Consider the following 83,790-nt stretch of genomic DNA (forward strand, 5'->3'; position numbering starts at 1 on the left):
TTCTTTTTGCCTTGTTTGCCTTCTGGCTGCAGATCCTGAGCAGCCAGCTTGTAGCTCTGAGGTGCAACAAGCTGCCATCAAGCGTTGAGACAGCTGCGGCTTGATAATCACTCAGCAAGGCACCTGACTGCCAGAATCTGTATTGGCGGCAGCGGCTCCGACTTTCTCAGGAGGCCCTACTGATGTACTGCAGGCTCCGGTAATTGGCTCCAGATGTGATCCCACGGGATAAGGTTACCCCATGGTGAATATGGAGTGCAACGTCTGGTATTCGTTGCAGATTCATCAGGCCCTGAGGCCCCCCCCCTCTAGCTGCTCAACCGCGGTACTGGAGACAGACTGGAGATTGCTTGCTAACGATGCCTACTGGTGCCTTGTGCCCTAATGAGAAGACCGAATAAGCAGTCGCCCTTGTTGGGAAGTCGGATGAATCTGCTCAGCTTTGCCCCGCCGCCCGCTGCCGGAGGGCCTCCCACAGACCCGCGTAGTTGAGCAGGATGTCCTTCAGACCGGACTGCACGGCGGGCTGGTTGAGGGCCTGGGTGCTCATGGTCGTGTGGGCATCAAGGGCGTTGATGATGGCGTTGGTCAGTTCGCTCTGCAGGTCGGGCGAGTTACTGAACTGCTCCTTGGAGTTGCTGGCGGCCTGTTGCTGCAGCAGTTCCGATTCCAGCAGCTTGCCCTTGAGCACGTTGTTGACGTACACCAGCTTGTCGGAGTCGCTCAGCTCGCCCTCGAACAGGTCATTGACCCTGGCGATGATCTCTTCCAGCAGGGCTTTCTGCTTCTCCTGCACCTGGCCGGTGCCGGCTTCTGTAAGGGGCTGGAGCTTGGGGGCCTCGCCTTCACCGAGGGGCAGGTGACGCTTGCCCAGGTTCTTGAGGGTGTGGTGGGTGAGCACCACCTTGGAGAGATCGACGCTGTCGCGCTCGCGGCCGAACTCCAGCAACGGCAGCAGGCGCTTGTAGAAGATCGAGCGCTTCTCCACGGCCGTGCTGCCGTAGTCGAAGATCTGCGAGAGGAAGGTGTAGAGCCGCAGGAAGGCCCCCATGTCGGCCTTGAACAGGGTCAGGGCGTTCAGCGCGTCCTCGGCCTCCTTGGTGGCGGCGGTATCCCCCAGCTCCCGGGCCACGGCGAGGGCGTTCTGGGCCGCCTTGTACTTCTTGAGCAGCCGATCGGCCACGGGTTCGAGGGCCCTGGCCAGCTCGCTCTGCTTGCCGTTGGGGTCCAGCTCCACCTTCACCACCCGCTCCACTTCGAAGTCGTCGTAGTGGCCGGCCGCATCGAGCTTGGCCCGCAGGTCGAACACCAGATTGGGATCGGTGGTGCCTGCCAGTTCGGCGGTCTCGTAGAAGGTCTGGAAGGCCTCCAGGATCTCGCTGGGGTCATTGACGAAATCCACCACGTAGGTCTCGTCCTTGCCCGGGTGGCAGCGGTTCAGGCGTGAGAGGGTCTGCACGGCCTGGATGCCGGCCAGGCGCCGATCCACGTACATGCCGCAGAGCAGCGGCTGGTCAAAGCCGGTCTGGAACTTGTTGGCCACCAGCAGGATCTGGTACTCCTCCGTCGCGAAGGCCTCGCGGATGTCCCGGCCCTTGAGACCCGGGTTGAGGGCGGCGCTGGTCTCGCTGAAGTCATCGGGGCCGCTCTCCCTGTCGGTGACGGAACCGGAGAAGGCCACCAGGGTGCCGATCGGGTAGCCCTTCTCCTTGATGTAGCGCTCGATCGCCAGCTGCCAGCGCACCGCCTCCAGCCGGCTGGCCACCACCACCATCGCCTTGGCCCTGCCCTCCAGCAGGGGGGCGATGAACTCCAGGAAGTGCTCAACGACGATCTGCACTTTCTGGGCGATGTTGTAGGGGTGCAGCCGCACCCAGCCCATGATCCCCTTGAGTGCAGCGCTCTTCTCCACCTGGGCGTTGTCGTAGCTGGCGCCGTTGTGGGCTAGGCGGAAGGCCAGCTTGTAGCTGGTGTAGTTGCGCAGCACATCGAGGATGAAGCCCTCCTCGATCGCCTGGCGCATCGAATAGACGTGGAAGGGCTCAGGCCGGTTGGTGTCGCTGGCGGGTTCAGCAGGGTTGGGGCGCCTGCCGAAGAGCTCCAGGGTCTTGGCCTTGGGGGTGGCGGTGAAGGCCACGAAGGTGATGCCGCTGTCCCTGGCGCGGGCGGCCATCTGGGCAGCCAGCACGTCGTCCATGCTCACCTCGCCGCCATCATTCAGCTCCGCCAGCTCCTCGGCGCTGAGCACGGCTTTGAGCTTGGCGGCGGCCTCTCCGCTCTGGGAGCTGTGGGCCTCATCGGCGATCACCGCAAAGCGCTTGCCCTCGGTGGCGGCCAGCTTGCGCACCTCCTCCAGGGCATAGGGGAAGGTCTGGATCGTGCAGACCACGATCTTCTTGTCGCCCGAGAGGGCGGCAGCGAGCTTGCTGCTCTTGCTGCCATCGGCATTGGTGATGCTGGCCACCACGCCGGTGGTGCGCTGGAAGTCAAAGAGCGCCTCCTGCAGCTGGGTGTCGATCACGTTGCGGTCGGACACCACCAGCACCGTGTCGAACACCTTGCGGTGCTCAGCGTCGTGCAGCTCAGCCAGGAAGTGGGCACTCCAGGCGATCGACTTGGTCTTGCCGGAGCCGGCGGAGTGCTGCACCAGGTATTTGCCGCCCACCCCCTCCGTCAGCACCGCGGCCTGGAGCTGACGGGTGACAGCGAGCTGGTGGTAGCGGGGGAAGACCAGCTCCTTGATCTGCTTCTTGCTGTCACGGCTGGCCACCAGGTAGCGGCCGAGGATCTCCAGCCAGCTGTGGCGGTCCCACACCTCCTCCCAGAGGTAGCCGGTGCGGTAGCCGCGCGTGGGATCGAGTGGATTTCCGGCGCCGCCCTCATCCCCCCGGTTGAAGGGCAGGAAGGTGGTGGCGGGGCCGAGCAGCTTGGTGGTCATGCGCACCTCGCGGGTGCTCACGGCGAAATGCACCAGGGCACCGCTGGGGAAGGCAAGCAGCGGTTCGGGGTTCTGACCCTTGGGCTTGGGGTGCCGATCGAAGCGGTACTGATCCACCGCGTCGTCGATCGACTGGGTGAAGTCGGTCTTGAGTTCAGCGGTGGCGACGGGCAGGCCGTTGAGCAACAGCACCAGATCGATGCTGTTCTCGTTGTGGAGTGAGTAGCGGAGCTGCCGCACCACCCGCAGGCGGTTGGCGTCGTAGCGGGCCAGGATCTCGGGATTGAGGGCCAGGGCCGGCTTGAACTGCGCCAGCTGCAGGGGCTTCCTGAGACCCAACAGCTCGATGCCGTTGCGGAGGACGTCGAGCGTGCCGCGCTGATCCAGCTGGGCCCGCAGGCGGTTCAGCAGGGTGTCTGTGGCGCTGGCGCCGTGGTTCTTCTGCAGCAGCTCCCAGGCCTCGGGCTGACTCTCCTGCACCCAGGCCAGGAGATCAGCGGGAAAGAGGGCACGGGCACGGTCGTAGGCCCGGTTGTCGTCCTCGGCATAGAGCCAGCCATGGGCGCCGAGGCGTTGGGCGATCTCGACCTCGAAGTTGATCTCGTGGTGGAGGCTCATAGCCAGTTCTCCTGCAGCAGACCCTCAACCCGCTCGAACTCCCGCAGGTTGTTGCTCACCAGGGTGAGGCCCTCGCTGCGGGCATGGGCCGCGATGTGCAGGTCATTGACGCCGATCGGTGTGCCCTTGCGTTCCAGGGCACTGCGGATCTGGCCGTAGTGCTGTGCCGCCTTGGGGCCATAGGCCAGTACCTCCAGCCGGGAGCAGAAGTTTTCCACCACCCCCAGGGAACGGGCGGGATCGGAGCTCTTCTCGGCCCCGTGCAGCAGCTCCGCCAGCGTGATCGCCGAGATGGCAAGGTGGCCGGCGTGACGGTTGAAGATGGGCAGCAGCGACCCCGGCCGCTGCCTGATCACGTAGATGCAGATGTTGGTATCGAGCAGGTACCGGAGCATCGCTGGGCTCAGAGCGCCTCCCGTTCGTCCTGGTGCTGGGAGGCCCGCTCCGCCAGGAAATCGTCTGGAACGGTGGGGCCGCCCAGGAAGAAGCTGTCCCAGCTGGAGCCCAGGGGGGCAATGATCCGCTCCTGACCGCAGGCACGCACCTCCACCTCCTTGACCGACTCGGGCAGGCGCAGGTCAGCCGGGATGCGCACGGCCTGGCTGCGATTGCTGAGAAACAGCTTGGTCACCGCCACCATGACACCCTCTGTATATCCACCAAGGCTATCCCAGGCGTGAGGGTTGTGCAGGGTGCGGAGGCGTCTCGGTCTCCTGGGCGAAGCGGGTGGCTGCCTCGGCGATGCGGATGCCTCTGGGGTTGCCCGGCTGGCAGAACGATTCGTGTTGTCATAAGGGTGGAGCTCATGCGACAGCGGCCTCGGGGACCAGGCCACGGACGTCGATCTGGCCGGTGACGGCAGCGGAGATCAGGGCGGAGCGTCGCTCCAGCAGAAGACGGATTGAATCATTTGCCTCATCTGTGAGTTTGCCGTATCTGTTGTCTGCTTCAAACAGAGTTTGTGTGATGGCTTTCTGTTCATCCAAGGGAGGGAGGCAGATTTCGTTTTCTAGAATCTTCTGAGGGGATGTATGTCTTACCTTTTGGCCTGTTGCCTTGATTCCTACGCTTGCCTTGAGAATTGGTGAATTCATTAGCCAATATAGGAAGCTTGTGTCAAGCAACTCTTCTCTTAATCGGGTGACCAATCCAAGGCGCTGATTGTGTAGATAAGCCTCTCCTGGGGGCACGAATAGCGTTGTCCCGACAAGGCCCGGAGCCTGCTCAGTCATGACGATGAGCATTTGCCCCTCTTTAAGAATGAACTCCCCAGGCACGTCGTTCCCGGCATAGTACTTCTCGGGGTCTTTCCTTCTAAAGCCGCCTAGTTCATTGAAATTTCCGGGTGTCATTAGCACGTATTCTCCGACATCAGAGAAGTGGCTGCCATCAAAGGCGTAGCCGTGCTTTAGTGCGAACAGGTTTTTCAAGCGATGGTTTTCCCAGTGCTCCGGCACCTCCCCCAGCCACTCCACGCCTGAGTCCTTCATTGGCGCGTCAGGGTTCAGCCCCTTGGTGACGGCCTGGGAGATCACGGCCTGACGCTTCTCCTGGAGCAGCTCGATCAGTCGCTGTTGCTCGGCGATCAGGGCGTCGATCTTGGCGGTTTCGTCGTCTAGGAATGATGCTATGGAGGCTTGTTCGGAGTGGGGAATCAGAGGCAAATCAACTTGAGTAAAGTTTGAGAATCTAAGGGCCTGTCCATCTCGAACAAGGTTGGAGGTTGATTGAAGAGCCTGTATGTAGCGATCGCTCTTAAATAGCCAGCGAAAGAAGCCTGGGTGGATATCCTTGATTGGCGAGAGCATCACGTAGGCAGAGCTGATAGAACCGCGATAAAGAGAGTATTCGATTCCACCTTGAAAGCTTCTCATGCTAATGATGAAGTCGCCAGGCTCGACATGTTTCAGAATGTCTGCCCCTTTAATGACTTCTACAACTCGACGTCCTTCCGATTCGACAAAGTCTATTTGCTTGACTATCCCAAGCTTTTGGGAGGCTGTGAGTTGCTCGTCATCCTCATGCGCTCGCTGGTTTCTAAGTGCAAATCTTCTCCTGCTCTGGCCGACGCTCCAATGCTCCGGCACCTCCCCCAGCCACTCCACGCCGCTGTCCTTGTAGGCCGGGTAACGGGGAAAGCTCACGCCGTCAGCCCCCCGATCATCTCCAGGATCCGATCCGTGACTTGCTTGAGCTCGGCGTCGATGACCTCCAGAGGCCGGGGTGGGGTGAACACGTAGAAGTGGCGGTTGAAGGGAATCTCGTAGCCGACCTTGGTCTTGTCATGGTCAATCCAGGCGTCAGGCACGTGGGGCAGCACCTCCCGCTCGAAGTAGGTCTGAACGTCCTCCGAGAGGGGCACGTTCTCTGTATCCCGCAGGCTGCTGTCGGGTTGGGGTTTGCCCTTTGCCTTGCCGCGCTGCCCCAGCACCACGTTGCCCGCCTCGTCCCGTAGGGGACGCTCCACCGTGATCGTGCGGTAGCCGAAGGCCTCGTTGGCAAAGATCTTGCTGATCGGCTTGCCGTCCTTCTCGGCTGGCTCGAAGCGCCCAAACAGCTGGGTGATCTCCTCGATGTGCTCAGCGCTGAGCTCCTTGCGCTTGCTGCCCAGGCTCTTGCGCATCTTCTGCCAAAAGCCACTGGCGTCAATCAGCTGCACCTTGCCCTTGCGGGCCTGGGGTTTGCGGTTGCTCAGGATCCAGACATACGTGCTGATCCCTGTGTTGTAGAACATGTCCGTAGGCAGAGCCACGATCGCCTCCAGCAGGTCGTTCTCCAGCACATAGCGGCGGATCTCGCTTTCGCCAGATCCTGCGCCACCGGTGAACAGCGGTGAGCCGTTGAGCACGATGCCGATGCGGCTGCCCCCATCGACGGCCGGGCGCATCTTCGAGAGCAGGTGCAGCAGGAACAGCAGAGAGCCATCACTCACCCTGGGCAGGCCAGGCCCGAAGCGTCCCTCGTAGCCCATCAGCTGGGCTTCCTTGCGGATGTCCTTCTCGATCTTCTTCCAGTCCACACCAAAGGGAGGATTGGAGAGCATGTAGTCGAACTGCAGCTCCTGCAGGCCGTCGTCGTTGAGCGTGTTCCCGAAGATGATGTTGCGGATGTCCTGGCCCTTGATCAGCATGTCGGCCTTGCAGATCGCGTAGGACTCCGCGTTCAGTTCCTGGCCATACATCACCAGCCGGGCCTGGGGGTTGTGCTCCGCCACATACTCGTCGCTAACGCTCAGCATCCCACCGGTTCCCACGGCCGGGTCGTAGAGGGTGCGCACCACGCCGGGCTTGCTGAGGGCGTCGTCGTCTTCGATGAACAGCAGGTTCACCATCAGCCGGATCACCTCCCGCGGTGTGAAGTGCTCCCCGGCCGTCTCGTTGGATTCCTCCGCGAACCGGCGGATCAGCTCCTCGAACACCGTGCCCATCTGGGCGTTGCTCACCACCTCCGGGTGCAGGTCGATCCCCGCGAAGCGTTCCGTGACCAGGTACAGCAGGCCCGCCTTGGCGAGCTTGTCGATCTGGGTGTGGAATTCAAAGCTCTCGAAGATGTCCCGCACGGCTGGGGAGAAGGCCTGCAGGTAGGCCCGCAGGTTCTCGCCGATGTGGTCCTGATCACCCATCAGCCGCTTCATGTCGAGCGGTGAGGTGTTGTAGAAGAGCAGGCCGGCCTTCTTGAGCAGGAAGGGCTCGGGGTTCAGACCGGCGGCCTCACGCAGCTCCTTCTCGGCCAGCACCTCGGCCTTGGTGGCCTCCAGCACGCAGTCCAGGCGCCGCAGCACCGTGAACGGGAGGATCACCTTACCGAAGTCGCTGCGCTTGTAGTCCCCCCGCAGCAGGTCGGCCACCGACCAGATGAAGGAGGAGAGGTTCTGCTCGCTCGCCAAAGGCTCGGGCTGGGGCAACTGGGGCCAGTCTGCCTGTGGGGCCCTGGTTCTGCGGGGTCTTGCAACTCCTCCTGGGAGTGGGTTTTCAACTGGGCCCTTGGCATTGGCCAGGTTCTATGTCCAGGCCTGTTCCGCTGTACCCCAGCCGTGTGCCTCCAGCTACTCCTGCTGAGTCCTAGATAAAGGCGCGCGCAGGATTCCTCAGCGTGCGCGGCCGGGTAAGGGCTGCGCAAGCCGACCCACCACAGGCATTGGGACGCCAGGGGCACTGGGTTCACCGAGCGCTTTGGCCGGCCCTTGCCCTGGCCGCGCTGGCGCTGTCGGTCCTGCGCTGCTGCCCCCATGGCTGCTGTCTCTTCGCCCACGACCCGCCGGGGTGCCACCACCCGCAAGCGGGCTGGTGCTGCCCACACCCGCAAGAGCACTGGTCCCAGCCCGGAAGACAAGCTCGTCGCGGCGCTGGTCTGCCTGCTCGAACAGGGCACCACCCCTTGGCGGCGGCCCTGGGACAGCACGGGTGGAGGCCACCACGTCAACCTGCTTTCAGGCCACCGCTACCGGGGGGCGAACCCGATCCTGCTCACCCTGGGGATGCACCTTCGGGGCTCTGCCTTGCCCTACTGTTGTGGGTATGCAGGAATAAAGGCCGCTGGGCTCACGTTAGGGTTTGCCGTATCAATAAGGATTATGGCAATGCTAGCCCTGGAGATGCCAGTTCCTAGTCGTTAACTAGAAGCTGTTCTTTCCTGGCTTAAATGCCATGCAATGGCATGTACAGCAGGAGCTCTACTAGCGGATTCGCTCTAATAAGGCTTTCTCTGTTGAGGGGCCCTCTAGGCCGTCAGCCAGCATGACAAGTGCACTGAGCTCAAGCTCTAACTCAGCCGGGCTCCAAGTGGATTCCCCGCAGATGACCCCTTTTAGTCTGGAAATCCGGTGGTCGTCACCCGCGGGGTAGTGCTCCCGGATGGTCCGGCGGAGGTCGTCGATCAGGTCGATCTCTTTGCGAGCGCAAAGGCGGCGAATGAGACGCCCGAAGTTACGGGAGAGCTTCTCAGCCTGTTCTTCTGAGAAGTGGTGGGCAGTAAGGTCAAAATCGAGGGGCATCCGGGTTCCGAGGAAGACTTCGACCCACCACCCGACACTGGGTGGTTCGCCTTCTTCGAGGACTGGGGTGGCGTTGGCGTAGTGGTTGGAGCTGGTTGTGTTGGGGATGAGAGTCCCCTCTGTCTGGTAGCGCCAGACGAAATAATTGAGGCGCTCGATGCCCAGAAAGATGCGCGGTCCTGGGCTGAAGAGCTTGCGTTGGCGCAGTCCACTGATCTGGCTGCTGTGGAACCAGGACGCTCCGTCTAGGGAGGAGCGGACCAAGCTTGTCATCACTGGGTGGGACCAGTTGTTGCCGTCCATCCAGGCGGTGAAGAGCTTCTGGAAGACCCGGGTGCCTTTCTCGAACTGCTCCTGGTACTGGTTGGAGGGATCCATGTCCAATTCAGATGCTGTCACGTTGCTCACGAGCGGCGCAGTCCAAAGGAGCGGATCTCACTGAGCTTAATCCGGCACCGGTCAGGCTGCAACCGGAACCAGTCAGACCTTTCTTTTGCACCGAACTGGATGCGGGAGCGCTTACCCTCAAGCGGTCGACCGCCTGGGGTGCCGCTTCCTGCTCGTCGAAGGAGCGGCTTCCTGGGGGTCGGAGCCACGGCCCAAACTGCGATTTCCTTCAGATGTCAGACCAGCACAAGCCTGAGTTCACCCCCGAGGGGACTCCGCCCTCGGGGGGCAAGCAGCTGCCGCCTCCCGGCACTCCACTGGACTGGGTGCGGGCCGGGGTGTTCCCGGAGGACTGGACGCTGATTCCGGTCGCGGGGAAGTCCACCTACATCAAGGAATGGGGTGACCACAAGCGGCGCCGGATCGACTCGGAGGGCCTCTACTTCGAGGACAGCCGGTACAACGGCTTCGGGGTCGTGACCGGGGAGCTCTCGGGGGGACTGATCGCCCTGGACATCGATGGGCCTGACGCCGATCGGCGGTATCGGGCCGAGGCCGGTGAGGGCTATGAGGCCTACGGCGAGGAGCAGACCATGAGCTGGACCTCCGGGAAGCCCGGGCGCCGGCAGCTGCTCTACCGGGTGCCGGAGCACATGGTGCCGCTGATGGCCGACATCAACACCGTGATCCTGCGGGAGGACGGGGAGTGGGCCCTGGGCCAGGGGGACACCAACCGGACCAAGAAGGAGCAGGCGGGCGAGGAGTACGAGGAGCTGGTGCTGCGGTTCAACCGGTGCCAGTCGGTGCTGCCGCAGAGCATCCACCCGGACACCGGCAAGCGGTATCGGTTCCTCAACTACAACGGCGGCCAGCCGGCCGAGGCGCCGGAGTGGGTGCTCGAGGTGATCAGGCCCCACCTCAAGGCGAAAGCCTGGCTGTCCGAGGAGGAGATGGGGCAGCTGGAGGCGGAGGCGGGCAAGACCCTGCTGCCGAGCCGGCAGATCCGGGGCTGGTTCTTCTCCGAGGAGGTGCAGAGCAAGCTGCTGCCGCGGCTCGATGAGTTGGTCTTCAAGCACCCCACCTTCGACCAGTACGGGTGGGACATCAGGCCTGGCAAGAGCCCGCAGATGATGAGTGGCTGCCCCTGGCACGGGGGCAAGTCGGGCACCAGCTTCCAGTATTCGGAGCTCTCGGGGTGCTGGGACTGCAAGGCCTGCGGGGTCGGTGGCGATGTCTTGGACTTCGTCCACAAGATCAAGACCGGGGACAAGTTCGCAGGGAAGCCCAAGGGGCCGGCTCTGGAGAACTACGTCGCGGAGATCGCCAAGGAGCTGGGGTATCGGTATCCCGATGACGCCCAGGCGGTGGTGCGGACTGAGGTGACGGCGAGGCCGAGGCTGCTGATGACTTCGGAGGGCTTCCTCAAGACGCTAAGCAAGATCATCAAGGAGCACCCCAACCCGGCTCACGCCAAAGACTTGATGGCGGATCTCGCCATGAGGACTGGGCGGCGGATGTCGGCGATTGACTGCATCAGGGCGGAGCAGGAGTACAGCGCCTATGTGCTGTCTCAGAAGACGAATGCGAAGCCCTGGTGGGAGATTGCGAAGATGACCTTCACGATTCCCAACCTCATGATGCGGCCGGCCCAGATCATCCTGCATGCGGCCCCGGGGAAGGGGAAGACCTCTGCTGCCATGGGGTTTGCACGGATGGTGGGGCGCGGGGAACCCATGACGATCCGGGGCATTCAGGTGCCGATCCAGGCCGGGAAGGTGCTGTGGATCCAGAACGACCAGAACCCAGCGAAGCTCGTCAGGGACTGCGAGGACAACGGGATCGATCCTGAGAAGGACTCCGAGTGGTTCATTGTGAAGCGGGGCTTCCAGATGAACTACGTCGCGGACCTGACGAAGTGGATCAATGAGGTCAAGCCGGCCCTGGTGGTGATCGACTCGATCGGCTCCTGTTCTACAGACATGCAGGAGCAGGAGAAGGACAAGGCGTTCGCGAGCCCTCTGTACTACTACAGCCGGATGAATGGGGAGAATCCCGACCTCGGGGGGTTCAATCCCTGCACCATCATGTGGATCCACCATGACAACGCGCAGGGGGAGGTGCGGGGCACCCGCTACCTGACCGCCGCGGTGGACGAGCAGTGGCACCTGAGGGACCTGACGGAGGCCGAGAAGGAGAAGGTGCGGGCCAAGGGGAAGGTGGCCAGCAACTGCCGCTTCATCCAGGTCAAGAAGAGCCGGATGGGCCGGGAGGGCGACCTGCTGATGGTGGAGCGGGACGTGAACGGCACCTACAGCGTCTGGGACCACACGCCGACCGAGAGGCGCACCGATGAGGGGCAAGGGGACCCTGAGCCGATGACCATGGCCCTCAGGATCGTCAGGGACCGTGCTCGGGGGGAAGGGGCCCCGGAGGAGCGCCGGATGACCGCGCCGGAGGTCTGGGAGCAGCTGGTGGAGGAGAGGGCCGGCCTGGGGCTGGAGTCGCCTTCCAAGAAGAGCGTCCGCCGGTGGCTCGATCGCTGGGTGGAGGACGGGGTTCTCGTCCTCGGGGGGATTGTGATGGTTGGGAAGGCCCGGACCAGGACCTACACCACACCTTCCACCCCCCCTCGCGTGGGGTGGTCGTTGGAGTGTCCCTTGTCCCTCGTTGCCCCAGACCCCAGTGATAGTCAGGAATTAACGAGGGACACGACCACGGACAACGAGGGACATGTCCTCGTTCCGAGGAGCCCCCAACGAGGGACATGTCCCCCGAGGGCGCTGACGATGTCCCTCGTAAAAATCCAGTCGTGGACAGCGATCTGACCCTACGAGGGACAAGGGACACCAATTCAGATGCAATGATCTGTCCCTCGCAAGCCGAGGAGGCCGAGTCTCAGGCTGAGCCGCTAGGTGCCCCACCCAGCGAGGCAACGCAGGCTCCCCCCGAGGACGACTTCAGCGAGCTGCTGCGGCACCGGCCGGAGTGGGACAGCCTCGACTCGGCCTTCGGGTGACCCTTTCCGAAACAGGTTGTAGAGTTCACCGGATCGGGGCCTGCAGTGCGGGCTCCTCTCTTTTTCTTCATTCACTCAACGCGATGCCATTTCTTACCGAAGCTCCCCCGGTGCGGAGCATGAGCAACACCCAGGCGGAGGCCACCGCCGAGGAGGCCCTCCGGGTGGTGGGCCGGATCCTCGAGGCGGAGGGCATGCCCCCACTCACCGCGGAGCAACACGGCTACGCCGTCCATGTGGTGGCCACGGCCCTGGCCCCCGAGGACGGCACGGCGCTAGTGCTGGAGGGGCCGGCGGGCACGGGGAAGACGACCGCAACCGGCTCAGTTGCTCCTGCGCCTTGACGACGTGCTATCCCACCTATTCAGGAACTGGTTGACTGCTTTCGTGCGGTGAAATCGGTAGCGAGGCCTGCGGGCGGTGCCAATGTTGCGGACGGCGTCGCCCCCAGGGATGCCCTTTGACATCTGGTACACAAGGGCTTTGGTGTCGGCGAGGCCCACCAGCCTGCAGAACTCCTTGGAGTCCACCCAGTCGCTCTCAGGAGAGGAGCTCTCCAGGAGTCGATCGAGCTTGCGCTCCAGTGTCTCGAGCCTGATGAGGACCTCGTCCATTTCGGTCTAGATGGGCCTGAATGAACCTCAGCATAACCGGAAAAGGTCAGAGCCGGAAGTTGCTCCGGAGTGCTGTCAGCTTCTCCGCCTGCAGCCAGCGGCGGTAGGTCCGTGTGTGGATCTCCAGGCTGTGCCCCATGAGTTGGCAGCCAATGTCTGCGGGGATGCCCTTGGTGATCAGGCGGATGGCGTAGGCGTGGCGGAGGGTGTAGAGGCCCCAGGGCAGGGGGCCCCGATCGTGGAGGTAGTCGTTGGCCACCTTGGCGATGGTGTCTTTGCCCTGGGGTGGTCGGGGCAGTCCCCCGAGCTCGAAGCGCTCAACCCACCGCTGGGGCACCGGCCACGCGATGCGGTTGCCGGTTTTGGTGTCGTCGGAGATAACGCAGTTGCCCTCGGGGTCGATCTCAGCCTCGACGGCCTCGTGCGGGCGTAGCCCGTAGGTGGCACACATGCCGTAGAGCCAGCGCCAGTGGGGCAGCTTGATCAGGCGGTAGAGGCGCTCGATCTCTTTGTCGGTGGGGATGTCCCGGGGCGTGAGGCTGGCTGAGGTGTAGCCGCGGCCTGCGGCCTGGACGTTCTCGGGGGGAATGCCGGTGGCCCGGCAGACCTGGGCCAGGATGTTGGCCGTATCGCGGCGGCCGGCGGTGCCTTCCCGGAGTGAGCGGACGATCCGTAGGGCCACCGCCTCAGTCATGGGCCCGCTGGGGGGCAGCTTGTTGAGGGCTGGGCGCCACTTCTTGTCCCAGGAGGTCTCGGTCTTGAAGCGCTGCTCGTAGAGGCGGCGGCCTGCTTCGCGGAAGGCGTCGACCGAGAGGGTGTCCCCGACCTCGGGGGCGTCCCAGTGACTCCAGGAGAAGGTGCCGGTGCGTAGCTGGTGGCCGAGCTCGATGGCCTGCCGCTCGGCGTCGGGGAGGGAGGCGTAGCTCGCAGGCAGCCCCATGGTGATGCGTTGGCGGCGCTGGATGCTTGGGTCGTCGCGGTCCACCAGGGTGGCCCGAAGCACCAGGGAGGCCTTGCGCTGTTCGATGGAGCAGCGGTGGCCGCCGGCCTTGAGCCGGGCGTTCAGCTCCCCGAGGGCGGCGTCGAGGGACACGGGGTGGACCGGATGGTGGACCGATTCTGGCGTTTAGGTGGGCCTAGGCAGGCCTAAACGGATAGGAACAAAAAAGCCGCCTCTTGGGGAGAGGCGGCTCTGTGACTGGGATCTACCGATCTGATTAAATCGGAGCGACAGGATTTGAACCTGCGACCCCCACTACCCCAAAGTGGTGCGCTACCAAGCTGCGCTACGCCCCGGCGAGAAAGAAGTTATCACAGCGGCTTTCGGCCACTGGCCTGGATTCGGCGCAGCAGCCGGGCGGTGAGTTGGTCCCGATCCAGGCGCCCGTAGCCGCGCAGCTGCCACTGGCCCGCCAGCTGGCGCAGCTCCGCCAGGGTCATGGAGGCCAGGCGCAGTTCCGGCACCCGTCGCCAGGCCCCAGAGGCCACCGGCAGCTCACTGCCGACGCGCCCTTCGCGCAGGCCTGCCAGGGCCCCGCCGGCCATCCATTCCGGTACCAGAACGAACAGCACGGCCAGCAGGCCATAGAGCTCCACCAGGCCCCGCGGCAGGGGATGGAGCCGTCGGGGCTCCGCCAGCGCCTCGGGGGGCTGCGCCGCTGGGTTCGGCGTCTCGGTGCTCGGCAGCGTGCTGTTTGGCAACTCAGCGCTTGGCAACTCAGGGCGATCCACGGCAGCAGTCAGGGGACCCGGCGGAGCAGCCCGCACGGTCGGCATTGTCTCCCAGATCCGCCCCGCCCCCGGTTCGTGCCGGCCTCAGATCAGTCCCCGCTGGGCCGCGGGCGGCTGTTGACGCCACAGCAGGGGCGTCTCCTGGGCGGGCTGCAGCCGCACGAACCAGAACACCAGGGCAAACACCAGCCCCAGGGTCGCCACCAGGCCCAGGATCACGGTGCGGTCGGGAAGGGGAGTCATGGCAAGGGCTTCGGGGCAGGGCGGGCACCCCAGGGGTGCCGTGCTGGGGCGGGAGCGCAGCGGTCCGGGCCTGGCCTCAGACCTGCTCGGTGCGCAGGCACTGGATGCGCTTGGGCAGCCGCTCCACGGTGAGCTCGTCGCCCTGCAGGATCAGGCGCAGGTCGTCGCCGCGGTAGCGCAGGCCAGGCTCATCGGAGGGCTCCCGGAACAGGGTGGTGCGAAAGCCGCCGCTGATCAGCGAGGCCTGGGCGTCGTTGCGCTCCACCACCACCGCCCCCTGGCCGCCGCAGAGGAAACGCTCCTTGATGGCGTAGTCCTCCCACCAGGGGGAGCTCATCGCCCGGGCCGCGGGTGCCAGGGCCAGATGCAAGCTGGCCCCAGCGGTGGTGAGTGCGGCGGCCAGGGCGGCGCTGAGCCGGAGCGCACGGGCCACCAGGTCCGCACCGCGCCCCAGGCTGGTGAGGCCTCGATCGCTCATGGCTGGATCGGAGCGAGCTGGATCGGTGTGTTGTCGCCGCGCAGCACGCAGTGAGAGATCGACCAGTCGTACTGATTCCACACCTGGGCGGGCAGTTTGAAGGCGGCGCCGGCGAAGCCATCCAGCCGCAGGCCACTGGGTTGGGCCGAGCAGTAGGGCCGGCTGCCGGGGCGGGCCAGGTACTGCTGGTGATGGGCCTCGGCGAAGAAGAAGGGCTTGCCGCTGGCGATTTCGGTGGTGATGCGTCCGTGGCCGGCGGCATCCAGCAGCTGCTGGTACCGCTCGCGGCTGGCCTCGGCGAGGGCCAGCTGCCCCGGGCTGTCCACGTAGATGGCCGAGCGGTACTGGGTGCCCGTGTCGTTGCCCTGGGCCATGCCGGCGGTGGGGTCGTGGCACTCCCAGAACAGCTTGAGCAGGTCGCTGAAGTCGATGGCGTTCACGTCCCACACCACGCGCACCACCTCGGTGTGGCCGGTGCGGCCCGAGCACACCTCCTCGTAGCTGGGATTGGGGGTGAAGCCGCCGGCGTAGCCCACGGCGGTGCTCACCACCCCGGGCAGCCGCCAGAAGCCCTTCTCGGCGCCCCAGAAGCAGCCACAGCCGAACAGGGCTTCGGCCTGGCTGGTGCTGAGGGGCGCCTTGAGGGCCGTGCCCAGCACCACGTGGCGATCAGAGGTGGGGATGGGATCGGGACGGCCCTTCAGGGCGGCTTCGGGGGCCACCAGAGAAGTCTTGCTGCCGCCCATGCTGCTGAAGAGTCCGAACACCGTTGCCGCTGGCTTTCGGGGCCCCGCCGCTGGGCCGGGTCCGCTGGGACCGCGAGCTTAGGCAGTCCGGCCGCCGTCGGCGGGCTCCAGGGCGATGTGGTTCAGCAGGGTGGTGGTGAAGGAGAACAGCAGGAAGGGCAGCGACAGCACCAGGATCAGGCCCACACCCACCAGGGCGAAGATCGGCTTGCTGGCCCCCATCAGCGCCAGGCCGGCGGCCAGGCTCACGAAGATCACCAGCATCCAGATCAGGATCTGCCCGTAGATATCCCCGAAGGTGAGGGTGCAGCGGAGGTTGTAAGGCTGCCCGGCAGGATTCCCGTTGGCCATGGCGGCGTCGCGTGCGATGGGCTCAGCTAAGCCGCGCCGCCGCCGCTTGTCTGCCGGCCTCAACAAGAGTTAGGGGATGGCCTCGAGCTGTTCGGCCGCCTGCTCCCGCTCCCACAGGCGCCGGTAGGTGCCGGTCTGGCGCACCAGCAGCTCGTGGGGGCCCTGCTGCACGAGACGGCCGTCGTCGAGCACCAGCACCCGGTCGCAGGCGGCGGCGGCCGAGAGCTGGTGGCTGATCATCAGGATCGTGCGGTTGCGCTGGTCGCGCACCGAGCGCAGGATCGCCGCCGCCGTGTTGTTGTCCACGCTGGCCAGGGCGTCGTCGAGCACTAGCAGCGGCGCCTGCACCAGCAGGGCCCGGCCCAGGGCGGTGCGCTGGCGCTGGCCGCCGCTGAGGGTGATGCCGCGCTCCCCCACCAGGGTGCGGTAGCCGTCGGGAAAGCCCTTGATGTCGGCCTCGAGCCGCGCCTGGATCGCCGCCAGTTCCACCCGCTGCTGATCGGCCTCGGGTTCGCCGTAGCGCAGGTTGTCGGCCAGGCTGGCGGTGAACAGGTAGCCCTCCTGGGGCACGAGCGCCACCTGGCGGCGCAGGTCGTCGAGGTCCAGCGCGGTGATGTCGACCCCGTCGAGGAACAGCTCGCCGTTGGGCACCTCCACCATGCGACCGATGGCGCGGGCCAGGGTGGTCTTGCCGCAGCCCACCGGCCCCACCACGGCCACCAGTTCGCCCGGCTCCAGCCGGAAGCTCACGTCGCTGAGGGCCTCGCGGTCGGCGCCGTCGTAGCGGACGCTCAGGTTCCGGGCCTCCAGGGACGCTGCGCCGGGACGGCCGGGGGCGCGGGCCGGGGCCACAGGCACCGCGGGGGAGGTGATGCGTGGCCTGCGGCCCAGCAGTTCCTCTACCCGCTCCAGGCTCACCTGGCCCGTCTGGAAGGTGTTGAGCGTGAAGCCGAGCAGGGCGGTGGGGAACACCAGCCGCTCCACGAACAGGATCAGGGCCACCAGATCGCCGATCGAGAGGCGACCGCTCTCCAGCTGGCCGCTGCCGAGGGCCAGCAGCAGCAGCAGGCTGATCGAGGCGATGCCCTCCAGCATCGGGAAGAGCGTGCTGCGGGTGCGGGCCAGCTCCAGGGCCTCGTCGCGGTAGCGGCGGTTGCGCTCGGCGAAGGCCTGGCGCTCGGTGGCCTCCTGGCCGTAGATCTTGATGGCGCTGATGCCGGAGAGGTCCTCCTGGATCAGGTCGCTCAGCTCGGCCAGCGACTCCTGCTGCCGCCGCTGCTGCCGCATCATGCGGCCGCCGAACAGGCGCACCGTCACCAGCATCAGCGGGTAGAGCCCCACCGCCGCAAGGCTGAGCAGCGGGTCGATCGCCAGCATCGCCGGCAGGGTGAGGGCGTAGGCCAGGATCGTGTTGGTGAGGCTGAGCACGGCGAAGCCCAGCAGCCGCCGCACGTTCTCCACGTCGCTGGTGGCACGGCTGATCACCTCGCCGCTGCCGGTGGTCTGCACCCAGCCGGGCTCCTGGCGCAGCATGTGATCAAAGATCTGCTGCTTGAGCGAGGCCTCCACCTGGCGTCCCACGCCGAACACCAGCATCCGCGACCACAGCCGCATGCCACCCATCGCCGTGGCCAGAACCACGATCAGGGCGGCCTGGCGCAGCACCAGGCCCAGCTCGAAGCCCGGCTTGAGCTCATCCACCACGCCGCGCACCAGCAGCGGGATCGAGACGCTCAGCAGGTTCACCGCCACCAGCGCGACGACACCCAGCAGCACCGTGCGTCGATAGGGCCGCAGATAGCGCCGGATCAGGCCGAGGCGCAGGGTCGCCATCAGGGCGCCATTCCAGTCAAGGTGCCGCCAACCTAGACAGCGCCTGGGCCGGGCCGGACCCGTCGCCCATCGCCCCGCTCTCCCCACACCGCAGCCTTCGCGAAGCCCCCATGTCCGAGTCGCTCCAGGCCCATCCGCTCTATGCCACTGACCGGGAGCTGGTGGACCAGCTGCTGGCCGTGGAACAGCCCGGCGACGGCCACCTGGTGGATCTGGCCCGCCTGCTGCAGCGCTACGACGGCTTCCCCGGCGCCCAGGATCTGCAGGATGACCTGGCCAAGACCCTGCGGTTCTGGGGCCTGGACCTCGAGGCCCTGCACCGGCGTACCCGGGCGATCTGGGCGGCCGGGTTCCGGCCTGGCCAGCAGGCCGCCGCCCAGGCCGTGGGCTCCGGCTTCGACACCGCCGACCAGGACAGCCCCTGAACGCTTGGGGTTTGCGGGGCGTTGTCTGTTTAATGGCGGCCTGATCTCCGGCCCCCGCGGCCCGTCGTTTCCATGGCCGCTGCCACCGCCTGGCCGTCCCTGCTGGAGCAGCTGCTGAACGGCGCTTCCCTCAGCGCTGAGCAGGCCACGGCCCTGATGGAGGGCTGGCTGGCCGAGACGATCGAGCCGGTGCTCACCGGCGCGCTGCTGGCGGCCCTGCGGGCCAAGGGACCGACCGGTGAGGAGCTCGCCGCCATGGCCGCCGTGCTGCGCCAGGCCTGTCCGCTGCCGGGCGAGCGGCCGGCCCTGGCCCTGGTGGACACCTGCGGCACCGGTGGCGATGGCGCCGACACTTTCAACATCTCCACCGCCGTGGCCTTCACCGCCGCCGCCTGCGGCGTGGCGGTGGCCAAGCACGGCAACCGCAGCGCCAGTGGGCGGGTGGGCTCCGCCGACGTGCTGGAGGCCCTGGGGTTGAACCTCAAGGCCGACCCGGCCCGGGTGGTGGCGGCACTGCCCAGCAGCGGCGTGACCTTCCTGTTTGCCCCCGGCTGGCATCCGGCCCTGGTGGGTCTGGCGCCGCTGCGGCGCGCCCTGGGGGTGCGCACGGTGTTCAACCTGCTGGGCCCCCTGGTCAATCCGCTGCGGCCCGAGTCCCAGGTGCTCGGCGTCGGTCGGGCCCACCTGCTCGAGCCGATGGCGGAGGCCCTGGCGCGGCTTGGGCTGGAGCGGGCGGTGGTGGTCCACGGCGATGGCGGCCTCGATGAGGCCGCGCTCTCGGGGCCCAGCGAGCTGCGGTTGGTGGAGCGGGGCACGGTGCGCGCTGACCGACTCGATCCCGCCGCCCTGGGGCTGGAGGCCGCCCCTCTCGCCGCCCTGGCCGGCGGCGCCGATGTGGCGGCCAATGCCGCCATCCTCGAGGCGGTGCTGCAGGGTCGGGGCACGGCGGCCCAGCGGGATGTGGTGGCCCTCAACACGGCACTGGTGCTCTGGGCAGCCGGCCACACCGACCAGGTGGCCGAGGGGCTGGAGCCCGCCAGGGAGGCCCTGGCCAGCGGCACGGCCTGGCGGCGCCTGGAGGCCCTGCGGCAGGCCCTGATCTGAGCGCGGGCCCAATGTGGGCCGTCAGATTCAACCGCCCCGATCGGGCCGCGCCGGGTGCTGCTGGATGATGGGCCCATGACGACTGCACCATCCCCGGCGACGGCCCCCGCCAGTGCCGCCCCGTCCCAGGCCCCGCGCCGACCCGCCCTGCTGGTGCTGGCCGATGGCCTGGTGCTGCGCGGCGAGGCCTTCGGGGCCAGCGGCACCGCCATCGGAGAGGTGGTGTTCAACACCGGCATGACCGGCTACCAGGAGGTGATGACCGACCCGAGCTACTCGGGCCAGCTGGTCACCTTCACCTACCCCGAACTGGGCAACACCGGCGTCAACGGCGCCGACCAGGAGGCCGACGCCCCCCACGTGCGCGGGGTGATCGCCCGCCAGCTGGCCCCGGTGGCCAGCAACTGGCGCAGCGAGCAGAGCCTGGAGGCCTGGCTGGTCCGGCACGGCGTGGTGGGCATCAGCGGTGTCGACACCCGCGCCCTGGTGCGCCACCTGCGAGAGGGCGGCGCCATCAACGGCGCCATCAGCACCGATGGCAGTGCCCCCGAGCAGTTGCTGGAGCAGGTGCGCTCGGCCCCCTCGATGGCGGGCCTGAACCTGGCCGAGCGGGTCACGACCCGCGAGCCCTACGACTGGTCGGCCCTCTGCCCGGCGGCGTTCGACCAGCGCCGCCAGCCCAGCCCGGCCACCCCCTACCGGGTGGTGGCGATCGACTTCGGCATCAAGCGCGCCATCCTCGAGCGCCTGGCGGCCCACGGCTGCGCCGTGACCGTGCTGCCGGCCAGCGCCACGCTGGAGCAGGTGCTGGCGCTGCGGCCCGAGGGCGTGTTCCTCTCCAACGGCCCCGGCGACCCGGCCGCCGTGACCAGCGGCATCGCCCTGGCGAAGGGGCTGGTCGAACAGCACGATCTGCCCGTGTTCGGCATCTGCCTCGGCCACCAGATCCTGGGCCTGGCCCTGGGCGGCAGCACCTACAAGCTCGGCTACGGCCACCGGGGCCTCAACCATCCCTGCGGCAGCACCGGCCTGGTGGAGATCACCAGCCAGAACCACGGCTTTGCCCTCGATGCCGACTCGCTGCCTGCCGACCAGGTGGAGGTGACCCACTTCAACCTCAACGACCGCACCGTGGCCGCCCTGGCCCATCGCAGCCAACCCCTGTTCGGGGTCCAGTACCACCCGGAGGCCAGCCCCGGTCCCCACGACGCCGACCACCACTTCGCCCGCTTCGTGGCCCTGATGCACAGCCGCCGCGGCTGAGCGGGCCGCTTCTGCATCACGCTCGCGCATCACTTTTGTTGCGGAGCTGCCTGCGGCGACGACGCTCCCTACACTTCGTGCGCTTGACATTCGAGGAGCGGACCAATCACTGATCTGCAGCGTTTGACGGTGTCGCTTCGCGGCGGCTATCAGCAGCAGGGCAACTGCCTGCTGTTCAGCTTCACCGGTCAGCTGGATGCCTACTCGGAGAAGCAGTTCCTCAGCTTCATCACCGACCACCGCACCAGCACGCCGCAGCCGCTGGTGATTGATCTGAGCCGGATCGACTTCATCGACTCCTCGGGCCTCGGCGCCCTGGTGCAGCTCGCCAAGCAGTGCAACGAGCAGGGGGTGCAGTTCTTGGTGGTGGGCAATGCCCGCGTGGTCCAGACCGTGAAGCTGGTGCGCCTGGAGCAGTTCCTGCACCTCCAGCCCGACCTTGACACCGCCCTTGGCTCCCTCGCCGCCTGAGCCGGCGGCGGCCTCCTGGCTGGCGGGCCTGATCCCGCCCCCGCTCGGTCCGGAGCTGGGGCCGCTGCAGCTGGCCTGGCTGGGCGATGCGGTGTGGGAACTGCACCAACGCTTGCGCCGTTGTCGCCAGCCCGGCCGCAGCGCTGACCTGCACCGGGCCGTGGTGGCCGAGGTGCGCGCCGATGCCCAGGCCGCCGCCCTGGAGCGTCTGGAGCCGCTGCTCAGCGCTACCGAACTGGAGTGGGTGCGGCGCGGGCGCAACCGGGCCGGCCGCGGTCCACGCCGGGGCGAGGCCGGTGTGTACGGCAGGGCCACGGGATTTGAGACAATGATTGGCTGGCTCTTTCTGCAGGATCCGAATCGGCTCGCGCAGCTGCTGGATCAACTTGAGGAGACGGACCCATAAACCCATTGACTGACAGAGATATGAGCCCTCGATTTGATCGCCGCGACCAGGGACAGGGATCGGGGGCCGGTGGCGATGCCCGCGGCGGCTACGGGGCTGGCGGTGGTTACGGCGCTGGTGGCGGGCGCGGCGGCAAGGGGGGACGACCCGGCCGTCCCGCCTTCGGTGGCGGCGGTGCGGGCAGTCGTGCAGGCGGCGGTGGCGCCCGCTTCGGCGGCGCTGGCCGCAGTGGTGGCTCCAGGCCCTTCGCACCCCGCGGTGAGTGGCGGCCCGAGGGCGGTGAGCGTCCTTCCCGCCCCGAGGGTGATCGGCCCTCCCGCGGCCCCCGTCCCGAGGGCTCCCGCCCCGCGGGTCGCCGCTTCGACGCTCCTGCCGGTGGCTACGGCGCCGAGGGCCGCCCGGGCGCCGGCCGCAAGCCCTTCGGCCGCCGTCCTGATGATCGCCGCCCCGGGGCTGATCGCCCCAGCGGCGGCCGCTTCGAGGGCGCCCGCTACGACGCGAATCGCTTCGAGGGCAGGCGCGGTGACGGCGATCGCTTCGAGGGCAAGCGTCCCGACGGCCCGCGCTTCGGCGCCGGGCGACCTGATGGCAAGCGTTTCGAGGCTGGGGCTGGCCGCTTTGAGCGCGGTGGCCGGCCGGCGGGTGGCCGCTTCGGTGCTGGCCGCCCGGAGGGCGGTTCCTTCCAGCGCAGTTCCTTTAAACCCGCCCGCCCGCCCGGTCGCCCCGCGTTCGGCGGTCGACCCGACCGCGCCCAGCCCGATGCCGTCGTGGCCGTGCCGGTGGGTGAATCCGAGCGCTTCAACGCCGGTCCCGCCGATGACCTGATCTGGGGGCGCCACTCCGCCCAGGCGGCCCTGGAGAGTGATCGGCCCATCCACCGCATCTGGTGCACCGCCGAGATGCGCTTCCAGCCCCGTTTCATGCAGCTGCTGCGCGAGGCCAAGGCCAGCGGCGTGCTGGTCGAGGAGGTGACCTGGGCCCGCCTGGGCCAGCTCACCGATGGCGCCGTTCACCAGGGGATCGTGCTGCAGGCCGCTGCCGCCGACACCCTCGATCTGGGCACCCTGATTGATGGCTGCAAGGGCCTGGGGGAGCCGCCCCTGCTGATGGCCCTCGACGGCATCACCGATCCCCACAACCTGGGGGCGATCGTGCGCAGCGCCGAGGCCCTCGGCGCCCACGGCCTGGTGCTGCCCCAGCGCCGCAGCGCCGGCCTCACCGGCTCGGTGGCCAAGGTGGCCGCCGGAGCCCTGGAGCACCTGCCCGTGGCCCGGGTGGTGAACCTCAACCGCTCCCTGGAGACCCTCAAGCAGGAGGGCTACCGCGTGATCGGTCTGGCCGGCGAGGGCGCCATTGCCCTCAGTGAGGCCGATCTGGACGGTCCGTTGGTGATTGTGACCGGATCGGAAGGGGATGGCCTGTCGATGCTGACCCGCAAGCATTGCGACCAGCTGGTGCGGATCCCGCTGCGGGGCGCCACCCCCAGCCTCAACGCCTCGGTGGCCACGGCGATGGTGCTCTACGAGGTGGCCCGCCGCGGCTGGATGAAGAACATCACCGGCTCCTCTCCGGCGCCGCGCATCGTGCGCCCCCAGCTGCCCACCACGGCCCCGGCTGCCCCTGCCGCTGCCCCTGAGCTGGAGCTGGAGGCTGAGCTTGAGACCGACGCCCTGGCAGTTGAAGATGTCGGACTGGAGGAGGAGCGGCCGGAACCCCAGGCCGCAGCGGAAGACGATGGGCCCACCCCGTCGCAGGCGGAGCCGACGCCCCTGGCCGTGGCAACCGCTGCAGTCGAAGCAGCCGATGCAGTCGAAGCAGCCGCCGCAGCCGGAGACGCCGCTCCCGCCGCTGAGTCCGCCCCCAGCGCCGACTCTGCTCCCTCTGAGGACTCGTCTGCTCCTGTTCCCCAGGCCGCCGCGGACCTCAGCCTGGGCTTGACCCCGGCGCTGGCCTCGGGCTTCTCGACAGACATCCAACTCTGACGAGCGCAGCCCAACCACCCCTGCCCTGGGCACAATGGGTCCATCTCCACCAGCCCTGATGACTTCGCTGCTCTGGCCCCTCCGGAGTCTTGCCAACGGCCTGGGGCTGGCCTGGTGGGCCCGGATCGAGACCCGCGACCCCGATGTGACCTACTGGTTCGGCCCCTACGTGCGCCGCGACCAGCTCGAGCAGGCCCTGCCGGCCTTCCTCGCCGACCTGCGCAGCGAGGCCCCGGGCTCGCTGCAGCACACGGTGCTTCGCACCCGCCGCGGCGAACCCCTCACGATCCCCACCCAGCCCTGACCCAGGGCCAGCCAGGGCTGACTGATAGCGTCGGGCCCAGCACGAGCGAAGGTTGATGGGGATCGCCGAATGGCGCGGGCAGCTCCAGCGCGGTGAGGTGTCGGCCCGGGAGCTCACAGACCAGCTTCTGAGCCGCATCGAGGCCGTGGAGCCCACGGTCCACGCCTATCTGGAGGTCACCGCCGAGCGGGCCCGCGCCGATGCCGACCGCATCGACGCCGCCCGTGTCGCCGGTGAGGAGTTGCCGCCCCTGGCCGGGGTGCCCCTGGCGATCAAGGACAACCTCTGCACCGCCGGCATCCGTACCACCTGCTCCAGCCGCATGCTGGAGCACTTCGTGCCCCCCTACGAGTCCACGGTCACCGAGCGCCTCTGGGGCGCCGGCGCCGTGCTGCTCGGCAAGACCAACCTCGACGAGTTCGCCATGGGCAGCTCGACCGAGACCTCCTACTTCGGCCCCAGCCGCAACCCCTGGAACCCCGAGCGCGTGCCGGGCGGCAGCTCCGGTGGCAGCTCCGCCGCCGTGGCCGCCGGCGAGTGCCTCGCCGCGCTTGGCTCGGATACGGGCGGCTCGATCCGCCAGCCCGCCTCCTTCTGCGGCGTGGTGGGACTCAAGCCCACCTACGGCCGCGTCAGCCGCTACGGCCTCGTGGCCTTCGCCAGCTCCCTCGACCAGGTAGGGCCCTTCACCACCAGCGTGGCTGATGCCGCTGAGCTGCTGCAGGTGATCGCCGGGGCCGACCCCCGCGATGCCACCTGCCTCAAGGCGCCGGTGCCCGACTACCGCGCCGCCCTGAGCCAGCCGGTGAAGGGTCTGCGGGTGGGCCTGGTGCGCGAGTGCTTCGAGGCCGAGGGCCTGGCTCCGGAGGTGAAGGCCTCGGTGCTGGCCGCCGCCGCCCAGCTGGAGGCCCTCGGCTGCGAGCTGGTGGAGGTGAGCTGTCCCCGTTTCAACGACGGCATCGCCACCTACTACGTGATCGCCCCGTCGGAGGCAAGCGCCAACCTGGCCCGCTACGACGGGGTCAAGTACGGCCACCGGGCCGAGGGTGCCGGCAGCCTGGCGGAGATGACGGCCCGCAGCCGCGCTGAGGGTTTCGGCGACGAGGTGCAGCGTCGCATCCTGATCGGGACCTACGCCCTCTCGGCCGGCTACGTGGACGCCTACTACAAGAAGGCCCAGCAGGTGCGAACCCTGATCCGGCGCGACTTCGATCGTGCCTTCGAGGGTGTGGATGTGCTGCTCACTCCCACCTCCCCCACCACCGCCTTCCGCTTCGGTGCCCACGCCGAGGATCCCCTGGCCATGTACCTGGCCGACCTGCTGACGATCCCCGCCAACATGGCGGGCCTGCCGGCCATCAGCCTGCCCTGTGGCTTTGACGGCGAAGGGCTGCCGATCGGCCTGCAGCTGATCACCGGCGTGCTGCAGGAGGAGCGCCTGCTGCAGGTGGCCCACCACTACGAGCAGGCCGCCAAGGTGCTCGCCAGCCGACCGGCAGCTGCCCTGGTGCCCTGAGGGGCGGACGCCAGATCTGGTGTGCCGGCCGCTGCTGGCGGCCGCTGAGGCCCTGAATCTTGTGGCCGCCCCTTAGCCTGGAGCCAAGGGCAGCAGCCCGTCGCGTCGCCCGTCCGCCCGCCCGCCCGCCCGCCCCTCAACCTTGGCCTTCGTCCCCCTCCACAACCACAGCGACTACAGCCTCCTGGATGGGGCCAGCCAGCTGCCGGCGATGGTGAAGCGGGCCGAGGAGCTGGGCTTTCCGGCCCTGGCACTCACCGACCACGGCGTGATGTACGGCGCCATCGAACTGCTGAAGCTCTGCAAGGGCACATCCGTGAAGCCGATCATCGGCAACGAGATGTATGTGATCAACGGCTCGCTCGATGATCCCAACCCCCCCAAGAAAGAGCGCCGCTACCACCTGGTGGTGCTGGCGAAGAACGCGGTGGGCTATCGCAATCTGGTGAAGCTCACCAGCATCAGCCATCTGCGCGGCATGCGCGGCCGGGGCATCTTCTCGCGGGCCTGCATCGACAAGCCCACCCTGGAACGCCACAGCGAGGGGTTGATCGTGGCCACCGCCTGCCTCGGCGGCGAGATCCCCCAGGCGATCCTCAAGGACCGCCCCGATGTGGCCCGGGATGTGGCCCGCTGGTACCAGGGCGTCTTCGGCGACGACTTCTACCTGGAGATCCAGGACCACGGCTCCCCGGAGGACCGGATCGTGAACGTGGAGATGGCGCGCATCTCGAAGGAGCTGGGCATCCCGCTGATCGCCACCAACGACGCCCACTACCTCACCCGCAACGACGTGGAGGCCCATGACGCCCTCCTCTGCGTGCTCACCGGCAAACTGGTGACCGACGAGAAGCGGCTGCGCTACACGGGCACCGAATACATCAAGAGCGAGGCGCAGATGCTGCGCCTCTTCGCCGATCATCTCGAGCCTGAAGTCGTGGCCGACGCCGTGGCCAACACCGCCAAGGTGGCCGAGAAGGTGGAGGACTACGACATCCTCGGCCGCTACCAGATGCCCCGCTTCCCGATCCCCGAGGGCCATACCCCTGTGAGCTACCTTCGGGAGGTGAGCGAGCAGGGGCTGCGGGTCCGGTTGGAGCTGCCGGAGGGTGCCCCCTTCGATTCCACCTATGGCGACCGGCTGGCCTTCGAGCTGCAGGTGATGGAGCAGATGGGCTTCCCCACCTACTTCCTGGTGGTATGGGACTACATCCGCTTCGCCCGCGAGAGTGGGATTCCGGTGGGCCCAGGGCGCGGCTCGGCGGCGGGTTCGCTGGTGGCCTATGCCCTGGGGATCACCAACATCGATCCCGTCACGAATGGTCTGCTGTTTGAGCGTTTTCTGAATCCGGAGCGCAAGTCGATGCCGGACATCGACACCGACTTCTGCATTGAGCGCCGCGGCGAGGTGATCGACTACGTGACCCGCCGCTACGGCGAGGACAAGGTGGCCCAGATCATCACCTTCAACCGCATGACCTCCAAGGCGGTGCTGAAGGACGTGGCCCGCGTGCTCGACATCCCCTATGGCGATGCCGATCGGCTGGCCAAGTTGATTCCGGTGGTGCGAGGTAAGCCCGCCAAGCTCAAGGAGATGATCGGTCCGGAGTCGCCGGCGCCGGAATTCCGCGAAAAATATGAGAACGACCCCCAGGTGAAGCGCTGGGTGGAGATGGCGATGCGCATCGAGGGCACCAACAAGACCTTCGGCGTGCATGCCGCCGGGGTGGTGATCGCCGCCGATCCCCTCGATGAGGTGGTGCCGCTCCAGCGCAACAACGATGGACAGGTGATCACCCAGTACTTCATGGAAGACGTGGAATCCATGGGGCTGCTGAAGATGGATTTCCTGGGCCTCAAGAACCTCACCATGATCGACAAGACCCTCGATCTGGTGGAGCAGAGCAGCGGCGTGCGGGTCGATCCCGACAAGCTGCCCCTGGACGATCCGGGCACCTTCGGGTTGCTGGCCCGGGGCGATCTGGAAGGCATCTTCCAGCTGGAATCCTCCGGCATGCGCCAGATCGTGCGCGACCTGAAGCCCTCCTCACTGGAAGACATCTCCTCGATCCTGGCCCTCTACCGCCCGGGGCCCCTCGATGCCGGCCTGATTCCCAAATTTATCAATCGCAAGCACGGCCGCGAGGCGATTGATTTCGTGGACGCCAAGCTCGAGCCGATCCTCACCGAGACCTACGGGATCATGGTGTATCAGGAGCAGATCATGCGCATCGCCCAGGATCTGGCTGGCTATTCCCTGGGCGAAGCCGATCTGCTGCGGCGGGCCATGGGCAAGAAGAAGAAGAGTGAGATGGAGAAGCACCAGGGCCTGTTCGTGAAGGGCGCCACCGAACGCGGTGTGGATCCGAAGGTGGCGGAGGGGCTGTTCGAGCAGATGGTGCTGTTCGCCGAATACTGCTTCAACAAGAGCCATTCCACCGCCTATGGCGCGGTGACCTACCAGACGGCCTACCTCAAGGCCCACTACCCGGTGGCCTACATGGCCGCCCTGCTCACGGTGAATGCCGGCGCCACCGACAAGGTGCAGCGCTACATCGCCAACGCCAATGCCATGGGCATCGAGGTGATGCCGCCGGATGTGAATGCCTCCGGCACCGATTTCACCCCCGTGGGGGAACGCATCCTGTTTGGCCTCTCCGCCGTGCGCAACCTCGGTGATGGCGCGATCCGGGCCCTGCTTGAGAACCGCCAGGCCGATGGCCCCTTCCGCTCCCTGGCCGATCTCTGTGATCGCCTCCCCGGCCCCACCCTCAACCGCCGCGCCCTGGAGTCGCTGATCCACTGCGGCGCCATGGATGGCCTGGAGCCCAACGCCAACCGGGCCCAGCTGATGGCTGACCTGGACCTGATCCTCGACTGGGCCAGCTCCCGGGCCAGGGACCGGGCCAGCGGCCAGGGCAACCTGTTTGACCTGCTAGGCGGCGGTGCTTCGGGCAGCACAGCCGAGGCCGGCCCGGCCGCTCCGGGCGGGGCCGATCCGCTCAGCACCGCCCCCAAGGCGGCCCCGGTGTCCGACTATCCCCCCACCGAGAAGCTGCGTCTGGAGAAGGAACTCGTGGGCTTCTACCTCTCCGACCACCCGCTCAAGCAGCTCACCCGCCCGATTCGCCTGCTCTCCGCCGTTGGTCTGGGCAGCCTGGAGGAGCAGGCCGACAAGGCCCGCGTCAGCGTGGTGGGGATGGTCAGCGGGCTTCGGCCCGTCGTTACCCGCAAGGGCGATCGGATGGCGGTGCTGCAGCTGGAGGATCTCACCGGCAGCTGCGAGGCGGTGGTCTTTCCCAAGACCTATGCCCGCCTGGCCGACCACCTGATGGTGGATGCGCGCCTCTTGATCTGGGCCTCGGTGGACCGCCGCGACGAGCAGGTGCAGCTGATCGTGGACGACTGCCGCGTGGTGGATGAGCTCAAGTTTCTGCTGGTGGAGCTGGCGCCGGAAGAGGCCAGCGACATCGCCGTGCAGCACAAACTGCGCGAGTGCCTCAACCAGCACCGCACCGAGCGCGATGAGGCCGGCGTGCGGGTGCCCGTCGTGGCGCTCGTGCGCCACCAGAACGAGACCCGCTACGTGCGGCTCGGCCACCAGTTCTGCGTGAACGACAGCCAGGCGGCCCTGAGCACGCTCACGGCCCAGGCCTTCCGGGCCCGGCTCAGCGCCCCCCTGGTGGCCGCCTGACCCCTGGCTCAGCTAGAGGCTGGCGGCCGCTTGAAGGAGCTGCGCAGCCGTCCCACGTTCAGCCCGATCTGCTCAAGGCCCAGCAGGCTGCCGGGCGCGTCTTCCCAGCTGGAGGAGAGCACGCCGTAGCTCAGGCCCAGTAGCCCCAGCAGAAAACAGCCCCCGGACGCCACCAGGGTGATGCCGGGGGGGATGTCCAGGATGGAGCGGCTCACCAGCAGGTAGCTGGCGATGAACACGCCCATCCCCAGAACGCTGGGGATGCCGGTGGCGATGGTGATGCGGCGAGCCATGCGGTTGCTGACGGCCGTCGGAATTCCCTGGGAGACGCCGCGACCAGGGGATCCTGCCGAGGGCATGCGGCCAGTTGATGGCTTGCTGCCGCCCGCCCCTTGATTGCCGGCCGCCTGAGCACCAGAGGATCGGCCGGCAGCCGGCGATCCTCCCGCCTTAGAGGGGCGGATGCCGGAGCCGGCTTTGCCCTTGCCCTTGCCGGCCATGCCCGTCCTCAGCCGCGGATGCCGAGCTTGGCGATCAGGGTGGTGTAGCGCTCCTCACTGTTGCTGCGCAGGTAGCTGAGCAGGCGCTTGCGGCGCCCGATCATCTTCAGCAGCCCCTGGCGGGAGGAGAAGTCGTGGATGTTCTTCTGCAGGTGACCACTGAGCTGGCTGATGCGCTCGCTCAGCATCGCCACCTGCACCTCAACGGAACCGGTGTCGGTGCCGTGGGTCTGGTGGGTGTTGATCAGTTCCTGCTTTTGGATGGTGTCGAGCGACATGCGCGGCGTCTGGCCCTGACGGTGCAAACAACTAACTTACCGCCCCGTGGTCAGGCCCCCGCTGACGCCGGCCTCAGGCCGCCGTGCTCGACAGCCAGCGCAGCGATTCCCGCAGCCAGGCCTCGCCGTCCTCTGCGCCGGCCAGCCCCTGGCCGCCCACGGCCCGCAGGGCCCGGTTGATCTCCAGGGGCTCGTAGCCGAGGGCCGCCAGGGTGAGTTGCAGCTCCTCGCGGGTGGCCGCCGCCGGCAGGGCCTCGCCGTCGCCGCTGGCCTCCAGATCGGCCAGGGGATCCACCAGCTCCAGGCTGGCGCCGAAGCGCTCCTGCAGGCGGCTGCGCAGCTCCACCGACAGGCGCTCGGCGGTGCGCTTGCCCACCCCCGGCGCCCGGGCCAGCAGCCGCAGGTCCGCCTGCACGATCGCCCGCACCAGCTCCTCGGTGGTCAGGGTGGCCAGCAGTCCCAGGGCCATCTGGGGCCCCACGCCGCTCACAGCGACCAGCTCGCGGAACAGGTCGCGCTCGTGGCGCTCGCCGAAGCCATACAGGGTCCAGCCGTCCTCCCGGATCGCCTGATGCACGAACAGACTGAGTTCCGCCTCCCGATCCGGCAGCCGCTCCCACTGGCGGCGGCTCACCTGCACCTCGTAGCCCACCCCGTGGCACACCAGCAGCAGGCCGCAGCGGTTGGCCTGCTGCCAGTGCTCGGCCAGTCGCCCTTGCAGCCAGCCGATCATGGAGGTCTGCCCACCCGTTGTCTGCGCCCCATGCTGCCCGGTCCGCCCCGTCCCCGGCCTGCCCCACCCCAGTTCCGCGGTCGTCCGCTGGCGGGGCTGCTGGCCCTGCTCCTGGCGGCCGTGCTGGGCCTGGGACTCGGCGGCTGCAACGCCATCGGCCAGCCGCCCCATGGGGTGCTGCTCTCGGCCTTGGCGCTGCAGATCGAGCTCACCCAGCGGGATATCGCCTCGGCCCTCAGCCTGGAGGCGGGCGGCGGCCCCAGCGTCAGCCGGGTGCGGGTAGAGGCCCAGGAGCCGGTGACCATCGGCGCCGCGCCGGGTCTACACCTGAGCGGCCGCTTCGACTGGCGCCTGCCGGGCGATCCGATCCGGGTCGACAGCCCGTTCGAGCTCTACCTGCAGCGGGGTGAACGGGGCCAGAGCTGGCGCCTGGCCCGCCCGACCGGCAGCGGCGATGGCAGCCGCCAGGACTGGATCACCGACCCGTTGCCGCTGCGGGGCGAGGCCGCAGGCTGAGCAGGGTGGCGGCCAGCACCAGGGCTGCCCCGGCCACCGTCCAGCCGTCGAGGCCCTCGCCGAAGATCAGCCAGCCCCACAGTCCGGCGAAGGCCACCTGCACATAGCTGATGGCGGTGGCCTGGGCCGCCGGCAGGGCCGTGAGTCCGCGGGTGAGGGTCACCTGGCCCAGCTGGGTGAACAGGCCCACACCCACCAGCCACAGCAGCTCCAGGGGGGTGGGCAGCACCGGATCGAGGGCCACCAGCGGCAGGCTCATCGGCAGGGCCACCAGCGGGAAATAGAACACGATCACCAGCGGATGCTCGCTGCTGCCGAGGGAGCGCACGCTCACGTAGGCCAGGGCGGTGAACAGCGCCCCGCCGATGGCGATCAGCACCGCCACCGGCGGCAGGGCCGTGGCCCCCTGCAGCAGGCCCGCCGGCTGGGCCACCAGCAGCACGCCGCTCCAGCCCAGCAGCATCGCCAGCAGCACCCGCCGCCCGATCCGTTCGCCCAGCATCAGCCAGGCCAGCAGGGCCGTGATCGTGGGGTAGAGGTATTGCAGCACCGTGGCGGAGGCCAGCGGCAGCAGGGCCAGCGCGGCGTAGACGCAGAGCAGGGCCACGGTGCCGATGGCGCCCCGCAGGATCAGCAGCCCGCGGCGCTGCCCCCAGGGATCCACGCCGGCCCGCTGCAGCAGCCACCAGCTCAGGGCCACGCTCACGATCGCCCGGGCCAGCACCACCTCGGCGGCGGGGATGCGCCCCCCCACCTGCTTGACGCACACCCCCATCAGGCTGAACGCCAGGGCGCTGGCCAGCATGGCGAGCACTGGCCGGCCCGGGGGGATCGCAGGCGCGGCGGTGGGGGCGGGGTCCGTCACCGGTGGCGCTGGATCTCGATGGCGGTGGTGAAGGGGATCTCGATCCCCTCGCTGCCCAGGCTGGCCACCAGGTCGCGGTTGAGCCGGTCGATGCCGTCCTTGAACAGGGCCAGGGAGCCGTGGCTGGAGTGGAGGCGGACCACCACGTCGTAGCTGAACTCCGAGATCGCCATCAGTCGGCAGCACTGCAGGGCGAAGTGCGGATCCCGGTGCACCACGCCGCTGATCAGTACGGGGAGCTGACGCAACTGCTCGACCGTCGTGTCGTGGCTGACGCCGATCCTCAGCGTGGAGTGGCGCACCTGATCCACCAGCTGCTGCAGCCTGAGCAGCAGCGCCTCCCGCACCGCCAGATAGGCAGGCCAGTCGTTCAGGGTCACGTGGGCCACGCCGATCAGCGTGAGCTGGTCGGACTGGATCTGCTCAATGCTCACCAGGGGCTCGATCAGCTCGGACACCGACTGCACGTGTTCGCGCACCAGTTGCAGCAGGTCGACCACCTGCTCTGGGGAGAGCTGGTTATCGATCGTGAGGCGCACCTCCAGCGTCTGCACCGGTAGGTCGCCGCCATCGGCGCTGCGGCGCGAATAGTTCACGATCGTCTCCTCATCGGCGATCGCGTTGGGGATCGTGATGCGGCTCTCCAGGGTCTGCAGCTCCAGCGAGCGCAGGCCGATCTTGGTCACGAAGCCCAGGTTGCTGCCGATGCGGCAGAACTCCCCCACCCGGAGGGGCCGGTCGGTCTGGATCGAGAGGCCGGCAAACAGGTTGCCCAGCAGCTTGGAGGCCCCCAGACCGATGGCCAGGCCAGGCACCGCCGAGAAGGCCAGCACGGTGGTGGTGGGCAGCCCCAGCACGATCAGCAGCCGGTAGATCAGCACCACGGCCACGAATCCGCCCAGCACCCGACACACCGGCATCACCAGATTGCTCACCCGCCGCAGCTGCAGCTCCGAGCCGCCGCCCCGCAGCCGCACCAGCCACTGGGAAGCCGAGCGGCCCAGGGCCTCAAACAGGAAGAATAAGAAGCAACTGGCCGCTATGAAATAACAGATGTAAAAGAAGAACGTCACAATCACCAGCGGCACGCCGGTGATATTCACCAGGCGGTCGATGAACACATCCGCCAGCCGGGTGATCGGCATCACCGGCAGGGTGAGCAGCACCCGATACCAGGCCAGGTTGTCCTGGTGCCAGGAGCGGCGCTCCTGCTCTTCGTGGCTCTGCCAGTAGCGGTAGGTGTGTAGCAAGCACCGGAAGATCGCTAGCAGCAGCCAGCCGTAGAGCGCCAGGGTGAGCGTGGTGATGGCGATCTGGAACAGCGTCTGCCCGTAGAGGGAGAGTTCCAGGCCCCGCCGCACGCCAGGCGGCAGCCGCAGATACCACTTGGGCGGCACCAGGTCCCCCGGGGTAGTGCTGTAGATCCGATAGAAATCCGGGCTGGCGAAGGGTTGATCCAGCACCGGGTCCTGGCTGATCTCCGCATACATCCGGCCGATCTGGCCCACCGTATGCCGCGAGAACCGGAACCCTGCCGCGCCGTGATCGGCGCCTGGCTCGCTGCTGAGCGTGATGGCCGTCTCCGGCAGGGTCCAGCTCTCGCTGGCCTTGCTGCGCTGGCTGTTGAGGACCTTGAACTCGGCGAGATCGGGGATTTGCAGCGGGGTGGTGCTGCGGGTGAACACGTAATCCAGAACCTGCTTGAGCTGGATCGCGGCCTCCTTGGCCATGTCGTCGCGCACGCTCTCGGGGAACGCACTCCCATCCAGCGCCCGCACCGCCAGCGCGAACAGTTTCTGGGTTTCCGCGATCTGCCGCTGCGCCGCGGGGCCCCAGAACCAGCCCGGATCCCCCTGCGGCTGGCGGGTGGCGCTGCCCAGCTCCCGGTCCACCCGCGCCATCACCGCATAGAAATTGAGCAGCGTCTCCCGCGGGCTCTCCCCCACCACCTGGCCCAGGGGTGCATCGCTCCAGCGGGCGGCGGCCTGGAGCAGCTCGGGATAGAAGGGCTGCGCGCTGATCGGGATGGTGCGCTCGCCACCGACGACCAGGGCCGGCGTCCGCGCCACCGCCAGGGCGCCCTGCCAGGGCCCCAGCACGGCGAGCAGCACCCCGAACAGGCTCCCCAGCAGGACATGCCGCCAGCGCCGGCCGCCCCGCCCCCCGCTTCTGTTCTTCACCCGCTCGCCCCGGCTGCCTGCGCGCATGCTGACAGTGATGCCGCAGCCCCTGGCCCAGCGCCTGCGGGTCCCACCGCAGCGCGTGCCCGTCAGAATCAGGGCGGCTCCCGCCGCTGCCTCCCCCTTGAGCCTGCCCCGCCTCCACCCCCGCACGATCGAGGCCGTCAAGGAGCGGGCCGACATCGTCGACGTGGTGGGTGAGCACGTGGTGCTCAAGAAAAAGGGGCGCGAGTTCGTGGGGATCTGCCCCTTCCACGACGACAAATCCCCGTCGATGACGGTGTCGCCGGCCAAGCAGTTCTATTACTGCTTCTCCTGCGGAGCCGGTGGCAACGCCATCAAGTTTCTGATGGAGCTGCAGCGCAACAGCTTCAGCGATGTGGTGCTGGAGCTGGCGCGCAAATACCAGCTGCCGATCGAGACCCTTGAAGGTCCCCAGCAGGAGCGGCTGCGCCAGCAGCTCTCGCGGCGCGAGCAGCTGATGAAGGCCCTGGCCCTGGCGGCCGGCTGGTTCCGCGCCCAGCTGCGCAGCCCCGAGGGGGCCGCCGCCCTGGCCTACCTCAAGCAGAAGCGCGGCCTGAGCGAGGCCACGCTCGAGGGCTTCGGCCTGGGCTATGCCCCCGAGCGCTGGGATGGCCTGCTCAGCCATCTGCAGCAGGTGGAGGGCCTGGCGCCGGAGCTGCTGGAGGCCGCCGGCCTGGTGGTGCCCCGCAAGGGCGGCAGTTCCCAGGACAGCCGTGGCTTCTACGACCGCTTCCGCCACCGGGTGATGGTGCCGATCGCCGATCGCCAGGGGCGGATCATCGGCTTCGGCGGCCGCAGCCTCGATGGCGGTGAGCCCAAGTATCTGAACTCTCCGGAAACGGAGGTGTTCGAGAAGGGCAAGCACCTGTTCGGCCTCGACAAGGCCGTGAATGCCATCCGCAAGGACGACCGGGCCGTGGTGGTGGAGGGCTACTTCGATGTGATTGCCCTGCACGCCGCCGGCATCACCAACGCGGTGGCAGCCCTGGGCACGGCCCTCAGCAGCCAGCAGATCACCCAGCTGTGCCGTTGCTGCGACAGCAAGCGCCTGATCCTCAACTTCGACACCGACGGTGCCGGCGTGCGCGCCGCCCAGCGCGCCATCGGCGAGGTGGAGCAGCTGGCGCTGCAGGGCCAGCTGGAGCTGCGGGTGCTGCACCTGCCTGCCGGCAAGGATCCGGATGAGTTCCTCCAGGACCACGGCGCCGGCGATTACCGCTCGCTGCTGGATCAGGCACCGCTCTGGCTCGACTGGCAGATCGAGCAGGTGCTCGAGGGCCGCGACCTGGCCCGCTCCGACGACTTCCAGCAGGCCGTCAGCGCCCTGGTGGCGCTGCTGGGCAAGCTGCCCCAGAGCGCCGTGCGCTCCCGCTACCTGCAGCAGGTGGCCGAGCGCCTGTCCGGTGGCCAGGCCCGGCTGGCGATCCAGCTGGAGGACGACCTGCGCCAGCAGGTAAAGGGTCAGCGCTGGCATGGCCGTTCCCAGAAGTGGGAGCAGCCCGGCGAGGCGGGGCTCAGGGAGCGGGCCGAGGCGGAACTGCTGCGGCTCTACCTGCACTGCCCCGGCCACCGCGGCGCCATCCGCGCCGAGCTGCGCCGCCGCGAGCTCGACGACTTCGCCCTCTCCCACCATCGGCGCCTGTGGGCCGCCATCGGCACCCTGGAGGAGGGCAACCTGGGGGTGGGCCGGCTGGAGGCGGTGAACCGGGGCCTGGATCCGGGCCACGAGCTGGCGGATCTGGATCTGCCCCGGCTGTTGGGCGAGCAGCTGGTGGTGGAGCAGAGCGAGCTGCTCAACCGGCTGACGCCGCTGCTGGAGCCCAATGAGGTGCAGCGCCTGGCCCTGGCCCAGCCCCTGCTGCAGCTGCGCGGCGCCACGGCCTGCCTGGAGCGCCAGCGCAGCCTGAAGCGCTGCCGCCACCTGTTGGATGCCTGGCGGGCCCAGAACCTGGAGACGCTGGAGCGCTGCATCGCCCGGCTGCTACGGGAGCCTGCCGTCGCCGATGGGGCCGAGGCGGGTGCCGGCGGGCCCAGTGGCGGGCTGGTGCATGCCGGCCTCGACATGGAGACGCGCATCGAGGCGATGTTCATTGAACTCAATGGCGATGCCCTCAAGTTCCAGGAGCTCTATTACAACGAGCGCAAGCACATCACCCATCTCGATGCGCAGCGGCGCACCAGCTACGAGGAGGTGAGCCGTCCTGCTGCCGCTGGGGTTGCCGCTCCGGCAGACGGGCTGGAATCTCTTACGGCCTGACGACTTTGAACTCTCCCGCGGCAATCCCTCAGGGCACCTGCGGCTGGGGACAACGGCTGACATCGGCGTGCGAGTCCCTAGGGTTGGGCGGGCCAACGGTGTGAGGCATTCCATGACGCAGGGACTGGCTGCCGGCAATCGCCCCACGGTTCTCGCGGTTGACGACACCCCGGAAAACCTCGACCTGATGTCTGGGCTGCTACAGGATCGCTACCGGGTCAAGGTGGCGATCAGTGGCGAGAAGGCCCTGCAGATTGCCCGCTCCGACGATCCCCCCGATCTGATCCTGCTCGACATCATGATGCCGGGTCTCTCCGGCTACGAGGTGTGTGCACAGCTCAAGCAGGACCCCGCTACTCGCGCAATTCCGATCATTTTCCTCACGGCCATGACGGCCACTGAAGATGAGACCAAGGGTCTGGAAATGGGGGCTGTGGATTTCATCACCAAGCCCGTTAATCCACCGATCGTGCTGGCCCGGGTGGCCACCCATCTGCAGCTCAAGGCCGCCACCGATTTCCTTCGCGATCAAAATAGCTATCTTGAAGCGGAGGTGAAGCGCCGCGGCCAGGAACTCGCCGCCATCCAGGACGTGACGATCCAGGCGATGGCCGGCCTGGCCGAAACCCGTGACGCTGACACCGGCAACCACATCCGCCGCACCCAGCACTACGTGAAGGCGCTGGCGCAGCAGCTGCGGGACCACCCCCGCTTTCGCGAGGCCCTCAATGACCACGCCATTGATCTGCTGTTCCGATCTGCACCCCTGCATGACATCGGCAAGGTGGGCATCCCCGACCGCATCCTGCTCAAGCCAGGCCGCCTGACCCCGGAGGAATTCGAGATCATGAAGACCCACACCACCCTGGGGCGTGATGCGATCGCCACGGCTGAGCGCCAGCTCGGTCTGGAGGTTGGATTCCTGAAATCTGCCAAGGAGATCGCCTACAGCCACCAGGAGAAGTGGGACGGCAGCGGCTACCCCGAGGGCCTGGCCGGTGATGCCATTCCCCTCTCCGCCAGGCTGATGGCCCTGGCCGATGTCTACGACGCCCTGATCAGCCGGAGGGTCTACAAGGAGCCGATGGGCCACGAGCAGGCGCTGGACATCATTCGCCAGGGCAGTGGCAGCCACTTCGACCCCGACATCGTGGAGGCGTTTCTGGCCATCCACGAGCAGCTGCACGCCATCGCCGTCCGCTTTTCCGACAGCGACGCCGATCTGCGGCACAAAGCTGAGCAGATCACCATGATGACGGGAGCCCCCCAGCCCTAGGAGCGAGCTCCGCCATGCGGATCAGGGCCGCCAACGCGCTGATCACGGCCTTCTACCTGACGCTTGCGGTGGCCAGTGGCATGGCCTTGCGGCGCTTCGATCAGGAACGCCTTGAGGAGACGGTGGCCTACAGCAGCCGGATCCGGGCCACTGACCAGGTGGCGCGCTTCCTGGCGGGATCCAAGCAGCTCACCAGCAGCGTGCAGAGTTATGCCGCCACGGGCGATCCCGCCTTCGCCCAGGCCTACTGGCGTGAGGTGGAGGTGACCCGCAGCCGGGATCGGGCCGCCGAGGACCTGGCGGCTCTGGGGCTCACCCCGGCCGAAGAGGCGCTGATCAGGCAGGCCAAGGCCAACTCCGATGCCCTGATCGCCGTGGAGTCCAGGGCGATCGATGCGGCGCGTGGCGGCGATCAGCCCCGCGCCCTGGGGCTGGTGTTCGGCCCCGCCTACCAGAGGGCCCTGCGGGGCATCTACGGCCCAAGCCACCAGCTGCAGCAGCAGCTGCAACGCCGTCTCCAGGCCGTTCTCGAGCAGAACCGCCGCAGCGCTGCCCGCTGGTGGCGCCTCTGTCTCGCCCTGGCCCTGCTCAACCTGCTGCTGGTGGTGGTGGTGCTGGTGGCGGTGTATCCACACTTCCTGGGCCGCCCGCTGCTGCGGCTCAACCAGCGGGTCCTGGCTCTTTTGGCAGGGGGCCAGCCCGCTCCCCTGGACCTCGGCCATGCCGCCACGGAAGTCCGCGAGCTGGCCGCCTCGCTGGAGGCCTATCAGGCCATGGCCGACCAGATGGGCCGCGACCAGTGGGCCAAGGCCCAGCAGGTGCGGATCACCGCGGCCCTGCAGCGGCTGCACGATCCGGCCGCCCTGGCCCGCTGCTTCCTGGGGGAGCTGGCGCCTCTGCTGGACCTGGCCTCGGCCACCTTCTATCTGCGGGATCCCGGTGCCGAGCACCTGCATCTGGTGGGCTCCTATGCCCTGGCCGACCCGGCGACGGTGCCGCAACGGATCCAGTTCGGCGAGGGGCTGGTGGGGGAGGTGGCGCGCCAGGGCCAACCCATCCAGCTGGAGAATCCACCGTCCCGCTACCTGGCGATCGTCAGCGGCACCGGTGCCGCGCCGGCCGCCCTGGTGCTGGTGCTTCCCGTGGGTAGCTCGGAGCAGCTGCTGGCGGTGATCGAGCTGGCGGTCCTGCATCCGCTGGCCCCCCACCAACACCACCTGCTCACGGATCTGCTGCCCCTGCTGGCCCTGGCCCTGGAAGCCCTGCCGCCGGCGACGCTGCATCCGCCCCAGCCCCAGATGGCTACCACCACGACCTCCACGGCCGCGTCGTCATGAGCTCCGATCCCGCCCTGTTCCTCGCCCTGGAGCGCCGCACGCTCAAGGCCAAGCTCCTGCTGGGCTTCGGGCTGGTGCTCACCCTGCCGCTGGCCCTGGGGCTGGTGAGCCTGCGCAGCATCGATCTGCTCAACCGCGACAGCCAGCGCATCTACCGGGAATATGTGACAGGTCTGGGCCACATCGGGGAGGCGAACCAGCTGCGGGCCTCCGTGGGCCGAGAACTTCGTCAGATCGTGCTCGATCCGCGGCCCGAGCTGCGCCGCCAGCGGCTGCTGATCCTCCAGCAGGAGCAGCGCCAGCTGGCCGACCAGCTGCAGGCGGCCCTGATCCACACCAGCCGGCCGCAGCAGCTTGCTGCCCTGCGGGATGCCGAGCGTCTCGTCAGCCGCTATCTGCAGCTTGTGCGCCAGACCATGGCGCTGGTGGAGCGCCAGCCCGCCGCCCGCAGCCCGGAGGCCGTGGACTTTCTGGCCAGTGATGCCTTCGACACGACGGTCGACGAGCTGGATGCGACGTTTCGGCGCATCCTCCAGATCAACCAGCAAGGTGCCCAGCAGGCCTCGGCCAACTCCACCCAGCTGCAGGCCAGCTCCTACCGGCTGATCCTGGCTCTGGTGGCTGCCGGCCTCGGCCTCGGAGCCCTGGCCACCCTGGTGATTGCCCGCTCGATCAGCCGTCCTCAGGGGCGCCTGCAGGTGGCCGTGGAGCGGCTGGCCGCCGGCGAGCTGGATCTCGATCTGCCCAGCCGCGACGACCCCAACGAGATCGGCGCCCTCAGCCGCTCGATCGACGTGCTGCGCCGCGCGGCGCTGCAGGTGGAGGGCCAGCGCTGGCTCAAGACCCAGCAGGCCAGCATCGCCGCCCAGCTGCAGGGGTCCACCAGCTTCGTGGAGCTGGCCCAGGCGTTCTTCACCGCCGTGGCCCCCCTGCTCGGCGTGGGCCACGGCGCCTTCTACGTCTACGAGGAGGAGCAGCAGCGGCTGCGCCTGCTGCACGGCTACGCCCTGCGCGAGCGCAAGCAGCTGCAGCAGCGCCTGCAGCTGGGCCAGGGCCTGGTGGGCCAGTGCGCCCTGGAGCGCCAGCCGATCCTGCTCAGCGATCCCCCCGCCGACTACGTGCGCATCGGCTCCAGCCTTGGGGAGGCGGTGCCCAGGGTGCTGGCGGTGTACCCGCTGCTGCGCAAGGAGCGCCTGCTGGCGGTGGTGGAGCTGGCCGGCTTCCGGCCACTCAGCGAGCAGGAGCAGGCCCTGCTCGCTGAGGTTCTGCCCATCTTGGCCATGAACCTGGAGATCATCGAGCGCAGCTCCCGCACGGCCCGCCTGCTGGAGCGCTCCCAGAAACAGGCCGAGGCGATGCAGCGCCAGGCCACCACCCTCCAGCAGCAGGCCGAGGCGCTGGAGCAGCAGCAGCGGGCCCTGCGGGCCACCGAGGCCTGGTACCGCAGCATCATCGAGTCGGCCCCCGACGGCATGCTCGTACTCGACGGCCAGGCGCGGGTGACCCTGGCCAACCCCCAGGCCGAGGCGATGTTCGGCGCCAAGGCCGGTGCCCTGCAGGAGCAGTCGCTGCTGGAGCTGGTGGCCGACCGCCAGCGGCCCGAGCTGCAGGCCCTGCTGGCTCAGGCCGGGCTGCGCGCCCGGGCCGACGTCCTGCCGCCGTCGCTGGAGCCGGTGCTGACCAGTGAACTGATCGGGGTGCGGCCCGATTGCACCCGCTTCCCATTCGAGATCGGGCTCTCCCTGCTGCCGGATCTGGGCCAGCGGGGCGGCAACCTCTGCGCCGCCCTGCGCGACATCAGCCAGCGCCGCGCCCAGGAGCAGGCGATCCAGGAGCTGGTGAGCCAGCAGGAGGCGATCTTCCAGAGCGCCCCCAACGGCATCCTCCACTCCGACCGCGGTGTGCTCATTCGCGCCAACCAGCGCATCGCCGAGTATCTGGGCTACGAGCCCCAGGAGTTGATCGGTCAGCCGACATCGATTCTGTTTCGCGATGCCGACGACTTTGCTGCCTTCCGGTCCGTGATGACCCCTCCCTTGAAGCGCGGCGAGATCGCCACCACCGAGTGGCTGGTTCGCCGCCAGGACGGCTCCCTGTTCCAGGCGTCAGTGTCAGCCCGGGCCCTGAAGATCGAAGGCGATCAGGTGACGGCGGTGTGGATCTTCGAGGACATCGCCGAGCGCAAGGCCGCCGAGGAGAAGGTGAACGCCTACTTCAACAGCTCCAACGACGGCCTGCTGGTGCTTGATCCCGAGCGCGGCTGGGTGCACGCCAACGGGCGAGCGGTGGAACTGTTCGGCTTCGCCTCGATGGAGGAGCTTCTCAAGACCGGCCCCGCCGAGCTCTCACCGGAGGTTCAGGAGAACGGCCGGCTCACCAGCGAACTGGCGCCGGAGATCATCGCCGCCACCCTGGAGGGCCAGGTGACCAATCGCTTCGAATGGACCCACCGCCGCTGCGACGGCACCACCTTCCCCTGCGAGATCACCCTGGTGCCGATCACCCTGGCCGGCAAGCCGGTGCTGATGACGACGATCCGCGACATCACGGAGCGCAAGCAGGCGGAGCGGGAGCTGCGCCAGGCGATGGCACTGGCGGAGGAGGCCACCAAGGCCAAGGGCGATTTCCTGGCCAACATGAGCCACGAAATCCGCACGCCGATGAACGCGATCATCGGCATGACTCACCTGGCTCTGCAGACCGAGCTCAGCGGCAAGCAGCGCAACTACGTGGTGAAGGTGCAGCGGGCGGCCGAGAGTCTGCTCGGGATCATCAACGACATCCTCGACTTCTCCAAGATCGAGGCCGGCAAGCTGGCGATGGAGGTGATCGACTTCCGCCTCGAAGACGTGCTCGACCACCTGGCCAGCCTGGTGGGCATGAAGGCCGCCGACAAGGGCATCGAGCTGCTGTTCGATGAGGCGGCGGATGTGCCCAGTGCCCTGCGCGGTGATCCGCTGCGGCTCGGCCAGGTGTTGATCAACCTCGGCAACAACGCCGTGAAGTTCACGGACCGCGGCGAGATCATCGTGGGCGTGGAGCTGGTGCGCCAGGCAGCCGAGGCTGGGGTGCCGGTGGCCGTTGGGCCGGCTGCGGACGGGCAGGATCCTGATGGGCAGGCCTCGACTGACCAGGCCCTGGGCGAGGTGGAGCTTCACTTCTGGGTGAAGGATTCCGGCATCGGCATGACCGAGGAGCAGTGCTCGCGGCTGTTCCAGTCGTTCAGCCAGGCCGATTCCTCCACCACGCGCAGGTACGGCGGCACGGGCCTGGGCCTGGCGATCTCCAAGAATCTGGTGCAGCAGATGGGCGGGCGCATCTGGGTGGAGAGCGCGGCGGGCCAGGGCACCACCTTCCACTTCCACGCCCGCTTCGCCCTGCAGCCCAATCCCCTGCCCCGGCGCACGTTCAGCGCCCAGGAACTGGTGGGCCTGCGGGTGCTGGTGGCGGACGACAACGCCGCCGCCCGCGAGATCCTCTCGGCGATGTGCAGTGGCTTCGGGCTCACCGTGGAGTTGGCCATCGATGGGGAACAGGCCGTCAAGCGGGTGGTGGAGGCCGATGGGCGCGGCGAGTCCTTTGATCTGGTGCTGATCGACTGGAAGATGCCCGTGCTCGATGGCATCGACGCTGCCTTCGCGATCGAGCAGGCCAGCCTCAGCCGCGTCCCCAAGATCATCCTGATCACCGCTTTCGGCCGCGATGACGCCATCGAGCTGGCCAGCCAGCGCGGTGCGGTGTTCAGCTCCGTGCTGACCAAGCCCACCACCCCCTCCTCGCTGCTGGAGGCGATCGGTGAGGCCCTCGATCGCGGCACCCTGCTGGAACGCCGAGTCACGCCGCGCGTGGATCCGATCGTCGAACTCACGGAACAGCTGCGCGGCGCCCGCCTGCTGCTGGTGGAGGACAACGAGATGAACCAGGAGCTGGCCCTCGAGCTGCTGCGCACGGCGGGCCTCGAGGTGGTGCTGGCCCAACACGGCCAGGAGGCCCTCGACATCCTGGGCCGCGATGCCCGCTTCGATGCGGTGCTGATGGACTGCCAGATGCCGGTGATGGATGGCTACACCGCCACCCGCGTCCTCCGCGCCAATCCCGCCCTGGCGGATCTGCCGGTGATCGCCATGACGGCCAATGCCATGGCCGGCGACCGGGAGAAGGTGCTGGAGGCCGGCATGGTCGACCACATCGCCAAGCCCCTCGACGTGGCGGCGATGTTCGCCACCATCGCCCGCTGGGTGCGGCCCCAGCGGGCGGCGGCAGCCCCTCTGGAGGTGCCGATGCTGCCACAGGCCGCACCCCGGCCGGCAGCCGCCGGTGGCCTGCCCGAGCTGCCCGGTATCGACACCCGCATCGGCCTGGCTGGCACCAACCACAACCTGGACCTATACCGCAAATTGCTGCTGAAGTTCCGCACTGGGGCGGCCCACTTCGCCGCCGACTTCACGGCGGCGCTCCAGCAGGCCCGCCACGGCGAGGACCCCGAGAGCCCGATGCGCCTGGCCCACACCCTCAAGGGCACCGCTGGCACGATCGGGGCCGCCGCCGTTCAGCGGGCCGCTACCCAGCTGGAGCTCGCCTGCCGTTCGGCCGGCCCCGAGCCCCATGGCGACGGCCAGCTCGACGCCGAGCTCAACGCCGTGGTGGCCGCCTTGGTGCCCGTGCTCGATGGCCTCGATCGCCTGCTGCCCGAGGGGACTGATGCCGTCGCCGCGGAGGATGCGGCTGGGACGGCGGCCGCTGGGTCGGGGGCGGAGAGCCTGCCCGTCGATCTGGAGGCCCGGCTTGAGGCGATTCGCGCCCTGCTGCGCGACAGCGACGGCAGCGCCAACGACGCCCTGGTCGAGCTGGCTGCCCAGCTGGCCGGTACGGCCTGGTCCCCCCCGCTGCAGCGGGCGCTCCGTGCCGCCGCCGGCTACGACTACGACGCCGCCCTGGCGGCCCTCGACCCCGGCGCGGCCGTGTCCGCTAGCTCCTCGGCCTAGCGCGCCCAGACCGTGGGGATGTCGCTGAGGCGGGTGGTGGCCGCTCGCGATAGCCGTTCGCGGCGCATGGCCCAGGCCGGCCGCATGCCGCAGGCGGCCCAGCCCACGGTGCCGCTGCCGTAGCGGCGGTTGAGGCCATCGACCGTGGCCATCAGCGCCTCGCGGCGCCGCTGCTGCTCCGGCGGCAGCGGCGCCAGCAGGTGGTGCTGCAGCTGGTCGTCGGGTTGGAGATCCTGCAGCAGCACGCCCGCCTTCTGGAAGCGGCGGTGGGGGCGGAAGATCCGCTCCACCAGTGGCAGGGCCGCCGCCAGCAGCACGGCGGTGTCGTTGCTGGCCAGCGGCAGGTTGAGGCTGGCGGCCTTGGTGTAGAAGTCGCCGGCGAAGGGGCTGGTGCGGGCGAACACCGTCAGATGGCCGGCCCGCTGGCGCTGGCGGCGCAGCTTTTCGGCGGCACGCACCACGTAGCTGGCCACGGCCTGGCGCAGGGGCTCCAGCTCGGTGATCGCACTGCCGAAGCTGCGGCTCACGCAGGTCTCGCGCTTGGGGCTCGGGGCCGCCGCGAGCGGCAGGCAGGCCTGACCACGCAGCTCCTGCTGCAGCCGCAGGCCCACCACCCCCGCCTTCGCCTTCAGTTCGCCACTGGCCATGTCGCGCAGGGCCCGGGCATCGGCCACGCCGCGCAGGCGGCACCAGCGGGCCAGCTGGCGGCCGATGCCCCACACCTCCTCGATCGGCACGGCCTCCAGCCAGGGGTCGACGGCCGCCACGGCCCCCAGATCGAATACGCCGGCGTGGGTGGGATCGCCTTTGGCGAGGCGATTGGCGAGCTTGGCGAGCACCTTGGTGGGGGCGATGCCGATGGCCACCGGCAGCCCCAGCTCCTGCAGGATGCGGGCCCGCAGCGCCCGGGCCCAGGGCCCCAGGTCGCCGCCTGTGGGGCGGGGCAGCTGCCCGAAGGCCTCATCGATCGAGTAGATCTCCAGCCCGGCCAGCCAGGGCTCGATGCTGGCCATCAGCCGCGCGCTCATGTCGCCGTAGAGGGCGTAGTTGGAGCTGCGCACCACCACGCCGTGGCGCTCGATCAGCGCCCGCACCTGGAAGTAGGGCTTGCCCATGGGCAGGCCCAGGGCGCGGGCCTCGGCGCTGCGGGCCACGACGCAGCCGTCGTTGTTGGAGAGCACCACCAGGGGGCGGCCCATCAGGGCCGGATCGAGGGCCTGCTCGCAGGAGGCGTAGAAGTTGTTGGCGTCGATCAGCACGGTGGCCTGGGGAGCCCGGCCTGGGCCGCCGCCATCGGCCCGATCGCTTCCAGGGGGGTCTGCCAAGGCTCGGACGCGCCGCCACCGGAATCCCTGGATAGTAGGTCCGTACTGGCTATTCTGTCTCGGGCTGGCTGCCGCTGTCCGGTGCTGTCTGCTGCTGGCTGGCTGCCGCTGCCGGCGGCCTGTGTGGCTCGTGCTGCGTCGCCCGCCGCTCAGCCCGCCATCACCCGATTGCGCCCGGCCTGCTTGGCGCGGTAGAGCTCCCCATCCACCCGCCGGAACAAGGATTCCGCCGACTCCAGGGGCCGCCGCTGCGCCACCCCGAAGCTGGCCGTCACCGTGCCCACGCCCTCGATGGGGGTCTCGGCCACCAGCCGCCGCAGCTTCTCCGCCAGCTGGTGCGCCTCCTCGTCAGTGCTGTGGGGCATCAGCACCAGGAACTCCTCGCCGCCCCAGCGGCCCAGGCCATCGCTCTCGCGCAGCTTGGCCCGCACCCGCCCGGCCAGCTCCACCAGCACCCGATCCCCCGCCGCATGGCCGAAGCGGTCGTTGATCGCCTTGAAGTGGTCGATGTCGAACAGCACCAGGGACAGCTCGTCGCCGTAGCGGTCGGCGCGATCGAGCTCGCTGCGCACCCGCTCATCCAGCTGGCGCCGGTTCCAGAGGCCGGTGAGGGGATCGGTGTGGGCCAGCCGGGCGAGCTTGTGGTGATGGTGGCCTGTGAGCCGGAACACCAGCAGCAGCGCCAGGATCAGGGTGAGCAGCGCCGTCAGGCTGATCTGGAACAGCGACGACCACAGCGGACCGGAGGGCACGCGCAGGGGCTGGCTCACCACCAGGGTCCAGTTCAGTTCGGGAATGCGCTTGGTGCGCACATAGATCAGCTCCCCGCCCTGCCGGAACTGGAAGGCGCCCCTGGGTTGCTCGCGGAGGCTGTCCCGCAGGCGCTGCTGGGCGATGGCCCGCTGCAGCTGCGGCGGGGCCTGCCCGCGTCGGGGGCTGAACAGGATGCGGCCCCGCCCGTCCAGGAACATCACCTGAATGCCGTTGGTCCGCTCGGCCTGCTGGATCCGCCTGGTCAGCTGGCTGGTGGAGCGTCCGAGGCCCACGGCCCCCAGGAAACGGCCGCCATCACCCAGCAGCTTGTAATTCACGAACACCGTGGTGCGGCTCGGATCGGCGGTGTCGCGATCGAGATTCACCTCGTAGGAGGAGGCGCTGGCGCGCAGCCGGAAAAACCAGGCGTCCTGGGCGCTGCCCGGTGACACCGTCTTGAGGATGCCGGTGGGGTGGTAGTAGCGCCGCGAGGCCTCGGACACGAAGAAGACCGTGGTGGCACCGTGCTGGGCCTGCACCCGGCTCAGGTAGCGCTGCACGGCGGCCTCGGGCTGCTCGCCCTGTTCCACCCAGTCGATCAGCAGGGTGTTGGCTGCCATCGCGGAGGCGAACAGGATCGGCTGCACGAAGTCCTGCTGGAGATCGGCCGAGAGGGCGTCCAGGGTGAGTGGCAGCGTGGATTCCACCACCTGGCGACGGGCTGCCGCGAGGGCGTTGGCATAGGTGAACAGGGCCACCGCACCGAAGCCCACGGTGAGAGTCACGCTCAGCTGCACCGAGAGCCACCAGCGGTCCCGGGCGAGGCTGTCCTGCGGCTGCAGGCGGCGCCAGCGTGCCCGCAGCCGCGGCCCGATCGATCCGAGGGTCACGCTCAAATCCGGTGCCCCTCCGGGATCGGCGGCACCAGCTCCCGTTGCCCCTGGGGCCCGGAGCGCTTGTCGTCGGGTGTGGCCTCGAAGATCTGTCGGAACTGCTCACTCACCTTGAGGAATCCCTCCACCAGGGAGGGATCGCCTGTCGTGCCCGCCAGGGTCACGACGGTGTCGACCACCTGGGCGTGCGGCAGCGCTTCCTGGTGGCAGCGTCTGGAGGCCAGGCCGTCGTAGACGTCGAGGATGGCCATGATCCGGGCCACCAGGGGAATGGACTCGCCGCTCAGGCCCTGGGTATAGCCGCTGCCATCCCGGTTTTCGTAGTGGGAGAGGGCCAGATCCTTGGCCATCCCGAACACTAACGTGTCGTGAATGTCGATGTCCTGTCTTAGGCGCTCGAGGATATTAAACCCGATCTGGGGATACAGCTGCATCGTGGCCTGCTCCTTGGCCGACAGCCTGTCGGGTTTCTTGAGGATCGCGTCCTTGATGCCCACCTTGCCGATGTCGAGCAGGGGAACGCCCCCTGGTGGGACACGCTGGTGCGGCGCTGCAGGGCCAGCTGGCTCGTCTGGCGATCAGTCGGCCAGGGCATCCTGGTGCCGGGCTCCGATGGCGGCCACCTCATCGGCATGGCGCTCGATCGCGGCCACGCACGCGCCGTCGAGCTTGCCGGCGGCCACCAGCCTGTTGAGTTCGGCGCAGGCCTCCGCCACCGACCAGGCCGGCTTGTAGGGCCTCCGGCTGGTGAGGGCATCGAACACATCGGCCACGGCCACGATGCGCGCCTCCAGGGGGATCTGCTCGCCCCGCAGGCCCCGGGGGTAGCCGGAGCCGTCGAGCTGTTCGTGGTGGCCACCCACGATGGCCCGCAGCACGTCGGAATCGGGCAGGTCCTGCAGGGCGAACTCCCCCAGGATCTTGTCGATGATCTCCAGGCCCAGGGTCACGTGGGTTTCCATGAGCTGGCGCTCCTCGGGATCCAGCCGGCCCGGCTTGAGCAGGATCCGATCGGGAATGCCGATCTTGCCGATGTCGTGCAGCGGCGCGAACAGGAACACGTGCTCGATGAACTCGTCGCTGAGGCCGTGGGAGGGCGCCAGGTCGCGGGCGATCAGGCGCGAGGTGTGGGCCATCCGGTCGAGGTGGCCGCCGGTCTCGAAGTCGCGCAGGTGGGCGAAGTCGCGGGCCACCTGGGCTGAGGCCATGATCGAGCGAACGGCGCTGAGCTCGTTCGAGATCGTCATGTTGATCAGCCGGGTGAACAGCCCCAGGTTGCGCTGCACGATCGGCGTGAAGGCCGCCAGCTGGCAGGAGTCGTAGAACACGAAGCCGATGAACTGCCCCTGGTCGGTGAGCGGCACCGTGAGCGAGGAGCGGTAGCCCTGCTCCAGCAGCCAGCTGGAGTGCGGGCTGTTGGGTTTCACCACGGCCTGGATGTCGTCGATCACCCGCGGCCGGCCGCTGCTGGCGATGGCGCTGAGGGAGGCGCTCTCCTTCAGGGGGAATTCGTAGCCCTGGATCGCCTCGCCGCTGCGGGTGCTGTTCACGAAGGTCTTGAGCCGATCGCTGTCGTCGTCGTAGAGCACGCAGGCGATGCGATCGATGCAGGGCACCAGCTCCAGCAGCTGGTCGTGCAGCTGGGAGAGCCGATCGTTCAGCAGGCGGCTCAGCTCCTCCTCGCCGGTGTGCACCACCTGGGAGCTCGAGCCCGGGATCACGTTGAGGGTCAGGGCGATCGGATTGGTCATGCTGGCGTTCCACCCGTGGCGGCCCTACCCCTCTAAGGTAGGGAGGTGCTCCGATTGGTGCAGCCGCCGGCGCTGGCGGGCCCGGGGCTCAGAGGGCGTGGATCACATGCACGGCCACGCCCCAGATCAGCACCTCGCCGCACTGCTCCAGCTCCAGGGGCGGATAGGCGGGATGGGCCGACTCCAGCCGCAGCCGCCCGCGGCAGCGGGCCAGGCGCTTGAGGGTGAAGGCCCCATCCAGCACGGCCACCACGACCCGGCCGGGGCGGGGATCCAGGCTGCGGTCCACCACCAGCAGGTCGCCGTGGTGGATGCCGGCGCCGGTCATCGAGTCGCCGCTCACCCGCAGGAAGAAGGTGCTGCTGGGGTGACGGATCAGCTGCTCGTTGAGGTCGATGCCGACCTCGATGTAGTCGTCGGCGGGGCTGGGAAAGCCGGCGGCCACGCTCTCGCCGGCCAGCGGCAGCCGCTGCAGCCGCAGCGGCTGCCGCAGCGAACCGAGCCACTCCAACGAACCGAGCCACTCCAACGAACCGAGCCCCTCCAGCGGGACGAGGCCGCCCATTGACCCTCCGGCAACACGCACCCGCCAGGGTAGTGCATTTGTACTGCTGGAGTGATGGTGGCGTGGCCTCGGGCTTGGCGTGGCGTGGGCTGTGGCGTGGGGCGCTGCGGCTCAGCGCAGGCCCGCCAGTTCGCCGCGGCCGTGGCGCTCGGCCAGGGCGTCGTAGCCGCCGATGAAGATGCCATCGATGAACACCTGGGGCACCGATCCCTCGGCCCGGGGCTCCACCAGTGTGTAGGGGATGCCGAGGGTGCGCAGCATGCGCAGGGCCCGCGCCGAATAGGGGCAGCCCGGCCGCACGGCGATCGCCACCCGCGGTTGGCCTGTGGCCGGGGAGGGTTGGTCCGCCGGAGCTGGCTCCGCCAGCACTCCCACCAGCAGGTCCGCGCCCTTGAGCACCAGGGTGCCGGGCTCCAGGTGGCCGCCCCACACCTGGCAGTCGCCATCGGAGAAGCTCAGGTGCAGGTGCACTCCCTCGGGCCCCACGGTGCCCTGCAGGCTGATGATCTCGAAGTCGCCCTGCAGCACGGTGGGGCCGCCGGGCCCCGGGCACTGGAACACCACCTGCGACAGGTTGCCCACCACCCCGAGCACGAAGCCCGGCGCGTTCTGTGCGCGGCCAAGCTGCACCAGGCTGCGGTGCAGGTCGCTGCCGGGGCCGAGCTTCAGCGGCACGGGACGCATGGAGGGGTTGGGCAATCGGAGTGGGCCAGCCTAAGCAGCGCCAGACTCGCAGCCCCGCTGTCGCCAGCTCCCGCGAGCCCACCCATGACCCAGCTGCAGCTCAGTACCCTCGCCGGCTGCGGCCTGGCCATCGGCGCCTATCCCCGCTTTCGCTACGACGCCCGCGGTGGGGGCGGCCTGGGCCAGCTGGCGGCGGCAACTGACCGGGACGATGGCGGCCGGGACGATGGCGGTGGTTCCGGTGGGGGCCCAGGCCCCCTGGCCCTGCGCTTTGATCCGGCGGGTCTGCGGATCCCCGACCTCGATCGCCGCACCACCCGCTGGCTGGGCCTGCCGCTGCCGCCGGGTCTGGCGATCGCGATCGCGCCGGAGCAGCTGGAGGGCCAGCTCGATCCCGCCACTGGCCAGCTGGAGCTGCGCTTCCAGGCCCGCTTCCGCTTCCGGATCGGTTCGCTGGTCCAGGCCCCCGACCTGCTGATCGATGCCCAACTCAGCACGGGCAGTGTGGCTGGCCGGCGCCACCGGGCCGAGGGCCAGCCCCTCGATGGGCAGGGTCAGGCGCTGCTGGTGGGGGTGGCCACGGTGCAGCCGAGCGGCGCGGCCTGGCTGGATCGCTTCCTCGGCCTGCCCGATGAGGCCCTGGCGATCCTGCGCTGCCAGCTCGGGCCCTGGGCCGGCTGAGCTCACGCCTCAGGCCTTGTGATACGGGCCGCCCTGCTGGATCGTCTGGGCGCGGTAGAGCTGCTCCACCAGCAGCAGCCGCGCCAGCTCGTGGGGGAAGGTCATCGGCGAGAGACTCAGCAGCCAGCGGGCCCGGGCCTTGAGGGCCGGATCCAGGCCGTCGGCGCCGCCGATCACAAAGGCCAGCCGCTCCGAGCCCAGCCCCTCCAGCCGCTGTGCCAGCTGCACCGAGCCGAGCTGATCGCCCTCCTCGCTCAGGCCGATCAGCTGCTCGTCGGGCCGCAGGGCCAGCAGCACCGCCTCCGCCTCCCGGGCCGGCGTGGAGTCTTTGAGTTCCACGATCTGCAGCCCCGGCAGGCGCTTGAGGTACAGGGCCAGGCCGTCGCTCACCCAGCGCTTGCGCAGCTTGCCCACGGCGAGCAGGCGAATCCGGGCGGGGTTCAGCACCGCCTCAGCCGTCCTGGGGGCCCAGCCGAGCGATCGGCTGGGCCCCCAGCTGTTGAAGCAAGGTCTGGCCGGCGCTGGGGCGGCGCCCCTCCAGCTGGGCCTCGCGGATCAACACCGGGCAGCCACCCGTGGCCACCACCAGCCCGGTGCCCTCCGCCAGCGCCAGCACGGTGCCCGGCTCTGGGGCCGTGGGCGTGGCGGCTGTGGAGGCCGCTGGCGTCCCCGCCGGCAGGCCCCAGCGCTCCGCCAGGGCGGCGGCCTCCGGGCTGAGCTGGTCCGCCAGGCGCCGCACCAGAGGCTCGGTGGCCAGCAGCTTGAGGCGCTGGCCGTGCCAGCTGGTGTGGGCGCCAGGGTAGAGCCCCATCACCCGGCGGTGCACTGCCAGGCCGGAGGCGCTCCAGTCGATCTGGAAATCCGGCTTGCCCAGCAGGCGGGCATAGGTCAGGCCCTGCTCCGGCTGGGGTCGCACCCCCAGCCGGGCCAGCCGTTCGGCCTCCGGCCCCGGCCCGGCCGCTGCGATCAGGGGCAGCGCCTCCACCAGCAGCTCGCCGGTGAGTTGGGCCAGTCGTGCGCCCAGCTGCTGGGCGTTCTCCAGCAGGCCGATCGGGATCGCCCGCTCCAGCAGCACCGGTCCGGTGTCCAGGCCCTCCTCCATCGCCATGATGCCCACGCCCGTCTCGGCGTCGCCCTCGATCAGGCTCCACTGGATCGGGCCGGCGCCGCGCCAGCGGGGCAGCAGCGAGCCATGGCCGTTCCAGCAGCCCAGGGGCGGCTGCGCCAGCACCTCGGGCGGCAGGATCTGGCCGAAGGCCACCACCACGGAGATGTCGGCGCCCAGGGCCGCCAGCTGGGCCTGGAGCTCCGGCTCGCGGCGGATCCGCTGCGGTGTGATCACCGGCAGCCCAAGCTCCAGGGCCCGCGCCTTGACCGGCGAGGGCAGCAGCTCCTTGCCGCGGCCCCGGCGCCGGTCGGGTTGGCTCACCACGCCCACCAGGTCATGGCCGGCGGCCGCCAGGGCCTCCAGGCTGGGCACGGCGTAGGCCGGCGTGCCCCAGAACAGCACCCTCATCCTCAGGCGTCGCCCGTGATCGACAGCCCCTCCACCCACACATGGGGGCAGAGGCCGTCGGGGGTGACCTTGGCTTCCCCCTCGAAGCCGACGATGGCGTTGAGCAGGGTGCGGATGTCACCGGCCACGGTGGCCGCCTCGATCGAGCGCGCTTCGCCGCCCTGGACCAGCCAGCCGTCGAAGGGCAGGGAGAAGGAGCCCTGGCTGGCCTTCACGCCGGCATGCAGCGCCGAGAGGGAGTCGATCCACACGATCGGTTCACTGGCCTTGAAGCGATCGAGGCCCGGCTGGCCGCCACCACTGCCGGGGGTGGGGCCGATCTCGAACCAGTCGGGACCCACCGACACCTTGGCCCCCAGGCCTGCGTGGCCGGTGGGGGTGACCCCAAAGGCCCGGGCCGTGGCCTCCGAGTGCAGGAAGTTCTGCAGCACGCCGCCCTCCACCAGGACCAGGCGGCGGGTGGGGGTGCCCTCGCCATCGAAGGCGGAGGCGCCGATGTTGCCCGGGTGCAGGCCGTTGTCGTGGATCGAGAGGAAGGGCACAGCCAGCGGCTGACCGATCGACGCACGGCTGCTCAGGCTCACCCCATCCAGCACCGAGCGGGCATTGAACAGGCTGCTGAAGGCACCGATCAGATCGAGGAAGGCCTCGGGGCTGAACACGCAGGTGTAGCGACCCGTGGCGATCGGGGCGTAGTCGAGGTGGCTGATGGTGCGGCCTGCGGCCTCGTCGATGCAGCCGGCGATGTCGAGGTCCGCGGCGCCGTAGGCCAGGCGTACGGCGCCGGCGCTGCGGGGTTTGCGGCCCGCTTCCTCGGCCCGGGCGTAGAGGTAGACGCTGGCGGTGCTGAGCCGCTGCTGCCGGCTGGCGCCGGCGCTGTTGAGGTAGAGCCGCTCGCTGCTGCGCTCCGCCAGGCCGTTGTAGGGCACCGTGCCGATGGCGCTGTGGCGACCCAGCAGGTCGGCCTCGGCGGTCTTGAGGGTGTCCAGCAGCCGCAGGATGCCCTGGGGTTCCCGCAGGGGCTGGTGCAGCTCCTGCAGAGGCGCCGTTGCCAGTGGCGAGAACTGCGGCGTGTCGTCGGCGTTGCCGAAGGCGCTGGCATCGCGGGCACCGGCCAGGGCCTTCTCCAGGCCGGCGTCCGAGAGGTCCGAGGTGCTGGTGATGCCCACCAGGCCGTCGTCGTTCCAGACGCGGATGGTGATGGAGCTTCGCTGGGCCCCCTTCATCTGCTTGGCCTCGCCCCGGTCCACCTGCACCGAGATATCGGTGCTGCAGGCGGCCCCCAGGTCCCACTGGCGGATACCGGTGCTGGCGGCCAGGCGCTCCAGGCTGGCGCGCAGGGCCTGGGCATCGAGGCCCTGGCCTGGGGTTGCGGTCACGGTCGACGTCATGCTCAGCGGCCTCCCACGGTGATCGAATCGACCTTGATGTGGGGCTGGCCCACGGTCACGAAGACGCTGCCGCTCACCGAGCCGCAGAAGCCCGCGGCGAGCTCGAGGTCGTTGGCGCACATCGAGATGCGCGGCATCACCTCCTTGGCCTCGCCGATCAGGGTGGCCCCCTTCACGGGCTTGGTGAGCTGGCCGTTCTCGATCAGGTAGCCCTCCTCCACAGCGAAGTTGAACTGGCCGGTGGGGCCGACGCTGCCGCCGCCCATGGCCTTGCAGTAGAGGCCCCTGTCCACCGAGGCGATCAGCTCCTCGGGCGTGTGGGGGCCGGCGGCGATGTAGGTGTTGCGCATGCGGCTGGCGGCCGCGAAGGTGTGGCCCTGGCGGCGGCCGCTGCCGGTGCGGCCATGGCCGGTGCGGCGCTCGCCGGCCCGGTCGGAGAGGAAGCGCTGCAGCACGCCGTTCTCGATCAGCACGGTGCGCTGGGGCTCCATGCCCTCGTCGTCCATGGAGAGGGAGCCGAAGGCGCCGTCACTGAGTCCCTCGTCGATCGCGGTGACGGCCGCGTGGGCGATCGGCTCGCCCACCTTGTCGGCAAACGGGGTGGTGCCCCGCTCCACCTGGGTGGTTTCCAGCAGGTGGCCGCAGGCCTCGTGGAAGATCACGCCGCCGAAGCGATTGGCCAGCACCACCGGCAGCTGGCCAGCTTCCACGTAGTCGGCGTAGAGCATCGTGCCGGCGCTCTCGCACACCTCCTGGGCGGAGCCGTCGGCGTTCCACTCGCGCAGGTCATCGGGGCGGCCGGAGGTGCCGTAGCGGCGCCCCACGCTGGAGCGATGCTCACCGTCGGCCGCCAGCACGTTCAATCCCACCGACTGGTGCAGGCGGATGTCGCGGCCGAAGGTGCCGTCGCTGGCGGCCACGAGCACCTCCTGCCAGTCACGGGCGTAGCTGCCGCGGCGGACCTGCAGGTGGGAGCCGTGGCGCTCCAGCAGGCCGGTGCCCTCCAGCAGCTTGCCGGTGGCCTCCCGCAGCTCCGGGCAGCGGCGCAGCCAGTCCTCCTTGGCGGCGGCAAAGTCCCGCAGGTCGGCCAGTCCGCCGAAGCCGCCAGCCAGGCCGCCGCCAGCCAGGCTGGGCAGCTGCAGTCCGAGCATGCCCAGGGCCTGCTCCAGGGCCCGCCGCAGGCCAGCGTCACTGAGGTCGTTGGTGCTCACGAACCCGTCGCGCTCGCCACGGAAGACGCGGATGCCGGCTCCCTTGCCGAAGGCGGGACTGACGCTGGTGATCGCGTCCTGCTCGGCCAGCACGCCCAGGTGGTCGGTGCGCTCCAGAAACACCTCCACCAGGTCGGCGCCGGCGGCGCTGCCGCTGCCCAGCAGGGCCTCCAGCCGCGGTCGCCAGGTGGCATCGAAGCGGGCGGCCGTGAAGCGGGTGGCATCGCCGGGATCGGGGCTGGTGGTGCCGGGTCCGGCGCTGGTGGCTGAGGCGACCAAGGGGCTGACGGGCAGTGGGGTTGGAGGTGGAGCTTGAGGCGCGCAGCCCGGGGCTGGACCCAGGGGGCTCCGTTCTTGGGCACGGTCCTAGCAAGAAGGCCCCGGCCGCAGGGACCAGGGCCTTCGGTTGCGGCCGTTGGGTTGGCACGCCCCGAGTCCCCAAGGGGTTGGGGAAGCTCCCCGGGAAGGGGGCGGGGCGTGGGCGGCCTCAGCGCACGGCGGGCTGGAACTGCTCGCTGCGGATCGGGGCCGTGAGGAACAGCTTGGCCATCACCAGGCCGTTGGCGGCCCAGTAGGGGAGCTTGCGCAGCAGCTTGAGGGGGGCGGGTGCCGCGCTCTGATCGGCCTCGGCCAGGGCCTGGTTGTTGGTCACCAGGCGCTCCAGGCGCTCGTAGAACTTGGGGTGCTCCACATTGAGCACCACCGGGAACACGCGGGCCGAGGTCTCGTTGGTCTTGGCGATCACGTACTTGTCGTAGTCGCGGGCATCGAGGCCGAGGGCTTCGTAGAACTCCTTGCGGGCCACATCGCGCACGTACATCGTGGCGAACACGGCCAGCAGGAAGAAGCGGCACCACAGGCGGGCCTGCAGACCGGTGACGGTCTTGGGCTGGGCCTTCATCAGGGCATCAAAGAAGTCGCCGTGGCGGTTCTCGTCCTGGCACCAGTTCTCGAAGAAGTTGAAGATCGGGAAGATCTTGCTGTCGGGGTTCTTCTCGAGGTGACGGAAGATGGCGATGTAGCGCCAGTAGCCGATCTTCTCGCTCAGGTAAGTGGCGTAGAAGATGTAGGCCGGCTTGAAGTAGGTGTAAGCCTTGCTGGCGGTGAGGAAGCCCAGGTCGAGCTGCAGGCCGAAATCACCCATGGCCTTGTTGAGAAAGCCGGCATGGCGGGCCTCATCCCGGGCCATGTGGGCGAAGCACTCGGCCAACAGAGGGTTCTTCTCCTTGATGCGGCGGCTCAGCTCCTTGTAGAGCAGGAAGCCGGAGAATTCGGAGGTGCAGCTCTGCTCCAGAAACTCAACGAAGACCTTGCGGGTCTCGGGATCGAGCTTGTCGGCGGCGCCGTCGAACTCGTCGTTGCGAATGAAGTGGTGGCGGTTGTAGTCCTTGCGGAATTCCTCGCAGATGGCCTCCAGCTCCGCCTCGTTGGGGCGGAGATCCATCGCCGCCATGGCGTCGAAGTCCGTGGTGTAGAAGCGCGGTGTCAGGATTGTGTCCTTGACCGGTTCCTTGACGGCCGGCGCCTCAGGCGTGCCGAGGGCGGGTGGGGCAACGGCGGTGGGGGGCACCATCGGGATGCGCAGCTACGGGCGTGGCAGCCATCGTAGGTGGGACGGGGGCTGACACGCCGGACTGTGAAGCAAGCCCGGGAAGCAAGCCCGGCAGGCTGGTCGCCGCCCCGGCGCCCGGGGATGGGCGACGGGCGTTGGGGCTCAGTTGGCGCCCAGCCACTTCTGGCCGTTGAGCCGCTGCACCAGGCGCGAGACCAGCAGGGCCAGGGTGGTCTTCTTCTCGTCGATCAGGAACGACTCCAGCAGGCTTGGCTCCGCCCCCGCCTCGGCCACGGCGATGGTCTTGGCGGAGCTGATGGCGTCGCTGGTGAAGCAGAGCCAGAAGCGGCGGGCGCCTGGCAGGCTGCCGATCACCATCCAGCAGGTCACGCCCACCACGGGCATGGGGCCCTGCTCGAACCGCAGTTCCACGGCTGGCCCGCCATAGGCCTGGATCTCCTTGGCCAGGGCCGGAATCAACAGCTGGGGCACGAACTCGGCGAAGGGCCGATCCTCCGGCGCGGGCGGCTTCTCCTTCACCGGCGGCTTGGCGGCGGCGGCCTGGGATTCGGGGACCGCCGGGGTGTCGGGGGCGGGGCTGGCGGAATCGGTCACCGGCGTGGGCCTCGGGCTGAACGCTGCAGCGGACTCTAAGGACCCCGGCCCCGGCTTCTGGTCGGGCCCCTACCAGTCGTCGCTGCTGGGTTCATCCCAGCCATCGCCGGTAGCCGTCACGCTCGCGGCCGCCTGGGCAGCGGAGCCGCGGCCGGTCGGAGCGCCAGCGGATGCCGGGGCGCTCCTGGCCGGCCCGTCGGGCCGCGCCGAGCCCGCGGAGCCCCGGCGCAGGATCCGAAAGGGCACCGAGACCGTGGGAGGGGGATCGGTGGGGGCCCGGCTCGGCCCGAACCAGCTCTCAGCGGCCGGGTTGGTGCCGCCCCAGGTGTTGCGGCCCGCCTGGCTGGGAGCGGCATCCTCTGGCCAGGGTTCCGCCTCCCGCCTGCGGCCGATCACCTCGGCCACCGAGCGGCGAGGGCCGGGACCGGGCGGGCCGCCGCCAGTGCGCAGGGCGAGGGCGGTGGCTCCGGCGCTGAGGGCACCACCCCCAGCCGCCGCCAGGCCGATCCAGGCCCCCAGGGGCCAGGCAGGGGTGCGCCACACCAGCAGCTGCAGCGCCACCCAGGGCCGGGGGTTGAGGGCCCCTACCAGCAGCACCGCCAGCAGGGGCGCGAGCAGGGGCAGCAGCAGCAGGCGTTGCAGCACGGGAGGGATTCAGGGGTGGGGACGGGCCAAGGGAACGGGACCCTGCCAGCGCTGCAGAGCGCCGAGCTCGAAACCGAGGCAATCGAACACCCGGATCACCAGAAAATCCACCATCTCCTCGATCGTGGTGGGCCGGTGGTACCAGGCCGGCACCGGCGGGGCGATGCGGGCGCCCGCCTCCGCCAGAGCCGTGAGATTGCGCAGGTGGATCAGGTTCCAGGGGGTCTCGCGCGGGCAGATCACGAGGGGGCGACCCTCCTTGAGGTGCACGTCCGCCGCCCGCTCCAGCAGGTCGGTGGCGACGCCGGTGGCGATGCGGCCCACGCTGCCCATCGAGGCCGGCAGGATCACCATCCCCCTGGTGCGGAAGCTGCCGCTCGCGATGCCAGCGGCCTGGTCGTTCCAGCGGTGGCAGCGCAGGCTGCCGCCACTGCTGCCGGTGCGCTCGCGCCAGAAGGCCTCCTGGGCCTCCGGCTCGCTCGGGACCCGCAGCCCCAGCTCCGCCTGCCACACGCCGATGGCGCCGCGGCTGGTGACCATCTCCACCCGCTCACCCGCCTCCAGCAGCAGCTGCAGGGCCCGCTGGGCAAGGGGCTGGGCCGAGGCGCCGGACACCGCCAGCACAACCGGATCGCCTGCCCCTGCGGGGGCTGGGCTGGCCGGGGCTGCGTTGGCCGGGGTGCCGGCGGTGTCCTCCATGGGCTCAGGCCTCGTCGGAGCCGGTGAACCCTTGCTGCTCGTCCGCGTCCTCCAGCTCGCCCTCTGGCAGCACCACCTCCAGGTCGATCTGGTGACGCAGCACGTCCACCTTGCGGATCACCACCTCCACGCTGTCGCCCAGCATGTAGGTGCGGCGGTTCTTGCGGCCCACCAGGCGGTTCTGGCGTGAGCGGTACTCGTACCAGTCGTCCTTGAGGGAGCTCACGTGCACCAGGCCCTCCACCTCGGTGGGGGGCACCTCCACAAAGAAGCCGTAGCTCTGCACGCCGCTGATCACCCCGGTGAGGGTCTGGCCCACCTGGGGTTCGGCCTGGCGTGCCTGGGCCATGGCCACGGCGTCGTTGCGCAACTCGGAGGCGAAGCGGGAGCGGGCGTTGAGGCGGTGCAGCAGGGCGGCGTTGCGGCCCTCCTGTAGCGGCGTGATCTGGCTTGGGGCCAGCAGCGGCCAGTCGATGGCGCCGTGGCTGGTGTCGCCGGCGATGTCAACCCGGGTCTTGTGGCGCACGGAGGGACGGTCCTTGCCCTCGGCCAGCAGCAGCACCAGCAGGTGCTGGTTCCACAGGTCGGCGTAGTGCAGGCCCGGGCAGCTCCAGGGGGCGAAGGCCACCGGTTCACCGGCCAGCATGTTGGGGCCCGGCGCATCGGCCAGCAGCACCGGTTGCAGGGGCTCCCGCAGCTGCTGCTGCAGCACCCGGCGGCGGTCGGTGGCAGCGAAGGCCACGGCCAGCTCCTGGGCCGTGGCGTTGCCGTCGGCGGAGAGTTCCAGGGGGATCTCCAGGGCCAGGGCGGCCTTGGCCACCTCGTTGACGGCCTCGGCATCGGGGGCGGCGTTGGTGGCGAACAGGCCCGGCAGCTCCAGGGCGGCGACGTGGCGGCCCAGGGCCCGGTGGGCCGGCAGCACCAGCTCCCGCAGCAGCCCCATCGGCGAGCTGGCATCCAGGCTCACCAGCCAGCCCTCGCGGCTCTCATCCGGCTCGGGGATGGCCAGGTCGCCCAGGCCGGCGATGGCGGGCAGGGGCAGGTCCAGCTCGATCGAGCCGGCCGCCAGCCGCTGCTGGTGCAGCAGGCCGGCCAGGGCGATCACCTGCTCCAGCAGGGGCAGCTGGTCCTTGAGGGCCTTGAGGGCGGCCGGGGTGGTGCGGGCCTTGGGCTTGCGCTCGGCCAGGGCCTGCAGCGCCTTGTCATCCACCAGGGCGTCGGGGCGGATCGTGCTGCGGCTGAAGCGGTAGTGCTCCAGGGCGCCGTCCTGGCCGATCTCCAGTGCCACAGACAGGGCCGCCTGGGCCTCGCCGGCCTTGAAGGCGGCCGCCTTGGTGAGGGCGGGGGTGAGCAGGGGCAGCCAGCGCTCGCCCACGCAGAGGGCCTCGCCCTGGTCACGCAGGTAGAGGTCGAGGGCGCCGCCGAAGCCCACCCGTTCGGCGATGGCGGGGGCGTGCAGCCAGAGGCGATGGCCGCTCTCCGTCTGCTCCAGGGACACGGCCGGCAGGATCGGGGCCTCGGCGCCGCTCCAGCCCTGCAGCAGCAGGGTGGGCAGGGCGGTGAGGTCGTCGCGCTCCTTCTCGGCCGGGGCCTTGAGGGTGGCACGGGGGGCGGGGGGACGGTCCCGCAGGCCATGCTTTGTGAGCAGCAGGTCCAGATCCGCTTCGGGTCCGGCGTTGATGGACAGGCTGCGGGCCACGTGGCCCTGGGGCGGCAGCTGGCCCACCGGGTAGCGGTCCACCTTCACCTCCACCACCGCCTCACCCTCGGGCTTGAGGTGTTCGGCGTCCGCGGCGGGCAGCTCCACCGCCGTCAGCAGGCGGTCGTCGAGCGGAACCGCCACCAGCCGCTCGTTCTGCTGCTCCACCTGGGCCAGCAGGCTGCTGGTCTGGCGTTCGAGGATGCACTGCACTCCCCCCTCGGGGGAACGGCGCCGGCCGCCCTCGCGGGTGACGCGCACCAGCACCCGATCGCCGTTCCAGGCGTGGTTGAGCTGGTGGTCTCGGATGTAGATGTCCTCACCGCCGTCGTCGCGCAGGGCGAAGCAGAAGCCCTTGCTGCTGCAGCGCAGCCGTGCCTCGATCAGGCCCTCGTCCCGCACGCGGGCGACGCCGGCATCGCTCTGACTCAGCACACCCACCTTGGCCAGGGCGGCCAGGGCGATCACCAGGTGCTCCTTCTCGCCCTTGGTGGAGAGGCCGAGGGCCTTCTCGAGCTTGGCGACGGGCAGCTGCTCCTGGTCGGGCAGCTGGTCGAGCAGGTCGGCGACCGTGAACTTCATGGGGCGCGAAGGGAAGGCGAAGGGAAAGGCGGCGCCACGCCACGGCGTGGATCGCTGGGCTGCGGGGTGCAGGGGAGCGGGTGCAACCCAGCGGCTGCAGCGGAGCTGCGACGACGGTTGCGGCAGAGCTGGCATGGCCGTTGACAGCAGAGCTGCGTTGGCCGCTGGCAGCAGGAGCCCCCGCGATCACCCGGGCGGAGAGGGAAATCCCCGGGCGCGGTAGTGGGTCCTGGTGGTGACTTTAGGCAGTGGGCGGTTCGCTGTCTGCGGCTTCCGCCTGGCCCGCCTTGATCACCAGCCGGATGCCGATCACCAGGAACCCCAGCGAGGCCGCCAGCTGCAGGGCATTGGTGGGGATCACTGCGGAGAGGGAACCGCCGGCCCCCGCCCCCAGCAGGCTGGCCAGGACCAGGGCGCAGGAGCTGCCGGCGAACACGGCGCCACTGCGGCTGGAGGTGCCGCTGATGGTCACGATCGCCAGCTGGGTCTTGTCGCCCAGTTCGGCGAGGAACACGGTGGCGAAGGTGGAGGCCAGAAGGGGCAGCTGCACGGGGCCGGAGCGGAGGACAGGCGGGTAGGTGGAGTTGAAGGGGGGGGGGCGGATGGAGGGCGCGTGCGGGCAGCGCCGGTGGCCTCAGCCCACCGGCAGCTCGCCGGGCAGCCCGGCCGGCAGCAGCGTCAGCACTGCCTGGCGGCCCAGCCAGAGGCCTAGGGCGATCATCAGGATGCCGGCGCCGCGCTCCAGCTGGTGGGGCGGCACCACCCGCGCCAGCCAGCGCCCCAGCACCACCCCCACCAGGCTGGAGCTGATCAGGGCCAGGGAGGCGCCGAAGAACACGAGCACCGGCCGGCCCGACTCCGCCGAGAGCAGCAGGGCCGCCAGCTGGGTCTTGTCGCCCAGCTCAGCCAGGAACACCGTCGTGAAGGTGGTCAGGAACACGGCGCCGAAGCTGCCGGCCTTGGCGTCGTCGCCGGCGGTCTCGGAGGCGGCCTGCAGCTCCGGCGGATCGTCGGCGTGGGTCATGGCTGGGGCTGGCGGATGGCCTGCTCGAAGCGTCGCATCACCATGCCACGGCCGCCGTGTTCGCAGCGGATCTGCTGGCGGCAGCAGGCGATGGCGAAGGCGTTGCGCTCCGGTTCCGGTACGTTGAACAGCACCCCCAGGTTCTCCACCCGGCAGAACTCAGGGCGCTCGTCATAGATGCGGCACTGGCTTGAGCCGGTGTCGAAGTGGACGCACCAGCCATCGGCGCCCACCATCGCCAGGTACTGCTCCTGCTGCTCGGGTGAGAGGGCCGCAAGCGCCTCGTTGCGCTCGCCGGGATCGAGCCGGCAGCAGGAGCCGCAGCCGCTGATGCAGCGCCAGGTGAGGGTCTCACTCATCGCCGCCCCTCCCCCCAGCCCTGCGCCTGTGACAAGCCGTCACAGAGCCGCCGCGGCTGCCTGGGAGTGGGGGCCGGCAGCCCGTAATCTTGTTGCCAACCTGTGCAGCCGCTGCGCCGCTTCTCCATGGGAATCGACTTCCATCTGATCGCCAACTTCGCTGCCCTGTTTTTGATCACCATTGCAGGCCCTGCGGTGATCTTCATCCTCTTCTACCGCCGCGGCGCCCTCTGAAGCTCCCCAGCTTTCGCCGCCTCAAGACCCTGGTCTGGGCAAGCTTGCGGCGTTTGAGCCCGTTCCCCCTGGGGAGCGGGCTTTCCTGTGCTTGGAGCTTGGGCTCGGGCTTTGCGCCGGCGCACTGAAGGCACCGCTCAGGCGGCGAGGCCCAGGGCCAGGGCCGCCTCCTGCAGCAACGACTGGAGGTAGGGATGATCACCCCGGGGGTGGTCGGCCTGCAGGCTGCCGCCCACGCCATCGGGGCGGCCCCGCAGTTCCTCCCCGGCCGCGTTGCGGATCACCAGCCCCTCCCCCTGACGGCTGCACCAGTAGGTGCGATCGCGGCGCTGCAGCCGCACCGTGTCGCCGCCGCTGGGGCGGAGCCCCACCAGCTCCAGCTGCAGGCGCTCCTCCCCCTGCCAGCGGTTCAGCCGCAGCCGGTAGGCCACATCCACCTGGGGCGGCAGGCGATCGCCACCCTTCCAGCGCCAGGCGATCGCCCGCACCCGGGTCTCCCCCTGGCCCAGGCTGAGCTGCAGGTGGCCGCCCCGCAGCTCCTTCTGCTGCACGACCCTGCAGTCCGCGCTCCAGAACACCGGCGCCGGGTGCCCGCTGCCGAAGGGCTCCAGCCGCTGCAGCTGCTGCCACAGGGCCCGATCGATCCGCTCCAGCGGCAGCAGCGCCTCCGGCTCCACCAGCACCGCGGCGCCCCGCTGCTCCAGCCACTGGCTGGCCAGCCCATTGAGGGCCTCGTGCAGCTCCGCCACCCGCTCCGCCCGCACCGTGAAGCCGCCGGCGGCCGGATGCCCCCCGAAGCGCTCCAGCAGGGCCCCGCACTGGGTGAGGGCCTGGTCCACCGCGAAGCCGCGGGGGGCCCGCACCGAGGCCCGCAGCCTGCCGTTGCCCTCGCTGGCCAGCAGGGCCACCGGCAGGCCGAAGCACTCCACCAGGCGGGCGGCCACAATGCCGATCACCCCGTGGTGCCAGTGGTTCTGGGCCAGCAGCAGAAACGGGCTGCGCTGCTCGCCATCGGCCAGCACCAGGGCCACCGCCTCCGCTTCGATCGCCTCGCACAGCTCCCGGCGCTTGCGGTTGAGGGCCTCGCACTCCCGGGCGAGATCCAGGGCCCGCTCCCGGTCGTCGGTGGTGAGCAGCTCCACCACCAAGGCAGGATCCCCGAGGCGGCCCACGGCATTGATGCGCGGGGCCAACTGGAAGCCCACCGCCCCCGCATCCAGGTCGCCCTTCTCGATGCCGGCCAGTTGCTGCAGGGCCTGCAGCCCGGGCAGGGGGCTGGCCTTGAGCCGGGGCAGCCCGTCGATCAGCCAGCGCCTGTTGACCCCCTCCAGGGGGGCCATGTCGGCGATGGTGCCGATGCAGAACAGATCCAGGGCCATGGCCAGGTCCTGGTCGGAGCCCTGGGCCTCCGCCAGGGCCCGCGCCAGCACGTAGGCCAGGCCCACCCCCGCCAGGCCCCGGTAGGGCGACCCCTCAGGTGTGCAGGCCGGATGCAGCAGGGCCAGATAGGGAGGGCGCTGCTCTGGAATCGTGTGGTGGTCGGTCACGACCACGGCCAGATCGAGCTCCTGGGCACGCTCCAGGGCCTCGCGGGCGGCGATGCCGTTGTCCACCGTCACCAGCAGGCTGATCCCCTCGCCCGCCAGCCGCTCCACCATGGCGGCGTTGAGGCCGTAGCCGTCGTCCTGCCGGCTGGGAATGGCCGCCAAGGGCCTGGCGCCGAGGCGCTGCAGCAGGCCCACCAGCAGGGCCGTACTGGTCATGCCGTCGGCGTCATAGTCGCCGCAGATGGCCACGGCCTCGGCGTTTTGGCAGGCCCGCTGCAGACGTTCCACGGCTGCTGCCAGGTCGGGGAAGTGGTCGGCTGGAGCGGGGGCTGGGGGGGGATCCAGCAGGACGGCGATCGCCTCGGGGCTGGTGAAGCCACGGCGGATCAGCAGCGCCAGCAGCGGATCGCAGAGGCCAAAGGCCCGCAGCGGCTCCGCGATCGCCACCGGGGGGGGCAGCTGCCAGTGCTGCTCGCTGGCCTCGGGACTGACGGCGGGGTTCGGCACGGGATCCATTGTGCGCGGCCGGGCGGGTGGCGGCGAGGCGTCGCTGGGCCAGGCCGGTAGCTGGGGCCTGGAGGCTGGCCTTGCCTGGTCAGGGTTCCCACCACGCTTTGGCTTGAACTCCAGCACCCGGCTCGGCCCCACCAGGCCTCTGCCTACCCTCACGTCCTGCGACCACGCCCCGGATCCTGCGCCGCCATGTCCCTCACCCTGGCCCCTCCAGCGCTGGCGGCCCTGCTCTGGGACGTGGACGGCACCCTGGCCGAGACCGAACTCGACGGCCACCGGCCGGCCTTCAACCGGGCCTTTGCGGAGCTGGGCCTGCCCTGGCACTGGGATGAGCCCACCTATCTGGAGCTGCTTGCCATCAGCGGCGGCCGGGAACGCCTGCGTCGGTTTCTTGCCGAGGTGGAGGGCTCCCCACCGGCTCCCGCTCTGGTGGAGGCCTTGCAGGCCGCCAAGCAGCGCCATTACACGGCCCTGGTGGCGGCTGGGACGCTGACGCTGCGGCCGGGGGTGCGGCGCCTGCTGGCCGAGGCTGCGACGGCGGGCCTGCACCAGGTGATCGTGACCACCAGCGGCCGGGCGGCGGTGACGGCCCTGCTGCAGCGCCTGCTGCCTGAGCTGGCCGGTCGCGTTGCCTTTCTGGTCTGCGGCGAGGATGTGGCCCGCAAGAAGCCCGACCCGGAGGCCTATCGGCTGGCCCTGGAGCGGCTGGGGCTGCCCCCCGGCGCGGCCCTGGCCATCGAGGACTCCGGCAACGGTCTGGCGGCCGCCAGGGCCGCTGGCCTAGCCACCCTGGTGACCCGCAGCCGCTCCAGCGCGGCCGAACCGAGTCGGGCCTTCGCGGGCGCCAGCGCCGTGGTGGACCAGCTGGGTGCGCCAGACAGCCGCCTGCGGGTGCTGCACGGTCCCGCTTGCCCCCAGGGCTGGGTCACGCTCTCCTACCTGCAGCAGCTGCTGGGGCGGCCATGACCCGATTACCCGTGCGGGCCACGCGCTTCGAGCGCCTGCAGCGGCAGCTCGCCGGTGGCCTGTTCGGCGCGTTGCGCGGCCCCTGGCGGCGCCGCAGCCTGGGACTGCTGGCCCTGCTGTTGGGGTTGTATGCCGGCAACAACGTCACGGTCTACTGGCTGGCGAGGCTGGGCGCCCGCCCGCCCGTGGTGCTCTCCCTGGTGGTGGTGCTGGAGCTGGTGGTGCGGCTGCGCACGCGGGTGGTGAAGGGCGAGCCGGGTCTGGGCTGGTTGATGGCCGACAACCTGCGCATCGGGCTGGTCTATGCCGTGGTGCTGGAGGCCTTCAAGCTGGGCTCGTGAGCAGGGTCGGCATGGCGAGGACGGTCACCGGCGATTCCGGCCAGCCAGGACAGGAGCTGGATCCGTTACTCCAGCAGCAGTCGGAGCGGCGGCGGGAGCGGTTCATCGGGGCCCTGCTCGATCACTGCGCTGCCCTGGTGGCGGCGGGCCAGCGGCCGGTGCTCGGGCTCAACGGCCCGGTGGGGGCCGGCAAGAGCACCCTCAGCCGCCTGCTGCAACAGCGGGCCCAGGCTCGCGGCCTGGCACTGGCGATTGCCTCGATCGACGACGCCTACCTGCCCTGGCAGCAGCGCCAGGAGGCCATGGCCGGCAACCCCTTCGGCGTCAACCGGGTGCCGCCCGGCAGCCACGACCCGGGGCTGCTGGCCGCGGCGATCGCCGCCTGGCGGGCCCAGCCCGCCGGCCCGGCTCCCCTGGAGCTGCCCCGCTTTGACAAGACCCTGCGCCGGGGCCAGGGCGATCGCTGCGATCCCTGGCGTGGCCGGGCTGACGCCCTGCTGCTCGAGGGCTGGCTGGTGGGCTATCGGCCCCAGGGTCCTGGCCTGGCCGGCGTTCTGGCCAGGGCACAGGTCTTGCAGGGCCTCTCCGCGGAGGAGCGCTGTTCGTTACCCCGCTGGGACCAGGCGCTGCAGGCCTACCAACCCCTCTGGGACGCGCTCAACGGCCTGGGCCTTCTCTGGCCGTGCCGCTGGGAGCTGCCGCGGCGCTGGCGCTTCCAGGCCGAGGCGCGGCAGCGGCGGGGGGGCGGTGGCTGGATGGAGCCAGGGGCACTGGATGCCCTGATACGGGCCAGCCTGGCCTCGCTGCCCCCGCTCCTCTACGGACGGGCGCTGCTGGACCAGGCTGATCGGGTGATGCTTCTGGATGGACGGCGCCGCTGCCGCTGGGAGGGCAGTGGCGCCGACGCCGTGCGTCAGGCTTGGGCAGAGATCTGAGCCGGGCTCAGGCCTCGTCGCCGTCCTCTTCCGCCACGGGATAGACGAAGCCCTGGGCGCGGCCGCTCAGCACGGCCTTGCCGATCGAGAGGGCCTTCTGGGCCGCGATGGCAGCCTTGCCTTTCCAGGTGGCGTGGCGCTGGTTGCGCTTGCCCTTGGAGGTTTTCTTCTTGGGAACAGCCATCCCGCTCGTGATCAGCCAAACAAGGATCTTCCGTTGCCGCCCTCCCTTTCGTCAAATCGCTAAGCTCTACCGAGAAGCAGAGCCCAGTGAGCACCGGCGTTTCCCCGTCTTCCCAGGGCTGGGCCATCGCCCAGGCCGTGCCTGCCCCCGGCTCCAAGGCCCCTGCTGCAGCCCCTCCCGCCGCCGCAGCCCCTGATGCCGCTGCGGTGGCGCCCCCCGTCCGGCCCGCCACCGAGCCGGCAGCCCAGCCACCAGCCCAGACCCAGACCCCTGCCAAGCCCAAGCCGGTGGAGGCCCAACAGGCTGGGCGGGGCCTGCTCCAGGGCCTGGTCCAGCAGGCGCCTGTCCCGAGCTACAGCCAGCTGCTCGAGCAGCTGCGCAACGGCAGCGTGCGGGATCTGGAACTCTCCACCCGCCGCCGTGAGGTGCGGGTCACCTACACCGATGGCCGCACGGTCACCGTGCCGGTGTTCAGCAACGACCAGGTGTTGTTGCGCAGTGCCCAGGAGGCCCGCGTGCCCCTCACCGTGCGCGATGACCGCCGCGACGAGGCCACCGCCGGGCTGGTGTCCAACATCTTGCTGCTGGTGCTGCTGTTCGGCGGCCTGGCGCTGCTGATCCGCCGCTCCTCCCAGGTGGCCAACCGGGCCATGGGCTTCGGCCGCAGCCAGGCCCGCGTCCAGCCCGAGGGGAGCGTCACGGTGCGCTTTGAGGACGTGGCTGGCATCAACGAGGCCAAGGAGGAGCTCCAGGAGGTGGTGACCTTCCTCAAGGAGCCCGAACGCTTCACCGCCGTGGGCGCCAAGATCCCCAAGGGGGTGCTGCTGGTGGGCCCGCCGGGCACCGGCAAGACGCTGCTGGCCAAGGCCATCGCCGGTGAGGCCGGAGTGCCCTTTTTCTCGATGGCGGCCTCCGAGTTTGTCGAGCTGTTCGTGGGCGTGGGCGCCTCGCGGGTGCGGGATCTGTTCCGCAAGGCCAAGGAGAAGGCGCCGTGCATCATCTTCATTGACGAGATCGACGCTGTGGGCCGTCAGCGCGGCGCCGGCATCGGCGGCGGCAACGACGAGCGCGAGCAGACCCTCAACCAGCTGCTCACCGAGATGGACGGCTTCGCCGAGAACTCCGGCGTGATTCTGCTGGCGGCCACCAACCGCCCCGATGTGCTCGATGCGGCCCTGACCCGGCCCGGCCGCTTCGATCGCCAGATCCATGTGGACCTGCCGGACCGCAAGGGCCGCGAGGCGATCCTGGCGGTGCACGCCCGCAGCCGGCCGCTGGATCCCGAGGTGTCGTTGGGCGACTGGGCCAGCCGTACCCCCGGCTTCTCCGGCGCCGACCTCTCCAACCTGCTGAACGAGGCGGCGATCCTCACCGCCCGTCGCGGACAGCCCACCCTCGACGACCAGGTGCTTAACGACGCCCTGGAACGGATCACCATGGGCCTGACCGTGGCGCCCCTCCAGGACAGCGCCAAGAAGCGCTTGATTGCTTACCACGAGGTGGGCCATGCCCTGCTCACCACCCTGCTGCCCGCCGCCGACAGGCTCGACAAGGTGACCCTGCTGCCCCGTTCCGGCGGGGTGGGGGGCTTTGCCCGCACCATGCCCGATGAGGACGTGCTGGATTCGGGCCTGATCAGCAAGGCCTACCTGCGGGCCCGGATGGTGGTGGCCATGGGTGGTCGCGCGGCCGAACTGGTGGTGTTCGGCCCCAGCGAGGTGACCCAGGGCGCATCCGGCGACCTGGAGCTGGTGAGCCGCATCGGCCGCGAGATGGTGACCCGCTATGGCTTTTCCAGCCTCGGGCCGGTGGCCCTGGAGGGCGATGCCCATGAGGTGTTCCTCGGCCGCGACTGGCTGCGCTCCGAACCCCACTACTCCCGCGAGACCGGCAACCGCATCGACGCCCAGGTGCGGGGCCTGGCGGTGGAGGCCCTCAGTCAGGCCGTGGCGCTGCTCACGCCGCGCCGCGCCCTGATGGATGCGCTGGTGGAGCAGCTGATCGAGCAGGAAACGATCGACGGCGACCAGTTCCGCGCCATCGTCGAGCGCCATGAGGTGGCTCCTGCCGAGGCGGTCGCTGGCCTCGTGCAACTGCCCTGCTGACCCTGGTCCTCCAGGTCAGCTCAGCCCGCGAAGCGGATGTCCAGGCTGCGCAGGTAGGTGTGCAGGCCCGCGTCCTGGATCGGCAGCAGCAGGGCCTTGCGGCCGCTGGCGTTGACGTGGGCGTGCCAGTGGCCCGGTGGAGTCACGAAGGCGCCGCCGGCCTGCCAGTCGATGCGGGTGGGGTTGCGGATCGCGCCATCGGCATCCAGCTCGGTGCCCACCAGGGTGTGGCAGCCGGGATCGCAGTCCACGATCAGATCGAGGGCCACGGACTGGTGGCGGTGGGGGGCCTGGACGGCGCCAGCGGGCACCATGCCGAACATGGCCCAGAGGGTGTGGGTCACGGTGCGGCTGGCGGGTAGGTCGCGGTTGGCCAGCAGCAGGCTCAGACGGTTGCTGTTGGCACTGCTGGGGTCGGCGGCCAGCGCCTCGAGCTCCTGCCGCAGCCAGGTGCCGGCGTAGTGGGTGGCCTGGAAGCGCGGTTCGCTGGCGGTCGCGCCCAGGTGGTGCAGCAGCGGGCCGTCATGGACCCAGTAGAGAACGCTGCTGGTTTCGGCCTCGAGCAGGGCAGCCCCACCGGCCGGCAACACGAACAGATCACCCGCCTGCCAGCTGAGGCTGACGGCTGGCGATGGCCCCTCGGCCCGGCGACGGCACAGGCCTCGCCCCTCCAGCACGAAGAAGAGGGAGCTGGTGGCGTTGGCGCTGGCCGGCAGGCCCTCGCCCGCTTCGATGCGCAGGAAGTGGGCGGCCAGGGCCGGGCTGGTGCTGGGGCCAGCGGTGCCAAGTTCCCGGCTCAGGTCCAGCGGGATCACCCGGCTGGGACCGCTGCTGTGCAGGTCGGGCCCCCACTGGTGGTAGGGAATGGGTTCGGTGAGTCCATGGCGCACCGGATTGGCGGCCTGGCGATAGTCGAAAAGTTGGGCCTTGGTGGCTGGATCGGCAGCGGCGGATCCAGCCGATGCGCCGGGTTCGAAAGAGCTGGAGGAGCGGATCTCAGGGGCCTGGGTCATGGCGTCTCTCCGGCTACGTCATTCGATGGGATGGAGCCTATTGAGCCGCCACTGCCGCTGGGGGGCGGCAGCCATGGCTACCAGTGCTGGAATCTGGGGCTGCTCAGCCGCCGGCCACGGCAGGCACGATGCTGACTTCGTCGCCATCCTGGAGGGGCGTTGCCTGGTTCTGCAGGAAGCGAATGTCCTCGGAATTCACGTACACATTGAGGAAGCGGCGCAGCTTGCCGCCCTCGTCACAGAGCCGGCCCTTGATGCCGGGATAGCGTTCCTCCAGGGAGTCGAGCAGTCCGTCGACGCTGGTGGCCGTGACCTCGACGCTGGCCTCGTCGTTGGTGAACTTCTGCAGGGGGGTGGGGATCAGAACCTGTACGGCCATGGAAGAGGTCGGAAGGGGAGAGAGAAGAAGAATGGGTTGGGAAATTGGGGGCTCAGGCCACCGGCTCCCAGCTGGCCCGATGCAGGGACTGGGCCCGCTCCCAGGCGGCGTTAAAGCTGTCGAGCTGGGCCTCGATCAGGAACGGCTCGCCGATGGCGGAGCTCACGGCCTCGGTGGTCTTCAGTCCGTTGCCGGTGATGTAGGCCACGGTGGTCTCGTCGGGGTCGATCTTGCCCTGTTCCACCAGCTTCTTGAGCACCGCGATCGTGGTGCCGCCGGCGGTTTCAGTGAACACGCCCTCGGTTTCGGCCAGCAGCTTGATGCCCTCCACGATCTCGGTGTCGTTCACCGCCGCGATCGTGCCGCCGGTCCTGTTGGCGATGTCGATGGCGTAGGGGCCGTCGGCCGGGTTGCCGATGGCGATCGACTTGGCGATGGTGTTGGGCTTCACCGGTGTGATGAAGTCGCGGCCTTCGGCGAAGGCCTGGGCGATCGGGCTGCAGCCTTCGGCCTGGGCGCCGCTGAAGCGCACGGGCTTCTCATCCACGAGGCCCACCTTGATGAACTCATCAAAACCCTTGCGGATCTTGGTGAACAGGGAGCCGGAGGCCAGGGGCGCCACGATGTGGTCGGGCAGTTGCCAGCCCAGCTGCTCGATCACCTCGTAGCCGAGGGTTTTCGAACCCTCGGAGTAGTAGGGGCGCAGGTTGATGTTCACAAAGCCCCAGCCGTAGGTGTTGGCCACCTCCGAACACAGGCGATTCACCTGGTCGTAGTTGCCCTTCACCGCCATCAGGGTGGGGTTGTAGATCAAAGTGCCGAGCACTTTGCCCAGCTCCAGGTCGCTGGGGATGAACACGCAGCACTCCAGGCCGGCGTGGGCGGCGATGGCGGCGGTGGAGTTGGCCAGGTTGCCGGTGGAGGCACAGCTCACCGTGGTGAAGCCCAGCTCGCGGGCGCGGGTGAGGGCCACGCTCACCACCCGGTCCTTGAACGAGAGCGTCGGCATGTTGACGCCGTCGTTCTTGATGTAGAGGTTCTTGAGGCCGAGGCGGCGGGCCAGACGGTGGGCCTTGAGCAGGGGCGTGAAACCGGTGCCTACATCGATGGGATCGCCCTCGATCGGCAGGAAGTCGCGGTAGCGCCAGATCGAGGTGGGGCCGGCCTCAATCGAGGCGCGGCTGACGCGGTTCCTGATCGCGTCGTAGTCGTAGACCACCTCCAGGGGGCCGAAACAGACGTCTTCGCAGACGTGTCGGGCGCTCGCTTCATAGGCATGGCCGCATTCCTTGCAGCGCAGGCCGGTGAAGGTGGAGCGGGAGAGGGTCGCGGTCACGGGCACGCCCAGCAGATTCAAGGACGCTAACAGCGTGGCTCAGCCGCTGCTGGATAATCCGACCCCTGGACTCGGGTATAGGGGCGTTGATGGGCCGGCCTTGTCGCCAGCTGGGATCTGCCTACGCTCATGGCGTGAGCTCACTCCCCTTCCCGGCCCGGCGCCGCTGGTTCTTCGCCCTCCGTGCCGCGGCCGTGGCAGGCGCCGCCCTGGCGGTGATCCTGCTGCTGGGCCGCATGGCGGTGGAGTGGCACTGGTTCGGGCAGTTCGAGCTCCAGAGCGTTCTGCTGCGTCGCTGGGGGCTGCAGCTGGTCGCCTTCGTCCTGGTGTTCGGCGGCGGCTCCCTTCTGCAGCTCAAGCAAGTCCAGCGCTGCTGGCGACTGCGGCAGGAGGCGACCACCAAGCCGCTGGGCTCCGAACCGCTGTTGCGGCTTGGGGGATCCCGACTGCTGCTGGCCCTGGTGGCCCTGCTGCTGCTGCTGGCAACCGGCCTGGCCTATCTCGTGCTGCAGGCCCGCGACCTGATCGGGGCCCCGTTCAGCGGCCAGGTGATCACGGGCTTCACGGTGCTGCTCGATCTGCCGCCGCTGCTGCCCCTGGGGCTGGCGGCCGGGCTGTTGATCCCCCTGCTCATCCGACCCCTCGCCACCCTGCGCATCACCCTGGCGGCGGCTCTCGCCGCCTCCGCCACGGCGCTGGCCCGCGGCTGGAGCCTGTGGCTGCCGGCCCTGCTGGCGGCGCCCTTCGGCGAGCGGGATCCGTTGGTGGGGCTGGATCTGTCCTTCACGGTGCTGCGGCTGCCCGCCCTCAAGCTGCTGCTGAGCGTGCTTCTGGCCCAGGGGGTGGTCGGCCTGGCTGCCTGCCTGCTGCTCTGTCTCAGTGAGGGCACCAGCCTCTCCGATGGCGCCTTCCCAGGCCTCAGCCGGGCCCAGCAGCGGGTTCTCCAGCCCCAGCTGGCTTTCCTCGCGGTGGTCGCGGCGCTGATCAGCGGTCTGGCCCCCTTCGATCTGATGGTGGAGGGCAGCGGGATCGCCTCCGGGGCCGGGTATGTGGATCTCCACGTGCGCCTGCCGCTACGGCTGTTGCTGGCCCTGCTCCTGTTGCTGACGGCCCTGGGCCTGCTGGTTCCACTGCCGAAGGGATGGCTGCGGCGCGGGGCCCTTCTCCCCCTGACGTTCACCGCCCTCCTGGTGCCGATCAGCGAGTGGCTGCTGGCCCCGCTGGTGCAGCGGCTCTGGGTCCAGCCGCGGGAGCTCGCCATGGAGACCCCCTATCTTCGGCGCAGCATCCAGGGCACCCGTCGGGCCTTTGGCCTGGAGCGGGTGCGCAGCATCACCCTGGAGCCCCGTCAGAAGATCACCGCCGCGGACCTGGCGGCCGCTCCCGGCACCCTGGCCAACGTGCGTCTCTGGGACAGCCAGCCCCTGCTCGCCGCCAACCGCCAGCTGCAGCAGCTCCGGCTTTACTACCGCTTCTCCTCGGCGGCCGTCGACCGCTACCCCCTGCGGGACAAGACCGGCCGGCAGGGCAGCCGTCAGGTGCTGATCTCCGCCCGCGAGCTCGACAGCGGCGCCCTGCCCCGGGGATCGCGCACCTGGCTCAACCGCCACCTGGTGTTCACCAACGGCCACGGCTTCACGGTGTCGCCGGTCAATGCCGCTGGACCCGACGGCCTGCCTCTGTTCTTCGTGAAGGATCTGGGGCGCAGCGGCCGCGTCCAGGGAATCCCCCAGCTGGGGGTGAGCGATGCCCAGGCGCAGGCCGCTCTGCCGGTGGGCCGGCCCAGTCTCTATTTCGCGTCGGCGCCGGCTCCCTACGCCATCGCCCCCACGAAGGTGCAGGAGTTTGCCTACCCGGACGGCGAGCTGAATGTCTACACCCACTACGACGGCACCCGGGGAGTGCCCCTGGCCACGGCCTGGCAGCGGCTGTGCGCGGCCCTGTATCTGCGAGAACCGCGGGTGCTGTTCACCGGTTCGTTCACTCCCCGCTCGCTCCTCCTGCTCCGCCGCCAGGTGAACCAGCGGCTGGAGGCTCTGGCCCCCTTCCTGCACTTCGAGAGCGAGCCCTACCTGGTCACGGCCCGTGTGGGCCGCCACGAGGGTTACCGGCAGGATCAGCACCAGTACTGGTTGCTGGACGGCTTCACCAACAGCCGCTCCTACCCCTACAGCGATCCCAATCCCCAGGGCCTCCGCTACTTCCGGAACCCGGTCAAGGCGGTGGTCGATGCCCACGACGGCCGCCTGTGGCTCTATGTGAGCGACCCTTCCGATCCCGTACTGCGCACCTGGCGTCGGGCGTTCCCTGAGCTGTTCCGTCCCCTGTCGGAGATGCCCGAGGCGCTGCTGCGCCACATCCGGGTGCCGCAGAGCCAGTTCACGATCCAGTCGGAGCGGCTGCTGCGCTACCACGTCACCGATGTGCGCACCTTCTACAACGGCGACGATGTGTGGTCGGTGCCCTACGAGATCTACGGCAACAGCAATGTCCAGGTCCGCCCGTATCACCTCACCCTGCAGCTGCCGGGCCAGACCAGCACCGAATTCGTCTTGCTGCTCCCCTTCGCTCCGCTGAAGCGCACCAACCTGGTGGGCTGGCTGGCTGCCCGCAACGATCCTCCCCACTACGGCGAACTGCTGTTGGTGCGCTTCCCCCAGCAGCGCCTGCTGCTGGGTCCCCAGCAGGTTTCCGCCCTCATTGACCAGGATCCCACCATCAGTTTTCAGTTCGGCCTCTGGAATCGCCTGGGCTCGAGGCTGTTCCGGGGCAACATGCTCGTGTTGCCCGTGGGCTCGGGTCTGCTCTACGTGGAGCCGGTGTACCTGCAGTCGAAGGCCAACGATCTGCCCACCCTGGTGCGGGTGGTGGTGACCGACGGCACCACCTTCGTGATGGAGCGCAACCTCAGCGATGCTCTGAAGCGGCTGGCCAGTGGGGGCCAGTGGGCCGCCGCTGCCGCTGCCGCCTCCGCTGCGGGACCGCCTCCCGCCGCCACTGCCGTTCAGCCCTGATCAGCCCAGGGGCGCGCCATCGCACGGGGAAGCAGGGCCCCGGCTTCGGCCCCATGGCATGAAAAAAGGGGCCCTGATGGGCCCCTGGCGTCTGCGGTGAGCAGACGGTTTGGATCAGGCCGCCACGGCGGTCTTGGGGTCGAGTTCGCCCTTGGCATACAGAGCGGCGTAGTAGTTGATGTCGCGCTGCTTGATCTTGCTGGCGTTGCCAGCGGCCCAGAACTGCTGGTAGCGGTCCAGGCACACCTGCTTCATGTAGGCCCGGGCGGGCTTGTTGAAGTGGCGGGGATCGAAGTTGGTGGGATCCTTGGCGGCGGCTTCCCGCACGGCGGCGGTGAAGGCCAGGCGGTTGTCGGTGTCGATGTTCACCTTGCGCACGCCGTTGCGGATGCCTTCCTGGATTTCCTCCACGGGCACGCCGTAGGTCTCGGGGATGGCACCGCCGTACTGGTTGATGATGTCCAGCCACTCCTGGGGCACGGAGGAGGAGCCGTGCATCACCAGGTGGGTGTTGGGGATGGCCTTGTGGATCTCGGCGATGCGGCTGATGGCCAGCACTTCACCGGTGGGCTTGCGGGTGAACTTGTAGGCGCCGTGGCTGGTGCCGATGGCGATCGCCAGGGCATCCACCTTGGTCTTGGCCACGAAGTCGGCGGCCTCGGCGGGGTCGGTCAGCAGCTGGCTGTGGTCGAGGGTGCCCTCGAAGCCGTGGCCGTCCTCGGCCTCACCCTTGCCGGTTTCCAGGGAGCCCAGGCAGCCCAGCTCGCCTTCCACGCTCACGCCCACGGCGTGGGCCACGTCCACCACTTCCTTGGTGACGGCCACGTTGTAGTCGTAGCTGGCGGGGGTCTTGGCGTCAGCCTCCAGGGAGCCATCCATCATCACGGAGGTGAAGCCGTTGGTGATGGCGCCGAAGCAGGTGGCGGGGCTGTTGCCGTGGTCCTGGTGCATCACCACCGGGATGTCGGGATAGGTCTCGACGGCGGCGATGATCAGGTGGCGCAGAAAGTTCTCGCCGGCGTACTGGCGGGCGCCGCGGGAGGCCTGCAGGATCACCGGGCTGTCGGTCTCCTGGGCCGCCTCCATGATCGACTGCACCTGCTCCAGGTTGTTCACGTTGAAGGCAGGGATGCCGTAGCCGTTTTCAGCGGCGTGATCGAGCAGCAGCCGAAGCGGAACGAGCGCCATGGGGAAACCTCGAGGAGGGGTAGAGGGTGAAGTCAGGGTGGTGCCGAAGGAATCACCTCGGCCAGCCGGGCCCAGGGCTGCCCCTCGCGGAGGAGAGCGTCTGCCCTGGCTTTTGACTGGGGGCGACTCTAGCGGGCCGTCAAGGGTGCTTCTGGCCTGGCCGGATCGGACGATCGTGCTGCCCGTGTGCCCAGCAAAAAGCCCCACCGCGGGCGGGGCATCCGCCGTGCTGGGGGCTCGCATGTGGGCTTCGCTGCGGCCCGGGGATGGCCAGCGCAGCCGGCCATCCCCTCACGGGTGATTCAGTCGATCAGCTGCTGGCGCCGGAGGGCGTGCACGGCATAGGCGTGCTCGCGGGCGTTGCGCCGGGCCTGTTCGGCCTGGCGGGCCAGCAGTTTGGCGGTGGTGATGGACATGGGGCGAGCCTCCGGGGAATGCCGCCGGCCAGGGTCGGTCGCGGTCAACGTTCTTGAACGGTAGCCGTTGTTACGGAGCAAAGAAGTCGATGGTGATACCAAATCGTCGATTTCGTCCGGCGGTGGGGCAGGCCCATCCCGCAGCCGCTCTGGCTCCCGGCTTGCCAGGCCGATGTCGGTACCGTTCGGAGCCGGGCCTCAGAGGGCTCGGCGCAGGCCCGTGGCGGCGGAGTCCAGGGCCAGGTCGGCGATGGTCTGGCTGTGCACCGCCTCCGCCAGCCCTGGCACCATCGGCTGGCCTGTGCGCGCCGCCTCCGCCCACCAGCCCAGGATTCGCTGCACCGGCGCTACCCGCCCATCCACCCAGGTGCGCGCAAAGGCCAGGCCGGCATCGGCCTCCACGGGTTGCAGTGGTTCCCCGGGCCGCGCCTGCCAGAGCTGGAAGCCGTGCACGTAGTCGGCCTGGTTGGAGGAGCCCAGCACCAGGGTGCCCTCGCTGCCGTACACCTCGATCCAGTAGCCCCGGCCGGCCCGGGTCACCGCCGCCAGGCTCACCTGGGCCGGCACGCGGGCGCCGCTGGCACTCTCCAGCTCCAGCTGCAGCAGGGCGATGTCCTCGGAGTCCACCGTCGCCAGGCGGCCGCTGCCATCGGCCAGGGGCCGTTGGCCGATGGCCGTGCTGCCGCTGGCGCTGACGCTGCGGGCCGGACCCACCAGCCAGTGCAGGGTGTCGAAGGCATGGGTGCCGAGGGAACCCAGCACGCCGCCCCCCTCACTGCGCTGGGAATACCAGTTCCAGGGCCGCTGGGCGTCGGCGCGGCTGCCCATCAGCCAGTCGAGCTTCACCAGCCAGGGGGTGCCGATGGCGCCCGCCGCCAGCAGGGCAGCCAGCTGCTGGAACAGGGGTACGGCCCGGTATTCAAAGTCCACCGCCACGGTCACACCGGCCTGAAGCGCCAGCCGCTGCAGCTCCTGCACCTGGCTGGCCGCCAGGGCCACGGGCTTCTCCAGCAGCAGGTGCTTGCCGGCGGCAATGGCGGCGCGGGCCAGCTCAAAGCGTGGACCTGGGGGCGTGGCGATCACCAGCGCCTCGATGCCGGGTTCGGCCAGCAGGGCGTCAAAGTCGCTGAAGCCGCTCAGGCCCGAGCTGGCGCAGGCCTGCTCCAGGCGTTCCGTGCGGGGATGCCAGAGGGCCACGGGCTCGGTGCCGGGGCAGTCCGCCAGGGCCGGCAGGTGCACCGCCGCGCCAAATCCCAGCCCCGCCACCGCCACCCGCAGGGGTGCCGGCTCACCCCCCCGCATTCCGGAGGATGGGGAGAAGGGAGAGGCGTTGGGGGCGGTCGGGCTCACCGGGAGGCCAGCAGGGGCCTCCCAGCCTCACAGACGGCAGCCACCGTCTCCTCGATCAGGCCATCGCCGCCCACCGGTTGCCACTGGGAGCCCCACTGGGGCAGGCCGTTGATGGAGGTGTCGCGGAACAGCAGCTGGTCACAGTCGATCTCCATCACATAGAGATCGCTGGGCTTGGGGCGTTTGAAGCCTGCGGCAGGCTCGTCCGCCCCAGGCTCGGCGCCGGCTGTGGCCGTGGTGCTGGCCCCTGGCCGGGTGGCGGGTTCGGAACTGCCGGGCTCAGGGGCGGGCTGGAAGCGGCTCAGCACCGAGAGGTTCCCAGACTTCGTGAGCCGCAGGCTGCCGGCATCCCACCACTGGCGACCGTCGGCGGTGGCGGGCAGCTCTTGCCAGTCGACCGGGCCGGCCCAGCCGATCGCTGGAGCCGCCAGCCCGATGGCCAGACTCAGCAGCAGCGCCAGGCCGAAGCGGATCACGCCGCCACCGCTCACGCCGCCACCGCCTGGCCGCAGCCGTGCAGGCGCAGCAGCGTGGCGAGGGTGGTGCGCAGACGTGGTCGGGGCACGATGGTGTCCACGAAGCCGTGGTCCTGCAGGTATTCGGCGGTCTGGAAGTCGTCGGGGAGCTTCTCGCGCAGGGTCTGCTCGATCACGCGCCGGCCGGCGAAGCCGATCAGGGCCTTCGGTTCCGCCAGGATCAGATCGCCCAGCATCGCGAAGCTGGCGGTGACGCCTCCGGTGGTGGGGTGGGTCAGCAGGGGCAGGTAGAGCAGTTCGGCCTCGCGGTGGCGCTCCAGGGCGCCGGAGATCTTGGCCATCTGCATCAGGCTGAGCATCCCCTCCTGCATCCGCGCACCGCCGGAGGCACACACGATCAGCACCGGGTAGCGGCGGGCGGTGGCCTCCTCGATCAGGCGGGTGAGCTTCTCGCCCACCACCGAGCCCATCGAGCCGCCCATGAAGCGGAAATCCATCACCCCAAGGGCCAGGGGCATCCCCTCGAGTCGGCACAGGCCGGTGATCACCCCATCCTTGAGGCCGGTGCTGCGTTGGCTGTCCCGGATGCGATCGGCGTAGCTGCGGCGGTCCTTGAAGGCCAGCGGATCCGTGGGGGCCAGATCCGAATCGAGGGGCTCGAAGCTGCCCTCGTCGGCGATCAGGCGGATGCGCTCCTCACTGAAGATGCGGTGGTGGTGGCCGCAGCCGGTGCAGACGCTGGCGTTGGCCACCAGGTCTTTGCGGTACATCACCAGCCCGCACTCAGGGCATTTGCTCCAGAGGCCGTCGTCCTCGCTCACCTCCTGGGCGTTGCGCACCGCTGGAGCGGTCTTGCGGCGGTCGGCGAACCAGTCGAACAGCGACATCGAGGCGGCGGCTCAGAAACGGGCCACGGGCGGGGGGCCCGGTGTCCGAGGGGTTGGCTCTATTTAAGGGTTCAGAGGGGGCCCCAACCGAACAGCAGGCCCAGCTGCCGCAGCCACCAGCCGTTGCCCCCCACCCATACCGCCACCCCACCGGCGGCCAGGAAGGGACCGAAGGGGAAGGGCTGGCCGCGCTGCAGCCTGCCGCTGGCCAGGCCCACCACACCGAACAGGGCGCCCGCGGCGATCGCCAGTACCACCGCCAGGCCCACCCCCGCCAGGCCTAGCCAGGCCCCCAGCAGGGCGGTGAGCTTGGCGTCCCCCAGGCCCAGGGCGGGCTTGCCCATGACCCGCTGGGCCAGGGCGCTCAGCCCCTCCAGGGCCAGCAACCCCGCCACTGCCGCCAGGAGGTGGTCGAGCAGCAGGGCCCTGCCGCTGGCCTCCCCCTGGCTGAAGCCTGCGATGGCCGTCACCAGCAGGCCCAGCAGCAGGCCCCAGCGGCACAGGGATTCGGGCAGCCAGAGGTGGTCCAGGTCGATCAGGGTGAGGGGCACCAGCCAGCTCACCAGCAGCCAGCCGGCAGCGAGCAGCAGCCAGGCCGGCACGGCTGCCCCCAGGGCGGTGCCGCCGCCGGCCTGGACCGCCAGCAGCACCGCCACCCACAGGCCGGCACTGAGCAACTCCACAGCCGGGTAGCGCAGGGCGATCGGGCCCTGGCAGTGGCGGCAGCGGCCCCGCTGCAGCAGCCAGCTCAGCACCGGCAGATTTTCAAACCAGCGCAGGGGCGTGCCGCAGTGGGGGCAGTGGCTGCCGGGGGTCACCACCGACTCCTCGCGGGGCAGGCGCCAGGCCACCACGTTGAGGAAGCTGCCCACGCAGGCGCCCAACACGGCGATGAGCAGGGGATCGGGGCCGGCCATGGCGGGACTGAGCGGGTCGAGGGGGAGCATCGGCGGGGGCCGGGGCGGGAGATCAGCCGCGCCAGCCGGGTCGGGAGCCTCGCACCCGCTGACCCCGCCCGCGCACCACCTCCAGGGGCACGTACTGCTCGTCGGGCAGCAGCACCGGCAGATCGAACACAACACGGCCGCCGGAGCGGCCCGTGAGCACCACACCGATCGGTTCGAGGCCGCTGGGACCCTGCTCGATGTAGAGGAAGTAAACGCGGCGGGCCCGAGCGATCACCTCTCCGCTGTTGATGCGATCCCAGCGCACATCCAGGTTGCGCGGCACCGGGTTGCGTTGATCGGAAGTGCGGGGCTCGGTGCGGCGCGAGTCGGACCGCAGGTCCGGGCGCAGCGGCTGACCGGAAGGTCCGGCTGCTCCCCTGATCTCAAAGGAGAGGGAACCGCCGGACGCAGGGGCGTCGGATTTTGGAGTCACCGGGTCCGCCTGACCGCCCCAGACTAGGGTCTGGGGCTGGCAAGGAACCGATCCGGGACATGGATCAGGCGAACGCCTTCTTCTCCTGGATCAGGCGATGGATGATCGGGGTGAGGATCAGCTCCATCGCGAAGCCCATCTTGCCGCCATCCACCACGATCGAGGTGGGGCTGGACATGAACGAATCGTGGATCATCGCCAGCAGGTGCTGGAAATCGATGCCCCACTTCTCACGGGCACCCTTGCGGAAGTGGATGATCACGAAGGATTCATCCGGGGTGGGGATGTTCCGGATCGTGAACGGGTTGGAGGTGTCCACGGTGGGGATCCGCTGGAAGTTGATGTCCGTGCGGCTGAACTGCGGGCAGATGTGGTTGATGTAGTCCGGCATCCGGCGCAGGATCGTGTCCACGGTGGCCTCGGCGGAGTAACCGCGCTCGGCGTTGTCGCGGGCGATCTTCTGGATCCACTCCAGGTTCACGATCGGCACCACGCCCACCAGCAGATCGGCCAGCGAGGCCACGTCGTAGCCCTCGCCCACCACGCCGCCGTGCAGACCTTCATAGAAGAGCAGGTCAGTGCCGGATGGGATGGCCTCCCAAGGGGTGAACTGGCCGGGTTCCAGGCTGGTGCCGAGCCGGCCATTGTGGTCGGCCGCCTCCTCCACGGAGTGCAGGTAGTAGCGCTTCTGGCCGGAGCCAGTCTCGCCGTAGCTGCGGAACAGCTCCTCCAGCTTGTCGAACAGGTTGGCCTCGGGGCCGAAGTGGGAGAAGTTCTCTCCCTTGGCCAGGGCCGTGGCCATGGCCTCCTTCATCGGGCCGCGCTCGTAGCGGTGATAGCTGTCGCCCTCCACCACCGCAGGGGTGATGCCTTCGCGCTTGAAGATGTGTTCAAACGCGCGCTTGACGGTGCTGGTCCCTGCGCCGGAGGAACCGGTAACAGCCACAACCGGGTGACGCTTCGACATCGGCGCAGGGAGCGAGAAAAACGGAGATGAGTTTGGCAGGTCGCCGGTCAGGGCCGGCAGGGCGCCTTAGGCCCCTGCCGGGGTTGCTCAGGCCTCCAGGGCCGCCAGCAGCTGCTCGCCCATGGCGCGGCAGCCCAGCTGGGTGCAGCCCTCGGCCATCAGGTCGCCGGTGCGGAAGCCCGCCGCCAGGGTGCGTTCCACCGCCAGTTCCAGGTCGGCGGCGGCCGCCTCCTGCTTCAGGCCGATCCGGAGCAGCATCGCGGCGCTGAGCACCATGGCCATCGGGTTGGCCCTGTCCTGGCCGGCAATGTCCGGGGCGGAGCCGTGGATCGGCTCGAACAGGCCGGGGCCACTCTCACCCAGGGAAGCGGAGGGGAGCATGCCGATCGAGCCGCTGAGCATGGCGGCCTCGTCGCTGAGGATGTCGCCGAACAGGTTGCTGGTCAGCAGCACGTCGAACTGGCGGGGGGCCCGCACCAGCTGCATGGCGGCGTTGTCCACGTACATGTGGCTCAGCTCCACCGCCGGGAACTCGGCGTGGATCGCCTCGACCCGGTCGCGCCAGAGCTGGCTCACATCCAGCACGTTGGCCTTGTCGACGCTGCAGAGTCGGCCGCTGCGCTCGCCGGCCAGCTGGAAGCCCACCCTGGCGATCCGGTCGATCTCGAAGTCGGAGTAGGCCATGGTGTTGAAGGCCCGCACGTGGCCATCGGCCTCCACGCGGCCCTTGGGGGTGCCGAAGTAGACGCCGCCGGTGAGCTCCCGCACCACCAGCAGGTCCACCCCCTCGATCACCTCGCGCTTGAGGCTGGAGGCCTCCACCAGGGCGGGGATGATCTTCACCGGCCTCAGGTTGGCGAACAGGCCCAGGCCGGCCCGCAGGCCCAGCAGGCCGCTCTCGGGGCGCTGCTGGCGGGGCAGGCTGTCGTACTGGGGCGAGCCGATGGCGGCCAGCAGCACCGCGTCGGCGGCCCTGCAGGCCTCCAGGGTGCTGGCGGGCAGGGGCTCACCGGTGGCGTCGATGGCGGCGCCGCCCATGGGCTGCTCGTCGTAGACCAGCGAGAAGCCGTGGCGGCGGCTCACGGCATCCAGCAGCTGGCGGGCCACCGCGGTGATCTCCGGGCCGATGCCGTCGCCGGGGAGCAGGGTGATCCGGTAGCTGGACGTCATAGGTCTGGAGGGGGCTGGACCGCCGGGCGCGGGGTTCGGGGCAGGGCGCGAGGCTACGGCCCGGCCGGCCGAGGCTCCGGATGGCGGGCTGCGTCAGTCCTCGCTGCGCGCCTCGGCCGCCTTTTCCAGCCTCCGCAGCCCCTTGGCCAGGTCCGGCAGCTTGTTGAAGGCGGCGGAACAGCGCAGCCAGAGCCGGTTGGGAATCGCCGGGTAGCCGCTCACCACCTCGCCGGCCGCCACCTCGCCGTGGATTCCGGATTTGGACGAGGCGATGGCCCGATCGCCGATGGTGGCCCGGTTGGCGACCCCCACCTGGCCCGCCAGGATCACGCCGTTGCCCAGGCGTGCGCCGCCGGCGATGCCCACCTGGGCCGCCAGGGCGCAGCCGCGGCCGGTGCTGACGCCGTGGCCCACGTGCACCAGGTTGTCGATCTTGGTGCCGGCGCCGATGCGGGTCTCGCCCACCGAGGGGCGATCGATGGTGCTGCCGCAGCCCACCTCCACGCCGTCTTCAAGCACCACCAGACCGGTCTGGGGCATCTTGCGCCAGCCGCTGGCGGTGGGCACGAAGCCGAAGCCCTCACTGCCGATCACGGCGTTGGAGTGCACCACGCAGCCGCGGCCGAGGCGGCTGCCGGGGTGGAGCACGGCGCCGGCGTGAAGCTCACAGCCCTCGCCCAGTTCCACGTCGTCGTAGATCACCACGCCGGGGTGGATCGTGCTGCCGTCGCCGATCCGCACCTGGCCACCGATCACCGTCTGGGCGCCCACGTGCACCCCCACTCCGAGCTGGGCGCCGGGATCGACCACGGCGCTGGGGTGGATGCCGGCGGGCTTGGGCTGGCGCGGATGGAGGGCCTCAAGGGCCTCAGCGAAGCCCAGGCGCGGATCGGCCAGGGCGATCCAGGCCAGGCCCCGCTGCGTGGCCTGCTGTTGCAGCTCGGCCGCCCCATCGCCCCGGGCCGGGATCAGCACGGCACTGGCGCCCGTGGCGGCGAGGGCCGCCGCCAGGGCGTGGCCGGCCTCCAGGAAGCTCAGCTGGCCGGGCCCGGCCTGGTCGAGGGCGGCGGCGCCGCCCAGCTCGGGATCCTGGGCCAGGTGGCGGGCCGGCCCGGCGCCATCGCCACTGGCCCTGACTTCACCCAGGTGGCTGAGCAGCTCGCTGAAGCGCATTCCCGGATCGCCTAATCGGCCGGATCGTAGGCGCGCCGGTCGGGCTGGCGGCCACTGGAGTGGTGCGAGCGTCAGCCGGCGCTGGGGGCCTGAGCCGCGCTGGCCAGGGTCGGTGACTGCCAGGAAAGATGACGCCCCTGCCGCCGATCAGGCTGCCATCACCAACGTACTCGCAGTGACGGCGCTTTCCGGTGGTGGCGGATTGAT

The 83,790-nt window shown here is 69.4% G+C and carries 76 protein-coding genes and 1 tRNA gene; 25 read left to right on the top strand and 52 right to left on the bottom strand.

The genetic code is table 11. The annotated features are described in order from the left end of the window. Positions 1 to 436 precede the first annotated feature (436 nt). From CJZ98_RS06035 to CJZ98_RS06055, 5 genes are all read right to left on the bottom strand, one after another. On the bottom strand, positions 437 to 3,556 hold the full coding sequence (locus CJZ98_RS06035; RefSeq protein ID WP_094589430.1) for a type I restriction endonuclease subunit R: 3,120 nt from the start codon (positions 3,554 to 3,556) through the stop codon (positions 437 to 439). Continuing rightward, positions 3,553 to 3,951, bottom strand: coding sequence for a type II toxin-antitoxin system tRNA(fMet)-specific endonuclease VapC (vapC, locus tag CJZ98_RS06040; protein WP_094589432.1), 399 nt, complete (start codon positions 3,949 to 3,951; stop codon positions 3,553 to 3,555). The genes CJZ98_RS06035 and vapC overlap by 4 nt, the downstream gene beginning before the upstream one ends. Positions 3,952 to 3,959: 8 nt before the next feature. Continuing rightward, positions 3,960 to 4,196: a type II toxin-antitoxin system VapB family antitoxin gene (vapB, locus tag CJZ98_RS06045; RefSeq protein ID WP_094589434.1), complete on the bottom strand. Its 237-nt coding sequence runs from the start codon at positions 4,194 to 4,196 to the stop codon at positions 3,960 to 3,962. Between the two features lie 163 nt (positions 4,197 to 4,359). Then, positions 4,360 to 5,700 carry a restriction endonuclease subunit S gene (locus CJZ98_RS06050; protein WP_094589436.1) on the bottom strand — a complete coding sequence of 447 codons (1,341 nt, stop codon included), beginning with the start codon at positions 5,698 to 5,700 and terminating at the stop codon, positions 4,360 to 4,362. Continuing rightward, positions 5,697 to 7,442 (bottom strand): type I restriction-modification system subunit M, encoded by a 1,746-nt coding sequence (locus CJZ98_RS06055; RefSeq protein ID WP_094589438.1) that lies wholly within the window; start codon positions 7,440 to 7,442, stop codon positions 5,697 to 5,699. Before CJZ98_RS06055 ends, CJZ98_RS06050 begins: the two co-directional genes overlap by 4 nt. Positions 7,443 to 7,784: 342 nt before the next feature. Here CJZ98_RS06055 and CJZ98_RS06060 point away from each other — a divergent pair, with 342 nt between their 5' ends. Continuing rightward, positions 7,785 to 8,171 carry an ArdC family protein gene (locus tag CJZ98_RS06060; RefSeq protein WP_094589439.1) on the top strand — a complete coding sequence of 129 codons (387 nt, stop codon included), beginning with the start codon at positions 7,785 to 7,787 and terminating at the stop codon, positions 8,169 to 8,171. 60 nt (positions 8,172 to 8,231) lie between these two features. On the opposite strand, the gene CJZ98_RS06065 is transcribed toward CJZ98_RS06060, so the two are convergent. Further along, positions 8,232 to 8,927: a hypothetical protein gene (locus CJZ98_RS06065; protein WP_157910892.1), complete on the bottom strand. Its 696-nt coding sequence runs from the start codon at positions 8,925 to 8,927 to the stop codon at positions 8,232 to 8,234. A 242-nt stretch (positions 8,928 to 9,169) separates the two neighbouring features. Here CJZ98_RS06065 and CJZ98_RS06070 point away from each other — a divergent pair, with 242 nt between their 5' ends. From CJZ98_RS06070 to CJZ98_RS06075, 3 genes are all read left to right on the top strand, one after another. Continuing rightward, complete coding sequence (locus CJZ98_RS06070; RefSeq protein ID WP_108723287.1) at positions 9,170 to 11,761, top strand: bifunctional DNA primase/polymerase; 2,592 nt, start codon at positions 9,170 to 9,172, stop codon at positions 11,759 to 11,761. Between the two features lie 35 nt (positions 11,762 to 11,796). After that, positions 11,797 to 11,952, top strand: coding sequence for a hypothetical protein (locus tag CJZ98_RS18205; protein WP_157910893.1), 156 nt, complete (start codon positions 11,797 to 11,799; stop codon positions 11,950 to 11,952). Positions 11,953 to 12,071: 119 nt separating this feature from the next. Then, a complete protein-coding gene (locus tag CJZ98_RS06075; protein ID WP_157910894.1) occupies positions 12,072 to 12,296 on the top strand; it encodes a hypothetical protein in 225 nt (74 codons plus the stop codon). Here CJZ98_RS06075 and CJZ98_RS06080 read toward each other — a convergent pair. The 9 genes from CJZ98_RS06080 to CJZ98_RS06115 all read right to left on the bottom strand — a co-directional run bounded on the left by CJZ98_RS06080 (position 12,276) and on the right by CJZ98_RS06115 (position 17,948). Beyond that, positions 12,276 to 12,566 (bottom strand): hypothetical protein, encoded by a 291-nt coding sequence (locus CJZ98_RS06080; RefSeq protein ID WP_094589446.1) that lies wholly within the window; start codon positions 12,564 to 12,566, stop codon positions 12,276 to 12,278. The two genes, CJZ98_RS06075 and CJZ98_RS06080, sit on opposite strands and share 21 nt — an antisense overlap. A 46-nt stretch (positions 12,567 to 12,612) precedes the next feature. Continuing rightward, entirely contained in the window at positions 12,613 to 13,659 is a 1,047-nt protein-coding gene (locus tag CJZ98_RS06085) for a site-specific integrase (RefSeq protein WP_094589448.1), read from the bottom strand. A gap of 129 nt (positions 13,660 to 13,788) precedes the next feature. Beyond that, positions 13,789 to 13,862: transfer RNA gene (locus CJZ98_RS06090), tRNA-Pro, on the bottom strand. A 15-nt stretch (positions 13,863 to 13,877) separates the two neighbouring features. Next, a complete protein-coding gene (locus CJZ98_RS06095) occupies positions 13,878 to 14,252 on the bottom strand; it encodes a Rho termination factor N-terminal domain-containing protein (RefSeq protein WP_232756267.1) in 375 nt (124 codons plus the stop codon). Between the two features lie 129 nt (positions 14,253 to 14,381). Beyond that, on the bottom strand, positions 14,382 to 14,540 hold the full coding sequence (locus tag CJZ98_RS18750) for a hypothetical protein (RefSeq protein ID WP_198537538.1): 159 nt from the start codon (positions 14,538 to 14,540) through the stop codon (positions 14,382 to 14,384). Between the two features lie 76 nt (positions 14,541 to 14,616). Further along, positions 14,617 to 15,018, bottom strand: coding sequence for an MliC family protein (locus CJZ98_RS19020; protein WP_232756256.1), 402 nt, complete (start codon positions 15,016 to 15,018; stop codon positions 14,617 to 14,619). After that, complete coding sequence (gene msrA, locus CJZ98_RS06105; RefSeq protein ID WP_094589450.1) at positions 15,015 to 15,764, bottom strand: peptide-methionine (S)-S-oxide reductase MsrA; 750 nt, start codon at positions 15,762 to 15,764, stop codon at positions 15,015 to 15,017. Before msrA ends, CJZ98_RS19020 begins: the two co-directional genes overlap by 4 nt. A 78-nt stretch (positions 15,765 to 15,842) precedes the next feature. After that, on the bottom strand, positions 15,843 to 16,115 hold the full coding sequence (locus CJZ98_RS06110; protein ID WP_094589452.1) for a hypothetical protein: 273 nt from the start codon (positions 16,113 to 16,115) through the stop codon (positions 15,843 to 15,845). Positions 16,116 to 16,184: 69 nt separating this feature from the next. After that, positions 16,185 to 17,948 (bottom strand): ABC transporter ATP-binding protein, encoded by a 1,764-nt coding sequence (locus CJZ98_RS06115; RefSeq protein ID WP_094589454.1) that lies wholly within the window; start codon positions 17,946 to 17,948, stop codon positions 16,185 to 16,187. A gap of 110 nt (positions 17,949 to 18,058) precedes the next feature. On the opposite strand from CJZ98_RS06115, the gene CJZ98_RS06120 reads away from it, so the two are divergent. The 9 genes from CJZ98_RS06120 (at position 18,059) to CJZ98_RS06160 (ending at position 29,113) form a co-directional block, all read left to right on the top strand. Continuing rightward, complete coding sequence (locus tag CJZ98_RS06120) at positions 18,059 to 18,373, top strand: DUF3288 family protein (RefSeq protein WP_094589456.1); 315 nt, start codon at positions 18,059 to 18,061, stop codon at positions 18,371 to 18,373. 72 nt (positions 18,374 to 18,445) lie between these two features. Next, on the top strand, positions 18,446 to 19,477 hold the full coding sequence (gene trpD / locus CJZ98_RS06125) for an anthranilate phosphoribosyltransferase (RefSeq protein ID WP_094589458.1): 1,032 nt from the start codon (positions 18,446 to 18,448) through the stop codon (positions 19,475 to 19,477). A gap of 75 nt (positions 19,478 to 19,552) precedes the next feature. Further along, positions 19,553 to 20,740 carry a glutamine-hydrolyzing carbamoyl-phosphate synthase small subunit gene (carA, locus tag CJZ98_RS06130; protein WP_094589549.1) on the top strand — a complete coding sequence of 396 codons (1,188 nt, stop codon included), beginning with the start codon at positions 19,553 to 19,555 and terminating at the stop codon, positions 20,738 to 20,740. Positions 20,741 to 20,863: 123 nt separating this feature from the next. Next, positions 20,864 to 21,211 carry an STAS domain-containing protein gene (locus tag CJZ98_RS06135; RefSeq protein ID WP_094589460.1) on the top strand — a complete coding sequence of 116 codons (348 nt, stop codon included), beginning with the start codon at positions 20,864 to 20,866 and terminating at the stop codon, positions 21,209 to 21,211. A 55-nt stretch (positions 21,212 to 21,266) separates the two neighbouring features. Further along, complete coding sequence (locus CJZ98_RS06140; RefSeq protein ID WP_198537547.1) at positions 21,267 to 21,617, top strand: ribonuclease III domain-containing protein; 351 nt, start codon at positions 21,267 to 21,269, stop codon at positions 21,615 to 21,617. Between the two features lie 20 nt (positions 21,618 to 21,637). After that, positions 21,638 to 23,599 (top strand): 23S rRNA (guanosine(2251)-2'-O)-methyltransferase RlmB, encoded by a 1,962-nt coding sequence (gene rlmB, locus CJZ98_RS19025; protein WP_232756258.1) that lies wholly within the window; start codon positions 21,638 to 21,640, stop codon positions 23,597 to 23,599. Between the two features lie 58 nt (positions 23,600 to 23,657). Further along, positions 23,658 to 23,903 carry a DUF1816 domain-containing protein gene (locus CJZ98_RS06150; RefSeq protein ID WP_094589462.1) on the top strand — a complete coding sequence of 82 codons (246 nt, stop codon included), beginning with the start codon at positions 23,658 to 23,660 and terminating at the stop codon, positions 23,901 to 23,903. Between the two features lie 55 nt (positions 23,904 to 23,958). Further along, a complete protein-coding gene (gene gatA / locus CJZ98_RS06155; RefSeq protein ID WP_094589464.1) occupies positions 23,959 to 25,419 on the top strand; it encodes an Asp-tRNA(Asn)/Glu-tRNA(Gln) amidotransferase subunit GatA in 1,461 nt (486 codons plus the stop codon). Between the two features lie 142 nt (positions 25,420 to 25,561). After that, positions 25,562 to 29,113, top strand: coding sequence for a DNA polymerase III subunit alpha (locus CJZ98_RS06160; RefSeq protein WP_094589466.1), 3,552 nt, complete (start codon positions 25,562 to 25,564; stop codon positions 29,111 to 29,113). Positions 29,114 to 29,121: 8 nt separating this feature from the next. Here the strand turns inward: CJZ98_RS06160 and CJZ98_RS06165 are convergent, their stop codons facing one another. From CJZ98_RS06165 to ruvA, 3 genes are all read right to left on the bottom strand, one after another. Beyond that, complete coding sequence (locus CJZ98_RS06165) at positions 29,122 to 29,472, bottom strand: PAM68 family protein (RefSeq protein WP_232756259.1); 351 nt, start codon at positions 29,470 to 29,472, stop codon at positions 29,122 to 29,124. A gap of 149 nt (positions 29,473 to 29,621) precedes the next feature. Then, positions 29,622 to 29,891, bottom strand: a complete 270-nt coding sequence (gene rpsO / locus CJZ98_RS06170; protein WP_094589470.1) for a 30S ribosomal protein S15 — start codon at positions 29,889 to 29,891, stop codon at positions 29,622 to 29,624. A gap of 73 nt (positions 29,892 to 29,964) precedes the next feature. Next, entirely contained in the window at positions 29,965 to 30,624 is a 660-nt protein-coding gene (gene ruvA, locus CJZ98_RS06175) for a Holliday junction branch migration protein RuvA (protein WP_094589472.1), read from the bottom strand. A gap of 30 nt (positions 30,625 to 30,654) precedes the next feature. Here ruvA and CJZ98_RS06180 point away from each other — a divergent pair, with 30 nt between their 5' ends. Beyond that, entirely contained in the window at positions 30,655 to 31,140 is a 486-nt protein-coding gene (locus tag CJZ98_RS06180; RefSeq protein ID WP_094589474.1) for a hypothetical protein, read from the top strand. Here the strand turns inward: CJZ98_RS06180 and CJZ98_RS06185 are convergent. Beyond that, positions 31,100 to 32,005 carry a DMT family transporter gene (locus CJZ98_RS06185; protein ID WP_315855782.1) on the bottom strand — a complete coding sequence of 302 codons (906 nt, stop codon included), beginning with the start codon at positions 32,003 to 32,005 and terminating at the stop codon, positions 31,100 to 31,102. The genes CJZ98_RS06180 and CJZ98_RS06185 overlap by 41 nt on opposite strands. Then, positions 32,002 to 34,212 carry a mechanosensitive ion channel family protein gene (locus tag CJZ98_RS06190; protein ID WP_094589478.1) on the bottom strand — a complete coding sequence of 737 codons (2,211 nt, stop codon included), beginning with the start codon at positions 34,210 to 34,212 and terminating at the stop codon, positions 32,002 to 32,004. The genes CJZ98_RS06185 and CJZ98_RS06190 overlap by 4 nt, the downstream gene beginning before the upstream one ends. A gap of 97 nt (positions 34,213 to 34,309) precedes the next feature. Here CJZ98_RS06190 and dnaG point away from each other — a divergent pair, with 97 nt between their 5' ends. The 4 genes from dnaG (at position 34,310) to CJZ98_RS06210 (ending at position 44,064) form a co-directional block, all read left to right on the top strand. Continuing rightward, a complete protein-coding gene (gene dnaG, locus CJZ98_RS06195; protein WP_094589480.1) occupies positions 34,310 to 36,466 on the top strand; it encodes a DNA primase in 2,157 nt (718 codons plus the stop codon). A gap of 112 nt (positions 36,467 to 36,578) precedes the next feature. Further along, positions 36,579 to 37,742: a response regulator gene (locus CJZ98_RS06200; RefSeq protein WP_094589482.1), complete on the top strand. Its 1,164-nt coding sequence runs from the start codon at positions 36,579 to 36,581 to the stop codon at positions 37,740 to 37,742. A gap of 14 nt (positions 37,743 to 37,756) precedes the next feature. Then, positions 37,757 to 39,079, top strand: a complete 1,323-nt coding sequence (locus CJZ98_RS06205; RefSeq protein WP_094589484.1) for a GAF domain-containing protein — start codon at positions 37,757 to 37,759, stop codon at positions 39,077 to 39,079. Further along, a complete protein-coding gene (locus tag CJZ98_RS06210; protein WP_094589486.1) occupies positions 39,076 to 44,064 on the top strand; it encodes a PAS domain S-box protein in 4,989 nt (1,662 codons plus the stop codon). The genes CJZ98_RS06205 and CJZ98_RS06210 overlap by 4 nt, the downstream gene beginning before the upstream one ends. On the opposite strand, the gene CJZ98_RS06215 is transcribed toward CJZ98_RS06210, so the two are convergent. From CJZ98_RS06215 to CJZ98_RS06240, 6 genes are all read right to left on the bottom strand, one after another. Continuing rightward, a complete protein-coding gene (locus tag CJZ98_RS06215; protein ID WP_232756260.1) occupies positions 44,061 to 45,389 on the bottom strand; it encodes a Y-family DNA polymerase in 1,329 nt (442 codons plus the stop codon). The genes CJZ98_RS06210 and CJZ98_RS06215 overlap by 4 nt on opposite strands. A gap of 149 nt (positions 45,390 to 45,538) precedes the next feature. Then, entirely contained in the window at positions 45,539 to 47,032 is a 1,494-nt protein-coding gene (locus tag CJZ98_RS06220) for a GGDEF domain-containing protein (protein WP_198537540.1), read from the bottom strand. A gap of 2 nt (positions 47,033 to 47,034) precedes the next feature. Next, positions 47,035 to 47,550, bottom strand: a complete 516-nt coding sequence (locus CJZ98_RS06225) for an HD-GYP domain-containing protein (RefSeq protein WP_332835043.1) — start codon at positions 47,548 to 47,550, stop codon at positions 47,035 to 47,037. Positions 47,551 to 47,613: 63 nt separating this feature from the next. Further along, a complete protein-coding gene (locus CJZ98_RS06230; RefSeq protein WP_094589492.1) occupies positions 47,614 to 48,786 on the bottom strand; it encodes an HD domain-containing phosphohydrolase in 1,173 nt (390 codons plus the stop codon). Positions 48,787 to 48,874: 88 nt separating this feature from the next. Next, entirely contained in the window at positions 48,875 to 49,351 is a 477-nt protein-coding gene (locus tag CJZ98_RS06235) for a LexA family protein (RefSeq protein WP_094589494.1), read from the bottom strand. A gap of 111 nt (positions 49,352 to 49,462) precedes the next feature. Then, positions 49,463 to 50,035 carry a PCC domain-containing protein gene (locus tag CJZ98_RS06240; RefSeq protein WP_094589496.1) on the bottom strand — a complete coding sequence of 191 codons (573 nt, stop codon included), beginning with the start codon at positions 50,033 to 50,035 and terminating at the stop codon, positions 49,463 to 49,465. Between the two features lie 84 nt (positions 50,036 to 50,119). Here CJZ98_RS06240 and CJZ98_RS06245 point away from each other — a divergent pair, with 84 nt between their 5' ends. Next, positions 50,120 to 50,716, top strand: coding sequence for a hypothetical protein (locus tag CJZ98_RS06245; RefSeq protein WP_094589497.1), 597 nt, complete (start codon positions 50,120 to 50,122; stop codon positions 50,714 to 50,716). Positions 50,717 to 50,725: 9 nt separating this feature from the next. Here CJZ98_RS06245 and CJZ98_RS06250 read toward each other — a convergent pair whose 3' ends face one another. The 12 genes from CJZ98_RS06250 to CJZ98_RS06305 form a co-directional block, all read right to left on the bottom strand. After that, positions 50,726 to 51,160 (bottom strand): 23S rRNA (pseudouridine(1915)-N(3))-methyltransferase RlmH, encoded by a 435-nt coding sequence (locus CJZ98_RS06250; RefSeq protein WP_094589554.1) that lies wholly within the window; start codon positions 51,158 to 51,160, stop codon positions 50,726 to 50,728. Between the two features lie 7 nt (positions 51,161 to 51,167). Further along, positions 51,168 to 52,232: a methionyl-tRNA formyltransferase gene (gene fmt / locus CJZ98_RS06255; RefSeq protein ID WP_094589499.1), complete on the bottom strand. Its 1,065-nt coding sequence runs from the start codon at positions 52,230 to 52,232 to the stop codon at positions 51,168 to 51,170. Between the two features lie 2 nt (positions 52,233 to 52,234). Next, complete coding sequence (locus CJZ98_RS06260; RefSeq protein WP_094589501.1) at positions 52,235 to 53,623, bottom strand: TldD/PmbA family protein; 1,389 nt, start codon at positions 53,621 to 53,623, stop codon at positions 52,235 to 52,237. Positions 53,624 to 53,625: 2 nt separating this feature from the next. Then, positions 53,626 to 55,113, bottom strand: a complete 1,488-nt coding sequence (locus tag CJZ98_RS06265) for a TldD/PmbA family protein (protein ID WP_198537543.1) — start codon at positions 55,111 to 55,113, stop codon at positions 53,626 to 53,628. 208 nt (positions 55,114 to 55,321) lie between these two features. Next, entirely contained in the window at positions 55,322 to 56,407 is a 1,086-nt protein-coding gene (acsF, locus tag CJZ98_RS06270; RefSeq protein ID WP_094589503.1) for a magnesium-protoporphyrin IX monomethyl ester (oxidative) cyclase, read from the bottom strand. A gap of 141 nt (positions 56,408 to 56,548) precedes the next feature. After that, positions 56,549 to 57,001 (bottom strand): DUF2996 domain-containing protein, encoded by a 453-nt coding sequence (locus tag CJZ98_RS06275; protein WP_094589505.1) that lies wholly within the window; start codon positions 56,999 to 57,001, stop codon positions 56,549 to 56,551. A 69-nt stretch (positions 57,002 to 57,070) separates the two neighbouring features. Next, positions 57,071 to 57,646: a hypothetical protein gene (locus CJZ98_RS06280; RefSeq protein ID WP_094589507.1), complete on the bottom strand. Its 576-nt coding sequence runs from the start codon at positions 57,644 to 57,646 to the stop codon at positions 57,071 to 57,073. 9 nt (positions 57,647 to 57,655) lie between these two features. After that, on the bottom strand, positions 57,656 to 58,345 hold the full coding sequence (locus tag CJZ98_RS06285) for a flavin prenyltransferase UbiX (protein WP_094589509.1): 690 nt from the start codon (positions 58,343 to 58,345) through the stop codon (positions 57,656 to 57,658). 4 nt (positions 58,346 to 58,349) lie between these two features. Further along, on the bottom strand, positions 58,350 to 60,626 hold the full coding sequence (locus CJZ98_RS06290) for an RNB domain-containing ribonuclease (RefSeq protein WP_094589511.1): 2,277 nt from the start codon (positions 60,624 to 60,626) through the stop codon (positions 58,350 to 58,352). 241 nt (positions 60,627 to 60,867) lie between these two features. Continuing rightward, complete coding sequence (locus CJZ98_RS06295) at positions 60,868 to 61,176, bottom strand: TMEM165/GDT1 family protein (protein ID WP_094589513.1); 309 nt, start codon at positions 61,174 to 61,176, stop codon at positions 60,868 to 60,870. Between the two features lie 84 nt (positions 61,177 to 61,260). Beyond that, complete coding sequence (locus tag CJZ98_RS06300; protein ID WP_094589514.1) at positions 61,261 to 61,650, bottom strand: TMEM165/GDT1 family protein; 390 nt, start codon at positions 61,648 to 61,650, stop codon at positions 61,261 to 61,263. Continuing rightward, positions 61,647 to 62,009, bottom strand: coding sequence for a YkgJ family cysteine cluster protein (locus CJZ98_RS06305; protein WP_094589516.1), 363 nt, complete (start codon positions 62,007 to 62,009; stop codon positions 61,647 to 61,649). The genes CJZ98_RS06300 and CJZ98_RS06305 overlap by 4 nt, the downstream gene beginning before the upstream one ends. Before the next feature lie 126 nt (positions 62,010 to 62,135). On the opposite strand from CJZ98_RS06305, the gene psb30 reads away from it, so the two are divergent. Then, complete coding sequence (gene psb30, locus CJZ98_RS06310) at positions 62,136 to 62,243, top strand: photosystem II reaction center protein Ycf12/Psb30 (protein ID WP_094589557.1); 108 nt, start codon at positions 62,136 to 62,138, stop codon at positions 62,241 to 62,243. A 137-nt stretch (positions 62,244 to 62,380) separates the two neighbouring features. Here psb30 and recJ read toward each other — a convergent pair whose 3' ends face one another. Beyond that, complete coding sequence (gene recJ / locus CJZ98_RS06315) at positions 62,381 to 64,306, bottom strand: single-stranded-DNA-specific exonuclease RecJ (protein WP_094589518.1); 1,926 nt, start codon at positions 64,304 to 64,306, stop codon at positions 62,381 to 62,383. 186 nt (positions 64,307 to 64,492) lie between these two features. Here recJ and CJZ98_RS06320 point away from each other — a divergent pair, with 186 nt between their 5' ends. From CJZ98_RS06320 to CJZ98_RS06330, 3 genes are read left to right on the top strand one after another with little or no spacing between them, the layout of a single operon-like run. Beyond that, entirely contained in the window at positions 64,493 to 65,269 is a 777-nt protein-coding gene (locus CJZ98_RS06320; RefSeq protein ID WP_094589520.1) for an HAD-IA family hydrolase, read from the top strand. Then, positions 65,266 to 65,610 (top strand): DUF565 domain-containing protein, encoded by a 345-nt coding sequence (locus tag CJZ98_RS06325; RefSeq protein WP_094589522.1) that lies wholly within the window; start codon positions 65,266 to 65,268, stop codon positions 65,608 to 65,610. The genes CJZ98_RS06320 and CJZ98_RS06325 overlap by 4 nt, the downstream gene beginning before the upstream one ends. A gap of 11 nt (positions 65,611 to 65,621) precedes the next feature. Then, positions 65,622 to 66,545 (top strand): hypothetical protein, encoded by a 924-nt coding sequence (locus tag CJZ98_RS06330; RefSeq protein ID WP_094589524.1) that lies wholly within the window; start codon positions 65,622 to 65,624, stop codon positions 66,543 to 66,545. Positions 66,546 to 66,552: 7 nt separating this feature from the next. Here CJZ98_RS06330 and rpmF read toward each other — a convergent pair whose 3' ends face one another. Next, entirely contained in the window at positions 66,553 to 66,729 is a 177-nt protein-coding gene (rpmF, locus tag CJZ98_RS06335) for a 50S ribosomal protein L32 (RefSeq protein ID WP_094589526.1), read from the bottom strand. A gap of 314 nt (positions 66,730 to 67,043) precedes the next feature. Here rpmF and ftsH point away from each other — a divergent pair, with 314 nt between their 5' ends. Further along, positions 67,044 to 68,834 (top strand): ATP-dependent zinc metalloprotease FtsH, encoded by a 1,791-nt coding sequence (gene ftsH / locus CJZ98_RS06340; protein ID WP_094589559.1) that lies wholly within the window; start codon positions 67,044 to 67,046, stop codon positions 68,832 to 68,834. 20 nt (positions 68,835 to 68,854) lie between these two features. Here the strand turns inward: ftsH and CJZ98_RS06345 are convergent, their stop codons facing one another. From CJZ98_RS06345 to thrC, 3 genes are all read right to left on the bottom strand, one after another. Further along, the gene (locus tag CJZ98_RS06345) at positions 68,855 to 69,847 is read right to left on the bottom strand and encodes a cupin domain-containing protein (RefSeq protein ID WP_198537545.1); all 993 of its coding nucleotides are present in this window, start codon (positions 69,845 to 69,847) and stop codon (positions 68,855 to 68,857) included. A 103-nt stretch (positions 69,848 to 69,950) separates the two neighbouring features. Then, positions 69,951 to 70,226 carry a MoaD/ThiS family protein gene (locus CJZ98_RS06350; RefSeq protein WP_094589528.1) on the bottom strand — a complete coding sequence of 92 codons (276 nt, stop codon included), beginning with the start codon at positions 70,224 to 70,226 and terminating at the stop codon, positions 69,951 to 69,953. A 52-nt stretch (positions 70,227 to 70,278) separates the two neighbouring features. After that, complete coding sequence (gene thrC, locus CJZ98_RS06355) at positions 70,279 to 71,562, bottom strand: threonine synthase (protein ID WP_094589563.1); 1,284 nt, start codon at positions 71,560 to 71,562, stop codon at positions 70,279 to 70,281. A 134-nt stretch (positions 71,563 to 71,696) separates the two neighbouring features. On the opposite strand from thrC, the gene CJZ98_RS06360 reads away from it, so the two are divergent. Beyond that, a complete protein-coding gene (locus tag CJZ98_RS06360) occupies positions 71,697 to 74,576 on the top strand; it encodes a UPF0182 family protein (protein ID WP_315855784.1) in 2,880 nt (959 codons plus the stop codon). Between the two features lie 114 nt (positions 74,577 to 74,690). On the opposite strand, the gene fba is transcribed toward CJZ98_RS06360, so the two are convergent. The 9 genes from fba to lpxD form a co-directional block, all read right to left on the bottom strand. Further along, positions 74,691 to 75,764 (bottom strand): class II fructose-bisphosphate aldolase, encoded by a 1,074-nt coding sequence (gene fba, locus CJZ98_RS06365; protein ID WP_094589532.1) that lies wholly within the window; start codon positions 75,762 to 75,764, stop codon positions 74,691 to 74,693. Between the two features lie 614 nt (positions 75,765 to 76,378). After that, complete coding sequence (locus tag CJZ98_RS06370) at positions 76,379 to 77,482, bottom strand: Gfo/Idh/MocA family protein (RefSeq protein WP_094589534.1); 1,104 nt, start codon at positions 77,480 to 77,482, stop codon at positions 76,379 to 76,381. Between the two features lie 44 nt (positions 77,483 to 77,526). Then, the gene (locus CJZ98_RS06375) at positions 77,527 to 78,021 is read right to left on the bottom strand and encodes a hypothetical protein (protein ID WP_232756263.1); all 495 of its coding nucleotides are present in this window, start codon (positions 78,019 to 78,021) and stop codon (positions 77,527 to 77,529) included. Continuing rightward, positions 78,018 to 78,893, bottom strand: coding sequence for an acetyl-CoA carboxylase, carboxyltransferase subunit beta (gene accD, locus CJZ98_RS06380; protein WP_094589536.1), 876 nt, complete (start codon positions 78,891 to 78,893; stop codon positions 78,018 to 78,020). Before accD ends, CJZ98_RS06375 begins: the two co-directional genes overlap by 4 nt. A 71-nt stretch (positions 78,894 to 78,964) precedes the next feature. Then, on the bottom strand, positions 78,965 to 79,840 hold the full coding sequence (locus tag CJZ98_RS06385; RefSeq protein WP_232756264.1) for a prepilin peptidase: 876 nt from the start codon (positions 79,838 to 79,840) through the stop codon (positions 78,965 to 78,967). Between the two features lie 22 nt (positions 79,841 to 79,862). After that, positions 79,863 to 80,273, bottom strand: coding sequence for a hypothetical protein (locus tag CJZ98_RS19035; protein ID WP_232756265.1), 411 nt, complete (start codon positions 80,271 to 80,273; stop codon positions 79,863 to 79,865). Between the two features lie 64 nt (positions 80,274 to 80,337). Beyond that, entirely contained in the window at positions 80,338 to 81,240 is a 903-nt protein-coding gene (locus CJZ98_RS06395) for a phosphoribulokinase (protein WP_094589539.1), read from the bottom strand. Positions 81,241 to 81,327: 87 nt separating this feature from the next. Further along, the gene (gene leuB, locus CJZ98_RS06400; protein ID WP_094589541.1) at positions 81,328 to 82,410 is read right to left on the bottom strand and encodes a 3-isopropylmalate dehydrogenase; all 1,083 of its coding nucleotides are present in this window, start codon (positions 82,408 to 82,410) and stop codon (positions 81,328 to 81,330) included. A 93-nt stretch (positions 82,411 to 82,503) separates the two neighbouring features. Continuing rightward, positions 82,504 to 83,583: a UDP-3-O-(3-hydroxymyristoyl)glucosamine N-acyltransferase gene (lpxD, locus tag CJZ98_RS06405; protein ID WP_094589543.1), complete on the bottom strand. Its 1,080-nt coding sequence runs from the start codon at positions 83,581 to 83,583 to the stop codon at positions 82,504 to 82,506. Positions 83,584 to 83,790: the final 207 nt, after the last annotated feature.

It is taken from the genome of Vulcanococcus limneticus LL (assembly GCF_002252705.1).
Classification (GTDB): Bacteria; Cyanobacteriota; Cyanobacteriia; order PCC-6307; family Cyanobiaceae; genus Vulcanococcus; species Vulcanococcus limneticus.

What these genes read in the sequence shown, in the direction of transcription:
- CJZ98_RS06165 (WP_232756259.1), bottom strand. Translation starts at nt 29,472, where the DNA reads ATGCCCTCGGCAGGATCCCCTGGTCGCGGCGTCTCCCAGGGAATTCCG.
- CJZ98_RS06210 (WP_094589486.1), top strand. Translation starts at nt 39,076, where the DNA reads ATGAGCTCCGATCCCGCCCTGTTCCTCGCCCTGGAGCGCCGCACGCTC.
- CJZ98_RS06325 (WP_094589522.1), top strand. Translation starts at nt 65,266, where the DNA reads ATGACCCGATTACCCGTGCGGGCCACGCGCTTCGAGCGCCTGCAGCGG.
- CJZ98_RS06395 (WP_094589539.1), bottom strand. Translation starts at nt 81,240, where the DNA reads ATGTCGAAGCGTCACCCGGTTGTGGCTGTTACCGGTTCCTCCGGCGCA.
- CJZ98_RS18750 (WP_198537538.1), bottom strand. Translation starts at nt 14,540, where the DNA reads ATGACTCCCCTTCCCGACCGCACCGTGATCCTGGGCCTGGTGGCGACC.
- CJZ98_RS06230 (WP_094589492.1), bottom strand. Translation starts at nt 48,786, where the DNA reads ATGACCAATCCGATCGCCCTGACCCTCAACGTGATCCCGGGCTCGAGC.
- CJZ98_RS06120 (WP_094589456.1), top strand. Translation starts at nt 18,059, where the DNA reads ATGTCCGAGTCGCTCCAGGCCCATCCGCTCTATGCCACTGACCGGGAG.
- ruvA (WP_094589472.1), bottom strand. Translation starts at nt 30,624, where the DNA reads ATGATCGGCTGGCTGCAAGGGCGACTGGCCGAGCACTGGCAGCAGGCC.
- CJZ98_RS06060 (WP_094589439.1), top strand. Translation starts at nt 7,785, where the DNA reads ATGGCTGCTGTCTCTTCGCCCACGACCCGCCGGGGTGCCACCACCCGC.
- gatA (WP_094589464.1), top strand. Translation starts at nt 23,959, where the DNA reads ATGGGGATCGCCGAATGGCGCGGGCAGCTCCAGCGCGGTGAGGTGTCG.
- CJZ98_RS06305 (WP_094589516.1), bottom strand. Translation starts at nt 62,009, where the DNA reads ATGAGTGAGACCCTCACCTGGCGCTGCATCAGCGGCTGCGGCTCCTGC.
- CJZ98_RS06240 (WP_094589496.1), bottom strand. Translation starts at nt 50,035, where the DNA reads ATGCGTCCCGTGCCGCTGAAGCTCGGCCCCGGCAGCGACCTGCACCGC.
- CJZ98_RS06205 (WP_094589484.1), top strand. Translation starts at nt 37,757, where the DNA reads ATGCGGATCAGGGCCGCCAACGCGCTGATCACGGCCTTCTACCTGACG.
- carA (WP_094589549.1), top strand. Translation starts at nt 19,553, where the DNA reads ATGACGACTGCACCATCCCCGGCGACGGCCCCCGCCAGTGCCGCCCCG.
- psb30 (WP_094589557.1), top strand. Translation starts at nt 62,136, where the DNA reads ATGGGAATCGACTTCCATCTGATCGCCAACTTCGCTGCCCTGTTTTTG.
- CJZ98_RS06370 (WP_094589534.1), bottom strand. Translation starts at nt 77,482, where the DNA reads ATGCGGGGGGGTGAGCCGGCACCCCTGCGGGTGGCGGTGGCGGGGCTG.
- CJZ98_RS06330 (WP_094589524.1), top strand. Translation starts at nt 65,622, where the DNA reads ATGGCGAGGACGGTCACCGGCGATTCCGGCCAGCCAGGACAGGAGCTG.
- lpxD (WP_094589543.1), bottom strand. Translation starts at nt 83,583, where the DNA reads ATGCGCTTCAGCGAGCTGCTCAGCCACCTGGGTGAAGTCAGGGCCAGT.
- CJZ98_RS06385 (WP_232756264.1), bottom strand. Translation starts at nt 79,840, where the DNA reads ATGCTCCCCCTCGACCCGCTCAGTCCCGCCATGGCCGGCCCCGATCCC.
- fmt (WP_094589499.1), bottom strand. Translation starts at nt 52,232, where the DNA reads ATGAGGGTGCTGTTCTGGGGCACGCCGGCCTACGCCGTGCCCAGCCTG.
- fba (WP_094589532.1), bottom strand. Translation starts at nt 75,764, where the DNA reads ATGGCGCTCGTTCCGCTTCGGCTGCTGCTCGATCACGCCGCTGAAAAC.
- CJZ98_RS06080 (WP_094589446.1), bottom strand. Translation starts at nt 12,566, where the DNA reads ATGGACGAGGTCCTCATCAGGCTCGAGACACTGGAGCGCAAGCTCGAT.
- CJZ98_RS06200 (WP_094589482.1), top strand. Translation starts at nt 36,579, where the DNA reads ATGACGCAGGGACTGGCTGCCGGCAATCGCCCCACGGTTCTCGCGGTT.
- CJZ98_RS06075 (WP_157910894.1), top strand. Translation starts at nt 12,072, where the DNA reads ATGAGCAACACCCAGGCGGAGGCCACCGCCGAGGAGGCCCTCCGGGTG.
- CJZ98_RS06035 (WP_094589430.1), bottom strand. Translation starts at nt 3,556, where the DNA reads ATGAGCCTCCACCACGAGATCAACTTCGAGGTCGAGATCGCCCAACGC.
- CJZ98_RS06260 (WP_094589501.1), bottom strand. Translation starts at nt 53,623, where the DNA reads ATGACGTCGACCGTGACCGCAACCCCAGGCCAGGGCCTCGATGCCCAG.
- CJZ98_RS06235 (WP_094589494.1), bottom strand. Translation starts at nt 49,351, where the DNA reads ATGGGCGGCCTCGTCCCGCTGGAGGGGCTCGGTTCGTTGGAGTGGCTC.
- CJZ98_RS06245 (WP_094589497.1), top strand. Translation starts at nt 50,120, where the DNA reads ATGACCCAGCTGCAGCTCAGTACCCTCGCCGGCTGCGGCCTGGCCATC.
- CJZ98_RS06180 (WP_094589474.1), top strand. Translation starts at nt 30,655, where the DNA reads ATGCTGCCCGGTCCGCCCCGTCCCCGGCCTGCCCCACCCCAGTTCCGC.
- CJZ98_RS06070 (WP_108723287.1), top strand. Translation starts at nt 9,170, where the DNA reads ATGTCAGACCAGCACAAGCCTGAGTTCACCCCCGAGGGGACTCCGCCC.
- leuB (WP_094589541.1), bottom strand. Translation starts at nt 82,410, where the DNA reads ATGACGTCCAGCTACCGGATCACCCTGCTCCCCGGCGACGGCATCGGC.
- CJZ98_RS06300 (WP_094589514.1), bottom strand. Translation starts at nt 61,650, where the DNA reads ATGACCCACGCCGACGATCCGCCGGAGCTGCAGGCCGCCTCCGAGACC.
- CJZ98_RS06350 (WP_094589528.1), bottom strand. Translation starts at nt 70,226, where the DNA reads ATGGCCGTACAGGTTCTGATCCCCACCCCCCTGCAGAAGTTCACCAAC.
- CJZ98_RS06345 (WP_198537545.1), bottom strand. Translation starts at nt 69,847, where the DNA reads ATGACCCAGGCCCCTGAGATCCGCTCCTCCAGCTCTTTCGAACCCGGC.
- recJ (WP_094589518.1), bottom strand. Translation starts at nt 64,306, where the DNA reads ATGGATCCCGTGCCGAACCCCGCCGTCAGTCCCGAGGCCAGCGAGCAG.
- rlmB (WP_232756258.1), top strand. Translation starts at nt 21,638, where the DNA reads ATGAGCCCTCGATTTGATCGCCGCGACCAGGGACAGGGATCGGGGGCC.
- rpmF (WP_094589526.1), bottom strand. Translation starts at nt 66,729, where the DNA reads ATGGCTGTTCCCAAGAAGAAAACCTCCAAGGGCAAGCGCAACCAGCGC.
- rpsO (WP_094589470.1), bottom strand. Translation starts at nt 29,891, where the DNA reads ATGTCGCTCGACACCATCCAAAAGCAGGAACTGATCAACACCCACCAG.
- CJZ98_RS06290 (WP_094589511.1), bottom strand. Translation starts at nt 60,626, where the DNA reads ATGAAGTTCACGGTCGCCGACCTGCTCGACCAGCTGCCCGACCAGGAG.
- CJZ98_RS19020 (WP_232756256.1), bottom strand. Translation starts at nt 15,018, where the DNA reads ATGAGCGATCGAGGCCTCACCAGCCTGGGGCGCGGTGCGGACCTGGTG.
- CJZ98_RS06110 (WP_094589452.1), bottom strand. Translation starts at nt 16,115, where the DNA reads ATGGCCAACGGGAATCCTGCCGGGCAGCCTTACAACCTCCGCTGCACC.
- CJZ98_RS18205 (WP_157910893.1), top strand. Translation starts at nt 11,797, where the DNA reads ATGATCTGTCCCTCGCAAGCCGAGGAGGCCGAGTCTCAGGCTGAGCCG.
- CJZ98_RS06285 (WP_094589509.1), bottom strand. Translation starts at nt 58,345, where the DNA reads ATGGAGGACACCGCCGGCACCCCGGCCAACGCAGCCCCGGCCAGCCCA.
- CJZ98_RS06115 (WP_094589454.1), bottom strand. Translation starts at nt 17,948, where the DNA reads ATGGCGACCCTGCGCCTCGGCCTGATCCGGCGCTATCTGCGGCCCTAT.
- CJZ98_RS06190 (WP_094589478.1), bottom strand. Translation starts at nt 34,212, where the DNA reads ATGCGCGCAGGCAGCCGGGGCGAGCGGGTGAAGAACAGAAGCGGGGGG.
- trpD (WP_094589458.1), top strand. Translation starts at nt 18,446, where the DNA reads ATGGCCGCTGCCACCGCCTGGCCGTCCCTGCTGGAGCAGCTGCTGAAC.
- vapB (WP_094589434.1), bottom strand. Translation starts at nt 4,196, where the DNA reads ATGGTGGCGGTGACCAAGCTGTTTCTCAGCAATCGCAGCCAGGCCGTG.
- msrA (WP_094589450.1), bottom strand. Translation starts at nt 15,764, where the DNA reads ATGGGCGGCAGCAAGACTTCTCTGGTGGCCCCCGAAGCCGCCCTGAAG.
- CJZ98_RS06150 (WP_094589462.1), top strand. Translation starts at nt 23,658, where the DNA reads ATGACTTCGCTGCTCTGGCCCCTCCGGAGTCTTGCCAACGGCCTGGGG.
- accD (WP_094589536.1), bottom strand. Translation starts at nt 78,893, where the DNA reads ATGTCGCTGTTCGACTGGTTCGCCGACCGCCGCAAGACCGCTCCAGCG.
- acsF (WP_094589503.1), bottom strand. Translation starts at nt 56,407, where the DNA reads ATGGTGCCCCCCACCGCCGTTGCCCCACCCGCCCTCGGCACGCCTGAG.
- vapC (WP_094589432.1), bottom strand. Translation starts at nt 3,951, where the DNA reads ATGCTCCGGTACCTGCTCGATACCAACATCTGCATCTACGTGATCAGG.
- CJZ98_RS06065 (WP_157910892.1), bottom strand. Translation starts at nt 8,927, where the DNA reads ATGGATCCCTCCAACCAGTACCAGGAGCAGTTCGAGAAAGGCACCCGG.
- CJZ98_RS06320 (WP_094589520.1), top strand. Translation starts at nt 64,493, where the DNA reads ATGTCCCTCACCCTGGCCCCTCCAGCGCTGGCGGCCCTGCTCTGGGAC.